The following is a 115,343-nucleotide window of genomic DNA, read 5'->3' on the forward strand; positions in this document are numbered from 1 at the left end:
AACCAACTTTTTCTTTAAGATTAAAAGTCCGTCACGGATCTGAATTAAGTCTGTATTGTCTCCTACAAAAGCCGAAGTTGCTCCCAGGTGGATAATTCCTTTTGCTGAAGGCGCCACATCCCCATAAGCGTGAACGTGGGCCATTACATCATGACGGAATTTCTTTTCATACTCTGCTGCTTTCTCATAATCGATATTTTCAGCATTAGCTTTTAACTCAGCGATCTGCTCGTCTGTAATTTCAAGTCCAAGGTCTTTTTCGATTTCAGCAAGAGCTATCCAAAGTTTTCTCCAATTCTGGAATTTGTTATTGTGTGAGAAGTTAAATAACATTTCTTCACTGGAGTAGCGCTCTTCCAATGGATTTTTGTAGGAATTCATTCGTTCTTTTACTTTTTAGATGTACAAAAATACGGTTTTTCAGTGAGAGATAAAAATCCTGTTTTGATGATTTTCATTCATGATTTTACTTATACTTTTGTCTTGAAACAAAAGTATACAAAAGTTCAAGACGGGAATCATCCGCTAAAAATTTGATTGTACTCCTAAAATTTCCAAACTCGCATGGATCATATGGTTCTGCTTCGGTTCTATCTTATAACCCATGCTCAGACAGTGGAAATTTTTTAACGGATTACATTCAAATTTTCCTAACGCTCCTGATTCCTGAGTCGATTAATAAACAACACATCACATTCAACCTTATTCCAACCCTAGCATTGAATTGTTATCATCATAAAAGCCAGAAAAATTCCTAAAACAGCTATAAACATTCCTAATATATTCAATAATAATATTATGAATTTATAACTTAAATTTTTAAAAAATGTTGCGACTGCAGGAATGATAAAAGTATTTGAAATCATTAGCATTATTGAAAAATTAAATCCTCCTTCAAGCGGAGAAAATCCTTTTTTAATAATGTATATATTGGCTGACAGTGTCAGTATATTTAAGATAATGATACTAATAGCTAGTATATAATTTATTCTTGATCGCACGAAAGTTCTGTAATTAGGACTACAAAATAACATTTTTTTCACTTATACTTTTACCTTGAAGCAAAAGTATACAAAAGTTCAAAACGGGAGTCATCCGCTAAAAATTTGATTGTACTCCTAAAATTCCCAAACTCGCATAGATCATACGGTTTTGCTTCGGTTTTATCTTATAACCCATGCTCAAACAGTGGAAATTTTTTAACGGATTCCATTCAAATTTTCTTAACGCTCCTGATTCCTAAGTCTATTGATAAAAGTACATAAAAAAGGCTGCCACATTTCTGAAGCAGCCTGTTTTTACATTATTTTCATGAATCAAATTAATCAATAAGTCCACATGGTGATCCTACTGAGATACATTTTTTTACAAATGAACACCAGAAATATCCTGGCAGACACATTGGGATGCCTCCCTGAACAGTTTTTAATTCTCTTTTTGAAAGTTTTCTTAGATTTTTCATAGTCTTATTTTTCTGATTTTTTCCTACTCTATATGCTTTTCGGATTACGCTTTAATTTGGTAATACAATATACATGTTTTTCGGATATAAAAATATAATCTACTCATTTTATATAGTTTACAAATAAATCATTTATCAATATTATACTTTATTTTGAATTTAAAGATTCAACAACATCAATAAAAAATGCCCGGATTCATCTTAAATTTTAATGATTTTATCGTAGAATATTATCAAAGCCAAAATACTATTTTTGAAGTCTCCCAGAAAAAATAAATAATATCCAATATAGAAAACCAAAAATAATATCAAATATTATGTTAGCTGATTTTAATTGATGAGAAACTATAATATTATATATAATATCAATTACTATGATTATTCCACAAAACATCACTAAATATATAATTGCTCTTATAATAATTCTACTATTCATACATATCATAAATTACTTTAGTATTGTTTTTTTATAAACAGTAAAGTAAGTAACGTCCTTATTCTTCGCTATAGAATCTCCTATTTTAATTAATGAAATTATTTTTAAATCTTCCAAATAAACTTTATTACCATCTGATGATTTGACAATATTAAAATGAGTCATAAGATCATATGAGTTTGAAATAACTTGTCCATTACAGTGCTGATTAAAATATTTATATTTAGATAGGTTGGGATCAAATATTTTTTTTATAATTTTCCCACAAAGCACAATTCCGAAGAATAATAAAATAATTTTGTTAATATTTCTTTTTAAAAATCCCATACAGATGTTTTAGATCATTTATAAAAGACTCCTTATGGAATACAAGTCCCGCTCATTTCCATATCTCAATCTTATATATTTCCATGTTCAATACTCAATTATAGATCGAACCAAATTGATTTATATCCAAAGCTTAAAAGTAATAAAACTTATATTATAAAACAGAATTATATCAACAAAGCTCACAACAAAAAAACCACTCTTCCGAGTGGTTTGCCTATTCTTAAAATCTGATCTTACTGATAGATTATTTCATCATTCTTTTTGATCTGGTAGCTTTTTTTATAGGGAGTTAAAACATAGCTGTCTTTAATATAATCTCCGCTTTTCCATATTTTCCCTTTTCCCTCTTTATTCAGGATAATACTTTTCGCTGCTCCATCCGGAATAAAAACTTCAGCTTTTTTCATGTCTTTCGTGAAAATTATGGCTGTCATTGAGGTATAACTTTTATCTGAATTTACTTCTTTGAGTTTTATTTTCTGATTAAATGTTTTTATACAATTATTTTTTAACTGTGAATAAGTATATCCTGCAGAACCGATACAACCGTGAACATCTCTATCACCTCCTAGAACAGGAGCCTGTTTTTGTGCAAAAACTAAAGTAGCAAGGAACATTGCACTGAATAAAATTGTTTTTTTCATATGTAAAATTTTTGTTTTCTGGTTGGTAGAACTATATCCCAAAATAGGGTATTAGTTAATTCTTCTAAGGTACAAAAAAAACCACTCTTCCGAGTGGTTTTTCATTTTGAAATCTGATCTTACTGATAGATCACAATATTATCCTTTTTAAGCTGGTATCCGCTTTTTTTATAAGGTACCAATACATAACCATCTTTTTTCCAGGCCTTAGCTTTACCTCCTGCTCTGGTAAGAATGATGCTTTCTGCACCGCTATCTTTCACAAAAACCTCAGCTTTTTTCATGTCTTTGCTGAAAATAACTGCAGCTATTGAAGTATAACTTTCTTTTGGAGCTACTTCTGTCAATTTAATTTTCTGTTCAAAAGTTCTTACACAGTCTTTCTTGATTTGAGAATAGGTATATCCTGCAGAACCAATACATCCGTGTGCATCCCTGTCTCCACCTACTACAGGTGTTTTTTGAGCGAATGCTAAAGAACCAAGGAACATAGTACTCAATAAAATTGTTTTTTTCATGTCGATTTGCATATAATAGTAATTACCGAGGTATTATTAAAAATCATGCCAAAAAAGACATAATACACATTTCTGTGAGTAACTTTTTTAAATTATTTAGTCCAGTTAATTTTTGAGTGTTGAACATTATCAGAACTGGTTCCAATCATGATATCAAATTCACCTGATTCCCAGTCGTATTTCAAATCTCCGTTGTAGAACTTCAGATTCTCCGGAGTGATATCGAAGGTTACTTTTTTAGTTTCACCTTTTTTCAGAAATACCTTCTGGAACCCTTTCAATTCTTTTACCGGTCTTGTAATGCTTCCCACCATATCTCTGATATACAACTGAACTACCTCAGCACCATCAAAGTTTCCATTATTGGTTATGGTAACGGATGCCTGAACAGTCTGATTTCCTTTCGGATTAGTACTGGATACTGCAATATCAGAATACCCGAATTTTGTATAACTTAAACCAAATCCAAACGGATACAATGGTGTATTACACTCATCCATATAGTTGGAACGGAATCTTTGATATTCACATTTATCAGTTAATTCCTGACTTAGCGGACGTCCTGTATTTTTAGCATTATAGTAAATAGGAACCTGTCCCAGACTTCTTGGGAAAGTCATCGGCAGCTTTCCTGATGGGTTTACTTTTCCGAATAAAACATCAGCAATCGCATTTCCAGCTTCAGATCCTGCAAACCATGCATTAAGGATGGCATCAGGAGCATCTTTTACATTGGTTAAAGCCAATGGACGGCCTGTGAAAAGTACCATTGCAATGGGTTTCCCGGTTTTCTTTAACTCATTTAAAAGATCAACCTGTGATTGAGGAATGGTAATTTCTGTTCTTGAAGAAGATTCACCGCTCATTTCCGCAGATTCTCCGATTGCCAGAACAATCACGTCGGCTTTGTTTGCAATATCTACCGCTTCTTTTAACAATTCTTCTTTTGAACGGTTATCCCTATCTGTTTTTTTACCATGAGCCGCATAGATGTCCTCCAGCTTAGCATCATAATCAATATTAGCACCTTTAGCAGAAAGGAATTTCACCTCTTTACCGTAGTTAGCCTGAAGCCCCTGCATAAGGTTTACTGCTTTATCATGTTTTGCAGCAACACTCCATGTTCCAGCCATGTTTAATGAATTGTTCACCAATGGTCCTATTACTGCAACAGTTCCTGAATTTTTCAAAGGAAGCACCTGGTTTTCGTTTTTCATCAAAACCATAGACTGAGCTGCAGCACTTCTTGCAATATTTCTGTTTTCCATGCTGTAAACTTCTTTTGCCGCCAGTTTTGCATCACCATATTTATACGGATCTGTAAATAATCCTAAGTCATATTTTGATTCAAGAACTCTTTTTGCTGCCAAATCAATTTCAGCTTGTGTTACTTTCCCTTCAGATAAAGATTTTTTTAATGTTGTTAAAAAGCCTTCCCCTACCATATCCATATCAACACTTGCTTTCAGAGCTAGTGCAGAAACCTGCTGGAGATCTCCCATACCATGGTCAACCATTTCATTGATCCCGGTGTAATCCGTTACCACAAAACCTTTAAACTTCCACTGATTTCTTAAAACCTCAGTTTGAAGCCATCTGTTTCCGGTTGCAGGAACTCCGTCCACTTCATTGAATGAGGCCATCACAGAAGCTACACCAGCATCTACCGCTGCTTTGTAAGGTGGGAAATATTCGTTGAACATTCTCACATGGCTCATATCAACTGTATTGTAATCTCTTCCTGATTCACCTGCTCCGTATAATGCAAAGTGCTTTACACAAGCCAGAATGGTATTTCCAACAGACAAATCTTTACCCTGATAACCATACACCATGTTTTTTGCAATTTCACTTCCTAAATAAGGATCTTCACCAGAACCTTCCGATACTCTCCCCCATCTTGGTTCGCGGGAAATATCTACCATCGGAGAAAACGTCCAGTTGATACCATCAGAAGAGGCTTCTTTTGCCGCTACTCTTGCTGACTGCTGAATCAGATTCATATCCCATGAAGCAGCTAAACCTAATGGAATCGGGAATGTTGTTTCATAACCATGAATAACATCCATCCCGAAGATCAAAGGAATTTTCAGACGGCTGTTTTCCACGGCTACTTTCTGAACTGCTCTGATTTTTTCTGCTCCTTTTATATTGAATAATCCACCCACTAAACCTTGTTCAACTTTTTTACCGATGTCTGAGCTTTTAGCAAGACCTGTCGTAAAATCACCTGAACTTGGTAAGTTAAGCTGGCCGATCTTTTCATCTAATGTCATTTTTGACAAAAGATTGTCTACAAATGCTTTCTTTTTAGCCTGATACTGAGCCGTCTGATAGGACTGAACGGGCTTCGTTACCATTTCCTGTGCGGAAAACACAGGTGCCAATGCTAAAGTGGCGATTACAATTAACTTTTTCATAAATCTATCTTCTTAAATTATTGTTTATATTTTTAGTTTTAATTCGATGGGTTTATCTTTCGATCATTGTGTGTCAGGTCATTTTTGCTTCTTTTTAGACAGCATCCATTCATAAAGCAGCGGATTTGAATAGGCAGAATCCCACGAGTTATGATTATCATTCGGGAAAATAACCAATTCCGCAGATGGATTTACGGGATGCAGTTTTTGATAAAAATTAAAAGCATTGGCAGGCAGAACAATATCATCCATTCCGCCATGAAATATTTTCATATTCAAATCCTTAAACTGATTAATATTGGCCGTCATTACCTGATCTGTAGGAGCGCAGACTGAAGCTACCGCTGCAAACATTTCAGGATGCTCCATGGCCAGCTTTAAAGTTCCCCATCCTCCCATAGAAAGTCCTGTAAGGTAAATACGGGAAGCATCAATTTTATATTTTTTCTGAATTTCCTTGATCAGATTATAAACGGTAACGGTATCCCACCATGATCCCTCCGGACATTGAGGTGCCAGAATAGCAACGGGTTCTTTGATCAGGTTTTTATAGGTAAACGGGCTGTGTGCCTTTACCAGATCAAGATTATTTCCGCGCTCTCCTGAACCGTGAAGAAAAACAATCAAAGGCACATTCCCTTTCGCATTCTGAGGATAGTCCAGAATGTAGGATATTTTTTCCTGCCTTTTAATTTCTTGATTCAGTTCTGCTTTTATTTCCTGTCCGCTCAGCTGTAATGAGAACGGCAGCAGTAAAAGAGGAATATATTTCAGTTTTAGTTTCATATTATTAAGTTTTGGCTAAAGCCATGGATTTGAATCTTTTTATTTTTAAACGGGCTTTAGCCCGTTTCTATTGAATTTACTTAATTCCATATTTAGCTGACTGGAAACTTAATTTTTTCAATCCCTGCTGAATTTCAGGAGCATTCATAAACAGCTTCCAAAGGAATCCTGATCTGTAGTTTTCGATCATTGGAGCTATTGTTCCCTGATCTATCGCCAGATATCTTGGTGTAAACCAGTTGTCGTAATTGACTGAAGTAGCATCATAAGGTCCCGCAGATCCTATGAATTCAGGTTTTTGGGTATAAATGAATCTCAGGAAAGCCATTGATTCTTTCGGAGTGTAGGGAAAACTACTCAATGCGGCTGTAGGTGTTATCACACCGTTGTCATTATTACCCGGCATATGAGCTGTATAACCAGTGCTTCCATCCTCATTTCTGGTATAACCGGCTGTAAGTCCCCAGTAGTTAGGTCCATAACCTTTCCATTGTTTTGGGTTTTCAACACAGTATTTGTAGTCGATAAGGGTTTGATTTTTATTGATGTCAAAGTAGTTTTTTACAAGCTTATCAGATAAGCCTGTAGGATCTAGTCCGATATATGAATATTGAGCCCAGAAAAGAGGTCCACCATATTCTTCAGCGTAGTTGTGTTTTACATACAAAGGTAATCCGTATTTTGTTTTGTCTGTAAGGTAGGTTCCGTTTCTCGTCCAGCCTTTATAATACGTTTCTGCATCAATGGAATATGTAGGTGAAGATGCGGCCAGAATATAGGTAATAAGACATTCATTATATCCTTCCAGAGGAAAATTCATTTCCCATTGGTATTCCGGTGACCAGTGCCAGTAAAGAACTTTTTCGCCTCCTTTGGTATACCAGTTCCACTGAATTCCTTTCCATAGTTCATCACATTTTGCTGCCAGTGCTTTTTCTTCTGCATTTCCGTTTTTAAAGTATTCACGGACCATCAGTATTCCCGAAGTAAGGAATGCGGTTTCCACAAGATCTCCGCCATTATCTTTTTTGCCAAAAGGAACCGTCTTTCCGGTTTCCCCATTGATCCAGTGTGGCCAGGCTCCTTTGTGACGGTCTGCCTTGGCCAGGAAATCCATGATATGAGTAAGCCTTTTTACCGCTTCTTTTCTCGGAACAAATCCTCTTTCTGTTCCCACAAGAATAGTTGCCAGCCCAAAGCCTGAACCTCCTGTAGTGATAACATGTTTATCATTATCCGGATAGATATTATCTTCGTGATAACGCTCTCTTCCTAACATTGAATTAGGTTCTGCATAATCCCAGAAATATTTCAGAGCATCTTTTTGTACTCTATCCATAAGCTGTTCATCAGTAATATTACTTTTTACAGCTTCAATTTTTCCAACTTCCTGTTTTGCTGCAGGAGCATTTTTACAGGAATACACAAAAAATAAAGAGGTGATAGCAATTGATAATACGTTCCTTTTCATGAGATCTCTTGTTATAGGTTCTAAAAGAAGAGGAGAACTTTCATTCTCCTCTAATGTTTATGATTTATTTAATATCCAGGGTTTTGAACGAAAAGTCCGTTACTCTGATTCATTGCATCTAATGGAATTGGGAAAACTTCATTTTTCCCTGTTTTAAATCCTTTAGCGCCTAAATAAGTAGCCGCCTGACCCGTTCTTACCAAGTCCGGGAATCTATCCATTTCCATAGCGAGTTCTACTCTTCTCTCCTGCCAAATTGCAGTTCTAAGTGCTCCTTGACTGGAAGCTGTCGTATTACCAAGCTGAGCTCTGTTTCTTACTTTATTAATATTAGTAGTTGCAGCAGCCGTATTACCTAATTCATTTGCAGCTTCTGCATTGATTAAAAGAATATCAGCAAATCTTAGAATTCTTATATTCTGAATAGAACCGTAACCACATGCATTATTATTTAAAGATGTTGGTACATATACTTTTTGGTTCCACATATTACCTGCCTGAGGGTCACCTTTCTTAATCAAATCTCCTTCAAGAGTGGTTTCACCTTCTCTTAAGATGCTCAATTCTTTTCTGATATCTCCTGGTTCAAATGCATTTTCTAACGCCTGAGTAGGTGTAAAGAAGCCCCATCCGAACTGATTTCTTACCCCTTGAACTTCTGCATACTGACTACCGCCAAATGCTGCAGAACATTCACAGTTAACCTCAAAAACAGATTCTGATCCAAATTCTCCAGCCGGTCTGAACAAATGATTAAAATCCGGATCTAATGAATATCCCATACCAATAACCTGATTAGAAGTATCATAAGCTTTTTGATAATCTTTCATATAAAGATATACTTTAGAAAGTAACCCTAAAGCTGCTCCTTTTGTTACTCTTCCACGATCTGCGGCAGAATAAGTCTGAGGTAAAACTTCAGAAGCTGCAAGAAGATCTGATACAATAAAATTATAAACTTCTGCTGTAGAATTTCTAGTTTTCAGATAGTTACCATCTGCAGGTAATCCATCATAAATCGGAACACCACCATAGATTCTTACCAAATTAAAATAGAAATAAGCTCTCAGCATTCTGGCTTCAGCTACCAATCTATTTTTAAGCGTGGCATCCATATTTATTTTCGGAACGTTTGTAATAACCTGGTTTGTTCTATTTACAGCCTGCCATTGTCCAATCCAATAGCCTCTTACTCCATCATCACTCACAGTGAAGGTAAAGTTGTCATATGCATTGATAAAAGATGCATCCCCAGGATTAGATCCTTTTTCTACATCATCACCAGTAACTCCAAATACAAATTGTGCAGGAAAGCCTGAGTTCTCCCAACTTCTTAAAAAGCTATAAATAGCACTGGTAGCCTGCATGGCATCATCTTGAGTTGTGAAGAAATTACTTGCATCCGTTTGTCCTTCATCTTTAATATCCACAAAATCATTATTACAACTTATGATTAAAGAAAGTATGGAGAGTGTTAAAAATATTTTTTTCATGATCTTTAATTAAAATGTTAAATTCATACCCATTGTATAAATAGCAGAGATTGGGTAAATATTATTATCAATTCCCATCTGTACTCTATCTGTATTTGTAATCTCTGGTGAGAAACCGTGATATTTAAAACTAGTCCATGGATTCTGTGCGCTTACATATAGTCTTAATTTTGTGATTGAAAGTGCTTTTGCAAATGCTTTTGGTAAATTATATCCAATCTGAACATTTCTTAATCTGATATAGCTACCATCTTCTACATAAAAACTATTTGGTAAAATGATAGACTGGTTGGAGGTAATCATTGCATTCGTATTAGAAGTACCCGCTCCATGCCATCTGTTATTATACATATCCAAATCCCATGTTTCGTTTCCAAAACGCTGTTCACGGTTATAGTTGTATATTTTGTTTCCAAATACACCTTGGAAATCAACAGCAATATCAAAATCATAGATATTAAAATTAACTCCAAAACCATAAGTTCCTTTAGGAATTGGACTTCCTAAGAATGTTTTATCTCTGGTATCAATGGTACCGTTACCATCCTGATCTGCAAATTTGAACCATCCTGCTTTTGCTCCAGGTTGTCCTGAAGCCACAGCTTCTGCATCTGTCTGGAAAACACCCGCAACCTGATAACCATAATAAGAACCTACTGCCTGACCAGTCTGTAATCTTACAATAGAATTTCCGAATAAACTAGCTCCAGTTTCTAAATAAGATCCACCATAAACTGATGTAATTTCATTTTTAAGAGAAGTAAAGTTTCCATATATTCCAAAAGTAACATTATCACTAAGTTTAGTATTATAATTAACAGAAACTTCAAAACCTCTATTGTTAAAAGAGTAAGCATTAGTATAAAAATCTTTCCAGTTACTTGCACCAGAAACTGTTCCTTGCGTTATGGCATAAACCACATCTTTGGAGTCCTTATCATAATAAGCAGCATCTATTTTAAGTTTATTATTAAATAATGCCATCTCCAAACCAACATCTTTTCCTACTGTTGTTTCCCAACCGATATTTGGATTTACAAACTTGTCAATAGTCTGAGCCGGATAACCTGAATTACCAAAATAAGCACCACCACCAATAATAGTCGTATTTGCATTAAATTTCCTTTGTACATTCGGATTTCCTAATTCCCCATAACTTGCTCTCAGTTTTAGTAAGTTGAATACATTCTGCTCACTCATAAAGTCTTCCTTAGATATTACCCACCCAACACTAACTGCAGGAAAAGTTCTGGCTCTATCAACACTAATTTGTGAACTGGCATCTCTACGTAAAGAGGCATTTAATAAGTACTTTCCTTTGTAATCATAATTTAATCTTCCAAAGAAAGATTCAATTCTTTGCTGGTCCTGGAAAACACCCGAAACAACGGCATCATCCCTATCAATACCTTCCACATGAACGATGTCTGTTCCGTTTGCTATATTTAAAGAACCATTAGTTCCGTCATAGTTAACACTTCTGGCAGACCAATAATCTTGTGATAAAGTAGTTCTCGTTCTTGAAAAACCTGCAAGTACATCAAAATTATGATTACCAAATTTCTTTTTCCAATTGATTGTGTTATCCCAGACATAATTACTATTTCTAAAATTCCTTGTAATCAATGTAGATTTCACCTGGCTATCAACGGGAAAATAAGTAAGTGTTGGTGTATATTCATATTGACTAGGATTATAATTATCACTAGAATAGCTGATTCTAAACGTGAAATCTTTTAGAAACTTCAATTCTCCCCATATATTATTAAGCAGTCTCTCCTGTCTTACCTGAGAACGATACAAATCCAGTTTAGCTCTCGGATTTGGTATAGAATATCCATTAAAAAATTGGTAATTGCCTGTACTGCCATTCATCACCGAAAATATGGGAGGTGCATTATACGCATCTAAAAGAGGGTTCTGAGCCACATCGGTACGCATTTTGGAAAAACTGAAATTATCTCCAATGGTAATATTGTCTGTAATTTTATAACTAAGATTTAATTTTGTATTAAATCTGTTAAAACCACTACCGGAATTAATTCCCTGACCTGCAGCCAAGTTACCTTCATCCTGCAGATATCCTATACTACCATAATAGTTTAATTTTCCTAAACTTCCTGTTGCTGAAAAGTCATTGGCATTAATGATACTGGTACGGAAAATCTCATTATACCAGTTTGTATCCGCAGGAAAATTAGCTCTGGAGATTGATCCTGTAGGATCTCCGTTGTTATCATTCAATAGCTTTTCATTATACAACTGAATGTACTGATCAGAATTGACCATTTTAGGAATGTTAGTTACCTTTTTAATCCCTATATATGAATTTACGTTAAAAACAGGCTTCCCTTTTCCTGTTTTCGTTTTTATAATAATAGCACCATTTGCAGCCTGAGCTCCAAAAATCGCTAAACTCGATGGATCTTTCAGAACACTCATTGATTCAATATCCTGCGAATTCAGATAAGAAATATCTGTTGTTATCATACCATCTACAATAAAAACAGTATTTCCCGTTAAGGAACCAACTCCTCTGATGTCTACTCGTGGAGATGCTCCCGGAGTCCCTGTATTCGTAATATTTACACCAGCAAGCCTACCTTGTATTGAGCTTATTGGGTTAGCGTTCGGTTTATCAGCAAGGTCCTTTGCAGAAACCATTCCGATACTTCCCGTAACGTTTTCTTTTTTCTGAGATCCATATCCGATCAAAACTACCTCCTCGATCTTCTGCTCTTTGGCAGTAGTATCTTTTGGAGTAGTCTGAGCATTGACGTTCATACCGAAGTACAAAACAGCAATGAGACATGAATACTTTAAATTACTTTGTTTCATATAGTTTCAATTTTATTCAAATAAATTCAATTTTGTACCTGTCTCTAAATAGTGGAGTTATTTAAAATCTCAAAAAAAGACATTAGCCAAAAATAGAAAAAATATTGAACAATGTTAAACTATCTTAAATATTTAAAAATTATAAAGTTTTACTGTATTAAAATTGACAAAGTTCTAAATTTTATAATTTTATATTTAAAATAATTATTAATTATCAATCATTTTATTAATTATAAATTAACATTTTTAATACAAAAAATCACCAAATCCTGTTGCGAGCTTAATATTTTGTTAAATAGAGAATAGTAATTACCTTTGGTGCAGTTTTTGAGAAAAAAGCATTTAGAAATCAATAATAAAAAGATCAATGAAAAAATATATCATTGCAGCCGCTCTTATCATAGGAACCGGTGCTGTTATTACCACCAGTGTACAATCATGTACAACATTGGCCACATCAGACATGGGGCTTTCTATTATTAAAAGAATTCTGCTTAATGGTATTGATAAAGGAATGGGTATCTATGGAAATAAGGAAGCCTTTCTGCAGAATAACATGGTAGATAAAGCACTTCCCAAAGAGCTGAGAGACATCAATTCTATGCTGGAAAAGGTGGCCCCGTCATTGGTTGCTAAAGAAAGAGATTATATTGCACAGGCAGCAGCTTACACGGTAAATACTTCAAAACCTATTCTGGAAGGTGCCGTCAACAGTCTGAATGCTCAGGACGTAACAAGAATCATGCAGGGAACTACCGCAACACAGGTTCTGAAAGAAAAAACATCCCAGCAGCTTATTGCAGCGATTGCTCCCAAAGTGGATGAGAAACTGAATGAATACGGGATTGTAAAAACCATCAACTCCGCATTATCTGGAAGCAATTTTCTGGGCAGTCTTTTAGGGGGAAATAAAAACACGGTTAATTCAGGCGGACTGAGCCAACTGGCTTCCGAACAACTGGTAAACGGGTTATTCAATATCATTGAAGATTACGAGCATCAGAACTCCAAATCTCTTCTGGGACCATTTGGAAAATAGGAGAAATTTCGTTATATTTATATTATATTAATAATTGCAGATGGATATATTACAAGGAAATCAACACGCAAATCCTGAAGAGTTTTACAAGTCTTTGAAGGATAAACTGGAGGATCATCATGATTTTCCGGAAGATTATTTATTTAAATTTATTATTCCTACAGACCAGTCAAAACTTACTGAAATATACAGAGTTTTTGACGGCATTAAATTTACACTGGGAAACCGCGAAAGTAAAAATGGAAAATACACTGCCTGCAACATCAATGCATTTGTTTTGGATGCAGACCAGGTTGTGAATATTTATAAAGAAGTAGCAAAAATAGAAGGCGTTATTCTATTGTAAAAACAGGAACCGTTTCATAGTAATGAAGCGGTTTTTTATTGTTTAAAAATGTAAATAAAAACACTATGAACATCCAACTGGTCCTATTTAATATTATTTTAATCACTTCTGCAACAAGCTGTGTTCACAAAAACAACAGTGAAAACAACACCACAAATATCACCACTGCAGTACAGCAGCAAAAGATTGAACAGATTCAGTTAGCAGAAAGAACGAGAGGATTTAGTAAGAGCATTGTTTTTACTCCTTCATTAAAAACAACAAATACAAACGAAGACATCGTCAATACTAAAGTATCTTCTGCTGAATGGAAAGTGGTTTCCAAGCTCGCTGAAACCCTTGACTTATCTAAGATATCTGATCTTCAATCCCCTACTACAGGCAGACATTCTGATCGTGCGATGGCCGCTTCTATTATTATCACTTCCAACGGAAAAGAGTATACTTCTTCAAGTTTTGATTCCGGGCACCCACCAAAAGAACTGGAAGCTTTATATAATGCGATCAACAGAACTGAAAAAACGAAAACCCAATAAAATAAAAATCCGCTCTTTTACAGAACGGATTTTTTTGATATATGTATTTATTATTTTTCAATAAAAAATTTCACATTTTCAATAGGCCTTCCCAGCATCGCGACTGAACCTTTTACCAAAATTGGTCTTTGGATCAGAGAGGGATTTTCGGAGAGAATTTTCAGCCATTCTTCTTCTGAATAATTTTTATCTGCATAATTCTCAACATACAGCTTATCTGTCTTGCGGATGATATGAAAAACACTTTGGTTAAGCTTTTTCAGCACGGTTCTGAGCTCAAGAATACTTAGTGGATCTTCAATGATATTAATGATCTCAAAAGACACTCCGTTTTCGTCAAGATACTCCAGTACGGCGTTTGACTTTGAACAGTTCCCGTTATGTAAAACTTTAACTACCATGATAAATTATTCAAAAAATTAAACTCTCTCAACAAATTTAGAAAGAATTCAACAGAGTCTATCTTAATGTTCTGATAAAAATATGTTAAAACAACCCGTGAAGTTCTGCTTCAATTTTCTCCAGAATGAGCCCGAAATCTTCCGGCTTTTCCACAAAATCAAGGTCATCTACCTCAACGACAAGAAGTTTCCCTTCTGTATAGCTGGAGATCCATTTTTCATATTTCTGGTTCAGTTTTGAAAGGTATTCAATACTGATAGAAGCTTCATATTCCCGACCTCTTTTATAGATTTTTTTAACCAGATTGGGAACATCAGATTTCAGATAGATCAGTAAGTCCGGAGCCGATACAAAAGACTTCATCAGATTGAAAACCGATGAGTAATTATTGAAATCCCTGTCCGAAAGAAGATTCATATCATTTAAGTTTTCTGCAAAAATATGGGCATCTTCATAAATGGTACGATCCTGAATGATGTTTTTACCACTTTCTCTGATCTCCTTTACCTGACGGAATCTGCTTCCCAGGAAATAAACCTGCAATGCGAAACTCCACTTACTCATATCTGAATAGAAATCTTCCAGATAAGGATTATGATCTACGTCTTCAAATTGTGCATCCCATCCGTAATGCTTGGAAAGCATCGTTGTCAAAGTTGTTTTTCCCGCTCCGATGTTTCCTGTAACTGCAATATGCATAATATTCTTTTTCCTTGTATTTACTGATTAGTTGATAAGTTTTTCGATCCCTTCAGTCTGAACTTTGGAAGTCTCTTCAAGCAATTTCTGCAGCGTATTGTCTGAAGGCTTTTCATCCTTATTCTCATCGGGTTTTTCTTCAGTTTTTTCTACTGGTTTTTCTGTAGATTGCTGTAGAGATTCCGGCTGAGCTTCAAGCTGTTTCTGCTGTTTGGCTTTCTTTACTTTTTCAAGGCTGTAAAGATAGAGTTTGTTCCCCTTGATTTCAAAATAAGAAAGGATATTTTTATCCACAATTTGCGCCTCCGGATCTTCAAAAACCGTTACCATTCCTTTTTCAGGAACGTATTGTGAAATGAAATTACTGGCAACAACCAAAATTGCATCATTCTCTCTTCGAAACCGTTTTCCGTTTTCTAAAGGGGCTTCAAAAAGTTTTTCAAATTTCAGGCTGTAAATTCTGATATGTTTTCTTGTTAAAATATAGACCTTATTTTCATAGACCAGCATATCCGTCATATCTTCAAAACTGATATCAAACGGATAGGAATTGATCGTGGTATCGTTCCTGAAATTATACTGTATCAACCGTTTTGTGCTGTCATCCAAAAGCCACAGCTGCTGCAGATCTTCGGCATAAGCCATTCTGATGAAACCAAATTTTTGCTTAAAATCAAGCCTTTGAATTTCATTCATATTCTGATCTATAAACTTCATTTCCTGAGCATTTTCAGAAAATAAAGGCACATTCAGTGGATTTTGTACGTTCTGCACCTTATAAGGAACAGTAAGCATCATTTTCCCGATCTGTTTTCCTAAAGAATCATATTTAGTAAAACTAAAATCTTTATTTTTATAGATATACAGATTTCCGTAATCATCGGCAAGCATGTCTTTAGCTTCCTTCAATTTTAAAGTATCTAATGGGATAATATTCTGCGCAGAAAATGTGCAGAAAGCAAAAGTTAATATCAGATATAGTAATCTCAAAATTCTTTTTTACTAAAGATAGCGCTCCCTATGGAACGCTACCAATTTACATACTTTATTTTATTCAGATAGAAATTGTTATTAAACTTTTGTTATTTAATGACAACTTCATAAATCTTCGGCCAGTTCTTCCCTGTTACCAACATATTCTCACCTTTAAAAGCAATTCCGTTCAACACATCATCACTTCCTTTTGTGTTCTGTTTGGCAATTTCTGTGAAATCAAAAGTTCCCACTACTTCACCGTTGGCTGGGTTAATTTTTAAAATAATTGGTTTCTGCCATACATTGGCATAGATAAATCCGTTGTGGTATTCCAGCTCGTTCAGTTGATCATAAGCCTGAGCACTACCGGCAACAGCGATATATTTAATCAGTTTTGAAGGGTTATTGACATCAAGGAAATACAACAGTTTACTTCCGTCAGAAGCAATCAGACTTTTCCCGTCATACGTCAGTCCCCAGCCCTCACCCAATACATTTGGATAAGCAAATTCTGAAAGCAGCTTTAAAGAGCTTTTATCATAAATATATCCTTTTTTGCTCTGCCATGTCAGCTGATATACTTTATCTCCTACAATGGTACTTCCTTCAGAAAAATCTTCCTGAGCCTGTTTGGTAGAAGCAAGCGGAGTTGTAGTTCCCAATGTATATTTTAAAATCTGGGAAGCTCCGTTCTGTCCGTCACTTTCATAAATGGTATTTCCTTCCACCTGGAAACCTTGTACAAAGTTTTTAGGATCGTGAGGATATTCTGCTACAATCTGGTAAGGAATATTTTTTTCAGGATTTTTTGCAAATACATTAATGGTTGCATCCTGATTCAATACTTCTCCTCCTTTTGTTTTAACGTTGAATGTCACAGCATTATCACCTAATGTGAAAAACTTAGGATCAACGGTTAAATCTGTTGTTTCTTTATCTCCAAAGCTGATGGTTACACTTTCTGCATTTTCCGTCACCTCTTTCGGAAGCTCAAGCTTATCTCCGAAATGGTATCCTTTTGCCTCCATTGAATTATTATAAGTATTCAGTGTATCAAGAATTTCTTTATTCTTGTTACAAGATGCCAGTAATAAAATCGCTGCGAAACCCGCTATTATATTTTTTTTCATTGAATTTCTAAATATTTCCCCAAAAATAGCAAATTTTATTCCGTATTGCCAATATTATCTATGGGTTCACCAAATTGCAGTATATAACCATTGTTGTCATAGATCGCAAATTCTCTCATTCCCCACTCAAAAGATTCAATCTCATAGCAGACTTTGGCCTTTATTTTAAGGTCTTCCCAAAGCTCATCCACCTTATTTACATTGAAATAAAAAGAGCCGGAAAAACCAATTGAAGTATTTTTTTCATGCTGGTTAGGCTGAGAAAGCATGAGGTATATTTCATCTTTACGAAGGGAAGCCCATTGCCAATCATCATTTCTATCCATCAATGTAAAACCGAGAACACGCATATAAAATCCTATGGTCTCATCAATATTTTCTGTCCAGAGAATAGGACGAAGTGCTGTAAACTGTGTCATGATTCCTGTAATTCAAAGGTATTTTTATGGATTTTCATATTCAGGGAAACCCAGGTTTCTGTATCAATCTTCGCTTCGCTTTTTACTTCAGGGTCAAAGGCAAACCCTACTTTCCGGTAACATTCAATAGCTCCGGTATTCCAGTCGTAAACATTCAGTTCTGCCGTTTCTTTATCAAAATGACTAAACCCATATTTCAGAAGTTCCTGCATTACTTTTTTACCATAGCCTTTTCCTCTGTTGTTCTCGTCCCAGATCAGAATTCTGCCCAGCAGGAATGTCTTTTCCTTTAAAAAAATCTGAGCGTGACCAATGGTAGTTTCTGTGTGATCCGCAATGGTAAACAAGGTTCTGTTTTCATCAGACAAATCGGTTTCCAGCTGTTCTGCAGTAAGTGGGAAACGATATGCGGGTCCGGCAAACTGAAGAAGCATTCTTTCATCTTCTATCTTTGAAATCAGCAAAGGTGCATCTTGAATCGTAAAAGGTTTTAATGTAATCATGGTCTATTTTTCTACATATTCTTTTAAGCTTTGTCCCAAAATAGTTTTCCAGCCTTCTGTAAAGTTTTCTCTTGAAAAACCATCTCCTAAATCTTTGAAGTTTTCAATATCATCGTGAGTCAGCTTTACTAAAGTCTGTCCGTCCTCGGGTTGCAATTCCCAGGTTACAATGGTCTTCAGTTCTGAAAAATCAGGATATGACCATGTATGTTTCAATTTCTGATCAGGTATTATTTCTAAAACTTCACCGTGATGATGGTATTTATTGGCTCCTCCCGGCTCATAGAAATTAAATTCCGCACCTGATTCCAATACAAAATCCTGGATATCAAAATACCAGGATTTCATTTCATTTTTATCGGTCAATGCTTTCCAGACTTTTTCTGCCGGAGCATTTATTTTATACTGAACAGTGATGGGTGTGCTCATATTATAGATTTAATATGTCTAAAATTAAACATTTTGTCTAAAATATTTAACCACAAAAGTCATAAAAGTTTTAACCTGAATTTGTTTAAAATTAAATTTCAAATAAAGAAAAATACATTTAAGCTTTGAAAAATCTGAGATTCTTCATTTTGTGACTTTTTTATAACTCAAGCTTATCTTTTGTGGTTTCCTTTTAATGATCAATGTGAAAATCCGGTGATCTTTGCTTCATCAAAATCCAGCTGCATTTCAATGGCTCTCATCACATGGTCATCAAATATCTTTTCTCTTTTCATTCTGTGCAGTTCGTTTCTCTGCGCCTGAATAACCTGCCGCAAGACGTCTTTGTTTTCATTGATTGCCGATACATAGTCTCCTGTAGAAGCCATACATTGGGCTTTGTCAGCCATCAGCATCATTTCATTTTCCAGCTTGTGTTTTTGATGACGTACCAGACTGTTTGTGACTGCCAGTTCAGAAAAATCATTATCCAGTTTGTGCAGTGCTGTTTCTTTCAGCTTGCGCATCAGAATCACTTCCTGCTTTTCTTCAGGTAATTCACTTCCGGCATCCTGAATATTCAATAATTTCAGGATCGGGCTCAGCAATAATCCTTGTCCTACCAGTGTAATCAATATGATAACGAAGGTTACAAATAAAATAATGTTCCGGTGTGGAAATGCATCTCCGTTTGGTAAAAAGGCAGGAATCGACAAGGCTGCAGCCAGTGAAACCACACCCCTCATTGCTGCAAAACTGATAATGAAAGGTTCTCTCCAATCCGGTTTCGGAACTTTTAATCTTAATTCTTTGGAACAAACTCTTGGGAAATACATCAATGCATAGCTGTAAAGAATTCTTGTCCCGATGATAGCTCCCCCAATCACTACACTGTAGAAAATACCTTCTGAGATTGTATATTCTTTCATTCCTTCCACTACAATGGGAAGTTCAAGGCCAATCAGAATGAAAATAATTGTATTCATCAGGAATATCAATACACTCCACACGTTCCCGGACTGTATCCTTGAAGTGTGGCTCAGATAACAGTGTGAGTTATAAGACATCAGTAATCCCCCGGCCACTACTGCCAGTACTCCTGAAAAATGGAAATGCTCTGCTCCCACATACATAATGTATGGCACAATAAGGGTAATAATGGTATCTATATTGGAATTGGTAGGAATAATTCTGAGCAATGCTCCAAATAAAAAGCCGGTCGCCACTCCCACAGCAATTCCTCCAATAGCCATCGTAAAGAAATCCTGAACAGCATCTCTCCAGATAAACTGTCCTGAAATAACCGCTGCAAGGGCAAACTTAAATACAATTAAACTGGACGCATCATTGATAAGGCTCTCACCTTCCAGGATATTGGTGATTTTTTTAGGAATTTTCATATGCTTCAGTACCGAAGTGGCCGCTACCGCATCCGGTGGAGAATTTACACCTCCCAGCAAAAATCCCATTGCTAAAGTAAGTCCTGGAATAATGGAAGACGAAAGATAAGCCACAACGATGGATGTTAAAAATACCAATCCGAAAGCCATTGAAAATATTTGTTTTCTCCATTTATGAAAGTCCTGCCATGAAGTAAACCAAGCTGCTTCAAACAGAATAGGCGGCAGGAAAATAAGGAAAACAAGATCAGGTTCTATTTCTATACGCGGCATTCCCGGCACAAAGCTTATCAGCAATCCTGCAATCACAAGAAAAATCGGGTAAGCGACTTTTAATTTCTGGCCGATCATTACCAATATCATCACAGACAGCAGTACTGCAATGGATATTATAACATAGCTGTGAATCATTTTAAGTTGTTTTTTTAAGTGTTATTTTTTGTTTTGATCAATACACTTTCTGCTTTTTACAGAGAATATCTAATCTTTTAATTTTCAAATTAGAGTACAATATTGTTCTTTGGAGTGATGGCTGGCGGAAGGTCAGATTCATCCAGCATATCTCTCATATCAATCTCTATGGTACGGCTGATCTGAGTGATTGGAACGTCATTGGGACTTCCTTCAAATGGGTTTACAGAAGCTTCTCCAACACTGTCTAAGGTATGAAAACACCATGTCACTAATAAAGAAAACGGAATATTAAACCATACTGTCCAACCTTCTACTACTGTTCCGTCTCCTAATTTATCAAGCTCTTTCAGTAATCCGAAAGGCACAAAAACAATGAACAACAATAAAAGATAAGTCGTGATTGAAGAGAAGTTTCTTGGATACGGAAAGTTTTTAATTCTTTCGGCTTTTCCCTGATCGTCCGTAAACTTCACCAATTGCTGATTGATCTGCGTCCATTGAAAATCGTTGAGTTCTCCTTTTTCATAGGCTTCAGACAAGGCTTTACTCTGTTTTGCCATCAATTGTGTTGCTCTGTTCTTTTTGCTTAAAATATACTGAAGCTCCGGTTCGGACAGGTATTTTTTCAATTCCTCGTCCAGTTTGGAAAGTCTCTCTGGAATGTCATATTTTTTAGAATATTCATCATACTGCTCTGTCCCCATGTTTTCCCATGCTCTTGGTTCACGAAGCTGAAACCTCAATGCGGTAAGCCATGCATAATGACGGAGAAACATTTCTTTTACCTTACCTGCATCTTTGGAAAGCAGTGCATCTCTAAGAATATATCCAAAGCTGCGGCTGTCATTGATAATGGCTCCATAGATCTGTCTTGCCTCCCAAAGTCTGCTGTAGCTGGCATTGTTTTTAAATCCGACGATAAAAGCAACTGCAGTTCCCATGATAGCAATAGGCTGCCACGGAAGTGAGAGAAATTTCAATCCTAGGAAGTACAGAACTGTAGGAATAGCTGATAATACGAGCAGAGCATAAATACTCCGTCTGGTCCAGATAATGAACTCACGGGCTCCAAATCTTTTTCCTGAATGCATAGGTGTTTATTTTTTGTGTTTATTATTTTAATTTTTCAAATAATGGCTTTCATCAAGCATTCAGCAGCGGTGATGATCAGTTTTTGGTAAATGGAATATTATTATAAAAACCAATCTGAATCTGTCCGCGGTTTCTGTTCTCCTGAATCTGGTTCATATAACCGGCTTCAATCCTCATGTTTTTATTAATAACATATCCTAAAGCGCCATAGACTCTGTTTCTGTCAAAAACCGGACTGTTGAAATGCAGGAAAATCTCATTGTATACTGATGCATAAAGGGTTTTCGGCAACATCTCTTTTTGAGTAATCGGAATATTCACTCCCAGCATATAACGGAACCTCATCCTGAAATCATCTTCCAGAAAACGTTCTTCCAAACGGTAACGGTGCTGAAGATAAAAACGTCCAAATTTCTGCTTGGTAATATACTGCTGGAAAATTCTGTGCTCTATATTTTCTTTTTTCTCGCCGTTTACATACGGCTGGCTCAGAATAAAACCGTATCCCAATAAAACATTGTTATTATTTTCTGTAAGATCATATCCAATCCCGGTACGGATAAGTAACTGTTCCAGATCTCCAACCGCATCAAAATTACGGTATTGAATTTCATTATGCCAGTTCAGCTTCTTGCTGATCTTGTTATTTCCAAAATACATATACCATGCTCCCAGCTCATTTTTTTGGGCAAATGTCAATATGGACCCAAAACCTAATACTGTGAATGCCAACTTCGTAAAAACCTTTCTCATGCTTACTAATTACTATTATCTATCGTTTTTAACAAAATTAATAATTTAAATCAATAACAGCAAATACTATTTCAAAACGATTTAAAGAAAGTTGGGTACCATAATTTGCATACGGTTTTCTCTAAAAGATTATCCTGGAACCTGTTCTGTCAGCACATCAGTTTCATTTTTGTCAAAATAAGTACAGGTCATCGCATGAAGATCCATCTTCCAGCCTTTGACACCGTTTTCTGCACAGTCATTACAGAAAGTCATATAATCTGTTCCTCCCTGTTGGTGAAGTCTGAGTCTTAGTTTAAAGTTTTCAAGATTTAGGTTTCCTGAAACAGTAAGCGGATGATACTTGCTTCTGGTCTGAACAGATTGATTTTCCTGGTCAAAATATTCGGTATTTCCATCTGAGACATAGGTTGTATAATGAGAAACTCCTAACTTTTTTACAGCCTGAATATAAGCCGGGAAATCGGCTCCGCTTTTCACTTTCTGATGCTCTGTTTTAATGTCTTCAATTGTAAATTTCATCTTTTCTATTTTTTGTGTTAAGTATAAAATATTCTATCATTTTATGAGTCTGATATACTCCTTCCATCAAATTTAAAAATTTTTGGGATGCAAATATAATATCAAATAAAAAACCGGCAATTGCATTGCCGGTATGTTCTAACTATATTTCAAATACAAAATATTAATGTTATGGATGCTGCTGCATTTTAGCAGGATCATCATAGTTTACCATCCAGTTGATCCCGAATTTATCACTAAACATTCCGAAATAAGCTCCCCAGAAAGTATCTGCCATTGGCATTGTTACCTGTCCTCCTGCAGAAAGACCGCCGAATAATTTGTCTGCTTCTTCTTTAGATTCTGCATTTATAGAAATGGAGAAATTGTTTCCTGCTTTGAAATTGGAAGACCACTCTCCTCCTGTATCGCTTCCCATCAATATTGTTTCTTTAGAAATCGGAAGTGAAACGTGCATGATCTTGTCTTTGTCTTCCTCAGAAGTTTCTTTTCCTTCCATTGGAGGCATTTCTCCAAATGTTCCGATATAAGGATATTCTCCTCCGAAAACAGATTTATAGAAATCGAATGCTTCTTTGCAATTTCCATTGAATGTAAGGTAGACGTTTACTGTTGCCATAATTGTTTTGTTTTTTTAAGTTTAGTTTTAATTTGTATTTTATTAAGGTTTTTCAGATAAAGCTTTTAATCCTGAAAGCCCTTTCTGATAGTCTTTTCCAATAGCATCCTCCATATTCATAAATAGTTTCATCAAAGTAAACGGATAAGGAATCTGTGATGTAAATCCCCATGTTGCCTTGCTTCCGTTTCCTTCCGGAGCTACTGTTACATAAGCGTTTGCTTCACTTTCATATGGAGTAAGAAATTTGATTTCAGTATCTATTCTTTTACCTGCCTCATCTACCTTTTTCAATTCCTGACAACCCTTTCCAGCATTTTCATTTTTACTGTCCCAGCACACTTTTTCTCCGGGCTGCCCCGTTGTGCCTGTCCAGTCTTTTCTCATAGCAGGATCAAGGTCATTCCATGGGCTCCATTGATCCATTGCTTTTAAAGTATTTGTATTTTGCCATACTTTATCTACAGGTGCATTGATAGAGATTGTTTTTTCATATTTGCAGTCTCCCGAGATAAAAGCTGCCACCACTAACAAAATGATTAGTAATGCGGCTAAAAATAAAATAATTCTCTTAAATATTCTCATCATGAATGTGTTTTATTGTTATCTGTGCTGATCTATAAGAATCATATTTCCATCGGGATCTTTAAGGTAAATATGCTCAGGTCCTGAGGTTGTTTCATCGGCTTCTTTACCGATCTCAACTCCACTTTCTTTTAATCTTTTCTGAATTTCACGCACATCTTCAAAAGATTCAAGATTCTGTGCATTTTCATCCCATCCCGGATTGAAAGTAAGCATATTTCCATCAAACATTGCCTGAAAAAGGCCTATCAAGGTAGAACCGTTTTTCATGATCAGGTAGTTACTTTCTGTAGCTCCTGCCATAGTTGTAAAGCCCAGTTTCTCATAAAAATCTTTGGATTTCTGAAGATCTTTTACACTTAAGCTGATTGAAAATGCTCCTAGTTTCATATTTTTTTTGTTTTTAAAGCAAGTTTATGTCCTGCGAAAACCAATCCCCAAACAAGGATTCCTACAATCCAGAACCAGATTGGAGTAGGTAAAGAGGTCATCATATAGATGGTTATCAGTAGAAAAATGATTCCACAGATTACAGCTGCTGTAGATTTTCCGTTATTTGAGATTTTTGAGGCTGTAAATCCGGAAACAACTGCTGCTAAGGCATATGCTAGAATGATAAAAAACAGAGCCATAAAAGGAGCATCATTAATATATACCTTCAGTGCCTCCATATCTCCGGCGGCCGCTTCTGCGGGAGGAGGATACAGATAATGTCCTATTTTTTCTATGACTGTAATACAAATGGAGCCTACAAGAAGCCCCACCACTACAGCTAATATTCTTCTCAGCATGGTTACTGGTTTTTTAAATGAGTTTTAAACGCTATAGTTCCATCATAGCTTTTCCAGTCTCCTATAAGCTCAATATATTGCCCTTCAATTTTTTCTGTTTTCTTATTCCACTTAAAATTGTAGACAAATCTTCCCTTAAAAAGTCCTGAATGTTTTCCTTTATTCTCTTCTGCCAGTTCATATTCCCCAAACACGGTTCCCTGCTTCCTGGAATCTTTATATTTTGAAATGGTAATCTTACCTTCAAATTTTGTGTAGTTGGTATCCACAAGGGAATATCCTGAAACAAAATACTCCTGGTCATTCTTTTTATTCTGTTCAGAAATATTGATCTTAAGTTTCAGTTCCTGGCCTTTGTTTCCAATAGTTCCAAGATAAGGTTTGCTGTTGTTCAGCCAGGTATTTGAAATATCCGGCATCTGCCCCCATACAAAATTGGCCGCCAGAAGGAAGAGTAATAAAAGTTTTTTCATGCTGTGTGTTTTAAACGCCAAATTGTGACAGATGGTGGTTCAGATGTTTAGCAAACATATTGTTCCACTCCTGAGCTTTTAATTTTCCGAAAGAAAAAGATTCTTTCCCATCAAAAGCGTCTGCCCCCAATTGCTGTGTCTTCTGAATAAAACCAATCAGTCTTGTTTTTTCTTCGTGAAAGTTTTTTCTGGTAGTCACCAAAAACTGTGGAGCCGTAGGAGAATCTCTTGGATATGCTTTCTCTCCTACGACTTTAGATTTCACGAAGGTTTTTAATATAAATTTTGCAATAGATCCCGGTTTTTTATGTTTTTCCGGCTCATAAATCATCTCATAGGTTATACAGCAGTGTGCCAACATCTGGTCTACCGTCATTTTTCCCCATAAACCATGGGTGTCTTCTACCAATTTGTTTATCCTATCAATATAATTTTGAGCATCTTTTGCATCAAATACATTTTCCATATAATTTCTATTTTACTATGGACAAATATATCAGTTTTTTTGTTTGATTTTATCGTTGGTTGAAAAAAGGAAAGAAGAAATTATTGCAATTACTCATTAGAGGACTTACACAGTACTGAGCATTTGAAATACAAGACAAGAAACTGCTTACCAAATGATTATTGGTTATTAATTAACCTGAATTCCAATGAAGAAAATAATCTGATTTTTTTAACGCAAGAGTCGCAAAATATTTTTTTAGTTTGAAAATAATTTTGTTCGCAATGGCATTACATTCAGCGAAAACTATAATCAAACCTTGTTAAACGGAGTGCCTTTGTGATCGGAAAATTAAAAGATATTCTTCAATATAACTTTGCAAACATTAAAGATAATATTGTATAAAATCATGACAAACAATCTTATTTCTAATTAAGGTTAATTGATATCGGCGATTAGTCCCTCTACGACTACTCAACATCCTCCGGAGAAGTGTTCTCAACTGCAATTTCCTGTGGTGCCGCTTTTCTGAAAATAAACCAAAGTTTGATCTTTAAAGCAATCCAGCCAATAATGGCGTATACCACTAAAAGGATACTTAAATGTTTCAGGTAAGGAAATGTAAGTTCTACGGATCCTTTTTGAATTAATAAGATTTTGAAAGCCTGCAAGAAAGGGGTTAATGGAATAATATTGGCGATGAACTGAACGAAAGCAGGCATCGCATTCAATGGCCATGTAAAACCACTGATAATGAAAGCCGGTGAGGCAATCACCATCAAAATCTGTGTTGCTTTCAATGCATCGGGAATCAGAATACTGATAAATACTCCCAAAAATGAAACTGATCCTACAAAGACCGCTGTCAGGAGAATAAAATTAAATATTCCTTCAGGCATCGGAACATGGAAAATCATGTGCATAAAGTAATAAATACCTACAATGAGAATAGAAAATACCCAGATAGGGATCACTTTTATCAGCATGGTTGGGAAGGCCCATTTTTTCATTTTCAGGTATTCTTTCACGAAAGAACCTCTTTCAAATTCGGCGGCAAAACTTACGGCCATAGCTAATAAGATCACCTGCTGCAATACTACTGCCAGCATTGCCGGCCACATGAAGATCAGGTAGTTTCCGGTAGTATTGAAAAGAGTAATGTAATTGGCTTTGAAAGGCTCATATTGTGTTGCTGCCTTTGCTGCAGGCATTCCTGCCTTTTGAAGTCCTTTGATGGATGCTCCGGCAGAGAATGTTCCTATGGTCAGCTGAAGGGCTTTGGAGGCAAAATTTGCCGTTAAAACATTTCCTGTATTGATATAAACATTCAGTTCGGGATATTTTTTCTGAAGCATGTCTCCTTCAAATCTTGAGGGAATAATCACTACAGCGGCAGCTTCATGTCTGATCACCTCATCTTTGATACTCAGAGGTTCCTGCAGATATCTGATAATCCTGATGCTTTTATTATCATCCAACATTTCCGTCAACTGGTTAGACAGCGGAGTATTATCCCTGTCGACCACCAATACGGGAGTATTTTCAACTTTTCCGCTTTTGTAGACAAACCCCAGCAAGGTTGCATAAAAAACCGGTGCCAAAAAGAACACGGTTCTTAAGGTAGAATTGCCGATAAAAAGTTTGAACTCACGTTTTAAAAGACGGAAAAATTCTTTCATCTGTAGATTTTTATATGTTAAAGAACAACATGAAATTCAATAGAAGTTTCATCCGTTCTTTTCAATTTATTTCAGGATTACATTAGCATTGACTAAAATACTTTTAGCCTTATTCATGTCTTTAGGTTTTACTTTGATCTCATAGATCGCATCCTGCAACTGATAATCAGGGTAAGCCGTTGTAATATCCGCATACTTTGTAAGCTGTTTGATGTATACAATGTTTCCTGTAAGATTTTCTTTATTATAAACGATCTGCATCGTAACCTCCTGCCCTTTTTTATATTTTGAAATAGCACTTTCCGGGATCGTAAATCTGAAATAGGTACTTTCCGGAATATATCCGTTAAACAAGGCAAAACCAGCTGTTGCCAGCTCTCCTGTATTTAAACTGATGGTTTCTATTTCCATGTCGTTGGTGGCAATGATGTATCTTTCGGAATAGGCTACATTGGCTTCCTGCAAAGCTCCTTTGGCCTGTGATGCCTGTCCTGCTGCCATCTCTATTTTCTCAAAACGGGTTCCTCTGTTTACGTCATCCAGCTCTGCTACAACCGCATCATATTGTGCTTTTGCACCCTGCAGTTTTGCATAGATTTCGTCATGAGCCTGCGGAGACATTAAACTGTCACGGAACATATTGTTTGCTCTTTTGTAAGATTTCTGAGCAAATTCATATTGCTCTTTCAAACCTTTATATTTGGCCTGAAGCTGTCTCAACTGATCGGATGTCGCTCCATTTTTTGCCATTTGCTCCTGGGCTGAAGCAGCGTTTACTGCGCCCTGTGCCTGTGCTATTTTTGCAGACACTTCAGGTACGTCAAGCTGAGCCAAAGTATCTCCTTTTTTCACCGTCTGACCTTCGGAAACGTATATTTTTAAGATCCTTCCGGTAACTTTTGGGGCAAAAGAGATCACATCCTTCTTGGTTTTTCCTTCAGGTTCTTTGGTCTTTTCATTTTTTTTGTCACAGCTCCCCAACAAAAACAGAGCAGCGAAGAGTATAGATATATTTTTATGCATCATTTAAATTTTTAAGGGATTAAATAAAATTTGGTGATATCCAGTTCCTGGGTAGATCTCATCAGTTCTATTCCCGCTCTTCTCTGGTTGAAAATGGCATTCTGATATTCAAGTTCAACAGCTTCAAGATCGTTTTCTGCATCAATAAGCTGAGAAGATTTGCTCATTCCGTACCTGAATTCTTTTTCTGCCTGTACGAGTGCATTTTTTGCCAGTTCTTTTTCTTTGGCTTTTAAGGTAATCTGAGCGGAAGCTATATCATAATTGGTTTTATTATTAGCCAGATTCAATGTCAGTTTTTTCAGTGCATCTTCTTTCTGGTTCTGTAATACTTCTTTTCCTACCTTAGCTGTTTCTTCAGCGTGTTTTCCTTCTTTACCATCAAAAATCTCCCACTTAAACCCTACTCCTGCTGTAATTAATGGAAATACGTTGATATTATTGGGTCTCCAGTCCAGTTTTTTTCCTTCATAACCAAGTAGTGGAACTGCCGGGATTACATTTTCTGAAGATTTGATCCTGTTTCCGTACAAGCCGATATAATATGCGGAAGCCATCAGCTGTACTTTAGGAATCATCCATGTTCTTTCAGCCTTTATTTTATAGTCTGCTGCACTTATCCCATGTTCCAATGCACGGATTTCAGCTCTCTGCTCTATTCCTTTTTCTGCCGCAAGCAATTCTACAGGAGATAATACCGGATCAATCATTCTGAGCCTTTCTCTGCTGATTCCTGTTAAAATATAAAGCTGGGTAAGAAGCAGTTCTTTCTTCCCTTCATATTCTACCATTTTTGCATCTAAGGTGGCCTGAGCCAGTTCGATTTTCTTATGGTCATAAGGAGTAATCAAACCGTAGCCAAGCGCTTTATCGGCAGTTTTTCTGTTGATATCTAGTCTTTTTTTGCTTTCATCCAGCACTTTTTTAGACTGATGAATCAAGGCTAGCTGATCATATGCTCTGGAAATACCGGCAATCACTTCATCTTTTGTTTTCTCCAGCAGAATATCTTCAGATTTCTTCTTTTCTTCAACTGCTTTTTTCATGTACTTTACCTTCCCTCCGGAATACAACAGCATTTTGGCATCTGCCTTGGCAATACCTGAAAATCCTGATACATTGAAATTATTGTTAAAAGCTCCTTCCGGAATATTGATAAAGGGAGCGAGATTGATTTCCGGTGACGTAAGTCTTGCTGTTCCGTTAAGATAGCCGGCTTTACCACTCAATTCCAGGGTAGGAAGAAAGATGTCTTTCAGTTTGTGTTCGTCAAGATCGGTAAGTTTGTTTTGGATAACCTGCATTTTGAGGTTCGAATCCCGAACCATAGCACTATCCAGAAGTTCTTTAAAATCCGGCGCAGACTGTGCCCAGCCAAAAGCGGGGAAAGCAAAAAAACTAAACGTAAAAATCAATAAATTGTTTTTCATGGTTTATGTTTATAACAAATATAATGCAAAAAAAGATAAAATCCTTTAAGATAATTCTACAATATGGTGAATTTAAAGTAAGTTTAAAATGTGTTTAAATTTAACACCTTATAAAATAAAGTTTTGGGCGAATCGTTTAAATGTTAATTAAAAACTAAAAAACTTTGAAAAAAAATTTAACTCTACTTTTTCCACAATAATTCTAAAGCAATTTTATCGAGAAATAAAAGGATTTAAAAGTACTCGACCGGAAAGACAAGCTTTAGTATTTTATTCTGAATTTTGAGATTTAGATTCCTGCGGAATGACAAACTTGGATGGGAGACACCGAAAATTACAATCTTTTCAATTAGCAAAATTTGCGAGAAACAATATTCAATAGGAACGGACTATCATCCTGAGCGGAGACGAAGGGAGTCCGTTTGATAAAAGATCAAATTTCTATCGGCTTTAGCCAAAAAATATATTACAACGCCATGTCTGCAAATACATTATGCATCGGTTTAAGCTTGTTCGCAAAGGTGTTTCACTTGGCTAAGATAATGGAAGAATCAATTAATAGGAATTTGGTTTTACCAAAACTTATAGTTAATCATAACAATATAAATAAAAATTGATTCTGAATTTTGGAAGCTGGATTCTTGCGGAATGACAAACGAGACGTTGAATTATTCAATCTGATACTGTATAAAAACGAAAACTCCCCACATTGCTGTGAGGAGTTTTCTGTATAATTATAATAAGCTGATTTATCTTTGAACTGCTTTTTTCATGCCAGCATCCGGACGTAAAATTCTGTAACGAACTTCAATATCTTTCGGTACATAAAATACCAATGGAAGTTTACTGTTGTATCTTACAGTTTCAGGCTTTAGGGTAACAAACTTTTTAGTCTGTTTCTGCCCTGGACATCCCATAAGAGTTCCTGCTGTTTCTCCTTTAGACTCTACTTCATAATAATTGTAGCCCCATCCCTGAAGATCCTGAGTTTTCATTTCTCCCATCAGGAAATAATTGTTACAATCTAACATTTTTTCAGCACCTACAAAAAGTTCAACTTTTAAATCGTTTTCGTTTTTTGCTACGGGAAGCTGAATATATACTTGTTTATATCCTTCTTTAGCTTTGGGGAACATTTCAATCTGTAGTTTTTCAAACTTTTCTGCTTTCTTTTGCGCGAAAGCATTTACTCCAGCCATCAATACCAATCCAGTAATTAAAGTTTTAGAAAATTTCATCTTTATAATTTTTTTAATTTCTACTAACCTAACTCCAAAAACCATTCCAGAATTAAACAATTGTTTGATTTTTCGATTTAATTCTATTTTTTTTTGAAATCTTTAAACAAAAACTGCAGTAAAAAATTACTGCAGTTTTTTTATACATTATTCTGATATTGTCACATTACTTCCTTTTGTGTGAGCATTCATCTGTGGTGCATAGTAATTCTGCATGGTTGTAATTCCGTTGGAGAACTTCCCTGATGCATTGGAAACCACATCATATTCAAAAACATATTTTCCTTTTGGCATGTACTGAATATAGAAGTTGGTAGAAGCATCTTTGGTGGACTGGTAGTATCCAAGATTATTTTTCCACTGATATCCGGATAATACATCTACAGGTTCAAATCCTGCCGCACGCATATCTTTAATGTGGATAAACTCCATCGCTCTGTCTGTATTCAGAATCATTCTTACGGCTACTTTATCTCCTACTTTCAATGGGGTTTCTGCTGAGATTTTCTGAAGTTCCTCACCGTTTACGGTTTTCACTTTTTTATAGAGTTCTTTCGTTACGGAAATATAATTCTCAGAAGATTTGATTTTATCGAGATCTTCATAATACTGCCAGAACAATCCTCCCTGCACAATTCCGGGACCAGGTTTTGTAATAGTTACTGTCGCTAAGTTTTTATCTACGGCTTCTGGTTTTAAAGTTGACTTCACATAACCCGTGGCTTGTGTCTGAGGAGCTAATTCTTTTCCTCCCCAAACGACAGCAGCTTTATCACTTTCTGCTCCTGTCCATGATTTTCCTGAATTTAAAATAGTAAAAATCACTTCTGCTGTCCCTCTTGAGCTTCCCCATGAGTTGACTTCCTTCTGAGTTACCAGCCAGATTTTCATATCTTCAATAAAGCTTTGGTCATTAGATTTTAACTTGTTGAATGCTTCCAGTGCACCAGCATGGTTGACCACCTTTGAACCAAACCATCCCCAGTCATTAAGATTCTGCTTCCAGTAAACACCTTGTGTTTTTGTATCCGTTGACGTATCTTTAAGGTAAGTCATCAATTTATCAGATACATCTTTCAGACCATAATCATTCATTAACAATGCTGCACGGTGAAGTCCGAAGAATGTGAAATCTGTAATCTTAGCTGTTTTTGCTTTTTGTTTAACTAACGTTTTCAGAGTAGCACCTTTTCCTTTCAACGGATATTGTTTTTCCCAATAGTTTCTGGTATCAAGATAATCCATAGCCCAGTTATTCCAAACGTTTCCTTTTTTTACATCAAAATACTTGTTGACCTCATTGTCTACATACTGAACCAGTTTAGCTGTCATAGCATTCTGGTCGGCACTTTGATAGTCTTTTACATTTTCTTTTAACCAAGAGTTGATCTTTCCTAAGTTTTTAAGAATATACAATGAGGTACCGTAAGAACTTGGATAACCAGGATACCATGAGAATCCACCATCCGGATTTTGCAGTTTTTTGAACTCATCCCAATCCTGACTGATAGAATTTTTCATCGTATTGGCATCAAATAGTAATGCCAGTTTCTGCATCTGCTCCCCTTCATTTTTACTTTCCAGTACCCAAGGTGTTTCTTCCAGCAACAGTTGTTTCAGCTCCTGATTTTTTTCAAGATTTGAATTTAATAATCCTTTATTCTGATATTCTTCAAAAACCGTTTTCATTTTCGGATTAGCTTTGAATATTTCTGAAGCCAGCACATCTGCGAACCATTTATTGAAGATCACATCTGCTGAATTATTCTGATCATTTTTCAGACTTGGAAGGGCAAACATGATTTCCCAGATCGGATTGGTTGTCAGTTCTAACGTATTGGAAACATTAGAAGCTGTTGTGGATGTATTATTTTTAAGATTGTCCAACACAAATGTTTTGGTTTCTCCTTCTTTCACAAAAACCGGAACGGCATCCGTCACCAGCATTCTGTTGGGCAATACGGCAATGGCTTGCTGCTCACCGTCAGAATACTGACCAGCTTTAGCAACCACTTTAAAAATAACAGAGGAAACATTTTCCGGAACCTTTAATTTCCATGTTAATGCACTGCTTCCATTTTCATTTAAACTAAAGTTTTGTACTCCTGAATTTATTCCAAATTTTGAAGAAATATTTTCATTGGTAAAGGCATCCAGAATTTGTAACTCTGCAGAACCATCCAGTTTTTTATCTGTAAGGTTAGATAACTTCGACTGCAGATTCAGTTCATCTCCTTCTCTCAGGAATCTTGGATAATTTGGAGTTACTGAGAATTCTTTTTGTGTTACCACTTCTTTTTCCAATGTAGCAGCTCTTGCATCTTTTGTGTGGGCAAGGAACATCAGTTTCCATTTTGTCAATGCTTCCGGAGAAGTGAATTCAAAACTTACGTTTCCTTCGGCATCTGTTTTAAGATCCGGATAGAAGAATGCTGTTTCGTTCAGGTTTTGGCGAACGGCCACTTTATCCAGTGCTTTTTCTTGATCATCTTTATCTAAAACACCATCTGCATTAGATGCCATTGCGTCTACCGCTTCGTTCATTACAACTTCTTTTGCTACGGATGCTCTTGCAGTTTTAAATTTTGCGCCAGCAATTGGTGATGGTGGTGGTGCATAAGCCGGGGATTTAACTCCTTCCTGAATTACAACTCCTGCAACATTCCCCTGTAATGAATATAAAAAGTCACCATCAAACCAGTTAAACTGTGGAACCTGTACATATTTGTCTTCAAAATATCTCAGTCTTTTCTGATAGTTCTGCTGTTGCAGATAATTGTTGATTCCGTAAGAAGTAACAATCACAAATGGCGTGTACAATTTTCTCCAACTAAAGCTGTTTGCAGCAAACTGATCCAAAGACATATCGTACATATTGGCCAAGACCTCAGCATTAATCTTTTCTTTATCGTTTCCGGTTACTTTTACCGTCCATTTTTCCTTAGAGTTCGGTTCTAGTTTATCTCTGAAGGTTACTGTTTCAATTTTTAAAGGTTTTTCTGTGTCTTTTATGTTTAAAGCTACAGATTCTGTTCTCACATCATTAAATGCAACCAGCTGGAACTGCAGATTCAGTGTGGACACACTTTTGTCTTTAGGAATTTCAACGGTATATTCCAATATTCCTTTTTTGAGCTGATGAACTTCTGAAACTGTTTTCCCGGAACCATCCTGTACAAAAACATTCACTAATGCATCAGGAATTGCTGAGAATACATACACTTTAGCTTTTTCTCCTCTTGACAATTCTTCCTTCGGAGCAATCACCGTAAGGAAAGTTTTTTGAGCCGGTTTTAAAGATGCTTTATCCCAAACACTGAAATTCTGTGCTGTTTTTATAGTATCTTTCCCTTCGAAATTGAAAAGTTCCAGCTGGTAATCTCCTGCTTCAAGCTTTCCTAAATCAAGATTCGTTGAAAGCTGCGCATTGTCAGCAGATGGCTGCTGCTGTCTTTCTACCAGTACTTTTTCGGTTTTCCAATTCTTGATCTCATCATTTTTATCAAAAAGATCGTGTGGGAATTTGCTGATAAATTCTTCTTTTGAATATTTCGGCAGATTCTGAACATCAGACTTGAAATTATCTCTGAAAATCCTGTCCGGAGCGATCAGTTTTGATAACTTAACCTGATAGGGCTTCTTAAGATTCTGATCATTATAGTTCTTGGTTTCCACTTTTACTTTTACATTTTCATCTGCAAAAGTATTGTTGATATTTTCTGCCTGAATATAATGAGAGACCGAAGCTACTTTCAATTGCGTATTGGCGGTCTGTGTTTCCCCATTGATGTCTGTAACAGAAGCATTGATGGCATAGTTATCAATTTGTATCCCTTCCAGTTTTTCATCTTTTTTAAGTTCCAGACGAATCGTAAACTCACCTTTTTCATTGGTCTTTGCCTCACCCAGAATTGAGTTTTCATTATCATTGTCCTGTGGATACCAGCTGAAATATCTCCATCTGATATTCTGCTTCTTAATTTCATAGTTTACTGTGGTATTGTTCAGCGGAACACCGGAGAACATGACTGCTTTTCCTTTCAGCTCTATAGTCTGTCCGTATTTGTATTCATCCTTTACCGGATCAAAGGTGACTTCAAACTTCGGTCTTTTGTATTCTTCTACTCTGAAATTTTTATATCCCTGGCTTTCACCGTCTATTCTCAGATAAAAATTACCGTTCAGTTTTCCTTTAGGAAGAATGAAGCTTCCGTGGTAAGAACCAAACTCATTGGCAGTAAATTCCTGGGAAGAAACCTCTTCGCTATTGGTATTAAATAAAGTAATTTTTTGTTTTATTCCTGAAAGAACAGATTCAACTTCTTTATTGATTCTGGTATTAATCACCTTGAAATAAACAGTCTGTCCAGGACGGTAAATACCTCTGTCTATGAAAATCTGGGCAGTTGAACGGGTTTCTTTGTTAGGATTATAATCGTCAGCATTTTCTCTGTTTCCATAGACCTGCATGATCTGGAAATCATTGGTCTTAGGCTGTTGGATCAGGAAAGTTCTATAATAGTCTTTGTTTTCAGAAGAAGGGAACTTAAATACTCCGCTTGCATTCGTTGTTCCATCAATTTTAGTTAACGTTTTATTGGAAACAAATTCATAAAATTTAAGACCTTCATTTGTTAAAGGTTTACCATTTTCACTGTTAACCAATTTCAATTCATCTGCAAGAGGTTTTCTGTCAGTTTTAGACTGATAGATGATCTTGTTTCCGGATACCAGAAAGTAAAAATTCTGTCTGGAGTCTGAATCTTTCATGTCGGCTCCGGCAACCGTAAATTCTGCTACATATACTCCTGAAGGAAGCGGTTTCACTTCCAGTGAAGTTCTATGATTCTGATAATCCTTAGGATCAGGAAGCTGGAATGTTTCTTTCCTTACCAGATTCTTCTTTAATTTTCCGAAAGTATCAGAATAAGAATTCTGAACGTATTGGAGTAGTGATGTAAAATCATCTTTTACTTCATAAATATTCAGGGTAAATTCTGATACATTCTGATATTGTGCAACAAAATGAATCGGCAGATTATTCTGAGTCTGGGCTTCATATTTTAGAGTCAGATATGGATTTACAATCTGAGCTTCCTTACTTTTGATATTCTCAATGAATGGAGATTTCGGATATTCATTTTTAGCCTGGGCAGCCAACGCAATAGCTTCTTTAGGTTTCTTCTTGCCCACAAGTTCATCCATGATTTCTCCCATGATTACCACTTTATAATCTCCTTCTACATTAGATTTTAAAAGATTCTGAAGCTGTTCAAGTTTATCTTTGCAGTGATTGAAATTACAATTCTCTGTAATCTTTTCTTTCATGAAATACAGCTTTGCATTTCCTGTATTCTGAGCAATCAGCTCATCATAAATCGCATTGATCGTTGTACGGTTTGTTGTCAGTTCATTTTTTGTGAAAATATTGTTTTCAGATAAAAACTCTACTTTCTTTATTGCATACCAATCATACAAGGTTGGAAAATAGCCTGTGTCACCCGTTCCGGAAAATATATTCTTATACTTTTCCAGAGAAATCTTTTTCATTTCAGGCTTTTCCTGATCAATTTCCTGAAAGCTTTTTGTCAAATAATTTTTAAAATCAAGCTTACTCCAGGTCTCAATTTGTGAAACATCCTGAGAATTGATATTGGTTCTTCCGTTTATTTTCCATGAGTTCTGGTTGTAATAATCCATGAAAAAACCATTCAGTAAAACTTTGTATACCAATTTACTTCCCCCGCTCATCTTGCCTTCTGCATCTTTAAGCTTTTTAAAAAATTGGGAAGCGGAATCGTTCTGGTCATCATCCACCGTTTGGTTTACAATACTGAACTCCGCTTTCAGAGAACGGATCAGTTCAAAGGCATTATTTTCTTTCATCGCTTGTTTTTGTATGTCTAAAATAATGGGAAGATTAGATTTATAAGCTCCTTTCGTACTGTTTTCAGCAATTTTTTCCCATTGGGTATCGTAATATTTCTGTGCGGATACCGTTGAAAAGCTTAGCATTACAAGCAAAAGCATAAAAATCTTGGAAAATCTTTTCATATATATTAATTTTGATAAATGAACATTTTAAAAATACTGAAAAAAACTGTCATAGACAGCCAACTTTATGTCTCTCTTATGGGAACTCTTTTTGCAGTATTTTTCATGAAAGAGCAAAACACATTCCGTTTCCCTACCTTTGCATTAATTTTCATCACTTATTTCAGTGGTTATCTGTATACTAAATACCAATACACCAAACATTTTTTTAAAATAGTAATTGTAAATGCAATAGCCGGAGTCACATGTGCTTTTTTGATCATTCACAATCACAATGAAATAAGGCTTTTGAAATGGTTCATTATTGTCGTATTGGGACTGCTGTACAACAGCTTTTTTCTTGATGTTTATATCCGGAAAATCCCCTTACTCAAAGTTTTTTATGTCGGATTAGTTTGGGCATTGGTCAACTGCTGGCTCACCCTACCAGAATTCAGTGTTCCTATCTTCCTGATCAGCTTTTTCTTTATCACTGCTCTTGTGCTTCCTTTTGATATCCGGGATATGAATAGTGACACCGTAAAGACCTTTCCTATGCTGATAGGGGTTCAGAATACCAAATACATTGCCTATGCACTTGTTTTCATCAGCAGCATACTCTCAATTTTCTACCTTGAATTAGCATATGCACTAGCTTTTTTTATGTCAAGCATCATAACTTATATTTTCATCTATTTCTCTGAAAACAAAAGAGATGACACTTATTATTCATTCGGGGTGGAAACTTGTTCGGCACTTCCTTTTTTATTTTTACTAATAATGGAGTATTTTTGACGAATGATTATCAAGAAGCTTTCCCTCTACAATTTCAAAAACCACTCTGAGAAAAAATTTGAATTTTCCCCGCAAATCAATTGTTTTGTAGGAAATAACGGTGTGGGAAAGACCAATATTCTGGATGCTTTGCATTATTTATCCGTAGGAAAAAGTTTCCTGGGAAATACAGATGCCAATAATATTAAAAGAGAGGAAGATTTCTTTACTCTTGATGCTGAAATTCAAAATGAAGACAGCGAAGATATCATCAGAATCACTCAGCCTAAGGAAGCTAAAAAGGTCATCAAAAAGAATGATAAGAGCTATGACAGGCTTGCGGACCATATCGGCTACCTTCCGAGTGTTATGATTTCACCTTATGATTCCAATCTTATTTCGGATTCCGGGGAAAGCAGGCGTAAGTTTCTGGATTCTATGATTTCTCAGACGGATTCAGAGTATCTTTTTGACCTTATCCAATATCAGAAGACCATTCAACAGCGAAATGCTTTGCTGAAATATTTCGCCAAAAACAGAACTTGGGACAAGGATTCGCTGGAAATTTATGATGACCCTATTACCCGATTCGGGACTAAAATTTTTAAGAAAAGAAAGGAATTTGTAGAACAGCTCAATCCAATTGTTCAGAATTTCTATCAGATTATTTCCGGTGGGAAAGAAACTGTATCTGTTATTTATGAATCTCATTTGCTGGAAAATTCTTTTGAAAATCTTTTAAAAGAAAGCATCGAAAGAGACCGTATGCTCACCTATACTTCAAAAGGAATTCATAAGGATGATCTTCTTTTTGAAATGGACCATGTTTTAATCAAAAAAATAGGATCTCAGGGCCAGCAAAAGTCATTTCTTATTTCTTTAAAACTGGCTCAGATGAGTCTTGTGAAAGAACTTACCAAAAAAACACCTATTCTTTTACTGGATGATATTTTTGATAAGCTTGATGATATGAGAGTTTCACAATTGATTGAACTGGTCAACAAAGAAAGCTTTGGACAGATATTCATTACGGATACTCATCGGGAAAGAACTGAAAATGTAGTTAAGAAAATTAATGAGGAAAGTATAATTTTTGAAGTTTAGTGCCTGACAATACAGAAATACCTGGTTATAATTTAAAAAACAAAATATTAAATTTATTTATCCATACTGTAGTATTTTTTATCTTAACTTATCATCCAAAACAAATTCCGAAACTCCAAAACACAAATCACAAATCACGCACCCCGAAACCCGACTATGAAGAAGAAGAAAAAACGTGAATATCAATCCTCCGAACTGGTAAAATCTTTTGCCAGAATCTACGGTTTTGAACATAAACTTATTGCATTTGACATTAAAGATTTCCTTGAAGATTATCTTGATGAAAGCCTTTTTAATGAAATTAGAAGTGTCAATATAGAAAACAAATGTGTTATTATTAAAATTGATTCTCCTTTACTGAAACATGATTTTAAAATGCGTAAAAACTTTTATCTCAAAAAGTTCCAGGATAAATTTGGGACAGAAAAATTTAATGACCTTCAGATTTTATAAGGACAAAAGATATTCTATAGAAAAATGCTACCTGAAGGTAGCATTTTTTATTTTAATTATTAATGTTCTTCTGATTTATTAGAAATAGTACTGCTCATCAGGTCATCTGCTTTTTTATCCAATCTTGAACTTAATGGCAGGAAGAATTTCAGCGGATGCTTTGTAAAATATCTGAAAATTTCTTTATAGATATCACTTACCTGTCCAAAATTCATTTTTCTCGATCTGAATGCCAGGAACATGGATAAACTGAAACTTACCAGGAAGTTGAAGAAACCAATAAGGAAAACTGTTACAAAAGACATCCAGAATGTATAGGAATCTACTGAAAAATCTTTCCCATACAATCCCAACGCAAAGTTACCCGCTGCAAAGGTGATGTGTCTGATATCCAGATCCAGCCCGAAAAACATTCCTACCGGAGCTGTTGCTCCGAGGAACACCCCGAACCAAAAGTTGGAAACAATCCCAGGCCAGTTTTTAGCGTAATATTTTGAAAGTCCTTTTGCGAATTTCTTTCCGAAAAAGCTTCTGATTGAAAGGTTTTTGGCAATTCTTTCCGGAATCTGGTAAAACACAGAATTGTTCCCGATATTTCCTGAAATAATTCCTGAAATAAAAAGATAAAACCCTGCAATACTTGCATGCAGAATCGCTTTTGATTTAAAAGGATCAAGGTCTTTTAATAGTTTATCAGATCTGTCTACTGCCAGATTTTGTGAGAAAAATACATCCAGTCCGTAAATAATGGCAAGCGCCACCGGAAAAGCGAGTAATACATTTCCTACAAAGGCAATAAACTGACTTCGGAACAGTTTGGATACCAAATGGGCAAATTCAGTATTGTTTCTTTGGGCCTTTCCTTCTTCAGACAATACTTTTGTCATGGTAGCAGCAGTCATAGCCGGCTGTTTTGTAGCAAGAGTAAAGCCCATCAGATAGATCATCACGAATCCCATTGCATAATTCATCGAATACAGAAAAGCGTGTGAAAAGTCACTTCCCGGAATATACCCGTACAGCATTTTCAAAACACAAAGTGCTCCTACAATGATTCCACCACCACTCGCCTTGTAGAACATCGTCATATATTCCTTTCGGGTAGAAGTGATGTAATGCGTTCCGGCTTCTGCGGTATGATTGGTAATAAGGTGGGAAATCAGCCTTGTACTATCGTTAATCAGATCAGAAATATTGTTTTTATGAGATTTATAGCTCAGAATATTAAAGACCAACTGTTTAGATTTTATCAGAGCATCTTCATCGGTATCAATGACCAATAACTGTACGATATCATAAATTCGTTCAGTCTGCTGGCGAATCTTAAGCAGGGATTGGTTAATCTTTCCGGAAATACCATATTTAGCGGAATTTTTAAAAGCAATATTTACAAATTCCTGACATTGCTCTGCGTAGATTTTTATCTGTTTATATCTGCTGTCTTTAGAGTGAAGCTGAAGTTCGGGTTCTTTTACCAGATCATCTGCTAATGTTTCCAGCTCATTCTGAAGGGCAAGAAAAGGATTGTCCAGATTTCTGTACTGTGGGGCCATTCTCACCACTTCCACCTCCATAGCCATCCCAGTAACCCTCCAGGAAAGAATATTCATAGAGAAAATGAGTTCTTTTTTCACATTGGGTTTCAGAATAAAATCTGATGCCCCTAGCATGTTTAAAAATTCATCAATCTCATTTTCGGGAAGGTTATGCAGGTATCTCAGATCTTTCTTAGGTCTCAGACTCACATTATCAATCATAAACCACACTGTCTTTTCGTTTTCAACGGGTGGTAAAACCTTGTTCAGGATTCTTTTTTTAAGCTCCGGAAAGAAGGCATTCTCTGAAAGAATATTAGCTTCCGTCAACGAAAGATTGAAAGGTCGTCCTTTAAAAATATTGTGGATGTAATATTTAAAGTTCTCAGCAAAATTAGGATTGCTTCTGAAAAAATTGAGCACATCTGTAAAGTCTACCTCTTTGATGGTCTCTAAAAACTCTGCAAAGGGTTCTAAAGAAAGGGTTTCATTCTTAAAAGAAAAATATTTTTTAAGAACTGACTCAAAGTTTGTGCTGGAATTAAAGAATTTCATTAGTACAAAGATACTATTTCAAACTCACATTCCTCATCTGTCTCATAATCCAATTATGTTTCTTTCTTAAATAGGGAGATGGATTTTTAGGGTCGTATTTTTTTGGATTAGGCAATACAGCGGCGATCCAGGCTGCATCTGAAGCACTTAGGTCTTTGGATGATTTTCCAAAATAATATTGTGCAGCAGCTTCCACTCCAAATACACCCTGCCCCATTTCAATGGAATTCAGGTATCTTTCAAGGATAATATCTTTACTCCATACTTTTTCAATGATAAAAGTATAGACTGCTTCCAGCCCTTTTCTCACCCAGCTTCTGCCCTGCCAAAGAAATATATTTTTTGCGGTCTGCTGGGAAATGGTACTTCCTCCTCTTATTTTTTTGCCTTTCTCATTATATTTCATCGCTTTTTCGATTGCTGTATAATCGAAACCATCATGATCAAAGAATTTCTGGTCTTCAGAAGCAATTACGGCTTTTTTCACATTGCTTCCCATTTCGTCATAGGAAATATAATCTCTGTGTAGTTTTCCATATTCAAAAAGCCCTCCTATCTGGGTAAGGGTAATCGGGGGATTAAAAAATCTGCCCCAGATAATAAAAACTACATTCAGAACAAGAATGATGAAAATAAGCTGTTTAATTTTTTTCCACATAATTTTATAAAAAGGAAAGGCAAAAATAAGCAAATAGTACGAGTTACTGCAATTCTTTCATGTAAGTAAGCTGATAATCCGGTAAAAGTTCCGGATGAAAGATTTTAATATAATCTTTCAGGATCAAATCTGCTCTTACCACCCCACTTTCAAAGAAATCATTGGCTTTCAGTTTTTCTTTTCCTGCTATGGTGTAAATTTTTCCTTTATTGAATACATCCAGTTTTCCGTAGAAAGGATTCATCCCCAACATTTCTTTTTTTGAGGTATGACTTCCTGCATTCACCCAATACTGAACACCTCCAGCTTTGGCATATACTTCTTCAAAACTCATCGTCAATGCCTTTTCATCTTTATTGTCCTTCATGATATAATTGGCATTGGCATCTGAAATATAATGGGCAACAGAGGTATTTCCACCTGGAAGATACCATACATCCCCGTACATTTCATTAGCCAGTACCACAGGTTTTTCTTTGGCCTTTGATGCAAGCTGTTTCAGATCGTTATAATTTTTTTCAACTTCCTGATATTTCGTTTCTGCTTCTTTTTCTTTTCCTAAAAACTCTCCGAAAAGTTTAATATAGGCCGTTTTTTCCAAAGGCTTCTGCTCCATGTATTCATCCAGAAATATCACCTGAATACCATTGTTTTTTAGCAGTTCGTAAGTATTGTCAAAGCTGGCAATATGATTGGTAAAAATAGCATCCGGCTTCATGGAGATAATCTTCTCTACATCATATTTCTGCTCGCTTCCTACGTTCTGGATTTTTCCTTCTTTAAGCATATTCTGAATTTTTTCTGAATAAATATATTCCGGGCTGGAAACTCCTATGATTAGATTTTCTGCTCCAAGCTCTGAAATATACCCTGCCATACTTGCATTCAGCAGAATTATTTTCTTAAATGGAGTTTGATTTTGTTTAAAATGATAAGTGAAATTCCCCGATTTTAGCTCGAGGGTACCTTCGTGTTCTTTAAATTGGGTACGGGCAGATATATTTGTCCAGTCTGAGGACGAAATTTTTGATTCTCTTTTACAAGCTGTTAACGCAAAAACCGTAAATAAAAGTAAAATTCTTTGTTTCATCTTTCAAAGAACGGAAAAAAGTGCTATATTTGCAAACCTTTAAACAACAAGGTAACACAAGGCCTCGTGGCGCAACTGAATAGCGCATCTGATTACGGCTCAGAAGGTTACAGGTTTGAATCCTGTCGAGGTCACAAACAGCCAAAAGGCGCCAACTAAAAACAGTTGGCGCCTTTTATTTTTCTTTTTAGAGTACCAAACACCAGCTTCTATGAGCGTTTGAAATCTGACACTAAAACATAATCGTTATAAATTCATTTTTATTAGATTCAGTTCAAAATTCGTTTAAAAAAATATAGAAATATCTTAATAAAAAATAGCACCACTGCAATTGCGGTGGTGCTATTTTTGGTCTACTGACACAAGCTACATATTCTGGATCCTATATTCATTAATAGCCCCAGCCTACATCGTTATTCTTTATAAAATTACATCACTAATAATACTATCATCATCAAAATTTCTTTCAAAATTACGAAATACATCAATTTCTCCTGATGAAATTTTTTCATCGTTTAATTCAAAATCCTCATTGATATAATTTCGAGCCTTAATTAATTCATACCATTTTCGAGGTAAAACGAAATTGTCATAATAGATATATTCCTGAAGTAAATTAGTGAAAATAAAATCTCCATCTGTAAAATATGTTAAAGAAAATCGGTTCAAGAGTGTAAGCATTTAGTCGTCTGTAAGAAGTTGAAACAATTGCTGGACAACTCTCTAAATAATTACACAATTTATTTCTAATTTCTGATGTATAGATTCCATTTTGTTGAAAGTCTTTTATTGATGGGAATTCGTTATCATTCTTACCATCAAAGTGAATAATTTCTTCTTTAAAGAAAGAAATTCCTCTATAATTCCATGATATGTAATTCATATTAATAAAATTATTCTCGGAAACAAATCCAATCATTTGATTGTTTATCAAACAGTTACAAACATTAACGCGTCCGTAGCATTTCTGGATGGTGAATTTCCAAAGCCCAAGAATCTACCAACTCTTTGCAGCCAATTCATTTTTTTGCCTTTAAGCACGATCTCTTCTATAACACCTTCATATATACTTAATTATTAAGAAGTATAACTTTTCTTATTTTATGCCTTAATTCTTGACTAAATTTTTTATTATTTTTAGCTGTAATCAAAAGCTGTATAATATTACTGTTTAAACATTCCATTTTAATAATAAAATATAAACATAAATTTAACCAGTAATCTTGGTAGTGATCAATAATATCTTTCAAGATTAGTTCTATAGAAAAAATATCGGAAAGTAATATATTATTTTTATTAATTAGCATTGTTAACTGTTTACTCACCGTTTCTATATGTTCAAAAATTATATAAAAAGGATAACCATGGAAATTATTCATATTAATATTTGTGGTTTTACCTTCGTAAACTATTTTCCAACAATTACCACAAAAATAACACTCATAATTAATCTCTGATATATATATTATTCTTATTTCCATATTGCATGATTAACTTTTAGACCTGTTTTCTGTTCCATGTAGTTTACAAATTGTTTTCTGATTTGATCATTCCATTTGTGTCCATAATGTCCAGAACTTTCATCTGTAATTATTGTATTTCCTTGTCTTTTAAACATTCCTCCCACATAATTCCCTTTTTTATTTAATGAAAGAACTAACCTTTGGTGGGGGGAAACCGCCGCTTCTCTACCATGAGGCTTTCCTACTACAAAAGTATTTGAATCAGCATCAAATACGAACTCTATCATCGTACCTTCTTTTGGAAAATCATTTTCTTTAGCTTTCAATGCTTTACTCACAATCTCAATTCGTAGGAAAACCTCTAAAATATATGCAAAACTTTGCTTGTAAAACCATTTCCACATTGATGACATTTAACCGTCTTATTCTCTTCACTAATCATTTTCAATTTCTTATCTCTTAATCCAAAATTATTTGGATATATTAACACCGGGTCAACAGATAAAGCTCCTTTATATACTTTTCCACAGCTAAAACATTTCAAATTATTTAAAAAATAAGTTTTAACAGACGTTTCAAAATCTATATCCTGGAATGTATTATTTTCTACTTTTAAATCTACATTAGTAATATCAGTATAATCTATCCAAAACAGATAATCAAGCATGAAAACTCCCTTCTTATAATACTCAGTAAAAACCGGACGACATACTTTCAATAGTTCATCAGGAAAAACATATTTTTTAGCATCATTAGAAACAAGTATATTATCATTTATTTGATAGTCAAAATTATCCCAATAAATAAACTCTGTATTCTCTGCTATAATTAATTTAGTCATACTTCTTAATGGGAGTTATTATTTTGGATTAACATACCATTTTCCAAGCTTTTTATACGAAAAAATATTATATATCAACATTTTAGCAAAATAAGCAGGATAATAAGAATCTATTCTTGCGATCAAGGTTGTATTATCATTTTTTTTAACAGCAATTATATTCGTTTTTGGATACTCCCCGTTTATTTGTTTAAAATTTTCAGCATTGTATTCGTTTGACACATTATTCATTTCAATAAAAAATACTTCATCGTAATAACCGTCCATTATAGATATAATGCGGTCTGTCGTAATTAAAAAGTAAGAATTTTTAAGATCACATTCCATAATAGGCAGCTCATTTACTAAGAGTATAATATCAGATCTAAAATAATCATCTCCTATTATCTTAGTATGAATTTTATCATTAAATGTAATCCAATCACATTGTTCTTTATCCATACTTTTTAAAGTAATTTGAATTGCTAATTGTTTAAACTTTCTTATTGCTTCCATTATTTTATCTTTTTCCGATGTTACAATAATAGACTAAAAATTAGCCAGTTCACTTTAAAATGTCTTTACCGGCAGTATAATAGTAACCAAGCTGGTTTTGAAACATCATTCTTCACATTTGTAATTATAATACTTTTTTGAGATACTACATTTTGGCATAGTTCTGCCTTCTTTAATCAAGTGTTAAATTGTTAAAAAAGGCCGTCTTTTTTGGACACCTCTTTTAATTTTAAGTTTATCAGGTCAGTAAACCTTAAGCATCAAGGTTCTCTCTAGACTCTAGAAATTCATTAAAAGTTTTTCTTAACAATTCTAAAGAATGATATTTTGTTGATGAACGCATTTGAATTAGTTTATACCATTGCAATTTCTCCTTGGTTTCAAAATCTTTTTGTAAAAACGCTGTAAATTCATCAAAAAATTCATTGAGCTCTTCAGATTTCGCACTATTTCCAATACTATAACCTAGAAAAAATAAATAAAATTCAATCACATCACTAATCAAGTAAACTCCACTTTTTCCGATTACATGCTTTAAAAAAATTATTTCGTCTTTTATCATATTATTGTAGAGTTATATACTTTAATTTTTGAATTAATTTATTTTATTTCAAATGCTTTGCATTAACCATTCTTTGATAATCTTAAGAAAGATGTTTATTTTATTTTTTGAATTACTATATTTTTTGATAATTAAAACTCTAATAAAAATTCTTTATTTTCCTCATACATTTCTTTTATTAATTGTGAATGATTACTGATAATTGTATCAAGTTCACATCCACACCATGGGCAATATTTTATACCTACTTCTCCTACATGTAAAATTCCTGTTTTGTCATCACTATCCTTGTTTCTATATTGTTGAACGAAAAAAAAAGTTTTATCATAGCTATCCTTTTTAACTAAAATTGAAAATCCACTTTGTCCAGCATTATTGATAGCTGTAAAAAGTCCATCACAACAAAAAATATTATTTATCATTTTTATAAGTTTTTTACAGCTTACCAAATAATTTTAAATCCATTAGGACCTCGTTCAATATTCTTATCATATTTCACCTACTAATCTAAGAACTAGACAGAGCATCATGATTCTTAAAAAACTCTTCTAATATATCTAAAAATTTATTCGTCTTTTCTATTTCAGATAAATCTTTATTTACATGCTCAAACTGTGCGAACCAATTCATATTCGGAGCTTTAAAATTAGTTCGGTTTTGATACCATTGTGAAATTTCTCTTTCAAAATCTATATTATAACTAAATCCTAAACTATAAAAAACACCTTCAAAAAAATGGATATAATCTTTTAAAACAGCATTAGCTCCATTAAAAAAAACCATACCAGGGTGCCTTTTTATAATATGTATTAATTCTATAATCTTTGTTTTCATATATATTATTTTACTGTTCTTTTAGAAACAATTTCGGGACAATTCTCTAAATAATTACACAATTTATTTCTAATCTCTGATGTATAGAATCCATTTTGTTGAAAGTTTTTTATTGATGGGAATTCATTATTTATTCTCACCAGTAAAGTAAATAATCTCTTCTTTAAAGAAAGAAATTCCTCTATAATTCCATGATATATAAATCATATTATATTTTTAGGTGATAGTGAAACGAGAATTTACAAAAAATAATTTTCATTTTGTAAATAAGTAAAATCAACTGTTTTCGTTTCAAAAATATCAAATCAATACATCTGATACGTTACTGAAATCAATTTCACCCTTAAAAATCCTTTTTATAAATATTTATTCCCTGATCTCCCATAATTAAAAAATATTTCTGTGTTTTTGAAAATCCACAATACATATATCCTTCATAGCTCATCTCATGAAGCTGAAAAAACCATGATTTTCTTGTTTTATAATTCATTAATCTCGGTATCTTGAAATTATTATGGATATTATTTATTTCTAATTTCCATTCATTATCTGAGGTTAATAAATTTCCTCCACCTCCTCTTAATCCAAAAACATCTACAATCTCATTTCTTTCTTTTAATGAATACTTTAAATTATCTGCAGAAAGATTTTTTTTAAAATTTGACTCATAATCTTCCATAGTAATATTTTTATTTTCTATATCATATAAAAAAATACCATCACCATTTACAATTAAAAGATCATCATTAGCTAACCACCCTATGAGAATAGATGAGTTCAATTTTAGTAATGTGTAAAAACTCCATCCTTCATTTAACTCTACTAACTCTTCGTATAAAAATTCGCTATCGAGTCTTGTTTGTAATACATCTTTAATTTTCATAATATTATTTAACTTTTATTATTTTACCACTTCCTCGTTTCTGCCATTTTAGGAAACCATTAATTTTAGAGGAATGAACACCAATTCTATTATATCCTCCTACCACATTGGCATCAGAGGCAGAAATACTTTTTAGCCCTAATTCTTGTGGGTGTTTAATTTCTAAAATTTTATCTGCATATTTAGAATTAATTTCAAATTTTGTTATTGTACTTCCCTGCTTATTTCTGGCATAATTTAAAGCAGCTGTCTCGTCACCCACAAACATATAAACTGTCTTTGGTTTACCATTCATGGAATTATAAATCACATTATTAGCACCATCCAATTCTAAGAATTGACCAGTTCGCTGTACTCTGTAAACAGATGTTGTTTGTGGTGTAAGAGCTCCAGCTGTCACTAATCCATCGGCGAAAAGAATCGCATTAAATGTAGCATTTTGACCTTCTTGTGCTCCCATTGTATTACCATCCCATTTAGTCATCCTAGTAGCCAGTCCATTATAGTCTCTTTTATCAGAAAGAGGATTAACATTTCTTAGCAAGTTAGCGGCATCAAGACCTCCATTAATAATAGGTTTAATTACTAACCCAAACATATCTGGAGAAGAAGGTTGATAATCTCTATAAGCTTGCGTCCATTGTCCTAAAGTATTGTGAGTTCGTCCAGAAGGTGCTTGAGACATTGTTGGGATTGTTCCTGCCGTTGCATTTCTGGATGGTGAGTTTCCTAAGCCCAAGAATCTACCAACTCTTTGCAGCCAATTCAATTTTTTGCCTTTAAGCACGATCTCTTCTATAACACCCCCTTCATATACTTTGTTAACGTTCGGTCCTCCAGGCTCTCCTATCCTTTCCCCCATCATCCCTGTAGGGTCTGTATAGTTGACAGGATCATTCCATGTATAGGCATATGGAGACATGGTGATTTCTACCAATGGATCTACCGATAGCCAGAAGCTTCTTTGCGGATCATAATATCGTGCTCCATAATAATACCATCCCGTTTGAGAATCAAATTCTTTGCCGTTGTATTTATAAGGATTATTATACTCATTATTGGATAATTCCATCAATGGTTCTCCGAATGGCATGTATTCATACCAGTTTGTGATTTTAGATACGCTATTTGTTAGTACTGAAGAGCTTCCTAAGTGATCCGGATGTATCCAGTACATTTCTGAACTCAGGATTTCCGGAATCGTCTGTCCTGTTAAACATCCATCAGGATTACTGTTAATGATTTCATCCAGAAATGCACAGAAACTTCCACCACTGTTCAGCACATCACTATATTTGTTCAATAAACTCTTATAACAGGAATCTTTCTCAGGATCCTGGGAAAAATCATTAATAAGCTGCTCAACGACATAGGCACAATCCGGATCGTTCACTAAGGTATTAGACGGAGAGGTATATGTCCCTTGTGTATCTGCGTTGGGAACCCAGACAATCTGCGGATACTGAGCCTCAACAGCAATACCTTTAACTTCTTCTTCCAAAACATGACGCAAACCAGAATAAGTACTAGTGTCTTCAATTTTAAATCTATGTGTAGGTATAGCGCTTACTCTTGTTGCAATTCTCTGTCCGCCAATGTAATAATGCTTACTCATTGATTTTTCTCCAAGTACCATATACCCGCTCGGATAATAAGTATAACTTCCCATCTGGGTAGTTTTTTCAGGATCGTTTCCATTAACATACATTTTCTTGGAAACACCATCACTTTTTAGCACACGTTCACCTCCTGCATCATACACATAATGACTTAAAACTCCTCTTTCACCAACAGCTTGCAAATTATTGCTTTCAGACCAGAATAAATGCCTGTATAAATCTGGTTTTCCCGCAACAATAATATATAACTTATTCAAATTTCCATTAACATCATAAGTAAACTCTTCTGCTCCATCCGATGGAAATACATTCCCGGTACCGCAGTCCATAGGAGCGTTGAAACCATAATTCCTTTTATATTCAATTCTGGAAACCGCATTAGGATGTCCCAGGACATTATAATAATATTTTGCATCTTTCCCCTGGTTGCTTGGATTCTGGCATGCAATATTATTCTGGTAAGATTTTAATCTATAGTTTTTAGAATCGATATTTCCTACAGCATTATAAGCCATATCCAGTTCATAATACTGCGTATAATCTTTCCCGGTAGCTGTAATTTTGGAAGACTTTAGTCTTCCAAATGTATCATACTGATAAGACTTCTGGCTGGCTGCAGTCATCATGCTTGCCGGGAAACTTCCTGACATTGGTGTAGTACCCGAAACATTCAAAACATTCCCGTTTCTATCAAAAGTATATTGATTTCTGCGTATCTGTGTTCCTGTGTTATTATAAAACAAGGATAATTCCGCAAGCCTTCCCCAGGCATCATAATTATAATTACTTTGTGTAGTATTTCCAGCAGCAAATGAAACCATCTGATCTCTGTTATCATAAGTAATAGTGCTTACGATAGGCACCAACGGTTGGTTTACCGGGCTTTTACTGTATATATTTTTTAATAATCCCGCTTCATTATAATTATAGAATACTTCTTCAGCGTCCGGATACGTTATTTTATTAATTCTGTTATATACATCATATACAAAAGAAGTTTTGAATAATTTAGGGGTATTATTGGGCGCTACAACTACTCTTGTATTTTCTCTGACCTGTCCTAAAGCTGTATATTTAAATGTCTGAAATCCTGTTTTGTCAAGCTGGCTTACCAAACGTCCAGCCGAAAAATCTGATGCTCCTGCGATACCGTATTCATACCTCACAAAATCATTGGGAGCAAAATCAATCCGCATCAGCCTGTTATAATCGTAAGAATAGGTTACGCTTTGCCCTGCTGCCAAAAGTAAAGCATTGTCTGAACTTGTCAATTTCCCTGTTCGGTCATATTTATAGTTTGCTACACCAGCATCTGGCTGTATCACTTTGATTTTTCTTCCCCAATTATCATACTGATAGGTCGTGGTATCATTATTTTGATCCTTAACCTGAACTAACTGACTAAGAATATCATATTTATTACTTACCCATAAGTTCTGCGTCCCATCCGTCTGCTTAGCTGATGTAGTGCGTCCTCTTTCGTCTGTATAACTCACGGAAGTATTTCCTAAAGGGCTTATCGTCGTGCTCATAAACTGAGTTACTCCATCTCTATCGGCCCCGAATCCGTATTTATATTCAGTAATCAGATTTTCCAGTCCATTGTTGGTTTGAACATTATTCTGGGTAGACCTCAACGGACGATCCATATTGTCATAAGTTGTTGACACAAATATTTTTGCCGCAAGGTCTTCAGTGTTTGTATAATCATCATACGTTTTCAAAGAAGGAATAATTGTACTTGCATTTGTACTTGTGGTCACTTTATCTCTAAGAATTGTCTTTACAGGTCTTCCTAAATTATCTTTAATCTGGAAAACATTATTAGCATAAGAAAATTGAGTTCCGGAGTTCTTAAATAATTTTTTAACAGCCAATTCCTGTCCCCATACTGTAGTGAATAAACTGCTGAAATAATTCAGATCAGGAATAACATTATTTACTATGGGAGCTTTTCTCTCTGTAATAGCTACAGGAATAATTTGACTAGGATAATAATAAAACTTCATCGTCCAGTCATCATCAACGGGGGATTTATATTGAGTAATCCTTCCAAATGAATCATAGTTATAATTAGAACTTACTCCATTAGCATCCGTAATAATAATTGGTACACCTAACAGATAATTGGCATCGTATTGAGTAGAACTTGATAAATTATAAGAATCCGTTACCTTAACCATATAAGCATGATAAGTAGGATCATATTCAAATGTTTTTGAGAATCTTTGGTTATTGGCCGAAACCGGCTCTGTTACTTTCAGAAGATTACCATAAATATCATACTCCATATCAAACTCAGCAGGCTGCCCATCTATTGTTTTAGAAACATTTGTTACATTGCGATTGGCATCTACTTTAGAAGTGGTAACCCTTGTAATGCTTCCAGCAGTAACAGTATTCTTACTAGGAACACCTACAATATTTTTCGAACTGGGATCATGATATTCTGTTTTTACAGAGATATCATCCGAGACTGTTCCCAGAGAGGTTCCTCTATCAGTATATGAGGTTACGTTCCCATATTTATCATACTGATCTACTGTAGATATTAAAGTCTTACTATGGCTGGTACTGCCAACAACTTCCGTCGTTATATTTTCAGTTTTATAGAGTAATGGAATAACCCTGCCGATATCTTTATATTGAGGTTCAGCCTGCCCTTCTGATAATTGATACCCGGTATTGGATAACTGATCAAAGTATCTGTATGTAAAGTTAGTTTCAGAACGTTTTTTGCCATTAATATCTAAAAGGTATGAAGATCTTACCAGTCCTTTTTTATAAAAATACTGCCTTACTTTTGTATCATTATAATTTACAAAGAAATCACTGGAATTAAAGTTAGTTTCATACTCTGTAACATGAGTCTGATGAAGGGTAAAAGCCTGCCCCTCTGCTCCTCCATATGTTTTTGTTTTTACAATACCAAATCCTAAAAACTCTCTTTCTCTCCTATCCTGAATTCCTTTTTCATACTCAAATGTGACCTGGGATTTAGGAATCATTCTTGGAATTCCCTGAACAATGGTATTTTTAGATACTAAATCTGAAACCGTTACCTTTGTTAATGCTAGTTTTGAAAAAGGCATCTGATAAGTACCTCCGATAAGAGTTCCAAAATTATTTTTTGTATTATAGAGATCATACTCAAGTGCCATCTCACCCTTGAGAGGATTGGTAATCCCAACCAATAAGTTTGCCTTTCCTAAACTATTGTGATATACTTTTAAATTTGCTTCATCATCAGAAATCAGCAAATCGGGAAGACCATCTGCATCAAAATCTCTTAAATCCACAGTTTGTTTACTTACAGATTTATCTTTATTATATCCAAGCCCTAGACAAACTTTTATTCCTAAACAAAAACATAATGTTCCATAAAGGTTAAATCCTGATGAATTTTGCTTGTTTTCTAATTCGAAATCCTGGCTCATCATATCATTTGTAAATGTCGTTCCTGTATTAATGAGCATTTCATAAGTACTTCCTGACCTTACAATTTTATCTTCCATCCCATCCCCATTAAGATCGATAAATGCTGTATTGGTAGTAGATCTTGATTGAGCCAATCCTACACCGATAGATAAACTTCCGTTTGGCCAGCTAAATCCTCCACCTCCAGATAAAGAGGAAGAATTGTTATTGGAAAGATCAGAGACATTCCAGTTGTGGGTTTCATTTATAAAAGTTTTTCCATTGTTAATGTATAAAGTACCGTCCGACACAAAATCCAACAACCCATCTCCATTAATATCAAACCAAACTGCTTTGCTTTTTGACTTTGCTTGTCCTAACTGCACATTTAGTCCAATTCCAACTGCATTTGCAGAAGTTGTAGTATGAGTTCCTTTTTCCCCACCAGTTTTAAATCCCCCATTTAAAGTATTACTAAATTTAGTAGGAACAGGAACTCCTAAACTAAGACCAAAGTTCGTAGTCGTATTATACATTTCTCTTTCAAATGTACTACCCGGATTCCCTAACTGACCTAACAGGTTAGTGGTCTGGATTGAGCTACCCGAGACAACATCCGGGTAACGGTCACCATTAAAATCAATAAAATGATCTTTTGTATAGTCTTTGGAAACTCCTGCATTACCGCCAATAATAAAAGCACTCCCGTACATATTAACCCCTGATCCTTTTGAATACTTAATAATACCTCTTGGATTCGGAACTGAATAACCGGGATATTGAGACTCTGTATCAGGTTCTGTAAACGTTCCTAATAAAGCAGGTTGTAAATAATATTGACTTAACTCGGCAGATTCTAGTGGAGATGAATATGTTTCTGCATCCATTTTCAAATCAATAGGGGTAAAATACCTGCTATTCATCATCTGAGTGATGTAATTCATCACGCAGTCCTGATACGCTTGTGAAGTAGGATCTCCTGTACAAGGAATGGATGGATTCTGCATATTAACATTAAAGCCACTCATACTTGAGTTAAACTCACTTTCTCTTATGGTTTCATTTTTATATTTGGAACCATTATATGAAAAACCTCCCCATCCCTGATATACTAAGCCTGTGCTAATATTATAATGAATATTATTGGCTCTATAAGCAAAATAATCTGCTTTATGTTGTGTATCAGCAAGTGAAGATGGTTGTGGCGGCTGTTCAAACCATGAGTTATATATGTTAGGATTTAACTGTGCCAGTTTTTTTGCAACTTCATAATCAGGAGAAGTAATCTCAAAATAGAATAAATGTTGCCATAATTGATCATACGCCATTCCAGGAACCCCATTCACACCAAAGATATCACAGAAATTAAGCTTTGGAATTTCCATCACATTATTTACTACATTGACTGTATTTTTAGCAAAAAAAGGAATGTCACCACCTGCATTTTTAAGCTTAAGCGAGAAAGTAACTGTAGTATTATGCAGGGTAGGAAGGTTTATGGTAAGTGGCTGACTAACACTACTTGTAAATTTTGGATAAAGCAGGAATCTACACTCAGAAAATTGAGCATATTGAGTAAAGTCCTTAGGAAGGTTATTTGTTAGTCTTTCTCCGTAAGGGTTATATTGCACCAACGCATTTGAAAGCAAGACATCAGTGGCCGTTGTTACTTCAATCTGTGGCTTCCATTTGATTTTCTCCCAGGAAACATTCGTATCTGCAGAAACATCAAAATTGAAAAATGTAACGGTAGAATCAGAAACAACCTGATTTACCAATATATTTGATAAATCTACTCCGGAAATCAAATTACTTGTCGTTGTTAATGTATTAAGACTTACTCCTTTTGGTAATTTATAATGATAAATCAGATTAGAAGCTGATGGCTGAAAAAATCCTGTTGTGTCGGTTTTAGGAACAACAATCTTATAAATCTTAAAATTAACATCATCCGTAAATACCTGATTGGTTAAACCACTCCAGGAAATCTTCACCGCACTTTTATCTGCAACAGGATTTCCTTTTTTACTCGAAGCCAAATAGCTTCCTGATGAATTAAAGCCATAATAATAATTTCCATTGGCATCTGTTGGAATTACTGTTGGATTACTTGAGAAATAACTGATTTCAGTATTAGATACAATCCTATCCTTAATTGGATTTTCTTTGGCACTTGCCACAACAAAAACCCTCTGCCCCTTTTTTACATCTACTGTTTCACTGATAGCAATGGGTTGGTTAGGACTTGTTAATGTAACCTTTGATCCAATCATTGTAGAATGTGGCGGGACATATGCAGGGTTATCTTCATAATCCTTTATCATTCCTCCCAATTCCATCCAAACGTCTACTCCATCGGTAGAATTTTGTTCTAACTGAGCATTGGTAGTCACTCTTATTTTACCATCAACAGGAGCTTCCCACATTCTCACAATATTCCCTAATAATTGTGGCCCTGTTTGTCCAGGCTCTATAATCTGTACAGCAGGCACTCCGCTTAAGATTACATTAGGTGTAGTTTCCGTGACATTCGGACCACCATCTTGCTGTGGCTCAAACTCTGGAACACCATTCCTAATTCTACTGAAATACACATCTCCATAACTAATCAAATCCGGAAGACCATCTCCATTGACATCTGAAAAATATACCGGTGTATTATTATTGGTCCAGTTAACATTTACGCCAGCAGCATAGTGTTTGTAAACAAATTCCAAGCCTGCAGAACCTATATAAGAGCTTGTTTTAGATAATGGTGTTCCGGCAGGCCAGTTTACCGAGCTATATACACCTCCGAAACTTGACATGCTATTTTTTCTGAACCATAGGCGTCCATTTCCTCCATAAAAAACTTTATCAGGTAAACCATCACCATCAACATCCATCAATTGACCCTTACCATACGTTTTATTTTCACTGTAAGAAGCATTAATTCCAAAAGTATTCTTTTTGTTGAATCCTATAAAAAAACAACCCGATCCGCTTCCAAAAGTAAGAGATCCACGGATTTTATTGATATTATCGCTAAAATCTCCACTAATAGCTGATGCATTCCCACCATTAAATGGCCCAACAGTTCCAATATCGTTTCCTGTACTATATGTTTTAGGCGGATCCTCAAAAATCCTTGCTGTACTATACGAAAACTTATGTCTGTTAAACTCATTACCATTACCATCTTTCTGTATAATTTCCGTTAAAAGTCTTTTACCGAATTGACCTATAGTTGTATTTGAAAGCTGATACTCTCTTATTTTTGTATTCGCTCGGGATACTGTAATTTTGTTTAAAATTTTAGCATCAGTAAGTTTAACTCCAAATTTATAAGTAAAAGCCCTATCTTGTCTTACTCCTGATTCGTTATCGAAACTGATAACTGTGTTATTACTGTATGTAATTGATGACAGATATTTACCTTTTCCTCCACCTTCAAAAGAATCGGTATAGTTATAAACAATAGTATTCCCATAGCGATCCGTTACCCTGCTTAAATACCAGTTTATTCTATTTCCTGAAGAATTGGAAGAAGCATTATCTGTTAAAAATTCATTATATTCCTTTTTTATACCTTCCCTATCTAATATCTCCCAGGTATATGATGATGGTGTAGATCCTTTTCTTGTTATAAACAAACCTTCTGTAACACCTGTTCTATAATAAAATTTCTTATCTCCCGAGCCTCTGACTTCCTGGAATTGAACTTTATTGGGTAAATAATCATCTTTGAATACTATTTGTTCACCTCCAATTGTATAAATCTCACTTTCTTTCGAAGGATCAAAAGCTGGAATTCCCCAACGGGTATCAATATCAATAGTCTCTACAGGAATATCCCATCCTGTTCCTGCCCAACCTGATTTATTATCGCTATTGTATGTAATTACTACACTAGGCTGAAACCCACTGGTCCCTTTGGGAATTTCAATGGGATATTGTACCACAGCCGACCCTTGTTGATTGGCAGAAGGTGGGGATATTAAGTTTATTTTAGATGTTGGATTTGCTAAAGGAGCATTATTAAAATCCGTCGAAGCAGAGGCATTTGATTCTGGACTTTCCGGCTGTTTAAGAACTCCACTGATATAATCCGTTTCACTTCCGGCTAAAGCTTTGAAAACAATATATTTTTTTTTACTATTTATACTATCCACAGAAATTGACATCCATTTTTTCTGGGTATAATCAAAAGTAAATGTTGTTATATCATTTTCATGGTATCCATTTGGAAGTTTAGATTCATCATATGGAAGATGTATAGTAGTCTCTTTTAAACTGCTATTTTTAAAACGAAATCCATAATAATCTGCACTTACATTGGAAATTGACTGATCTACCGGTGGAAGATCTATATTCCTAAGCCCAAGCACGATTCCTGATTCATTTTTGAAGATTACGTTTCTATTGGACTCATTATATATATCAATTTTAGTAGCAGTATTCTTGTTATCTTTAAAGATTTTTTCTTCTTGAAAAGTATTGTTTTTCCTAAGGAACTTAATATTTGTAATAGATTCCTTGTTTTCATTTAATGATAAATATTCAAATTCATTTCCGTGCAGCTCAATTCTTTTATTCGCAATTTCAACAGCATCAATTGATGAGTTTGGATTTACAAACCCGCGAATGTAAAGAGTTTTATCTTGATAAATTTGAGATATAATCTGATATGGTTTTTGATCCGCTATACTATTTTCTGAGATTCTTACATTCTTTATTTTATAGTAATCTCCTTTATTCAGCGTATTAAAAAGAATGAAGTTATTCCCTTTCTTTAAAAGAGTTGGATCAATATTTTCACTAATTTCACTCCATCCGGATTTTTTCATTTTGATGTATCCACCAACAGCAAAGCTTCCATTAATACTTCTTGTAACGGAATTTATATCTGAATACCCATCCACATCATATGTTAATGTGTAAGAAATAGTTTTTTTTATTTCTGACAACTGAACATTAAAAATATTATCAGAAGGATCAGCATCCCATGACTTCATATCCTTATTCCCAATTTCACCTATATATCCTGAATTTACCAAAGCTCTATTATAAAGAATATCTCTGGGCTGAACAGATAATAACTTTTTATTGATATTACTGTTTTTAGTATATACAACAGATGGGGAATCTGAAAACTGATTTACAGATTCCGAATATTTTGTTTTTTCTTCACTAGAAAAAGGTTTGAGAAAATCACAATTAATTTTGAATGGGCTAAAATTTTGATGTGTTAAAACTCTTACTTTATCATCCTTATGAGTGACTTCATACATAGTCCAGCTGCATAAAGCAAGAATAATGGGTATAAAAACCGGTAACAAATCAATATTTTTGATATTGAAGAAAAATCTTTTTCTCATGATAGGTATAGGTGGTTAGCTTTTTTAATAAATAATGAAATTGACACTTTTTCCTTCTTCAGGAATAAATATCTTAATACTGTAATATCCAGCAACAGGCGGTATAGACATTGGAATAGTAAATTCCGAAGCAGAAGAATAATCTCCTTGCTTAACCAGAATACCCAAACTATTAAATATCTTCACAGCTAATTGTTTAGCAGATTTCAACTCTACTTTAATAATCATGTTACCATCTCGGGAAGGATTAGGAGAAACCTGAATTTTCTTAAATAATGAGTTATTCTGAAGTGCATTATAATCTTCGGCACTGAGAACTGACAAGTTTTTGACCGTCTCACATCCAAGTTTATTTTTTATTTTCAGTCCGTAATTTCCTATTCCGTTTAGAAAATAAGGTGCTGCAGTTGTGTTCTGACCATTTGGACTTGTTAACACATACTGGAAAGAACTGGTATTTAAATCCAACTCAATTGGCGTGCCCTGCCAAAGATAATTTGTATCAATATTCTGATTAACAACCCCCTGTAAGTCAAAAGTCCTTACAATATCACTGTAACCTTGTTTCTTAAGGATAAGCTTATAGTGGTCAGGATTAAGATTGTTAAATATTATTTGATTATTTGTTCCCTGCAAATTATTCGCAATCATCTGGCTTGTAGTAAGGCTTTCCAAAGAATATTCGAAAGGTAAAATATTTCCCGGTACAGAAATTTTGACCAGATTATTTCCTAAATCCTCACAAGTACTTACCATTTGAATATTAATGTTACTTTGGATATCATCTAAACTAAATGTAAAATAGTCATTACCATCTTTATTGATGTCCCATAAGACATCTTTAAAAACATAAAGCGTATCATTTATTTTTTTCCCTGTAATATCTGTTGATATATCATTCTGATAATCTGTTTCATTTTGAAATAACCTTAGTTTAATAAAATTCCCTTGAGCTTGGGGAGGTAATACAGCATACATATTAGTTTTCATAATCTGATTATCTATAGCCTTATTCTGGACTTTCCAAACTCTTAACATATCTCTTTTAGGATGCTGCGAAAGTAAATCTGCATCTTTAAATTCTAGATTTTGATTATTATCTCCCCATATCAGAAAATTCCCATTTTCAATAGTTCCAGTGTTAAAATTATTGGTCAGTTTTAAACTGTCAATTGCCATAGCTAATTTATCATCATTAGAGTTTTTAGATTGTTTTTGATACAATTCAAAAGCGTCGTCCCTTCCAATCCCTGTTATTCTGAAATTATAATTTTTATTTTTTTTTGAATCCCATAATATATGATCATCTGAAGAGATATAATTTTTCTCAGATATATCATTGATCATAATTCCATACTTTATAGCCAAATAAGTTTCAATCTTTTGAGCTTCTGCTTCTGACAAATTTTTATCAAAAACCAACACTTCCGGGATCAGTACTTTTTTATCCGCTCTTTTATTAAAAAAAACAATGGGATTAATTCTTCTATTAACATCTTTTTTAGTAAATGTCAATATTTTAGCGTTTATTTCCTGATTTGTGATTTTTAAAGAATCAGGAAAATCTGCAATTCCAAGAGTACTTATGATTGAGCTGCCTATTTTGGCATAAACTTTATTATCCGTTCCTCCAAATTTATTTCCAACCATAAACAATGTAGGTTGATTTAAACTTGTATTAAGCTTTTTAAAAAAAATTATCGAAGGATTATCTTTAATGAGATGATAATTCATAAGACGATCTTGTAAAGTATCTGTTTGCAAAACCTGCTGTTTCACATTATTTTTCCTAAAAGCAAGTCCAGAGACAGGTCCAAACATTATCGTTTGAGAAAATAAAAAAAGACCTATGAAAACAAATAGAAATGTAAATGCATTTTTCATAAAATGGTGTTAGTTTAAGGGTATTAATTTAATAACATGTCAAAATTTCATTAACTGAAAATAAATTAATATTCATTATTTCATCATATTATTTTAAGTGTGCAAAACTAATAAAATGACAACATCAAACAATATTTTTATTTTAATTTTTTAATAAATTTTAAGACTATTATGCAAACAATCAATTAACAAAATGGAAAACATAATATTTTTCACAAACATTTAATGAAAAATAACCAATACAAACAGGAAATAAAATTAATTTCTTGTTTGTAAAAAAAGTGAAAATTCAGATATTAATAAACAATTATAATTGATTCAAATTATTTATTGTAAAAGTATTCTACCCTTACGACAGAACTTGTCGTAATACGATCAATGAGAGTTATAATTTTTGTATAATTTGACTCAATCGAACCAAATCATCTATAAAGGTGTTTGAAGATACGCTCGCCTTGGTCACCAAAAGCCAAATGGCGCCACTTTAAGACAAGTGGCGCCATTTTTTTATTCCATTGTGAAGACTTCCCCTTTTTCAAACAGTTGATAAATATAGCCTTTAATTGATCAAAAACTCTTTAGCATATAGCCATGGGCTGGTTTCAAAAGATCCTTATTACATTCCTAATCATAATACTTTCATAAATACTATATCTTGACACAGCATTATCTGTTTCAATCAGGTAAAAGGCTGCCTTTAGGACAGCCTCTTTTATCTTATAAAGGTCTTCACACATCAATTGATCCTTAAGTACTAAGGTTTCCTCTAGACTCACCTATCCTTTCCCCCATCATTCCTGTAGGGTCTAGTTAACAGGATCATTCCATGTATAGGCAATGGTGACATGGTGATTTCTACCAATGGATCTACCGATAGCCAGAAGCTTCTTTGTGAATCATAATATCGTGCTCCATAATAATACCATCCTGTTTGAGAATCAAATTTTTTGCCGTTGTATTTATAAGGATTATTATACTCATTATTGGATAATTCCATCATTGGTTCTCCGAATTGCATGTATTCATACCAGTTTGTGATTTTAAATACGCTATTTGTTAGCACTGAAGAGCTTCCTAAGTGATCCGGATGTATCCAGTACATTTCTGAACTCAGGATTTCCGGAATTGTCTGTCCTGTTAAACACCCATCAGGATTACTGTTGGTGATTTCATCCAGAAATGCACAGAACTTCCACTGCTGTTCAGCACATCACTATATTTGTTCAACAAGCTCTTATAGCAGGAATCTTTCTCAGGATCCTGAGAAAAATCATTAATCAGCTGCTCAACGACATAGGCACAATCCGGATCGTTCACTAAGGTATTAGACGGAGAGGCATATGTCCCCTGTGTATCTGCGTTGGGAACCCAGACAATCTGCGGATACTGGGCCTGAATAGCAATACCTTTTTCGTTCTTCAAAAACTAAACTTCTATCAAACCCGCTCTTTCATAAATTCCACAATTTCATCATTTTGAAGCTTCGGATTAGCTCCCGAATAACTCGCCACCAAAGCACCAACCGCACTTGCAAAATCCAGTGCTGTTTCGGGGTTTTTATCTGATAGCAACTGGGTGATTAAACTCGCCAGAAACGAATCCCCTGCTCCAACCGTGTCGACCACTTTCACAGGGTAGCCACCATGTTTGTAAAATTTATTGTTCCAAAGTAATATTGAGCCATGTTTTCCCAATGTGACACAAACAGAACTTGTATTTGTTTTTTCTGAAATGAAACGGATGTTTTCTTCAATATCATCTGATTTAAAACCCAACTCACAGGCAATTTCAAGGATTTCTTCATCGTTAAATTTAATGAAATCAGATTTGTTCATTAATTGTTCCAGAAGCTCAATATGGTAGAAAGGCTTTCTCAGATTCACATCAAAAACCTTAAACATTTCAGGGTTGGAATCCAGTAGCCTGAAAAGCGTGTTTCTTGAAGCATCATTCCTGCAGACAAGGCTTCCGTAAAAAAAGACATCGGCATTTTTAACGACATTCAAAGTATCATTATTGATTTCAATAAAATCCCAGGCAGACGGAAATTTGATTTCATAAGTTGCGGAACCACGTTCATTCAATGTTACCTGGACAATACCTGTATCATAATTCTGGGTTGTCATAATTCCGCTGGTATCAAGTTGATTTTCTCTAACGTAGTCACAAATTACTTTTCCATCCTCATCATTACCAACAGCACTTATCATCGCTACCGGAAATCCGAAAGACGCCGTTCTGAGTGCCAGATTGAGCGGAGCACCGCCGATTTTCTTTTCTCCACCAAAGACATCGAAGAGAACTTCTCCGTAACTTACTGCATTTATTTTTTTATTAAGAAACATTAATTAAGGATTTTTAACATTAATATTGTTGAATGAACTGTCCGAAGTACCAAAAATACTCCATTTTTTGTTTACAACATTATACACACGATTGCTGAACGCTAATTTATCATTCACATACACTACACAAACATCATTGCTGATGAAAACCGTTACGTTATAATTGGTTCCTGAAATTCCAGACAAAGGATAAGCATTGGCAAAATCCTCACTCCCGCCATTCATTACATAACTTGCCATTCTGTTGGAAGAAGGTTCAAATGAAATTTTAAAACTATTCTTCCCATCATTATCCTGCGCTAAAATCAATCCTGATTTTCCGTTAACAGAAGCGTTCAACGTAAAGCTGATCTGATTGGCTTTCTGGAGCTTCCCGAACATTACCTGGGAATTCGCGGAAAGATTAAAACTATTCCCGTTCTGAGAAGCATTACCTGTAATCTTATCTACTGATAATACAGCATTTTGACCAAATACAGATTGTAATCCTAAAACAGGTTTCACAGCCAGTGTTCCGTCCGAATTCTGAACCAGTCTGTGAGTAACAATATTTCCTGCCCAATCTTTTCCACCGGTATTATTTTCAGGAGTTTTTCTTGCGGTCCATCCTACCAGATAACGGTTTGTATTATCCGAAACCGTTTTAGCCGCATAGAGATAAGAGCCGTCGAGACGGTCATTCTGAGGTGTGGTCCAGGGTCCGTTTGGCGATGTGGAAATTCGGTAATGCGTTCCGGTATTGCTGCTCCAGTTTTCAGAAAAAACAAGATACCAATAATTGCCCATTTTGAAAAGGTCCGGACATTCCAGCATAATATAATTTTCGGAAGAACTGGTAGTATAAATCGGATTTTCTACAGTCCAGTTTCCGGTTGCCGGATTGGTGGTGGTAAATTTCAGCACAACTGCTTTCTTGTCAGAGGTCTGAGCAGAAACCAGCATCCAATATTTTCCGTCTTCAAAATTAAAGAAAACGTGTGGGTCACGGAATTCATAATCATAATACCCTGCCGGAGCAGTGATTTTAAAATTCTTGATCTTCGTCCAGCTTTTCATATCCGTACTTGTTGCCAACAAAACACTCTCCCGTGGATTACCTGAAAGAAATGAAGCTACTTCATTATGACCCGTATAATAGTAATAATAAATATTTCCAACCTTTACAAGGCTTCCCGTTCCCACTCCGAAATCGGCTTCTGATGAAGTTCCGTAAGGAATCTGTCTTCCCTGATAAGTAAAATCTGTAAAATTACTGGTCTCGAAGCTGTGAATATCGTGAAATCCTTCTCCTGCAGGTTTTGTTTTTGCATCGTGAAGAAAGAAAAGATGGAACTTCCCGTTTTCATAATAAGGCATTACGTCTCCTGCATAACCTTCTGTATAATAAGGATTATTCTCTCCCATCCATCGGTTGGGTGGCTGAGGAAAGATATTGGTTTTGCTGTAAATATCTTCCGAATTAACCTCCGTATCCGAATCGTGATTCTGACAGGAGAATGTTGCCAGCGAAAGTACAGCTGCTACATATATATTTTTAATTGACATTGGTTCTGATATTAATGGGTTACAAGATAATTGAGACTGTTCTCCGTCATCTTTTTGATGTTATCCTGAAACGAGTTGGGCTGGCTTGGGTTTCCGTTCACTGTTTCATTGTACCAGTCGTAGGCCCCCGTACAGATGACCATACATTTTTTGTTGGCAGTTCCGCCGGGAAATTCAGCAATAGCGACACGTCCGTCCAAAGTATTGTCCCAAGCCTCGCTGGCAAGATTATTACCACCTGTCTGGTTTCTCCATCCGGCACCATTTACATATCCACCCCAATCCGGAAGGAACCACCAGGCTGTATGATTCAGACGGAATGTACCTTTCTCAAGCAGATTGGCTTTCCCGGATTCGTAAGTCTGAAGACCATCGAAAACAGGATGATTCTCATTTCCTTTGAAAGAGATTCCCCAATCACTTCCTGTATCTATAAATCCGTTCGGAAGAAAATCTCCGAAAACATTATTCGGTCCTTTTCCTGCGGGAACTATTTCCAACGCGTCAACATATTGTGCAGCAAAGCTTGTGAGCAAAATATTTCCTCCGCCATTAAGATAGGTTTTGATTTTGGAAGTTACATTCGTATTCAGCGCATCGCCCGGCAGAGCGGTAGCCGAGTCAAAATGCCACCAGATCACATTAATTCCCGTAAGATTGGCTGCACCACTTGCGACATCAGCAATCGAAACATATACTGCCCCTGAATATTTTCCGAAAAGCCAGTCAGAAGCTGCAATCTCATCCGGATTTGTCAATCCAGTTCTTGTAGCAGCCGTTCCAAGGAATGCAACGGACGGTCCTGAAACAGGCGTTGTTACTTTAGCAGTATACACTTCTGTAATACTGCCATTAGAAACAGTAAACAAAACAGGACTGGTAAAGTTAAGAGTCGTTCCCGATGCAGGATTGATGCTGACGCTGTTTCCTGTTTCTATTACCGGCTGCAATGCGGTAAGATTTGTTCCCTCCGGCATTGTAAGAGAAATGGTTTTGCCCGAATTATTGATAGTAGCAGATAATCCATTGATCTTAAAGTTGATAACAGGATCCTGAGCTTTTACAGTTACCTGATAATCTTTGTAGATATTGCCATTTTTCACTTTGAATTTAACCGGCTGTGAAAAATCAAGCGTTGCTCCTGATGCCGGAGAAACTACTGCTCCCTGCGGAATTTCAATAACCGGAACCAATGTCTTAACGCTTGTCCCGTAAGGAAGTGTGATTGTGATTTTATCATTCTTATGATCAATTTCCCCTGAAACACCATTCACCCTGAAAGAAGAAATATTGACCGAAACATCCGTAACAAGTCCATCTTCATTACTGTTATCACAAGACATTATAATTACTGCTGAAAGTAATACCATTATAACCAACTGCAAATTTTTAAATATACTTTTCATATTTTAATATTTTTAGTAGCCATTATTTTGTTTATAAACCCCTTGGCTGAAATTGATCTGAGCCAAAGGAATCGGGCAATATTCTTCAATTCCGTGGTCAAATCCTGCCTGAGAATAGTAAGATCTTTTTGTTTTTTCACCGGAATAATAGGTATTCATCGTTCCTGCTGTAATACCCCATCTCACAAGGTCGAAGAAACGGCTTCCTTCCATTGCAAATTCCATTCTTCTCTCCCATCGCAATGCTTTCCTTGCAAAATCCTGGTTCCAGGTACAGTTCACGCCCGGCTCATACTTGCTGATCAGATTGTTCGTGGTATAACTTCCGGTCAAAACCGTACTGTTCGCCGCACGCTGTCTCACCTGATTGATTAATGGCAATGCTTCGTTGATTTGTCCAAGTTCAATTAAGGCTTCGGCCTTCATCAGCAAAACATCAGAATATCTTATGATGATTCTATTTTTGGAATTACCGTAGAAAGGGTCTACATTCACGGTACAGCCACATCCTACAGGTACATTTTCCTTCAATGAAGAATAATAACCATAAGTTCCAGGGCTTCTGCTCCAGCTTTCCTGAAAAATTTTATTTTCTTCATATTTCCAGGGCAGTCCAGGCAAGGCAACCGTATGGTAAAGCCTAGGATCCACTTTATAATTGTTGAGCTGATTGTAATTCAAATCTGTATCATTAAAAGTATCAAACATCGGTAATCCCTGAGGCGTCGTTTTGAATGCGTTCACCAGATTCTGGCTTGGTTTATGAAAATCGCAGCATCCCAAACCTTGTGGCAGAGAAAGAACATCACCGTAATTGAGCCTTCCGAAAAGCGTTCCGTCATTGTCAGAATATTGAATGGAAAAAACTGCCTCCGGGCCGTTCTCATGTGTTCCCGGTAGGAAATTGTACCCGAAATCAGGCTCCAGCGTGTAATTTCCGATCACTTGATTGGCAGCATCAATAGATTTCTGAAGCGTAACCGGATTTACCTGCGTTACCGTATAGTTATCATCCTGCTCATACGCCTGATACAGTCTTACTTTAGCAAGATAAGCATAAGCTGCACTTTTCTTGGGTCTTCCCACTTCCGACTGTGTTGCAGGCAGATTAGCCGCTGCAAATTCAAAATTAGAAGCAATAGCTTCCCAAAGTTGCTGGTCGGTTTTTGCTCTGTTGGAGATTTTCGGATAATCATCAATGGGTGTATTTTCATCGACATAAGGCACGTATTTAAATAACGTTTTCAGTAAAAAGTAGTAATGTCCTCTTACGAAACTCATCTCGGCAATCCGCTTTTGCTTGTTTGGGTATTCGGAGTCTGAAAGCTGCTTAAGTGCGGCAATCGCTTTATTACATCTGGAAATCCCTACATAATTGAGATACCATAATCTGTCTAACTCACCAAAATCTGAACGGATATTATTTGAAATTTCAAAAAAGTGAAAAGTCTGGATATCATTGGTTCCGCTTCCTCCTTTGTACGCATCATCAGAACGGACGTTTCCATAAGGCCAAAGACTGAAAGGGGTATCATAGTGGTCATTTCCGAGAGATGCATAGGCCGCAACCACAAAACCATCCACATTCTGAGGTGTTACCACATCAGCTTCCGACAAAACACCTCTTGGTTCAGTGTCCAGAAAATCGTTGCAGGAAGTAGTTCCAAGCAAAAAGGCAAAAGCTATTGTAAAAAGTATATTCTTTTTCATTTTTTATTATTTAAAAATTATAAGGAAAAATTAACTCCAAAATTAAACGTCAGCGGTAACGGATAACCGAATGCCGGCGTTTCAGGATCTATTCCTGTAAAGCTTTTGGATTTTATCGTCCAAAGATTCTGAACACTTGCATACATTCTGAAATTAACAATGTTATAATGCTCCATCAGAGATTTCGGGAATGTGTAGCCCAACTGTAGAACCCTCAGCTTCAGATAACTTCCGCTTTCCACATAGTATGATGAGAATCTGGATTCTGCATTGCCATCCACTGTCGTAAGCGCAGGAATATCCGAATTCGGATTCTGAGGTGACCATGCATTCAGAAGTCTTGTTCCTTTATTGGAACCTACATCATCCACGCTCCAGAAATCAGTCTGGTATTTTTTTGAATTGATTACATCTACATCGCTGATGCCTTGCCAGAATGTTGAAAGATCAAAGTTTTTATATGAAAAGTTGAGATTGACACCATACATAAATCCCGGATTCGGATTGCCAATCCACGTTCTGTCTTTGTCGTCAATCATTCCATCACCATTTAAATCTGCATAGCGGATTCTTCCCAAGCCTTTACCTGACTGACTTGCAGAATTATCCACCTCTGCCTGAGTCCTGAAAAGTCCGTCGGCAACATAACCGTACATTGAGTTTACCGGACGCCCAAGAATATTATCCGTTGTTCCGTTTCCGCCATAATTGTTGATAACGGATTGCGGAAGTTCAGTAATTTTGTTGCGGTTCATCGAGATATTCCCTGAAACTTCGTAACGGAAACCACCTGCGGTTTCATTCTGATAAGACAATGTAACTTCAATCCCTTTGTTTTCCATAGAAGCACCATTGATCCATCGATCTCCTCCTTCTCCGATCACACCAAGATAAGGTGGCAATACAAGAATGTCTTTTGTTGCTTTTTTATACACATCGACACTCCCTGTCAGTTTTTGATTAAAAAATCCGAAATCCAGACCGAGATTGGTCTGCGTGGTGGTTTCCCATCTCAGGTCATCATTTTTTGTCTGAGTTGCGATAAATCCTGATGGCAGTAATCCGCTTCCGACACCGGAAATATCGTAAGCCGTACCGTAAGATGTTGCCCAAGTTGGATTTCCTCCCGCATAATTTGCTATATAAAGCGAATACACCGCGGAATTACTGATTTCCTGATTCCCGGTCTGCCCCCAACCCGCTCTTAATCGCAAATCTGAGAAAAACGGAATCAGATTTTCTGCAAAATGTTCCTTATTGATTCTCCATCCTGCCGAGAATGCAGGGAAAGTCCCGAAACGGTTATTTTTACCGAATCTTGAAGAGCCGTCATAACGCATTGTTGCAGAGAAAAGATAACGGTTGTCATAATCATAAGAGAATTTTCCGAAGTAGGACAACAGGCTGTAATAGGTGGAACTTCCTCCATTGAAAGCATCCCCTGTTCCTGCATCGGGATACATATAATCCGGTGTTTCTATCAGGAATCCTTCTTTTCTCAACCAGGTATTTTTATACGTATCCTTGTACATTTCCATTCCACCCAAAACATCAAAATGATGTTTTCCTGCTTTTGCGGTGTATTGTGCGGTATTGGACCACGTCCATTTTTCGGTGTCTGACTGGTCGATGTTTACTGCATTGGTTTTGTTTTGCAGGTAACCTGAAACATAGCTTCTTTGCAACATTCTTTTGTAATAATTGGAAAGATCTATTCCAAAGCTGGATTTTAAAGTCAGATTTTTTATAGGCTGTAATTCTGCATAAACATTTCCGAAGAATCTTTGGTATTGGTAGCCGTTGTCTTTATTATATTCTAAAAGTCTGACAGGGTTTTGCCTGTCATTCATTCCGCCAACCGGTCCTCCCCACCCGATTCCGTCCACAGTATGAACCGGAATAATGGGCAAAGCACGTAAAGCAGGATCCAAAACGCCCGGATCCATCAGTTCATTGGTTTTATTGAAGGTGAAATTCTCCCCGATTTTCAACTTTCCGTCGAAAAAGTTATAAGAGGTATTAACCCGGGCAGACAATCTTTTGAAATTGGTAAGTTTCACGATTCCATCATTGTCATAATACCCCATAGAGAAAAAGTAAGAACCTTTATCCGAAGCGCTTGAAGCAGAAACATCCAGCGAATTGGCAACCCCGGTCTGCGAAACCTCATCATACCAGTTGGTATTGGCTGATTTAATCGTTTTTCCGGCATCCAGGTATTCCGGAACATAGCTGTTGTATAAAGTCGGAATACCGTTCTGTACCCCCCAGTCAAAACTGTAGCTTAGATTGTTGCTATTCGGGTTCAGTCCGTCATTGATGTTGGCCTGCCAAAGCACCTGTCCGAATTGTTTTGCATTCAGAACTTCTGTTTTCTTTGCATATTGTGAATATGCTGTATAATAATTGAGATCGATTCTCATCTTCCCTTTTTTTCCTTTTTTGGTCGTGATGATGATCACACCATTAGCCGCTCTGGAACCGTATATACTTGCTGAAGAAGCATCTTTCAGTACCTGCATCGATTCGATGTCACTTGGATTAAGCTCGTGCATTCCGGCTTTTGTGGGAACACCGTCTATTACGTACAGAGGATCTGTATTGTTCAGCGTTCCAACCCCGCGAATCAGCACTTTTGTGTTACTGCCGGAAGGAGATCCGTCAGCTTCAATGTTAACACCCGCTACCCTCCCCTGTAAAGATTTGATCGGATTGGGTTCGGTTTGCTTGTTCAGGTCTTTCATATCTACCACAGAAACCGCACCGGTAATGTCTGCTTTTTTCTGTTTGGTATACCCGGTTACGATCACCTCATCTATACCTTTTATTTTCTCTGCAGCTAAAACAATGTTAAGGACTGTTTTTCCATCCACCACGACTTCACGGGTGGAATAATCCGGATACGTGAAAACTAAAGTGTTTCCTTTTTGCAGGTCGTTGATCTGAAATGCACCGCTATTGTCTGTGGTGGTATTGGCTCCGGTTTCCGAAACGGTTACGATAACCCCACTTAACGGTTTCTGATTTGAGGAAACTACTTTACCTTTAATGACTTCCTGCGCAAACACATACGAAAAAGGCAGAAGGCAAAAGGCGATGGCTATTTTATATTTCTTCATACTATAGTTTTTATTTGATATTAATCTGATGAGCATTGAAGTTCACCGTACTTCCTTTGGTATCTGTAAATAAGCTCAGTTCCGAGAAGCTTTCATTCGGGAAAAAGATTTCGGTCATTACCTTTTGGCCTTTATTGAAGAAAATTTCGATGGAAGTTTTGTCCAATACAATTTTGAACGTTGCGTTTTGATAGTTTTCTGCTAATGGAGCTTTTGAGATCCTGTCTGCAAAATTGTTCTTAAAATCGGTTTTGCCGGATTGGGTACGGTCAATAAACAATTCCTGCTTGTTATTATCAATTCCGAAAATTACACGTTCTCCCAATGAATTTTTCAAAGCAAAAGTGTAAATCCCTTTGGTCATTTTTTTGAGATCAACATCTAAAACTGCTTTGGAAAGGTCTATTTCTCCTTTGCTGATAAGTTTTTTATCCGAAACAAGGTTAATTTCTTTTTTAACTGTCTTTCCTTCGTAATTTTTAAGTTGGGAAACAGGGATATTTTTCAGAGTGTAACCTTCTTTGGTCCTTTCCAATGTTACTTCACGAGGAATAGTGGAACTTCCTCTCCATTTTTCTGTAGGCACATTCGGTGAATAGTCCCAGTTTGACATCCAACCTATTATTACTCTTTTGTTATCCGGAACGTTATCAAACGAGACACTCGCATAATTATCGCGTCCCCAATCCAGCCAGACTACTTTTTCTTTTTCAAGCTGCTTTGTAAAAGCATCATCCATTTTGAAAGTTTTTCCGTCAAAATCACCTACAAAATACTGGGCTGCAGAACCTCCGTTTGGCCCACCCGGATTGATGTTAACGATAAGCACCCATTTTTCTTCATTGGTTCCTTCTACCTTTACCGGGAAAAGATCTGGACATTCCCAAACACCACCGTGTCCGCCGAAATCTTTACCAAATTCTGAAAGGAATGTCCAGTCTTTCAGGTTTTTTGAGGCATAAAAATGCTGTCTATCCTGTACCGCCAATCCCATTACCCATTGTTTTCTTTTCGCATCCCAAAAAACTTTCGGATCCCTGAAATCTTTTATTCCGGGATTTTTCAATACCGGATTGTTACTGTATTTGGTCCAGGTTTTTCCATTATCCAAAGAATAAGCGATTGCCTGAGACTGCGTATCAATTTCTCCGGCTTTCTCTTTCTTCATATCATGGTAGGTAAAAATTGCTACCAACGGAACATTTTTTCCATCTCCAAAACCTGATGTATTATCCTTATCTACAACTGCACTTCCTGAGAATATTGCACCCTTCTCGTCATAGGCAATTGCAGGAGCCAATTCTTCCCATTTTATAAGATCTTTACTGATGGCGTGCCCCCAATGCATCTTACCAAAATCCGGCACGCTCTGAAACGGTGTATGCTGGAAAAATAAATGATAAGTTCCGTTAAGATAAAAGAGACCGTTCGGATCATTCATCCAGCCTTTTTGAGGAGTGAAGTGATAATTGGGCCTGTAAAGTTGCTCTTCAGACGTTTTCGAGTCCGACTGTGCGTTGAGCCCGGAACAAAACGTGGAAGCCATTATTAAAGTCGATATGATTTTCTTCATTATGATTATTTAATAGGAAATTTTCGAATTATTTAAAAATTTTAGAGGTGTTCTTCGCCATGATTATATTAGTTTGTAAATCTACTTCGTCAGTGTTTTGCTTAATTTTTCCAGTGATATTCCTTTGGTTTCCGGCATCATAAACATTACGAATAATAATTGGAATACCATTGCAACGGTAAAGACCAAAAATACGGTCCCGGCTCCGATGGTAGAAAATAATGTAGGAATTAGTGATGGAATGATTGCTGCCAGAAGCCAGTGTGTGGAACTACCGAAAGCCTGTCCCGATGCCCGCAGATGGTTTGGAAAAATCTCTGAAATAAACACCCAAATTACCGTTCCCTGACCAATAGCGTGAGAAGCAATGAAGAGGAACAAGAAAATAGGAATCGCCAATCCTGACCAATGAAAATAAAACGCCATAGAAACCAATCCTAAAGAAATGATGTAACCTACGGAACCCAAATACATCAATGTTCTTCTTCCTACTTTATCAATAAGGTTGACTCCAACCAAAGTAAAAACCATATTAACAACACCAATTCCTATACTGCTGAGAAGTGCTGTTTTCTCACCCAATCCTGCTTCGCCAAAAATTCTTGGTGCATAATACAGGAACGCGTTGATCCCCGACATCTGATTAAAAAAAGCTACTAGAAAAGCCAACATCAGCGGAAAACGGTATTTTTTCATAAAGATATTTTCCTTTGGCGATTCTGCGTGGTCATCTTTCATCTGGGTGATCAAGGTGTCAGAATCCTGATCGGGACTTAGGATTTTCATCACTTTTTTCGCTTCTTCTATTCTAGATTGCGAAACCAGCCATCTCGGACTTTCCGGAATAGTAAACACACATAATGTATAGATTGCTGCGGGAATTGCCTGCACACCAAGCATCCATCTCCAGTCATTATCGCCGATACCGCTTAGTAAATAATTTGATAAAAATGCAATCAGAATTCCCAGAACAATATTGAACTGATACAGGGAAACCATTCTGCCACGATCTTTTGCAGGGGCAATCTCTGAAATATAGGCCGGTGCAGCAATCGTAGAAGCACCAACGCCCAAACCACCTATAAACCTGAAAAATGCAAACAGATAAGGATCATTGGAAAGCGCCGTTCCTATAGCAGAAAACGCATATAAGACACCAATGATCAAGAGCGTTTTTTTCCGTCCTAATGTATTGGTCGGGATTCCGCCGAAAATAGCGCCTATCACTGTACCCCACAATGCCATACCCATTACGACTGCTCCGTGAAATGCATCTGAGCTATTCCAGAGCGTCTGCAACTTTTTGTCTGCGCCGGAAATCACGACTACATCAAACCCGAAAAGAAATCCTGCCAAAGCTGCCGTGATAGACCACATAAGAATTTTATTCATCTGTTAAAATATTTATTTGTTTGTGGCTAATATATCCCCGGGCGGCAATCCGAAGGTCTAATTATGTAACTAAATATTTCGTCAAGGTTAACTATTTGTTAATTAATTACAATTAACTGAAAATCAATAATTTATTTAAAAATAATTTTATTAAAGTTTCATCAGGTTACAAAAATGTAACATTGTTTTATAAAAATGTTACGTATGTTTTGGTGTTTTTATGATTTAAGAACAACTAATGTCATGAAAATTTTAACCAAAAAACGAATCAAGCTATATGGTTTTTAGCTCAGGAACTTTTAGGAATTATAAATCGTTCAGAAAGCTGTTTATTAGTTTAGATGAAGGTATGTTGTTGAGAAAGTATAATAAAAAAAGCAGCAGTTTGATTTACTGCTGCTCAATATTGTAAAAAATATTAGATGTGAGGATTGATTTTAAATATAAATTGAAGCTCCATATTTTATCACTTTAATGTTATATTCAAATATTTAATCATTTGATTTCGTAGTATTATCACTCCTTCCCCGCAGACTTTCTAAAGGCATTCGGGGATATACCAAACTTATTCTTGAAAACAGTAGAGAAATAATTCGGGGAAGAAAAACCGGTTTTGTATGCAATTTCCGAAATTGTCAGTTCAGGATTTTGAAGCATAGATTTGGCCTGTTCAAGACGGAAATTGTTGATATAATCGCTAACGTTTACATCAAACATTGCTTTAATCTTTCTATACAACTGAATTCTGGAAATATTGAGCAGGTCTGCAAGATTCTCTACTGAAAAATCGGCATTATCGATATTGGTTTTGATGAGATTGTTCAGATTGTTCACAAATTTCTGTTCTATATTTCCAAACGATTTGCTATCCAAAATTCTGCCAATATTATTTGTATAATAATAACGTAGCTTTTCACGGTTGTAAAGCAGCGTATGTAGTGATTGTATCAGAATCGGGTAACTGAAAGGTTTCGTGAGATAAAGGTCAACGCCGGATTTCAAGCCTTGAAGATAAGATTCTTTATTATCAAGAGCTGTCAGAAGAATGACCGGAATATGTGATGTACGAAGATCATTTTTAAGAATTTCACAGATTTCAAAACCATTTTTGCCTGGAAGATTAACGTCACAGACGATAATATCAGGAATTTCATTCAGTGCCCTATCAATTGCATCATTCCCATCAGAAACCGTCACCTTAAACTCATTCTGAAGCTTTTTGCTTAAAAAGAAGGACAAATCCAAATTATCCTCCACCAAAAGAAGCGAGTAGCGTTCGCCCTGAGATTCCTCATGTTGGATATTAATCTCGTCTTCCAATCCATTTAAAATAGCATCGTTTGTCAGGCTTTCGGCATCTGCGAGACTAGGTTCTTTTACCATTTGGTCTTCGTTGAAATGCTTGTTTCCCTTATAAAGACTGATGATAAACTCCGTTCCCTGAAAAGAGTTCACCTCTATCTTCCCAAGATGGAGCTCAATGAACTGTCTGCTAAGATGAAGCCCAATTCCTGAACTGTTTTTTCTATTGTTGGAGCCTTTGAAATACGCTTCAAAAACATTGCTGATTTCTTTTTCAGGGATTCCGATTCCATTATCTTTGAAGCTGATCACCGCCTGATTTCCTTTTTCCTGAATCGTGATTTCAATCTTTCCATTATCTGGTGTAAATTTGAAAGCATTGGACAAAAGATTGAAATAGACTTTATCCATCAGGTTTCTGTCGATGTAAAGCTCAAGATTTTTATTCTGTGAATGAATTTCGAATTTGATATTTCTTTTCTTAGCTTCATTTTCAAAATCACGAAAAATTGAGTAAGTAAAATCATAAATATTCGTCTTGGAAACTCTTAGGTTAAAAGTTTGATTTTCTATTTTTCTAAAATCCAACAAGTTATCCACCAATCGTAATAATCTGTTGGAATTTTTATTGATCAGCTCCAGCTCATAGGATGGTTTTGTACCTTTGGTTTTGCCAAAATCCATTAAAGACTCCAATGAACTGAGAATAAGCGTAATGGGTGTTTTAAATTCATGAGATATTCCCGTAAAGAAATTAACCCTCGCTTCATTGCTGTCTTTCAACTCATTGGCAATGGTTTCAATCTGATTTCTTTGAATAGTAATTCTCTCGTTGGTAAGTGTAAGCTGCTTATTTTTTATCTTTATTGCATAAATAAGGTGAATCGAATAGGCAACCAGGCAAAACATCAACACTAACAATATAATAGACCATCGGAATAATTCTTTTTGCGAAGAATATAGCTCGACCTGTTTTTTAACCGCCTGTACCTGATTTTCTATAACGCCTTGCTGCTCAATAATTTTATCAAACTGATTGCGCATAATTTCCGCATTCATCCGGTCAATGATCGTTGTGCTGAGTTTAATGCGTTTCGGAACAGCAACACCATTATAAATCTTAATCGCCGTCTCGATCGCTTCTGCTCCACCAGTCGGATACAATAAAGTGGCATTCAGTTTTCCATCCAAAACCATCTGGATTCCGCCGTCTTTTGTATTCAGGCCGTCAACGCCGATAAATTTGATTTGATTTTCCAAACCTGTATTTCGTGCAACCTGCCATGCATTGGTGGCAAGCTCATCATTAAAGGCAAAAACATACAGACTTTGATTTCCTAAGGAATCCAATGATTTCCTGAAAGCATCAGCCGGAAGACCTTTAAATGTTTTTATCAGATCTGTGTTGGGGCTATTTCTGATGATTTCCTGAAAGCCAAGACTTCTTTCTATGGTTGGGGAAGATTGGTCATCACCTCTTATTTCGATTACTTTTTTATAATTTTTGGAATCTGAAAGAATGTAATTGGCCGCTTCTTTCCCAATCTCCACGTTGTCTGCACCGATATAAGTCGTATATTTTTCTGAATTGATCTTTCTGTCGAGCAAAATAACCGGAATATTTTTAGTAGCTGCTTTTTCCACTACCGAAACCAGGGATTGCGGATCAATGGGTGAAATGATAATCACATCCACCTTACCATCAATCATTTTTTGGATATCCTGAACCTGCTTGCTGACAGAACTTTCTGCTTTCTGTATATTCAACTCTACTTCGGAATGAAGCGATGCCTGTATCTCCATAGAGTGGTTCATTGCCAATCTCCAGGGATGATTGCCCAATCCCTGCGAAAACCCGATAGTAATTTTATCTGAAGCTTTCTGCGGTTTTTTACAAGAAAAAAAAACAAGGAAAAACAGAAGGAATAATATCCTGTAGGCTTTAAGAAAACTGAAAAATTTTAATAATTTTATTGGTAACATATTAACACAATATTAATGAAGATGTTGCAGACAGGCAATTTTTAATGATAGTATTTTGTATTAAATCTGCTCTATTCATTATATGTAATAAAAGACTAATAAGATCAATTGAAGACTGGCTATACCAAGATTGCCTTTGTAAAATGCTTAAAGTTAAATTGTACTAAAATTAGTCTACAAAAAAATTACTTGATAAAAATGAGCTTTACAAATTTTGTTTTAGTTGGCTTAAATGAAGCACGTATTTGAAGATACAGTTATCTTCCTCATAAATAAACAAATGACGCCATTTTTTTATTGAATTTCTTTTAGACTAATTTCTCTAAAGTCTTTAAAAAAAATTTCAAAATTAAACGTGTAAATAAAATGACTTTATATTACAATTTACTGGTCTAATACTACTTTATCTTTTTAAAGATATCAGACATCGCTTCTTTGTCAATACTTTCCATATCTATTAATTTCAGGGATTTTACCATTTTCAAGGTTGATGATTTATACTTCAAAAAATGTGGCGTTTGCAAATGAAACTGATATGCTTCTTTGTCCGCATAGATTTCTACAATTCTTATCTGAGTTGGATTTTCCTTTTGATACATCGGAAAAATTGCAATCACACCTTTCTCCAGCTTTACTGATGCTGAAGCTTCTTCTTTCAGAATAGAATTATATTCTTCTAAAAATTCAGGGATAATTTCAATTTCGGAAATCCGAATCATCATGTCGTTTTCAATAATCGGAACAAGCGGTTTTCCAATGATTTTTCGAGCTGTATTTGCCTGAGTTTTATTAACGGTTTCTTGAACCAAATCAGCCAATTGAGCTAATTGATTTTCAGTAATTCCTGTGTTTTTTCCCATATTGATATGCGATTGCAACTGTCCTTCTACTCCATCCAAAGAAGCAAGAGCAGAAATCGTCACGATTTCTCTTTGCTTATAAGTCAGCACATTGCTCACAAAAATATCGGCAAAAAGATGTTCTTTTAAAAAAGCGTCAACCCGTGGAGCAAACTCACCAAAACCTGGTGCTGGTTTGGTTTGTGGCATTTTTGTAAGTTCTTCAAGGGTTTTTCTGCCTTGTTCATATTTGTCTTCAACATTATTTTCGACAATGATTTTCTTTCCTTCGATATCATTAATACCTTTTGATTTTCTTTCGTCTAAAACTGATTTAAAAGTATTAATAGCATTCAGACTTCTCGGAAAACCACAGTACGCATACAATTGAACCAAGACTTCTTTAATTTCATTAATCGTCAAACCAGAATCCAATCCGGCATTCAACTGAAGTTTTAGACTTCCAAGATTTCCAGTTGTCGTGAGTGAAGAAATCTTTACCAAACTTTGTTCTTTAGCATTCAAATTTTGATTGGTTTTATTTTCTTGTGCATTCATTTTTGTTATACTTAATGTGAGAATAAAAAGAATTATCCATTGTAGAAACTTGTTTTTGCTCATCATTGAAAATTATTTTTTGTTGGCTTCAGCAAATTCTTCATCGGAAACAGCTTCCAGCCAAACATTTTGATTGGTCTGCGGATTTCCATTCGTTGCTAAATGCGAAAACCAGTTGTCAGCATTGGCACCGTGCCAATGCTCAACATTCGGAGCAATTTCTACGATATCTCCGGGTTTTAAACGACGTGCGGGTTTTCCTCTTTCCTGATATAAACCTTCGCCACCTACAACAATCAAAAGCTGTCCGCCTGTGTGGCTGTGCCAATTGTTACGACAACCCGGTTCAAATGTGACATTAGAAAGAGGAACATTTAAATCTTTATTGCTTGTAAGTGGCGCCAAATAGGACTTGCCAATAAAATACTGCGCATAAGCCGTGTTTTCTTCACCTGTCGGAAAATCACTTATTTTAGGAATATCTGTACTCATTTCGTTTGATTTTATTTTGTTTGAATTTACTTTATTTTGTGCGATTACAGTTGGACTAAACGCTAAAAGAATGATGATTAAATATTTCATTGTTTTACATTTAATTTATGCAATTGTTTTGATGATTTTTGCAGGAACTCCTCCCACCACAACATTGTCCGGAACATCTTTAGAAACGACCGCTCCGGCTGCAACTACAGCATTTTCTCCAATCGTAACTCCCGGTAAAATGGTTGCATTGGCTCCAATCCAAGCATTTTTCTTGATTAAAATGGATTTTCCAATTAATCCTTTTCTATGTTGAGGTTCTAAAGGATGATTTTCCGTTATCAGGTTTACTTTCGGGCCGATTAAAACATCGTCTTCAATGGTAAGTCCTCCTAGAGTCAGAAAAGTACAGTCGAAATTGATGAATACATTTTTACCAATATTGAGATTCTTTCCATAATTGATGTAAATAGGTGTAAACACCACTACATTCTCCAATTCTTTGCCGATAATTTGACTTAATATTTTTAAAATCTCATCCGGTTCTGTAGAATTATTTAATTCAATCAGTTGTTTCTTAACCTTATAAGAAGCTTCCAGCAATTTGTGAATTTCCGGATCGCCGGGCATTATTGTTTCACCATTTTTTAGTCTGGTAAAGATATCTTCGTTAAAACTCATTATTAAATATTTAAAGAAATAAAAAGGATGAATCCGCTTTTTAAAAAAGCAGATTCAGCTATTGCAATGTTCAATTATTTTAAATTGGTTCTGAAGAAATTATCCAGTTTTTCAAAAGGAATCACATCTACCTTGTCGTATAAGTCAACGTGAACCGCATTCGGAATAATCACCAATTCTTTCGGTTCCGCAGCCATTTTGTAAATGTCTTCTGAAAAATACCTTGAATGTGCATTTTCACCAGCAATTAAAAGAATAGGTCTCGGTGAAATTTCTTTGATGTAACTTAAAATGGGCATATTCATAAATGAAAGTGCGCTGGTCAATCTCCAACCTTTTGTTGAATTTACTGAACGCTCGTGAAAACCTCTTGGAGTTTTGTAATAATTAAAATAATCTTTTACAAATTGAGGCTCACTGCCAGTTAATTTTTCCGGAAGATGAGAAGATGGATATGCTTGTTCCCCGGTTTCTACATCTTTCCATCTTTGCAGATTCAGGTCTACGAGTTTTTTTGTTCGTTTCTCAAGTGTAACTACATCATTATATCCTTTAGAAATCACTCTTGTCATATCATACATACTCGTGGTCGCAACGGCTTTTATTCGCTTATCGATTGCAGTAGCATTCAGTGCCATTCCTCCAAATCCGCAAATTCCGATGATCCCGATCTTATTTCTGTCTACATTTTTCTGAAGTCCCAGGAAATCAACAGCTGCACTGAAATCTTCGGTATTGATGTCGGGTGAAGCTATATTTCTTGGTTCGCCACCACTTTCGCCTGTGTAAGAAGGGTCAAAAGCGATAACAGCAAAACCTCTTTCCGCCATTTGATTGGCATACAAACCTGAAGACTGCTCCTTCACCGCACCAAACGGTCCACTGATTGCCAACGCCGCCAGTTTTTCGTTTTCTGCATTTTTTGGAAGATATAAATCTCCGGAAAGTATGATTCCGTAACGGTTTTTAAAGGTAACTGCTTTTCGGGTAACTTTATCACTGAGTTGGAAAGTATAATGTTCGTTTTGTTCTGTTGCATTCATTTTTCCTGGATTTGATTTTTTATTCTGCGCAAATGCCTGTCCCATGAAAAGAAAGGACAGAGCCATCACTGTTGTTATTATTTTCATATCTGAATTTTGTTTTAAAAATTACTGATACAAAATTAGAAACAGCGTAGTTCTGACAGTTAATGATAATCAAACCAAAAATTAAGAAAATCAAACCTCAGTCAAACGAAATGCTTTTGGATTGGTTCCGGTTTGTTTTTTAAAGAAATTATTAAAATATGTCGGATAATCGAATCCCAATGCGAAAGCTATTTCTGAGATATTCCAGTCGGTGTGCTGCAGCAATGCTTTTGCTTCTGTGAGAATTCGTTCCGTAATATGAGTCGTTGTGGATTTTCCTGTAACTTCTTTCACGGCTCGATTGAGATAATTAACGTGAACATTCAAATTTTTTGCAAAATCCTGAGCTGATTTCAATTGCAGAGATTGGTCTGTAGTTTCGATGGGAAATTGTCTTTCCAACAGTTCCAGAAAAACGGACGATAATCTTGATGCTGCATTTTTGTTCTGGTCAAAATCTTCTGCAGGTTCTAATTTCAAAGATTCGTGGATAATTAAACTGATGTAATTGCGAATCAGCTCATCCTTGTAGACATAATCGCTTTTCTGCTCAGCAATCATTTTTTGAAAAATCGTATTGAGAAAGAGTCTCTGTTCTTCGGTAATTTTCAGAACGGGAGTTCCGCCAATTTTAAAGAAAGAAGATTGCTGGAGGCTTTCGGAACGTTCAGAATTCTTGAAAAATTCCTCAGAAAAAAGAATGGTATAGCCTTTATAAGTTGTTGAAATGGTTTCCCAGGAATACGGAATATGCGGATTTCCAAAAAAAAGCACCGTTCCTTCCTGCTCGAAACTTTTATCAGAATAATGAATTTTACTTTTCCCTGTCGTAAGGCAGATTTTATAAAATTCTTTTCTGCTGTAGACACGGGTTTCACTTCCATCCTGTTCAATCTGGAATGCACGGAAGCCTTTTAGTTTTAATTCAGTATTAAACTCCGAAACAACTCTTTTTAGCTTTTCTTTCATTTTTCAAAGTTAAGAAAATCAAACTAATCAGCTCTAAAATCATTACAGAAGTAAAACGTCAATAGAATTCTCTGTCGAAACAAAAAATTCTATCGCTTTAAAAAATCTTGAAAAGACTTAATACTTTACAATTTTGTATTATGAAATTGTTCTCGATTCAATCATTACGAAATACCCGATTCTTTCTTTAATCAGCCATTTCCCATTTTGGAAATTTTACAAATGTTTCACGCAGGAAATAAAACAATTCCTAGTCTAATTGCCAATGGCGAAGTGGTATGTGCAAGTGCTGTTTCAAGTGGACCTCTATTACTTTCCGAAAAAGAAAATCTTCCGAAAGAATTAACTGAAAACGAAATTTTTGAAATTATCAAAGCATTTGGTGATACCAGTAAGAAATTTTTCCCACGCGATCCGGAGACAAAATAAATGGTATCAATACCATTCATACTTTCTGCAAGCGTATCAGCATTGCTGAGCAGATCAATATAAACGTGCTCAATATGGATCTGTATTATTTGCTGAATTTGGATCTCTTGAGCCTGCTAAAACTGATGCTGACGAGCTAATTTATTAACCAAGAGAGATCCTACTCGATCATTTGCGCCAATGACCAATACTTTCATAAGTTTAATTTTTAAATAATCTGTTAACGGGATGTGCTCGGTGCCTGCCCATGAAATTGTTTATATACAAATTTATGTATTCTGTAAAGAGCACACTATCCTTTTTAGTTCAAATAAATTTACTAATTAGTCCACATCATATAATATATTGGAGAAAAGTGAATCACAATATTCCAGCTCTTTTCTCAGCTAATATTTTGGTCACCAACCAATATGTTATCAATCGTTAAGATATAAAATAATTATTCTAGCAAATCAAACTGATTTATAAGAGCCAATCTTCCGGAAGTGTGTTTGAATAGCATCTTTTAAGTTTATACGTAAAGATAATATTTATATACTCCTTATTTTCAACCATATAATTCTAAGACATTTTCTATATCAGTAAAAAAAGAGTTTGGATAGCCCCAAATTTTATTTTGAACGACAGCTGTTCCATTCTTCACGATAATATTGAGTTCAATTTCAATTCTTAAAAACTTACAAATACCCTCTCAAAAATGAGAGGATATTGGCATTCTATTAGAGCATGATTTTAGTTCGGCTTGGAACTATGATTGTATATCAGTATCATTGATAATTAATCCCCATTTATTTTTCATATAATCATTTAGCGGTGTACTCCAAAAATAAGGAGGCGAGCAATACTCACTTATTTCTGGAAAGATCGTCTGAATCCGTTCTTCATAAATAGGATTTTCTTCAAATTTTTCTGATATCCCAAAATATTTTTCATTGATAAAACGTGTAAGCTCATCATCATTATGCAACCCTTTGTTCTTTAATTGATCCAGCTTTTTAAAAAATTCAATTACAACCTCTTTATATTGCTCATCATCAATAGTTGAAAGGGATTCAAAATTCAAATAGGTATCTATAATATGATTTACTTCTGTTATCTTACTGGTTTCCATAATGGTGCTGTAGCTTGTATTTGGGTTCTAAATTGTTGTAACATTATTCTTCCGACTGGTGTTATATTTGCATGATTGATCTTATCTACATTGATACCTAAGCCGGATCTGTACACATCTGTGGCTTTTATTCTAAATAGAGTTGTTTTAGGAGTAGCAAATTCTACAACCGGAACAACATTGCCATATCCTGGTGTTACTGACATTCCCATTCCTGAACTGCCATAAACATAATCCGTATCAGCTTTTATTTCACCAAAGATATTATTAGACATATCCTTATTTCTTATTCCTAAAGTATTAAGAGAGTTACCCAATTCAGGAAGTCCTCCAACACTTCTCATATTTCTGTACAAATATAAGTTATTTAAGTCTTCAGGTTCGTCTGCCGGAGTATCAACCGCAGCATCTCCATGCAGTGTCCAGATTGCTACAGCTGAAGCAAGGATCGTTAATAATGAAAGTCCTGCTCCGGTTCCGGCTATAGTACCCGTACCTGTTCCGACTCCCGTATTTCCCCAGCCTACAGTAAGTGGAATTGCTGTTCCTAAAGATGAGCCCTGCGTAACGTATTTTGCCTCTCCATTAAAACCCAGATAGGTATGTCCCGTATTCTGCTCAGAACTGTTGGTAATGACAACATTATCTACAACGCTTCCGTCAGGGCGGAAATCTGTGAAACCTCGTTTTGTATATTCTTCATCTCCCTGCTGCATTCCAGGCAAAAAGACCCATGCTCCATTTCTATAGCCCCAGCCAGCCCCTTCTCTTCCGTCCGGATCAATAAAATTTACCGGATTATCAAAGGCATAATTGTAAGGGTTCAGCCTTGTCATTTTTTCAGCCAACGGATCCAGGACTCCCCATCTTCCAATCTCTGGCATGTACATTCTTGCTCCGTAGTCGTACATTCCGGATTCTTCCTGAAGTTCCTTTCCGTTATATTTGTATTGATATGAAGGATTTCCAACACCATCATTGTAACCACGGTGCTTTAATCCAAAAGGATAATAGTTGTTTTCTTCAATAACCTGTACTCCGCCTGTCCCATTGCTTGTATAGCTAAGCCTTACATTTCCTAAATGATCTGAATAATTGTAAACATATTTATTATTTTCGAAATTATAATATCCTTCAGCGGTAGGAATGAATTTTAAAACCGGAGGGAATATTTGTGTTGTATTCCCCTGCACTTCATACTGAAAACCATCCAGATAATCCGTCACTGTAGAGGACTCCGTAGTATTTTTACCTACTCCGTAAATATATTTTTTATTCAGCTTTACACCATCCGATCTATAAAGATACTGAGTCGTAACATTTTTTATAAGATCTCCCAAAAACAAATCCTTTACAACGTAGGTCTGATCGAAAGTAAACTTATCTGCCAGATCGAGATGGTTGTAATCGATATCCATAATCCCTCTATCTTTCTGATCTGTCATATTTCCATTGAGATCGTATCCAATAGTATTTCCGGAACTGTCAGGATATCCGCTGTAATTACCTGAATTATCTTTGACAGAAGTCAACCTGTTACCTATATAAGTGTACGTTAAATTATCTATAAGAAGCGGTTGATTATTGTATGATTTCTGATATCTGCCTAAACTTCTGATATTTCCTCCAATATCATAGTCTGCCCATTCATTATAAAAATTATTTTCAATGACTGTAGCACCCGGAGTTGTAAAACGACCAAATGCGAATCTGTTTAAAGTATCATAAGAAAAATCATATCTTCTTAAAACATTGTCACTTTGTGTTTTCCAGTCGATCTCAGAAATATTTCCGTTAAAGATTGCGTATGCTTCAGTATTTTCAGGATTCTGATATTTAATGGAATAACCAAATAATTTCCCATTTACAAGATTATCTGGGTCATTTATTTTTGTCATCCAGCCCCTGATATTATATTGATAATCTATTGTCTGAAGGGGATTAGAAAAACCTGCCCCTCCAACTTTTTTGCCTGACAGCTGGGAAATTTCGTTGTATGTATTTTGAGTCAGTATCTCTTCTGTATTATTATCTACCTTATGTTTATGTACAAGTAATCTGTTTTGCGAATCATATTCAAATGTTTCTTTTATAATCCTCTCCGTATCAGTATTCAGCCTTTTGTGTTTCACAATAGTTTGTTTTACTGCTCCTGAAAAGTCAAGTACAGATTCTGTAGAAGTATAGCCTCCTAAATGGTTGATAGAATAGGTTCCGATTTCCCTGCCTTTCACATCATAATAAGAATAATTCCTAGTCCAGTTATCGTTCTCAATATTTTTTATCAGTGTTAATAAACCAAGCCCTTTGGTATTATTAACATCAGTAATATTATCCGTAACCGCATTTGCTGGATGTGCCGGATTAAAACTATACGGCGGATAAGTATCGTAATAATTTACGCTGAGCAATTTAAAATTAACAGTTGGATAGGTAGTATTACCCGGATAATAGACCTCCATTCCTGCACTATTAAATCCTATAGAAGCCTGTCTTAATGTATTGTTGTTGGTGAAGGTATTGATTGTACTTTGTTCAAAAATTCTGCCCTGGCTTCCATAAGCCTGTGAACTTGTATAAATTCCTTTATAAACTATTCTGCTGAATTGGTCATATTTTGTAAACATCCATTGTTTAGCGGCTCCAAGATTCGCATCCTGAGCCAATACTAATCTGTTTTGTTTATCATACACCATATACTGCCACCCTTTTCCGGGGAGCTTTTTTTCCACAAGCCTGTTTACTCCATCATAATGGTATTGATAGCAAAGATCATTTAGAATAAATTCCGGAACTTCGACGTTGCTTCCCGTTCCATATGCATTAAAAAAATCCATAACCGCTTTGGGCGGAATAATATAAGCCAACTGATTAAATTCGTTATAAACGTAATAAGTATCTGCATTTTCATCATCCTGTGATATCTTACGAAGCAGTATTATGTTTCCGTATCCATTTGTAAATTGTACCGCTTTGTTTCCGTCCTCATCAGTTACTATACTTTTATATAACTGATTTACCGCATACTCATTTTCCCAGACAACCTTTGAGTAGGTGGTATTGTCTGTTACGGTTGTGGTTGTAACGAATCTGGCCACATGATCGTCCAGAATATTAGCCTGATATTTAAAATTAACAGGATGGTTTTGCCAGGCCAGCCCCGGCTGCACATTTGATAAGACCCTTTCTATTGGAGAAGCTTCAATATTTTTATGAGTAAATGGAAAATTATCTCCATAATAATTTGTAGCATTCGAGTTAACGCCTGACTGAATAGCTCCATTAAGAGTATTCATTGGTGAAGGGAGCCATGAATCTACTTGTCTGCCAAATTCATCATAGCTAATTGGTGTCACCAAATCTTTACCTTGTGGAGTTGCTTTTACATTAATCAGCTGCTTGGGTCTTCCAAATTTATCAAAGTATTGAACTGTTTCAGAAACTTTAGGATCACCAGACGCAGGATAATCAAGATAGTTTTTAGTATAAATATAATTTTCGTTGCTGCTGGGTACAGTTTGTATTTGTGCATACAATGTACTTACCAAAAACAGCATACATAATAAAATCAGAGTTTTTTTCATGGTTAATTAGTTTACGGGAAAGTATAGCTCATAATTATAGGAAGTATTGTTGGGGGTAGAAACTCCCAAATGTCTTCTTATTATAATCTCCCCATTGGTTTTAATTGTATAATACACCTGTCCGTTGTAAGATGAATAATCTGATGTTGGCCTGCAGTTTCCTACAATGTCAGCCACTTTTACACCTGTTGTCGTCCAAGGTAAATTGACTGAGTTTGATCCGGAGGAAAACCCAAAACTTACTTTATACATTGCATTAGTAGTAACAGAAGCGCTTCCTCCTCCCGAAATCCCTATAGATGTATTGAATGAAAGACTGCAAGATATTGTAGAGTTACATAAACCATTGGCATTGGCATAATACTGACCATTAGCAGCAATATCATTAAGGGCTGTCTGATCTGCCAGTGTCTGACTTATAGTGGAGGAGTACTTTCCTGCAGGCACAGTATAAACAATAGGTGCGGGAGTTGCTCCTGACTGGCTACAATTATTTTTTGTAAATGACTGACTTTTGGAAGTATTATAATAGTAAACCGTAGGTACATATCCATATTTATACTCTTTTACAGTTTTTCCTGCTCTGTCTGTTATTTTCTGAAGCCTCAATGCATTATCATAAATATAACTCTCTCTTGTACCAGCCGGCATTGTAATACTTCTAAGCCCTATCAGTGGATCATAAGTATAGGTTGTTACCTGATATGCTGCAAAAGCAGAATTACCCCTGAAATTATCTAAAGTACTTAATAATGCAGTCTCATCATTGTTTGGCAAAGCCGCTGCATCGTTATTTGAAGCATTCACAATACTGCTAATAAGGGAGGAATCAATATCTGAGAATTTAGCTCCATCTATCTTAGCGATGGGTTTTGTCTGATTATACCCCCAGATAACAGTGGTCGGCACACCTTCCCTGTTTGTAAATTGCTGTAAATTTCCTTTGCTGTCAAACTTATCGTATGTCATTTGTACAACTGGTGAATTAATCAGGATATTGGTAGAAAGATCGGCATAAGGCAAGGGGAATCCAGCTGTTTTCAAATCAGCATCAGCCTGACTCGATGGAAAATTTTTATATACTGTTGATATGACCTTTCCCTGGTCCGTATCATTTTTTTTCTTGATTGAACTTTGAAGTTGTGAATTGGCAACAATATTTAAATTAATCAAGTATTGCATTCCCTGTGTCAAAGGATAGGCAAAAGAGTTTTCTGTAATGCTTCCATCAAAATGAGTTATCTTCTCTTTTGTTGGGAGAAAAAAGGGTTCCTGATAATTGTACGATATTGGTACACCATTATTTAAAACCGGGTTGGCTCCAAAATATTCCTTTGTGACCTGTTCTTCATTAAAGTTACTGATACTTAAATAATTATTCCGGTTAATCTTTTTATATAATACAAGATTTTCTGGAGTATTATCAATAATCAGACTCCAGGAAGGTTTAAAAATATATGAGTTAGAAAAGTATACATTAAAATCTGTACTAACATCCTTCCCGATTTTGTAAATATAGGTTTCTGTTTGCATTGGAAAAGCTGCTCCTTCACCGTAAACTTCTTTGCTAATCAACTTTGCTCTTAAATGGCTGCGGTTTTTGAAATAATTTTCATTCGCCACAAGCCTACTTCCATAAACACCACCCGTATGATCTTCTGTGTGAGGATAAATATTAGGATAATTACTAAATCCCGTAAAAGAAAACACCTGCTTTCCTTTTCCGGTTTCTTCTTCGGTCACTTTTTCATATATCACAAAACTTCCGTCATCAGTTTCAGGCATATTCTGCTGTGACAAATACACCGCCGGATAAGAAGCAACACCGGAATCGCTGACACTGTTGTACCATCCCCCAATTCTGTTAGTAGTCATAGAAGGCATACTTCCTATAGTCCCCGAAGAAGCGCCACTATCGTTCAGATATTTATACTTAATCGTTCTGGCCGTATAGTCATCAAGTATCTTTTGTTCTTTGACTCTGACTCCACCACCCAGTTGTTCCTGGCCATTCAAAAGAAATCTATTTAGCTCATATGCAAATTGGAAATACCCTCCTGTAGGAGTTGTAATCTGGTTCAGCATTCCTATAGACGCTTGATTATCCGGAGTCATGTCTATATCACCATATAAAAAAGTGGTTCCATTAAGTGGAAGATTATCAAATTTGAACTTCTGATTTATGATTTGATAATATGTTTTAGGAAAATTTCCGGCCGATTGCTGTTTAAAATTACCGAAAAGATCTCTATAATTTTTGGTAGCTTCCGAAGTTCCTTTTGAAGGCATTGGAAGGGGATTATAATCAAGTTTATAATTGTAGAGAAAAGTATCATCTTTATCATAAAATGCAACATCGTCTAATCTTAATCTTAAATCCAGGTCACTTGAAACTTGCGTATTTTTGAAATAACCATAGTTTAGTTTCACCTTTTTAACAATCTGCCCGTTAACATCATAAACAATAACCTGGGAAAGTGCCCGTTTAGGATTTACGTTATTATTATCATCAAAAGCATCGGATCTGGTAAAATCATAGAAAAATTTCACCTTACCTTCACTCCAGTTAATTTCTTCTACATAATGATATACAGTATTTTGAGCATATTTATTGCTGGTATAATCTACGGGTGAAATACCACCTCCCGGATAATTGATAATACTGCCCCCATTTCCATAATTAATAATATATGAACTTAAAATTACTTTACCTTTATCAAGATCCTTAAGCTTAGTCTGAGATTGCTGGAACTCTTTATAGGTAAAAGTTACTTTTTTATTGGAAGTAACATCCAGTATAGAATCGAGATTCCACGTATTAATATCAATATTATAGTTATTTTTTAAGATAAGCTTGCATATTGACATTTCACTTTTGGGATATTCAGGTGATGAATCTGTAAAACTACTGAAAGGAAACTCAGTTGTGGAACTGATATTGACATCGTTTGTTTTAAATGAATATACATTTCCATATGCATTGATTACCTGAAACTGATCATAATCTTTAGCATTGTTTCTTAACAATGAATAATTATTCTGTATAGCATAATTATCAAGATTGCCCAATTTCATACTACACTCCGTAGGAAAAACAGTATTCCATCCCATCCATCCTTTATTGGGAACATTACTAATGTCAAATTTATCATACTTGTTGACATAAATTTTGTTGCCAAACCCATCTAATTCATGGCCTCTGTAACCGTACGTACTAAATCTTGTATCCCAATTGCCGTCCTGATTTGTTTTTTTATTTAAATAAAATTTGGAATTTAATCCAGGTGCGACTGCAAAAAAAGTGTCTGCCGCCATATCTGTATATTGCTCGTAATTTGAAGATGCGGCAGTAATTTTGGAGTCCGGCATAAATTCAACATCACTATCATTAACCAGTCGTCCTTTTTTACTTACATACTGCCCCCAATCTGAGGATGCATCATACACTGTTATCCATGTTAGCGAAGATTCATCCCATTCTGCACGGGGATAATTACTTGAATTCTGGTTGACTCTATATTTATTATCATCAATATCATTAACAAACTTTGTCACATTACCTCCGGCTATTAAAACCCAATCTAATCCAACATTCGTGCTTTCCTGAGTTACTTTTACCCCGTTTGATGAGTATTTTAACATTACCGGAACGCTAATATTTCCTTCTTTAACTTCAAAAATAGGAATTGAATATTCTGCCCTGCCGGTTGCATAATTAATCGGAATGAGTTCAGATTTAATTAATTGTGAAACTTCAGGAGTTGTAACAGTAAAAGCTTTAGCTAAGTAATCATCTTTATTGGTTGAATTATTCGTAGTAGTGGTTGTTTTCGCCAGAACTTTAATGGTATCTGATTCTTTTTTTGTCTTCTCCTTTTGTCCGTAAGTAAAACAGAAAGATAGAATTAAAAATATAAAAAAGTGTTTTTTCATGGTTATTTCTTAATCAGTTTTGAATTCGCTGTTTTATTCGTATCTGTTTTTATCGTCACCAGATATGCTCCCTGGACCAGAGCCTGTGTATTGATTTTAGTTACTCTGCTTTTAGTTTTTACGCTCTGAAGCTGTCTTCCACTCATATCATACAACAGAATATCGGCATCTTTAAAATCAAAACCGATTTCTACGTAAGCATAATCTGAAACAGGGTTGGGATAGATTTTGATGTCATATTTCTCAATCAGCTGATCAACTTGCTTGTCTCCCAGCTTCACGATCTTCCAATTCTCTTTCCCCAACTCTTCTGCACTGGTTCCGGCAAGAATAAAGGATCCGTCTCTGTTGAGTTTCAAATCGAAAAGTCTCTCTTCTTTCTTTCTGGATTCTCCTTTGACATGTTTTCTCCACTGCTCATTGCCATTATGATCCAAGTATAGCATCCAGAAGGTTTCATCATCAGTCTGTATTCTTCCTTCTGTCTGAGTATATCCGCCTAATAGAATTCCTTTAGAAGACTTGTCATCTGCCGAGTGAAGTACACTCATACTCATTAGGATATCTCTGTTCTTAAAATTGTAGGATTTCTGCCACTGTTCATCACCTCTTTCATTTAAAGAAACCAGCCAAAGGTCTGTTCCTTCTTCAATACCTACGGTTTTGTTTCCTGACCTTTCTGATCTGGATTCACCACCGATGATAAAGCCATTTGAAGCCAAAGCTAAAGTTCTGATATGATCATCTCCTTTGCCTCCAAAGTTTTTCTCCCATTCTACTTTTCCGTTCTTGTCTAGCTTGACAATCCAGTAGTCGCCTTCACCGAAGTTGTCGCTTTGTTTTGAGGTTGCAGATAGCGGGCTCTGAGTTGCAGGTTTATCAGTCGAAGTAATAGTGTTGATCGTTGGTTGCTGATTATTCGTTTTAACGGATGAACTTCTTGAGTAGATTCCCAGTAAAGCTCCTCCATCTTTCGTTGGAATCATCTTTTCCACTTCATCTAAGCCTTTCCCGCCTAAGATTAATTGGGATAATTCTTTTCCATTTTTATCGATTCTGGTAACCCATACATCTTTGGAACCATAACCTTTTGAAGAATTCTGTACATTTCCGGCAATAACGAATCCCAAATCTGTAGTTTGAATAACCGCTCTTGCTTCTTCGTCTGAAGAACTACCCAAGGTTTTTTGCCATAATTCATCACCGAATTCATTGATTCTGATCAGCCAGATATCTGATCCTCCTTTAGAATTGTCTTTTTTATCGAACCCTTTTCCTGAAAAAGAGGTTCCAGCTACTAGAAATCCGCCATCTTGTGTGGTAACTGTTGCAGACAGATAATCATGGTTGGATCCTGAGAAGTATTTTTCCCAGACTTCCTCTCCTTGCTGATTCAGTTTCACCAGGTGAAAATCGTAACCATTGTTTTGTTTATTTCCGGATGTTTTCTGCTTATTGCTTTGAATAGAGCTTCCGGTAACCAAATATTGCTGATCAATTGTTGTGGTGACCTGACTCAGGAAATCCTGGGTAGAGGATTTGATGTCTTTCTGCCATACCACTTCCTGAGCAGATATACTTAAGCCTGTGTACAATACACATACATTCATGAAGAGTTTCCGCATTAGTTTTTTTTTGTACTCGAAAAGTATTACAATATCGAAACTAGTAGGGAAACAAAGTGTTATTTATTCTTTAAGAAAACATTAACACTAAAATCACTGTATTAACTATCCTTCTAGAAAAGCAAAATACTGGAATGTAAAATACTACATTTATGTTTTTTTTAATTGAATTTTTTATTTTGTAATCAAGTATTTTCGGGGAGAAAAATGTATTAGGTTCCACCCGCCGAGAACAAAAACAAAATGGAAACTTACCTGACAAAGGCAGGCGTGAAACACAAGATCATTACCATAAAAGATTGCGGACACGACATGATTACACAAGGTAAGATGAATGGTGCAGAAGAAAACGGGCTTCTATACCTATTGGCAATGGCAGAAATAGCCGGAGGAATTTGTCAATTCAATTTTTGAATTCATAAACAAATAAAAAATGCAGCAGGAAAACTGTTTAATCAGATCCGAAATTTCGAAGTAAAATACAGCATCTCAAATATAGATAATACAACCTAATCTCATAACAGTTTACGGTTGTTGCACTATAATGTACCGGAAGCTTCACTGACTTTTAGTTCTATAAAATCTAAAAACTCAAATCCTGATTTGTAAAACCTTTAAAATTTAGAATTTGATTTCGTTAGAATCAAAAATATAATTATCTTTAATACAGTTTATTACAGCTAAATTCATCATATAACCTATTTGTCCACGAAAATTTCAATAAACGGATAAACAATAGCTTAAAATGAGTTCTAAGTTTTGTATTATTACACATACAAAATATGAGAAAAGTGAATTATAAACTAAGAGAATTTCTAAAAACTCTTAGAGATGCTTGCCATGCTTACATAGTTGCTTTTCACCATCGCTGTTTTTCAACTCGCAATTAAAACCTATATTTTATGAGTGATATACCAACTTCTTCTTCTTTTAATTGTGCCGATGACGAAGCGCATCATTACGATCATTTCCTTGGCCCTCTTTTCTTTGAACCCTGGGGCATAGAGGTTGCAGGACGCATTGATTCAGCGACAGTTTCTGTTGCATTAGAGATAGCTGCGGGAACAGGTAGAGTTACGCGGCATATCAGAAAGAAAATCATGCCCTCGGCAAAGCTCATCGCCTCGGATATTAACGCTGATATGTTAGCCGAAGCAAAAAGAAAATTGGCCCATCTTGATATTGGGTGGCAAGTGATAGATGCACAAGATCTTCCATTCGACGATAATAGTATTGACTTAGTGGTATGTTGCTTTGGATATATGTTTGTTCCGGATAAACACAAAGCATTTAGTGAAGCCTATCGTGTTTTAAAGCCAGGCGGGACCTTCATCTTTACTACGTGGGATAAACTGGAATATAATATGGTATCTTATGTCTCAAGATTGGTAGCAGAAAAATACCTGAAAGATCCTTTGCCTGAATCATACAATCTTGCTGTGTCTATGAGTGATAAAGCCGTCATAAGATGCCAGTTAGAAAATGTGGGATTTTCAAAAATACTCAATGAAACTATAGAGCAGTTTTCGATTTGCACAACCGCAAAAGAAACTGCGGCAGGCCTCGTTGAAGGAGGGTTTGTTTTTAAAGAGATCAGACAGCATTATCCAGAATGGATGGATGAGATAAAAATAGAGCTTGAAAAAAAACTTTCAGAAAAATACGGCGCCGAACCAATGATTGCACCCATGAGCGCAGTAATCAACCAGGCATGGAAATAATTAGCAGCAGCCTTAGGTTATTCATTCTGATTTGGATATCTTATCTTTATATGCGTTGGAATTGAGATGTTTTATAGAATAAAGAGAATGAATATTGCCGATTTAACATCTATTTTCCACTTATTTCTGACCTTCTTTATTTTTAAAATCTGTGACAGTCTTTCCATCGTAACGACTCACACCACTTCCAGAGCCCAACCAAATACTTCCATCGTTAGCTTCCACTATCCCCAAAAAAGCCATTCTTCCTCCTGACTTAATTTCTGTTAAGGTGGGGACTTTATTGTACAAGGACTTTGCATCGTAACGTGAAAGTGCCCAGGTTTGTGGATTTACTTCACCCGTAGTCCAGATATTTCCTTTTTTATCTTCGATTATAGCATAAGCGCCTCTCTGCGAAACATTGGTAAAGGTACTGCCATCATAACGCCAGAGACCATGAACATCACCGAACCAAATATTTCCTTTTTTATCTTCGATTATTGACCAAATGTTGCTGAAGGCTTTACCCTCTTTATTTTTGAAAACAGTAAATGTTTTTCCATCATAAAAACACGCCTCACCTCTTGTCCCAATCCACAATTTTCCGGTTTTGTCTTCCATGAATGTGTTAATAACATTATTGGGCAGTCCGTCTTTCATTGTGAAATTCCGAAAAGATTTTCCATCGTAACGGCTTGCTCCACCTCCTGTGCCAAACCAAATATTACCGGCTTTATCTTCATATATATGAAGTGCTGAATTACTGCCCAGACCATCCTTTGTTGTAAAATGCCGGAAGGATTCACCATTGTAATAATAGACTCCTGAATCCTTGGTACCCAACCAAAGATTTCCTTTTCTATCTTCCAGAACATCCCAGAAGCTGGAGAAACAGGGCGAGCTTATTTTACCTGTTAGATTAGTAAAAGATGTTCCATCGTATCGAAACACGCCAAAATAAGAAGCAATCAAAATGTTTCCGTTCCTATCTTGTTTTACATTCCGGACCATACTCATAGGCACCTTGGAGGTTTCCGCCTCTTTAAGCTGAGACTCGGAATAGTTAGCTCTGCCAGACTTGATATTTTCCTGTGATACTTTTGTTTGGTTTTGTCCACATGAGATGTAAAAAACAAATATTAACAAAACATATAAGTGTAGGTGTTTCATGTTTTTTTTATTTTTAAAATCCTAGCAAAGTTGATCCGGTTAAATTACTTTAATATATTTCATTGTGAGGAATTTGCATTGTAAATAAAATGTAAACTTTGAAAATATTGAATAGTTACAGATGAATAAACCTCCTGATCATCATAGTTATTTACTCCTTCTTATAACTTCTTTTACTCCGCCTTTGGTCAGAATTATAGAATTGTAAAGCCCCATACTGTCCGGAATAAATTCAATTGTTCTGTCATTATTATCTTTTCTAAAAAATTTGGTTTTAGATTCTGGGATAAGTTCCATCTCTGTACTATTAAAATAAAGCTTACCGTCAATTTTCAATATGGCAATTTTATCATACTTACCGACATATTGATCGTATAAACTTGTGTCTATTTCAATTCGGTGGTGTTTGTAAGGAAGGTCAACCTTTTTTCCCAATGCAATAGCGGAAAGTCCATACGCTATAATATGGGAAAATGATTCGTTATTAGAAAGTACAGTCACAAAAAGTTTGTCATCCGTAAATCGGTTAAAGGAAGTCATTGTACCAAAAAATCCTCCGTCATGGGCAATTAATTGATGTCCGTGATTATAAAACGGATTGATTATAAAGCCATATCCCCAATTTTCAGTGCTATAGGACTTAAACATTAATTTTTTCATCTGTGCGGAAAGAATATCTGTTCCATACAGAGCTTTATCCCATAAGGCCAGATCTTCAACAGTAGAATAAACGCCATCATGTCCTAAATTAATCTCCCAGTTGATATAGGGATTGTGAATAAGCCCGCTTTCTGTAAGACAATAAACCTTTGCTTTTTTTTCAACTATCGATTTATTATTACTGACGCCCGTATTATTCATCCCTGCTTTTTCAAATATATTCTTCTTTAAGAAAACGGCATACTTTTCACCTGACACTTTTTCAATGATCTTAGCCAATAAATAATAGCCAATATTACTGTAACTACCTCTAATTCCAGGAGAGAATTCATACGGTATTTTTTTTATTTCGGTATAGGCAGAATCTTTGTCCACAGAGCTTAAAGCTATGTCTTTAAAACCCATAGCCAACCCTGAAGTATGCGATAATAACATATGGATCGTAACACTATCGGACTTGGGATAATCTGGCAGAAATTTACTCAGTTTATCATCAAGGGACAGTTTCCCTTTTTCAATCAATAGAAGTATAGCTGTGGCGGTAAATTGTTTTGTGACTGAGGCCAACTGAAATTTAGTATCTATGGTGTTTTTAATATTCCACTCATAATCTGCCAAACCATACGCTTTTTTTAGTAAAACATGGCCGTCTTTCGAAACAAGAACAGTTCCACTAAAATTATTTATTTCAACCTGAGCCTGCATATATTCCGCAAGAGTAGCTGACGCATTTTTCTGTCCAAAAATAAGAATTGGGAATAACAGTATTATTAGGATTAGCTTCATAAATTATTTAATGACATTATTAAGCTGCAATGTTACTATTTAATAAACCAGCATCATTGTATTTTTGTAAACCCCACTAAATAAACATCCATTTTATGAGATCTTTTTCAACTGTTGTTATTTTTGAAAAAAAAACTTTTGGGGTAAAACCTGTTAATTTTTTAAAATCCCTGATCATATGTGACTGGTCAAAATAATCCATACTATAAGACAATCCTGCTCTATCTTTATTTTCAAGCTGGCTTTGAACAGCTGCCCTGAATCTGATGATTTTCTTGAACTGAGAAGGTGTTTTACAAATATACTGATCAAAATGCTTGTTTATCGTTGTTCGTGACCGACCCGTTGTATAAGACAATTTCGTCATAGATTGATTGATATTATCTGTATCGAACATTTCAGTCAGCACCTCCGCCAACAAGACATTCTCAAACGGATGAAATTTTGAAAGCCAATACAATTCTATTGCTCTGATTTTTTCATCCGGAACTTTTAAGGAAAGAATGGCTGCCATGGTTTCTTTATAATCCGCGTATGGACTAAAATCAGGAAAGCTTCCCTCTGAATAATCTCTTAAATTATTCGGTATAAAAGCATTTATCCCCAATGGTTTAAAGTAAGTAGTAATTTCATTGATTATACCTTCATAGCTGATCAATACAGGTTCATTAAAATTGCTTACCAGGTTGGTTTCAATTGGATTGGACTGGCAATGCCTAGTTGTTATTTTATTTTTGGTGACCAAAGTTTCTGTTTTCTCACTAATAGTGACAATTGTATAAATGCTTGGAAAGGTAAAATAAGTTGCAGAAGATTCTTCAGAGGTTTGCTCCAGAATATAAAAGCATTCAATATACTTTTTTAATATAGGATTTTCAGGTCTATAGATTTTTATTGTCATCCTTTTAGCTTTTAAATTAATGTAAATCCAGCTCGATTAACCAATATCTTTTTTCTAAATCAGAAAAGGAAAGATACAAACCAAAACATTAACAGGATTCAAACCTAAGTAAATAATTTACAAAATATTAATTACCAAATACATACACTTAAAACACATTCAATATATTTTAAAAATTGGTTAGATGTTCTTGCCAGTAGGTTCACAAAAAAATATCGCCACTTTAAACAAGTGGCGATATTTTTTTATCCGTTAATAACTCATAGGTGTTTCAATTTGAGAGACAAAAAATGTTATTCAGGCAATTTTTACCAGATTTGATATTTGCAGCTCTCACGGTAATACAACACAAATCCCACAATCAGAAGACTTTCATCCTCTGACTGTCGGTTTGGCTTTATCTTACATTATAGTAAGAAGTTTTTAATCTATATTCCGTAGAATAACTATTATATTTTTTTACCAGATAAACTTACAGTTCTGTTCTTGTTCTGCAATTATTCTTCCTGATTTTGTCACATACAACCTAAGGAAACAATTTGGGCTGATATTATATATTCTTTTGCCATATACATCAACTCCCATGGTACCTCCATTGTCAAAGTTATAAATAACGATCTGCTGTTTCGGATAGATTTCTTTGAAATTGACCACCATTTTAATCTGTTCTCCAATAACATGGATAAGCCTGTTTCTATCATCTATGCTAAGATTGCTGGAAGAGAATTCATATTCATGCGGATCTAATCTAACGGCATAATTCTTAGGATCAGATTGATCATTAACAATTTCATCTCTGAGACTCGATGTTCTGCCATTAGGAATAAACATTGTATCCGGGTTTTCATCCTCAGATTTAAAATTTTCACTGGCTTTTATGGAGCCTTTTACAGCTAACTTATCACTATCATTGGCTCCTCTTCCCATTCCGAAGCGAGTGGACTCTATATGAAAATTTAAACCTCCCAACCCATCATACTCGGAACCATAAGAATAATATTCTTTTCGTTTCGTTGCTAAAAATCTTTTCTGATGAATATCTACAATACCTGACTCATCACTATTGAGATGATTATCTGAAATCACTAAACCTGATCCTGTATTTACTGTAAAATCCTGGTTGAGCTGTAGCCCGTACTGAGTCATATAATTCCATTGCTGAATATTTGTTTCAGTAAAATCTGCCTCTGTCCAGAATTTATACCATGACGTCGTCCAGCTTCCATCAATTCCTTTTCTGATTTTCAACATCGGAATGCCGGAACCATTAATTCCAGTCTGATTGGCAAATGCTAACTGATAGGAAGAATCCCCTGTAGAGGCAGTGTTACCATCCCAGGGAGCATAGGTCATGATTCCTGCATAATTTCCGGATGCTCCCAAGCCTGCACTGTTAGATTTGGCAAAATCAAACCTTACTCTTTTAGACGTAGAATTGGGTGCAATATCATCTGCATTTCTTGATCCGTCTCTTGATGTTACAAAATAATTTGTAAGACTGACAGAATTGTTACCGCTAATCGTTAATTGCTGCCCGTTTTCACTTTCAGGAGTAGCACTTAATGCAATTTGGTTCCTGTTTACAGCATGAGTTCCTAACGTTCCGTTTGGAATCACAGGACTGTTGGTAAATGTCTTTGTATCGCTTATTGTTTCAACTCCATTTTTTCCAACAAATAAATTTAAAGATTCATTTTTTGTGTAATAATTAGATAATGGAGCGTTCGTAAGATATCCTGCATTAGCATGATTTCCCCAATTAAATGCGGTATTCCAGTTGTTTATATTTACTGCAGAAAAATCATTTGAATCCCAATCTTTTGTCCAGGGATACCAGGTTCCACTGAAATAGTACCTCCTGTAAACATCATTGTTATTAGCATAGGTAGTATATTCCTGAACTATATGTGTTGAAGTATAGTAAACTCTTAATTGACCTGCTAAGCCTGCAGGATAATTATTTGCAGAAGTTGCATTTGCATTTCCTGTCTGAACCCACCATCCTGTAGAAGTAATACTATTTAAATCTACTGTAGGACCTAAAATACCCTTGTAAAGAAAGCCTGTATTGTATGCTGATATCCAATCAGAAGAAGTTCCATCATTTAGTGTTGTAATTCTACCTGTATTATTAATTTTTACAACCTCAGTTAATGCCGGAATTTCCCCATTTGTACCCGTAGCACTCCCATAATTAAATGAGAAGTTTTTATGGTTATTCACTGTAAGTCCCCATGAACTCAATGATCCTCTTGGCTGAATAAAATCAGTGCCATTAAATTGTAAATTTTGGCCTAACCACACCCCATAACCCTGTGTCGTATTAGCGAGGTTAGTATGGAAAATAGCTGATCCTGCCGCCGTTTGACTGCCAAATAACAAATTATAAGCATCTACAAACTGAGTGTTATTAGCATTGATAACTACCTGACCCGCACTTACTGAATCTCCCTGAGGTCTCAAATAAACAATTCCTGAAGTTCCATCTCCTGAAATTAATGTAAATGCAGAGCCTGTTCTAATTCTGTTTACTCCCTGTCTTTGAACCTGAAGTTCACCCGCTGTACTGTTAATAGTTCCTGCAACTCCTATGTTACCTGATGTATAGCTATTCCCGGAAACATGAAGCCTATACCCATCCAGCGGTAATGAGGATCCATTTAATCCAATTCCTACCCTCTGATCTGATGTCCAGAGTAGTGCCTTAGTAGCATTGTAAGTTGTTGCACCGAAATATCCATACGACATTTTTACTGTCCCATCTGCCTCTACAGCTCCAAACCACGCAACAGTATCCACTACCCCATTAGAGCCTGCCAGCTGTAAAATATCTCTTGAAAATCCAGTTGCTGCCGTTACCGTAGATAAATCTTTTCTTATTGTACTACCAATAGAATGATTAAATGTAAGGGCACCAGTCATCAGATCTCCTGATTTATTCACATAAGCATTGTTATCCAGGGAACCATCCGCTTTTAAAAACTGAGCAGCTGTGCCGCCCGTTACTTTATAGCCTTTAGAAGTGTTATAATATGCGTATTTTACATCCATGTTAAATATCTTTACGCGTTACTGTTATGGATACAGCATTAGGTAAAGCAGAATCAAATTCAACATCTATTTTATTCGGATCGGTTAATCTTATTCTGCCTTCTATTTTGTAAAAGGTTACCGTGTCATACATGGCTACATCTACATTTCTGGTCCCTAAATTGTGTACCACACCACCTGTTCCGGAAATAGAGGTCGTGTACGACTTTACATTATTACTACCGGCAGTTACTCTACCTTTAGCATCAACGGTCACCTCATCATAAGTCCCGGCAGTTACTCCTGTTGCAGCTAATGTCAAACCTGAGGTAACATTGGCTGAACCGTCAAAAGTTGCTGTCCACGTAGCGTCACCTGAAGCAGAAATTGTTCTCGGTGTTGTCAGTTTTGCAGCTGATCCGGTTGTATTGACTGCTGCAGTTCCCGTTAATAATGTCGCAGGAACAGCAGTAATAGGAACTGTTACGTTTCCAGAACCGTCAATATTTTGTGCCGTTGCGGTAACTCCGGAAAGTGTAATAGTTCGTACTGTAGTCCACTTTGTAGCGGAAAGAACATTTTTTGCTGCATCTGCCGTGTTATCAGCATTCCCTAGGCCAACATGAGATTTGTTTAAGACTACAACACCGATTAATCCATTTACAGAATCTACAGCCCCTGAGGTGATATAAACGAACGTTGTTCCCGTCCATCGGTAAGTTTTGTTGGTATCAAGGGATACATAAATTTTACCTGTTTCACCAGTGATAAGCGTAGTATAACCCGCTTCTTTGTAAAATTTTCCGTCAGCAGTTTTATAATATCCCTCCAAAACATCATCCACATAAGATGGCAATTGAGATGCAGGCACCAGTCCTGATGCATCCAGTGCAGCAACTCCATTCGCAGCTCCTTTTTGTGATAACGGAATATAGTTAGCTAAATCCGATGTAGTGGGCATAGAGCCCAAAGACACCGTTATTCCATTGGTTGTCTGGGTAATTCCCGTAACCACATTTCCTGTACCTGAAGTAGTGACCGGTAAAGAAAATGAAGTGCCTGTCAATGTCAAACCGCTACCTGCGCTGTAGGTTGTATCGGTAGAAACTAACGTAATTGTATTTCCGGTCTGGTTAACCGCCATATTGGCACCTGCTGCAAGGGTAACATCTCCGGAAACCAAAGAACCGGATGCACCTCCTTTCAGACGGGTAATGGTATCTGGCGTTGTAAATGATCTGTTTGCTGACAAATCATAAGCTGTACCATTAATTGTTAAAGTACGTGTTTTAGGCACATAATCTAACGGATTTAAATTTCCATCATGCCAAAAAGAATTGATTCCCCTTGTACCGCCGCCGGCAGTTAAAATATCATTGTCTGTTTTCCCTTCTATTTTATATCCAACAGAACTTCGGTAATAAGCGTATTTAATGTCCATAATTATATTTTTTTAATTGTTAACTGAATTATATTGGGTGGTACTGAGTCAAATAGCACTTCAAGATTGTTGGTGTCTATTCTTCTCACCTTAATGGGTATTGTAAACATTGTAACTGTGTCATAAGCATCAATCACAAAACTTAGTGTATCAAGATCATGTTTTATCCTGGAGTCACCCCTAACTCTCTCTTCATGCTTTATTTTTTCGGCATTGGCCGCGTCTTCGATGTTTTTAATTTTATCATATACCAAATCATTAAACTGATTTTGATAAGTAATTGCGCCCCAGTTTGAATAAATGCCGGCAAGGTTGATTTTATCATCTGAAATGTTTCTAATAACAACCTCTTTAAGCAATTCTATCTGTTTCCTGTTTTCTTTGATATAGTCTACGATTTCCTGAAGCTCATCAAGATTGGCGTCATTAGAGCGCAGTATTTCGTTAATTTTTGCAATATGCTCAAGCATTTCATCATCCTTTGCCTGAATTACATTTACAATTTCACTGATCTGCTCTTTTGTGTAGACATTTCCAATCTCTTCCCCTCCATCTATGGTAGCGGCTAATTTGATTTTTAATTTTTCTTTCCACTCTTCTACATTGGCATCAGTAAGATTGGCCGCATTAAGTTTTGCCAGGGCTGAAATATGTGCATTTTCATCTTCCAGATGATTTGTAAAAATTGTGGTGGATAGTGTTTGTTGAAAAGCTTCATGTAAGCCCATCACCTCGTCCATTTTGATTTTTTCATCTAAATGACGGAATGAAGAAAAGGTCTGCTTAAATTGATACTCTGTAGGAATATCACCTTTTTCAAACCAACTGAAAATTATATTTAATGGTGTACTCATCTTGATTATTGAAAATTAGTTTTGATAAAATCGGCCATCCGGGAAACCTTTATTATTGATAGGCTGATTGCCTTGAATGGAATTTTACTTTTTTTGAGCGATTTTAGATTCATCACTCTTTATCATCGTGTCAATTATTGAATTATTGATATGCTATCATCAGCAGAACTATGCATTTTGTGAATGTTTATATCTTTATTTGAGGGTCTACAGTATCACTACATTTTTTCCTACAATATATCCTGCCTGCTCACTTAGTATATTTCTGAATTCAATGACTCTTCACATTTTTCAGAGCTCAAATTTCATTTTTCTTATGCTCTTATAAAAGTTTTTTGACCGTTCTATTCTGTAGCTGCAGTAGACTTTTTTTCTGTAATGGAATGATATTGCTTTGCATTTACAGTGTTCAAAATTCATTTTTTTTTAGTTCCTGTGAAAGTTTTTTGGTCTCTCCATTCTGTAGTTGCAGTAAACTTACAGTTCAGCAAACTCAAACGAACAGAATCATGTATAAAAGTGTTTAAAAACAGGATAATGTCACCTCATCCAATAGAATTATTGATTACAGATAAAACCCGTTATCTGTAAACCAATCCATAAGAACTGACGCTGCATTTACAGACATCATTTTTATAAAAAAGGGATCTTTTAAAAGAAAATGCTAAATATTCCGTTTAATTCTTAAATTTGGCTAATGCAAAAGTATCTTTATCTCATCATAACATTATTATCTCTTACCAGCTGTTATACTTATCAGGTAAAAAAACAGCCGGATCCTGCAACCGACAATAAGCAGGGGCCAAAAAAGACGGCTGAATTAGCGAATAATACTTCTACCCAAATACAAAATATAGCTACTCAACCGACTGCTGTTCCAATTAATATTCAGGAGACGCTTGCCCCTAACAAAAATGTTAAAATTGATGTTGCTGGAAAGAGCTATAAAATAATAGTTGACAGATGGGAAAGCGACAGTCTGGTTGCACACGCTGTTTATAATCCTAAAAAAATTCTAAAATTTCATAAGAACCAGATTAACAGCGAAAAAATTGCAGAAAAACGCTTTTCACAACCCATAGCTGATATCATTACGGTTACTGTGTATGCCGGAATCGGTGTTTTAATATGGGCGCTTGTACACTAATTTCAAAGTCACATTTATCTGAAAAATAACGGTAATTGCCTCTGATTCAAGCGAACTTTATATAAAAGTGTCTGAAGATAGCCAAGCCTGATCACGAATGGGCAAATGACGCCACTTTAAGACAAGTGACGTCATTTTATATTAGTGATTACTCATCATTTTTAATACATTTTATTTTCTGCATATTTATAAACGGTCTTTTCATCCCAGACAAATAACTGGATAGAGCTATAAGGTGGTATTTTATATGAATATCCTGCACTTTCTATGTCAAATCCTTGCCAATTATCACTAGCATTTAATACTAATATTCTTTGACCTCGGAAACATTTTCCTAACACAAAATGCTCACCATATACACATCTGATTACCAGCATTCTATTATCAGAATCATAATATTGAGTTCCCGGCTGCTGCTCAATCATGCCATGAGATAATCTCATTCTGGATTTTTCATTGGTAATCTCATCATCAAGATAGGAAAGACTTCCGTCCGGAATAAATAAAGTATTAGGCTTCTCATCTTTTGATTTGAAGTTTTCGGTAGCTTTTACCGAGCCTGAAACAGTTACTTTATCGGCATCATTAGCATCTGTACCTATACCAATGTTATAGCTCTTTCTATTGAAATTAATACCTTCCCAGCCATTATATCTGCTTGAATATTTATAATACTCACCTTCCAATACAGCTAAATAGAATCCATCCTGTTCATTATATATACCAGATTCTCCGCCATTATATTCATCAGCAACCATTAATCCATTACCTGTATTATTAGTAAATTGCTGGTTTACAATAATACCATTACTAGACATAAAATTCCAGTTATTAATATGACCTTGTGAGAAATCTGCGTCACTCCATAATTTATACCATGTCTTAGACCACTTATCATCAATGCCTTTTCTTATTTTAAGCATTGGTATTCCTTCTCCATTTATACCAGTTTGATTGGCAAAAGCTAATTGATATGAAGAATCCCCAGTTGATGCAGACGTACCATCCCATGGAGCGTAAGTCATTACACCCGCATAATTTCCAGAACCTCCAACAGATCCAGCGTTAATAAAATCAAATCTAACTCTACGGGAATTACCATTTGGTGTAACAACTGTATTCGGGTCTCTTGAACCATCTCTGGATGTAATAAAATAATTGGAAGCTAAAACTCCGTTTGAATTGGTCAGATTTATCCATTGACCATCTTCCCCTTCAGGTTGAATTGACAGAGTTTGACTCGTAAAATTAGATGATACCCAGGATTGAGTAGCTAAGAATACATAGCCATCTGTTCTGTGATATATGTAAGGTGCACCTGCTGATAAACCACTTGAAAACCCTAATGTTTGTGCATTTTCAGCAGAATTAACTTTAGCATCAGGATTAAAATTATTGTTAGTCCAAAGTGTTTCTCCATCTGACAATAAAGGAATATTACCTTTTTTCGTCATGGTTGTGGTATTGATAGCCTGCCAATACTCTAAGTGATTGCTGAATAAAGGAAAATCTATTCTATGATACCATGTATTATTTCCTGCAATGTGTAAAGAGTTACCATAAGTAGACGGGAACCCGGTACCTGAAGCCCAATCTGTAATGCTTAAAGGATAATCTGTTTTTACTGCAGTTGCATCCTGATGATTACCTCTTTTCGCTAAGTATTCTGCGGGATTAAAATTGTTAGTAGTCCAAGGAATTCCACCTTGAATTTTAACAACACCATTGTCGGAATTCAATAATAAATCACCGTCATTTACCGCTCTAACTACAAAACTATCACCTGTCCCACCCCATGTGGCAGAACCTCCATCAGCTCCAATATAAGCTATATCTTTAGCCCCATCATACTTTTGCCATGTCAAATAATTCCCTGTCTGTGCAGTACTTTTCCACTTACCTAACATAGCTGGAGTCTCTATATTAAAAGCACCTGTCATAGTACCTCCATCTTTTCTAAGATAGTTTCCTAACTCTGAAGATGACACAAAATCTGCTGCTAATCTATGGCCTCCGCCCGCAGTTAAAAGATAGTTATCATTATAGCCAATTTTATTAAAACCTTTTGAAGAAACCTGGCCAGCATCAGTGAATTCTATACCATTATTTAAATCCCAATCTTCCGCATTATTTGAAGCAGAAGGTGCCAATATTAAATTGTTATTTGTAGGTTTCTGAATGGACCAGGATTTATAGGAACTATTTTTTAGTTTGAAAGGTATTCTGTTGTAATAGGATTTTGCTGCCGAGATAATTTCATCCGTATTTCTTGTCTGATAATCACCTGGTTTGAAATTTACATTGTCCCAGGCTCTTCTCCATAGAGTCCAGTTGCCATTATGCCCGCTTCTATAAACTAATTCTCCTGCATCTGCACTCGTATCATTATATTTTACCTGTAATTGTGCTGTGGTATCCTGAGCACCCATGTGCAACATAGGACTGTATAAATGCTGAACTCCTCCTGCATTATTGTTGGCTCTATAAACTCCAGAACTGGAATAGCCTCCAAGACTGTTGAAGTTATCATTAAACTGAACTGCTTTAGGGATATAGCTGCTGTCTGCAAAATTAGTTAACCAACTTCTTGTAGCGACTACATCAGAAGGCAAAACAATGATATTGGCAGGATATAAATCAAAGTTAGGTTCTATTGCATGAGACCATCCTACATTCCAATCTTGATTATAGTTCCCATATTTAACTTCCACTTTAGCTACTTCAAATGATAAGTAGGCATTCCAAAATGTATCCGCCTCTCCTAATAAAATACTGACATATCCATCAGTTCCAATCCCAATTCTTGCGGTAGTTGTAGGAAAATTATCTGTTACTTCCCATATCGCTTTTGAACCATTAGGGACCATAGCCCCTGATACATATTTGTAAAAAGCTACATTAACTTTTCCCAGGTATTGACTTTCATATCCATAAATATTAATATCAATACTAAACATAGCATGATCTGGTGAAGCCTGTGGCATTTTAATAGCTAAAATACCTGTATGTCCCCCATCATCATAATAGCCCTGATAAACTTTATTAAATATTCTTACCTTATTCTGGTGCTTATTTATAGATCCCCCTCCTTCAAATTCCAAATCCTTTGCCCCAAGATTAACATCATGTGTTGCGCCATTATAGGGAACATAATTATTTAAAGCTGAAGCATTGACAAAAGTAGACGGATCTAAATTATGAGCATCCCAAACCACTCCATTTACTCCATTTTTATAGTGTATTATATCATTGCCATTAGACTCTATAATAGTATTAATAGTAGGATTTCCTATATATAATGTAGATGGATTACCATAATTTAAAACCTGGTTATTACCTGTCGTAAATGAAGTAGAATAAATACCCTGTTTAGAATAAATCTGACCTGACCGCCCCAGAAAATGGGTAGGATTATTGGCATCTCCAAAATGGAAACCTATACCTTCATTCAGGCTATTGGCACTTCCCTGATAATAAGAAAGTCCATACGTATCGGCATTAGCAAATGACCAGATTCTATTTCTTTCATCTACTTTGTAAAATCTGTTTTGAAAACCTTCATCTGTCTGCACAAAACCTCTTGAATGTATTCCGTAAGGAGGAATAAACTGGGAATCAGTATAAGCAGAAGAAGCCAGTAAACCACCAGATAAAATAACCTGAGAACTATTCCCATTTAAACCCGCTATAGGTCTGTCTGAATCTAATACCCAATAGCCACCTGTATCTTTTTTCTCCCAAAATGTATTATCAGAAACTAACTCTTCTTTGGTTAGTAAATGTTTAAGCTTGATCTGAACTCTTTTTGTACCTCCCGGGTCCGGATGATCCGAAACTGAAATAACCCGGTTTCTACCTTGGTCTAAACCTCCATACCCAACAGTTACTTTTACATCAAACCCCTGCCAATAAGACAATTGAGTAAACCAAAAACAAAGTTTACCGTTTAAGTTTAAGGCCGTAATCCCATCCCAGTAATATAATGTAGAATAGCCGCTATGAGAAATAATAGTACCGTTATAGATATAGCCCTGGATCTTACAATCCAAAGGTTGATCACTTCCGTACATATTACCTTTGATCTCTAAAAGAAACTGATCTCCATAGTCTACAGAATAGTCTACATCAGTTTCAATCAATGTTCCCTGCGGAAAGTCTCTTCCTGAATGAAACCAGGAGTCTTCTTTTTTTCGGGAATCATAATCTCCACCGCCTCCTGTAAGAAACTTTTCATTATCTGAACCGTCTTTATAATACCCGGCAGAATTTACGTAATCAAAAGCATTCCCATTGATATTCATAAAGTGATAACCGTTTGACCTGTACTGCAATGTAGCGCCATAAAGGCCCGGCTGATGAAAAGAAATGGCGGGGTAAACTGTATCAGATGTACCATTACCTCTTAATTCCAAAGCCACTGAATTATAAGCATTCCCGGTACCCCCTGAGAATGTTTTTCTTGCCGATATAACTTGCTCGGTATTAGTTGTCACTAAATTTAAATCAGACACAATTTCCGCATGGGTTCTTGTGCTGATTTTTTTCGTTACAGAATTCCAAACCATTACAGAACCTGCATCGTTTGGAACACTTTTCACAATTATTTCGCCTTCTACAGCGATGTGATTGTTAAAATATTCAGGAGCAATCATTAGTCTAATCTTGCAGTTAAAGTAATTCTATATTCACTCGGGGTAAGAGGTGCTAAAACATCTATCTGTACATCATTTGCCGATGTAGCCACACAGCTTACATTTATTTTTCTATTATCAGCATTACGATAACAGATATAATCAACATTCAGGGTATTCCAGCCATGATTAATGGAAAAAGTAACGGATGAGCCATCTCCGATTTGCACTGTTTTGGATTTAATTTTTTCATCCAGAACAGCTTTCGTAGATTTTGGAGTCATTGCTTTAATAGGATTGACTCCCTCAATAGCTTCATCATCTGTAGCAATTTGAATCAGTCCTTTCACCGTATCTGTAGCATCTACAATGTCAGGAATGCCTTTTTCTATAATCTGATAATTTTTAGGAGCATTTGAAGCATCATCAGTATTAGCAATAAGATGATCACCAACAGAAACGGGCTCATTACCCACCCAGCCATTTGCTGTAATCACCCACACCATCCCTGTTTTAATGGCAGCAGATGTAACCGGTGTCGGAGCAGCCATTGAACCTTTAACAGCAGAAGGAGTATAGCCTCCCGGCTGATAAATCAATGCTCCAGTAAGGCTTTGCCCTATGAAATTTTCAATATATGATCTAATCTTATTGGATGACCAGGTAAATGTCCCTGATTGAATAGCATCATTTAAAAAGATGGAAACAATATCTGCATTGGTAAGATTTCGGCCTGCTATTTTAATAACGTGTCCTGAACTATTGGTCAGTATCTGACTTAGCAATAGAAGTCCGCTTGTTTGATCTGTTTGAAATGGATTATTAGTCAGTGGATAATCGGGATGTACGTAATTTTGAGCCAGATTAATCCATTGGGTACCGTTCCACTGATGCAACTCATTTTTATAATCAATGATCCAACCCGGGAGAGCTTTATCCGTACTGGGAAGTGTATCAAAATACTGAAAGCGGGTGTGCTGTAATTCTCCAAAAAAATTATCCTGATGTGCGTTATTACTTATTACTGCGTTATTATTCATTGTTTTTTATTTTTTATGGTTTAACTTTTAAAATGAGAATATTGATTGGATTAACGATGTCGCCAAACATGTTAATCTTTATGGTTTGGTTGGTAGCGTAATCGTCAATATTTATTTTTTTCCCCGTAACACTGTCCCGGGCCTGAATGATTACATTTTCCGTTTCAAGGGTATTAGGAAACTCTGTACTTCCTGTGACCTGTACCACTGCACTTGTAGCTGTTTGTGAAATCAGCAAAACCTTATCATAGACTTGCTTATTAAATTCCTGTTGATTTTTCGGGCTGCCTAGCCCATCGTAGTCAAGTAACAGCTTTACTTTATCTTCCCTTGATTCTCCTATTGGAATAGCTTTTAAAGCTTCAATATCGTCACGGTTTTTTTTTATGAAGTTTACTATTTCCTGAAGTTCATCTAAAGACAAATCATTGGATAATAATATATTCCTAATATTTTCTATCTTCAGGGCTAAGTCTTTATCAGCATCTTTCAATGCATCAACAAAACCATCTACCTGTATTTTAGTATATGCATTACCCAATTGATCAGAACTGTCAATGGTAGCAGCATTGCTTAATCCAAGTTTACTTTTCCAGCTATTAACATGAGCTGAAGTCAGGTTGCCTGCATTCAGTAAAGCCAAATATTCTGAATGAGCATTTGGGTCTTTTAAATGTGCTTGAAATGCTTCCGCACTGGCAAATAATTGAAAAATTTCTTCAAACCCTTCAATGCCTTGCATAGGGATTAAGTCATCTTTGTGATAAAAAGATAAAAATGTGTCTTTAAACTGGGTTTCTGTTGGAAAATCTCCAGTTTCAAACCAACTGAAAATTGTATGTAATGGTGTACTCATTTGATAATTGATAATTAGTTTTGATAAAATTGATAATTGGGGAAAGGCCTAAAGATTATTTCTATTGCGCGGCATTTTAAGGGGAGCGAAGAAAACCATATCGTTGCAGATGAAGCTATATGGTATGCATTTACTTAGAAAGAATCAATGAAACTGATTCCACTTTTGCTATCTCTGAAATCACCTGACTTTGAGATTTATTTCCAATGATAATATAGGGTTTAAAGTCCCCACTATTAGGTGGGAATTGCTTATTTAGAAAAGAACAGATCAGCCTCAGCCTTTCTTCTGCGGATGAGTCCGTTTAACGTTTTTCCGGCAGCAGTAATGTATTTCTCGGTAAACCAATTTCTGATTGTTTTCTCATCTGCCTTTTTATTAATCAAAGAAAACAGAGTGTCAGATCCTCCTGTATTGTACGTGTGAGAGACAAGAGCATCAAATTGATTTTGAGTAAGAATCAATTTAATTTTACTGTTGACGATTTTTTCATACGTTGGTAAAACAGATGAAAATAGCTCTATTCCTTTTTCTTTGCTGATTGCAGGATCTTTCATGGTTACTTTCTTTCCTCCCGGATAGTACGTGTTACCATACCCAATTGTCGGAATTCCTGCAGAATCCAGATAAGACTTAGCACTGAAACCTTCAAATGATACAATCAGGTTTATTCCTTTTTGTGATGTTTTCATTTCTTAAAATATTTATAGGTGAAAAAGATGAGTATTAAAGTAATTCCAATAATCGTAATGAAAATCCAGGCCAGGATTTCAAATCCATTTGATTGGATTTTCTTTGTTTCTTCAGAGACTTTTGAAGCTACTTCTTTGACCGTTTCTTTTGAACTCGTTTTCTGAGTTAAATCCTGAATAACATAGGTGATTTCTTCTTTTTTAACCTCTGATTTTTCATGGCTGGCCTTTGCATAATGGTTGCTGATGGAATATTCTGCATTTCCCACAATGGAAATACGCTGAATGGTATCCCTCCCTACTATGTTATGGAAAATAAGGGGATTGGATACATCAGATTTTCCTTTTATCAATAGATCTCCTGAGATTTCATTTCTCTCTTCCTTCAATGACACATCATCTGATATACTTTGAATTGATTGTGAGCTTTGTAAGCTTAAAGAATCAGCTTTTTCTGTTTCTGTTTCTTTTGTATTTTCTTTATAAGTGGTTGTAATTTTGTGTTTACTCCGGCAGCCCAACATGAGGCTGCTCAATATGATCAATAACAGAATTTTTGCTTTCATTGGTTTTAGTTTTAAAAATTGAACAGGCCTATAGCTCTGATTTCTTGAATTCTTCAATTCCGGAAAACCTGATTGGAATTCAAATTCTTACATAAATATTTTATCTTCTTTTACGTACTCTTTTTTAATGCTGTCCAGTAACATGTCTACACTTACTTTGTAGCCGGGTTCTTTTAATGCTATTGTTTTTAAACTCACATCCTGTATGATATTCATAATATTAGAACCGGTTAATTCATATCGTTTGGCAATTTGTTCCAGATCAATATCTTCAAGCTGTAATTGTTCCGGTACGTTTTGCTGCCAGATACGCAGACGCTCTTCATGCTTTGGATTATTGAATTGTATGCAGCTATGAAAGCGTCGCGTAAAGGCTTTATCCATATTATTTTTAAAGTTGGATGCCAGAATAATAAGTCCTGAAAATGTTTCTATGCGTTGCAGCAAATAAGAAACTTCCTGATTGGCATATTTGTCATGGGCATCTTTTACAGAGGTTCTTTTTCCGAAAATAGCATCTGCTTCATCAAAAAATAAAATCCAGTTTTTATTTTCTGCTTTGTCGAACAGTTTAGCTAATTGCTTTTCTGTTTCTCCGATATATTTTGAGACCAGCATAGAGACATCTACTCTGAAAACAGGACGTTTGGTGTATTTCCCTAAAAGACTGGCTGCAAGAGTTTTTCCGGTTCCCGGTTCTCCATAAAACAGTACTCTGAACCCTGGTTTAAGTTTTGTCTGCATGTCCCAATCTTCCATAAGAATCCTGCTGCTATGGTACCAGGCTTCAATACTTTTAAGCTCCTGCAGCGTAGTTTGAGGAAGTATTAAATCGGTCCATGATCGACGGGTATGTATTTGTTCTGCAGGAAAATCATTGCTCATTTTCGGCAATAAATCCAAGCCAAAAATGATTTTATTAAAAGCTTCTTCATGAATTCTTATCTGGCTGTTCTCATGAGCTGAACCTGAGAAAGCAATGAGTTCTTCTTTACTCAAAACCGAATTCGGGCCGAAATAATCCAGTGCTTTCAATCGTTCTGAGATACTATCCCCTCCTAAAATATATTGAGCGGTCTGAATTGTAGGATAAAAGAGCCTGCCACTATCATTGGTTGCACAGAAGTCAAACATCGCACTCCCTGGAAACTCCAAATAAATGCGTTTCAACAATGATGGATCCAATCGTGGTAATAAAGCCATTAAAAGAATCACAACTTCCTGATGGGCAAGCTCTTTCCCTGAAATATAATCTCCTAATTGAAAATTTTCATGGTTACTGGTATTAAATTCAGGGGCTTCTACATTAAAATCCTCTGATGGATTGTTTATACGCCATGTAATAACCTTTTCTAAATGAGTAAATAATTTTTGTAATTGTTCTGACTCCATTGGTTTTATGCTTTTAAAGATCTGGTGCATTGCTTCTTTTTTATTTTAAGATGCTTCCACCTGTCCTGTGGTTGATTTCAAGAAACCTCAACCGGAAAGTAGCTCACATTCGAGTGTCTCTCCACAACTGCCGAAGCAGCTGCTTTTGGAAAGTCGCTCCGTCATTGGAGTCCTGCTTTTTTAAAGAATCAATCTACGCCTGAAAGAGAACTGCAGATCCGAAGACCCGTCATTCTGCTTCCGGGAAGAGATTCTAATGCTTTTACATCAGAAAATTCCGGGATTCCAAACGCTAAGAGGTGTCCTGTCAATGAGAATCTCTCCGATTGAGGTATGTTTTATATTTTATATGATTTTAAATATCATGCAACACATCTAAAGGATGGTTACGTTGTATTTCGTAGTTTGCTTAAGAAAACCTCAACCGGAAAGTAGCTCACATTCGAGTGTCTCTCCACAACTGCCGAAGCAGCTGCTTTTGGAAAGTCGCTCCGTCATTGGAGTCCTGCTTTTTTAAAGAATCAATCTACGTCTGAAAGAGAACTGCAGATCCGAAGGCCTGTCATTCCGCTTCCGGGAAGAGATTCTAATGCTTTTACATAAGAAAATTCCGGGATTCCAGACGCTAAGAGGTGTCCTGCTAATGAGAATCTCTCCGATTGAGGTATGTTTGTGATTAATCAATAATGTAATTAACCAAATCGTTAAAGTCACGCCCTAAAATAATTTTTATATTAACGGGGTACGATGTATATTTTGTTCCGTTTATCTCAATTTCCAAAAACATCTGAATAAGAGAAAATGGTTTTCTATGATGAACTGTATGTCTGAATGAGCCCAGTCTGGTAAGTGTTCCCGATGGATAAAATTCATTAACCTCTGATCCAGGTCTGAAATAATTAACAGGATTGATGTCCAGAATCATTTCTTTAGATGTTACCGGATATTCGGACATTCTGCCCCAGGATATTGCGTCTAACAGCTGTTCCTTGTAAAAGCCTCCATCTTTCACTCCATCCTTAATCTTTTTTTTCTGTTTGTACCGTTTTATGATAATCTTAGGCTTGTATTTATCAATATCTAATTCGTTTGATAATTTTACCTTTAAATACTTATAACTTACACTTCTACTGAAAGCATGTGCATAATTATCTATTGGCTGTGGCTGGCTTCCATTTTCAGCTTCAAGGTTGATATGTCCTCGTCCTGATTTTTCAATATTTCCGGCTCTATAGAAATGATAGTATTTGGAGGTCCAGTCTGCTGATGCCTTTACATCCAGGCCGAAATTAAGCTCATTTAAATGAAGATAATTGTCTATGAATCGGCCAAACTGGCTTTCTGTAGGATATTTACCGGTTTCAAAGTAGGTTTTCAGCTCCTCTCTTGGGGTTAATATATTGTTTTCTTCCATGATATTTTAGTTTTCTTTATTTGCTTATATTCTTAGTATGCCTGCTTTCCGGAGCTGATTATCCGTTGTGATGTACAGTTCAAAATTGATTCTTTTTTTGTTCTTATAAAAGTTTTTAGTCCTCTCTATCCTGTAGTTGCAGCAACTTCCATATCACTCATAAACAAATAATTACACCTATACTCTACGGTTCTCGTTTCTTCATCTTTTGCAATACATTTCCACCTTCCGTTTTCACAGAATTTATTATTTGTTTTCAAAAAACAGATGTGACAACCCTTCATTTCGCTTTCCGGATAAAATTCCAGTGGAAAAAGATTCCCGCTGCAGAACATCCTACCCAATTGAGGTTGTATTTTCAGTAATGAGAATGTAATGGGTTACTTCTCTGCCGTCTTGTAGATCTCAAGATCTTTTATATTCATAGGATACGGCTTGTTTTGTTACAC

87 protein-coding genes and 1 tRNA gene (1 of these 88 only partly in view) are annotated in these 115,343 nt (G+C 35.7%); 11 read left to right on the forward strand and 77 right to left on the reverse strand.

Annotated elements, in window-relative coordinates; translation table 11 throughout:
* The 10 genes from purB to KYG33_RS06640 all read right to left on the reverse strand — a co-directional run.
* Positions 1-381: the 5' end (the start) of an adenylosuccinate lyase gene (gene purB, locus KYG33_RS06595; protein ID WP_047377647.1), read on the reverse strand. The gene continues 1,047 nt to the left of window position 1, outside the view; 381 of the gene's 1,428 nt are visible here — the first part of the coding sequence; the start codon lies at positions 379-381; the stop codon falls past the left edge of the window.
* A 940-nt stretch (positions 382-1,321) separates the two neighbouring features.
* Entirely contained in the window at positions 1,322-1,462 is a 141-nt protein-coding gene (locus KYG33_RS06600; protein WP_153816321.1) for a bacteriocin-like protein, read from the reverse strand.
* Positions 1,463-1,910: 448 nt separating this feature from the next.
* Positions 1,911-2,225: a hypothetical protein gene (locus KYG33_RS06605; RefSeq protein WP_077416386.1), complete on the reverse strand. Its 315-nt coding sequence runs from the start codon at positions 2,223-2,225 to the stop codon at positions 1,911-1,913.
* A 236-nt stretch (positions 2,226-2,461) separates the two neighbouring features.
* Positions 2,462-2,872 carry a hypothetical protein gene (locus KYG33_RS06610; protein WP_077418012.1) on the reverse strand — a complete coding sequence of 137 codons (411 nt, stop codon included), beginning with the start codon at positions 2,870-2,872 and terminating at the stop codon, positions 2,462-2,464.
* 119 nt (positions 2,873-2,991) lie between these two features.
* The gene (locus KYG33_RS06615) at positions 2,992-3,390 is read right to left on the reverse strand and encodes a hypothetical protein (protein WP_047388733.1); all 399 of its coding nucleotides are present in this window, start codon (positions 3,388-3,390) and stop codon (positions 2,992-2,994) included.
* Positions 3,391-3,482: 92 nt separating this feature from the next.
* Positions 3,483-5,810 (reverse strand): beta-glucosidase BglX, encoded by a 2,328-nt coding sequence (bglX, locus tag KYG33_RS06620; protein WP_219072895.1) that lies wholly within the window; start codon positions 5,808-5,810, stop codon positions 3,483-3,485.
* Positions 5,811-5,888: 78 nt separating this feature from the next.
* On the reverse strand, positions 5,889-6,596 hold the full coding sequence (locus tag KYG33_RS06625; protein WP_077416382.1) for a prolyl oligopeptidase family serine peptidase: 708 nt from the start codon (positions 6,594-6,596) through the stop codon (positions 5,889-5,891).
* A 76-nt stretch (positions 6,597-6,672) separates the two neighbouring features.
* The gene (locus tag KYG33_RS06630; protein WP_219072896.1) at positions 6,673-8,067 is read right to left on the reverse strand and encodes a glucoamylase family protein; all 1,395 of its coding nucleotides are present in this window, start codon (positions 8,065-8,067) and stop codon (positions 6,673-6,675) included.
* 68 nt (positions 8,068-8,135) lie between these two features.
* A complete protein-coding gene (locus KYG33_RS06635) occupies positions 8,136-9,560 on the reverse strand; it encodes a RagB/SusD family nutrient uptake outer membrane protein (protein ID WP_180564019.1) in 1,425 nt (474 codons plus the stop codon).
* Positions 9,561-9,569: 9 nt separating this feature from the next.
* Entirely contained in the window at positions 9,570-12,398 is a 2,829-nt protein-coding gene (locus KYG33_RS06640; protein WP_219072897.1) for a SusC/RagA family TonB-linked outer membrane protein, read from the reverse strand.
* Positions 12,399-12,765: 367 nt separating this feature from the next.
* Between KYG33_RS06640 and KYG33_RS06645 the strand changes: the two genes are divergently transcribed.
* From KYG33_RS06645 to KYG33_RS06655, 3 genes are all read left to right on the forward strand, one after another.
* Positions 12,766-13,437, forward strand: coding sequence for a DUF4197 family protein (locus KYG33_RS06645; protein WP_077416375.1), 672 nt, complete (start codon positions 12,766-12,768; stop codon positions 13,435-13,437).
* A 40-nt stretch (positions 13,438-13,477) separates the two neighbouring features.
* Entirely contained in the window at positions 13,478-13,783 is a 306-nt protein-coding gene (locus KYG33_RS06650; RefSeq protein ID WP_047388428.1) for a DUF493 family protein, read from the forward strand.
* Between the two features lie 65 nt (positions 13,784-13,848).
* On the forward strand, positions 13,849-14,319 hold the full coding sequence (locus tag KYG33_RS06655) for a hypothetical protein (protein ID WP_047388426.1): 471 nt from the start codon (positions 13,849-13,851) through the stop codon (positions 14,317-14,319).
* 50 nt (positions 14,320-14,369) lie between these two features.
* On the opposite strand, the gene KYG33_RS06660 is transcribed toward KYG33_RS06655, so the two are convergent.
* The 22 genes from KYG33_RS06660 to KYG33_RS06765 all read right to left on the reverse strand — a co-directional run bounded on the left by KYG33_RS06660 (position 14,370) and on the right by KYG33_RS06765 (position 37,394).
* Positions 14,370-14,720, reverse strand: coding sequence for an ArsC/Spx/MgsR family protein (locus KYG33_RS06660; RefSeq protein WP_219072898.1), 351 nt, complete (start codon positions 14,718-14,720; stop codon positions 14,370-14,372).
* Positions 14,721-14,805: 85 nt separating this feature from the next.
* A complete protein-coding gene (locus KYG33_RS06665; RefSeq protein ID WP_219072899.1) occupies positions 14,806-15,420 on the reverse strand; it encodes a deoxynucleoside kinase in 615 nt (204 codons plus the stop codon).
* 27 nt (positions 15,421-15,447) lie between these two features.
* Positions 15,448-16,410 (reverse strand): hypothetical protein, encoded by a 963-nt coding sequence (locus tag KYG33_RS06670; protein WP_077416371.1) that lies wholly within the window; start codon positions 16,408-16,410, stop codon positions 15,448-15,450.
* Between the two features lie 92 nt (positions 16,411-16,502).
* The gene (locus tag KYG33_RS06675) at positions 16,503-17,525 is read right to left on the reverse strand and encodes a glutaminyl-peptide cyclotransferase (protein ID WP_180564024.1); all 1,023 of its coding nucleotides are present in this window, start codon (positions 17,523-17,525) and stop codon (positions 16,503-16,505) included.
* 35 nt (positions 17,526-17,560) lie between these two features.
* Entirely contained in the window at positions 17,561-17,944 is a 384-nt protein-coding gene (locus tag KYG33_RS06680) for a VOC family protein (protein ID WP_077416367.1), read from the reverse strand.
* Entirely contained in the window at positions 17,941-18,447 is a 507-nt protein-coding gene (locus tag KYG33_RS06685; protein ID WP_180564025.1) for a GNAT family N-acetyltransferase, read from the reverse strand. Before KYG33_RS06685 ends, KYG33_RS06680 begins: the two co-directional genes overlap by 4 nt.
* A 3-nt stretch (positions 18,448-18,450) precedes the next feature.
* The gene (locus KYG33_RS06690; RefSeq protein ID WP_180564026.1) at positions 18,451-18,876 is read right to left on the reverse strand and encodes an SRPBCC family protein; all 426 of its coding nucleotides are present in this window, start codon (positions 18,874-18,876) and stop codon (positions 18,451-18,453) included.
* A 200-nt stretch (positions 18,877-19,076) separates the two neighbouring features.
* Entirely contained in the window at positions 19,077-20,687 is a 1,611-nt protein-coding gene (locus KYG33_RS06695; RefSeq protein ID WP_077416361.1) for a Na+/H+ antiporter, read from the reverse strand.
* 89 nt (positions 20,688-20,776) lie between these two features.
* Entirely contained in the window at positions 20,777-21,781 is a 1,005-nt protein-coding gene (locus KYG33_RS06700; protein WP_077416359.1) for a bestrophin family protein, read from the reverse strand.
* 76 nt (positions 21,782-21,857) lie between these two features.
* Positions 21,858-22,535: a DUF2490 domain-containing protein gene (locus KYG33_RS06705; protein WP_077416357.1), complete on the reverse strand. Its 678-nt coding sequence runs from the start codon at positions 22,533-22,535 to the stop codon at positions 21,858-21,860.
* Positions 22,536-22,664: 129 nt separating this feature from the next.
* On the reverse strand, positions 22,665-23,057 hold the full coding sequence (locus KYG33_RS06710; protein ID WP_180564027.1) for a DUF1398 domain-containing protein: 393 nt from the start codon (positions 23,055-23,057) through the stop codon (positions 22,665-22,667).
* 169 nt (positions 23,058-23,226) lie between these two features.
* Entirely contained in the window at positions 23,227-23,676 is a 450-nt protein-coding gene (locus KYG33_RS06715) for a VOC family protein (RefSeq protein ID WP_077416353.1), read from the reverse strand.
* 42 nt (positions 23,677-23,718) lie between these two features.
* Positions 23,719-24,264, reverse strand: a complete 546-nt coding sequence (locus KYG33_RS06720) for an SRPBCC family protein (protein WP_232538973.1) — start codon at positions 24,262-24,264, stop codon at positions 23,719-23,721.
* A 15-nt stretch (positions 24,265-24,279) separates the two neighbouring features.
* Positions 24,280-24,651 carry a VOC family protein gene (locus KYG33_RS06725; RefSeq protein WP_077416349.1) on the reverse strand — a complete coding sequence of 124 codons (372 nt, stop codon included), beginning with the start codon at positions 24,649-24,651 and terminating at the stop codon, positions 24,280-24,282.
* Complete coding sequence (locus KYG33_RS06730) at positions 24,648-25,052, reverse strand: hypothetical protein (RefSeq protein WP_077416347.1); 405 nt, start codon at positions 25,050-25,052, stop codon at positions 24,648-24,650. Before KYG33_RS06730 ends, KYG33_RS06725 begins: the two co-directional genes overlap by 4 nt.
* Positions 25,053-25,054: 2 nt before the next feature.
* Positions 25,055-25,525, reverse strand: a complete 471-nt coding sequence (locus KYG33_RS06735) for a hypothetical protein (RefSeq protein ID WP_180564029.1) — start codon at positions 25,523-25,525, stop codon at positions 25,055-25,057.
* Between the two features lie 10 nt (positions 25,526-25,535).
* Positions 25,536-25,991, reverse strand: a complete 456-nt coding sequence (locus KYG33_RS06740; protein WP_047388398.1) for a DUF1569 domain-containing protein — start codon at positions 25,989-25,991, stop codon at positions 25,536-25,538.
* Between the two features lie 449 nt (positions 25,992-26,440).
* The gene (locus KYG33_RS06745; RefSeq protein ID WP_077416343.1) at positions 26,441-27,649 is read right to left on the reverse strand and encodes an ABC transporter permease; all 1,209 of its coding nucleotides are present in this window, start codon (positions 27,647-27,649) and stop codon (positions 26,441-26,443) included.
* A gap of 66 nt (positions 27,650-27,715) precedes the next feature.
* Entirely contained in the window at positions 27,716-28,672 is a 957-nt protein-coding gene (locus KYG33_RS06750; RefSeq protein ID WP_180564030.1) for an HlyD family secretion protein, read from the reverse strand.
* Between the two features lie 11 nt (positions 28,673-28,683).
* The gene (locus KYG33_RS06755; protein WP_219072900.1) at positions 28,684-30,102 is read right to left on the reverse strand and encodes a TolC family protein; all 1,419 of its coding nucleotides are present in this window, start codon (positions 30,100-30,102) and stop codon (positions 28,684-28,686) included.
* A 749-nt stretch (positions 30,103-30,851) separates the two neighbouring features.
* Complete coding sequence (gene eco, locus KYG33_RS06760; protein WP_077416337.1) at positions 30,852-31,340, reverse strand: serine protease inhibitor ecotin; 489 nt, start codon at positions 31,338-31,340, stop codon at positions 30,852-30,854.
* 147 nt (positions 31,341-31,487) lie between these two features.
* Positions 31,488-37,394 carry an alpha-2-macroglobulin family protein gene (locus tag KYG33_RS06765; RefSeq protein ID WP_219072901.1) on the reverse strand — a complete coding sequence of 1,969 codons (5,907 nt, stop codon included), beginning with the start codon at positions 37,392-37,394 and terminating at the stop codon, positions 31,488-31,490.
* Between the two features lie 18 nt (positions 37,395-37,412).
* Here KYG33_RS06765 and KYG33_RS06770 point away from each other — a divergent pair, with 18 nt between their 5' ends.
* The 3 genes from KYG33_RS06770 to KYG33_RS06780 all read left to right on the forward strand — a co-directional run bounded on the left by KYG33_RS06770 (position 37,413) and on the right by KYG33_RS06780 (position 39,704).
* Positions 37,413-38,168 (forward strand): hypothetical protein, encoded by a 756-nt coding sequence (locus tag KYG33_RS06770; protein ID WP_219072902.1) that lies wholly within the window; start codon positions 37,413-37,415, stop codon positions 38,166-38,168.
* Positions 38,169-38,171: 3 nt separating this feature from the next.
* Positions 38,172-39,251 (forward strand): DNA replication/repair protein RecF, encoded by a 1,080-nt coding sequence (gene recF, locus KYG33_RS06775; RefSeq protein WP_077416331.1) that lies wholly within the window; start codon positions 38,172-38,174, stop codon positions 39,249-39,251.
* Between the two features lie 156 nt (positions 39,252-39,407).
* Positions 39,408-39,704 (forward strand): hypothetical protein, encoded by a 297-nt coding sequence (locus tag KYG33_RS06780; protein WP_077418007.1) that lies wholly within the window; start codon positions 39,408-39,410, stop codon positions 39,702-39,704.
* A gap of 59 nt (positions 39,705-39,763) precedes the next feature.
* On the opposite strand, the gene KYG33_RS06785 is transcribed toward KYG33_RS06780, so the two are convergent.
* The 3 genes from KYG33_RS06785 to KYG33_RS06795 are packed head-to-tail and all read right to left on the reverse strand — an operon-like array spanning position 39,764 to position 43,542.
* Positions 39,764-41,794: a recombinase gene (locus tag KYG33_RS06785; protein WP_077416329.1), complete on the reverse strand. Its 2,031-nt coding sequence runs from the start codon at positions 41,792-41,794 to the stop codon at positions 39,764-39,766.
* Between the two features lie 13 nt (positions 41,795-41,807).
* Positions 41,808-42,452, reverse strand: coding sequence for a monofunctional biosynthetic peptidoglycan transglycosylase (gene mtgA / locus KYG33_RS06790; protein ID WP_047378078.1), 645 nt, complete (start codon positions 42,450-42,452; stop codon positions 41,808-41,810).
* 43 nt (positions 42,453-42,495) lie between these two features.
* Positions 42,496-43,542, reverse strand: coding sequence for an ABC transporter substrate-binding protein (locus tag KYG33_RS06795; protein ID WP_077416327.1), 1,047 nt, complete (start codon positions 43,540-43,542; stop codon positions 42,496-42,498).
* A gap of 60 nt (positions 43,543-43,602) precedes the next feature.
* On the opposite strand from KYG33_RS06795, the gene KYG33_RS06800 reads away from it, so the two are divergent.
* Positions 43,603-43,676: transfer RNA gene (locus tag KYG33_RS06800), tRNA-Arg, on the forward strand.
* 936 nt (positions 43,677-44,612) lie between these two features.
* On the opposite strand, the gene KYG33_RS06805 is transcribed toward KYG33_RS06800, so the two are convergent.
* From KYG33_RS06805 to KYG33_RS06930, 25 genes are all read right to left on the reverse strand, one after another.
* On the reverse strand, positions 44,613-45,023 hold the full coding sequence (locus tag KYG33_RS06805) for a hypothetical protein (protein WP_219072903.1): 411 nt from the start codon (positions 45,021-45,023) through the stop codon (positions 44,613-44,615).
* Positions 45,014-45,409: a polymorphic toxin type 43 domain-containing protein gene (locus tag KYG33_RS06810; protein WP_219072904.1), complete on the reverse strand. Its 396-nt coding sequence runs from the start codon at positions 45,407-45,409 to the stop codon at positions 45,014-45,016. Before KYG33_RS06810 ends, KYG33_RS06805 begins: the two co-directional genes overlap by 10 nt.
* On the reverse strand, positions 45,367-45,846 hold the full coding sequence (locus KYG33_RS06815) for a hypothetical protein (protein WP_219072905.1): 480 nt from the start codon (positions 45,844-45,846) through the stop codon (positions 45,367-45,369). Before KYG33_RS06815 ends, KYG33_RS06810 begins: the two co-directional genes overlap by 43 nt.
* Before the next feature lie 18 nt (positions 45,847-45,864).
* Positions 45,865-46,341 carry a hypothetical protein gene (locus KYG33_RS06820; protein WP_219072906.1) on the reverse strand — a complete coding sequence of 159 codons (477 nt, stop codon included), beginning with the start codon at positions 46,339-46,341 and terminating at the stop codon, positions 45,865-45,867.
* Positions 46,342-46,594: 253 nt separating this feature from the next.
* Positions 46,595-46,903, reverse strand: coding sequence for a hypothetical protein (locus tag KYG33_RS06825; RefSeq protein WP_219072907.1), 309 nt, complete (start codon positions 46,901-46,903; stop codon positions 46,595-46,597).
* Between the two features lie 131 nt (positions 46,904-47,034).
* Positions 47,035-47,325: a hypothetical protein gene (locus tag KYG33_RS06830; protein ID WP_219072908.1), complete on the reverse strand. Its 291-nt coding sequence runs from the start codon at positions 47,323-47,325 to the stop codon at positions 47,035-47,037.
* Positions 47,326-47,410: 85 nt separating this feature from the next.
* Positions 47,411-47,737 (reverse strand): hypothetical protein, encoded by a 327-nt coding sequence (locus KYG33_RS06835; protein WP_219072909.1) that lies wholly within the window; start codon positions 47,735-47,737, stop codon positions 47,411-47,413.
* A gap of 343 nt (positions 47,738-48,080) precedes the next feature.
* Complete coding sequence (locus tag KYG33_RS06840) at positions 48,081-48,620, reverse strand: hypothetical protein (protein WP_219072910.1); 540 nt, start codon at positions 48,618-48,620, stop codon at positions 48,081-48,083.
* Between the two features lie 4 nt (positions 48,621-48,624).
* Complete coding sequence (locus tag KYG33_RS06845) at positions 48,625-59,013, reverse strand: RHS repeat-associated core domain-containing protein (protein WP_219072911.1); 10,389 nt, start codon at positions 59,011-59,013, stop codon at positions 48,625-48,627.
* Between the two features lie 24 nt (positions 59,014-59,037).
* Positions 59,038-60,897, reverse strand: coding sequence for a hypothetical protein (locus KYG33_RS06850; protein ID WP_219072912.1), 1,860 nt, complete (start codon positions 60,895-60,897; stop codon positions 59,038-59,040).
* 772 nt (positions 60,898-61,669) lie between these two features.
* Positions 61,670-61,999 (reverse strand): RHS repeat domain-containing protein, encoded by a 330-nt coding sequence (locus KYG33_RS06855; protein ID WP_257468947.1) that lies wholly within the window; start codon positions 61,997-61,999, stop codon positions 61,670-61,672.
* A 35-nt stretch (positions 62,000-62,034) separates the two neighbouring features.
* A complete protein-coding gene (locus KYG33_RS06860; protein WP_180564073.1) occupies positions 62,035-62,319 on the reverse strand; it encodes a hypothetical protein in 285 nt (94 codons plus the stop codon).
* A gap of 14 nt (positions 62,320-62,333) precedes the next feature.
* The gene (locus KYG33_RS06865; RefSeq protein WP_077418724.1) at positions 62,334-63,242 is read right to left on the reverse strand and encodes a carbohydrate kinase family protein; all 909 of its coding nucleotides are present in this window, start codon (positions 63,240-63,242) and stop codon (positions 62,334-62,336) included.
* A 3-nt stretch (positions 63,243-63,245) separates the two neighbouring features.
* The gene (locus KYG33_RS06870) at positions 63,246-64,787 is read right to left on the reverse strand and encodes a glycoside hydrolase family 32 protein (RefSeq protein WP_219072913.1); all 1,542 of its coding nucleotides are present in this window, start codon (positions 64,785-64,787) and stop codon (positions 63,246-63,248) included.
* Positions 64,788-64,798: 11 nt separating this feature from the next.
* Complete coding sequence (locus KYG33_RS06875) at positions 64,799-66,193, reverse strand: DUF4960 domain-containing protein (protein WP_219072914.1); 1,395 nt, start codon at positions 66,191-66,193, stop codon at positions 64,799-64,801.
* Positions 66,194-66,205: 12 nt separating this feature from the next.
* Complete coding sequence (locus KYG33_RS06880; protein WP_219072915.1) at positions 66,206-67,903, reverse strand: RagB/SusD family nutrient uptake outer membrane protein; 1,698 nt, start codon at positions 67,901-67,903, stop codon at positions 66,206-66,208.
* 17 nt (positions 67,904-67,920) lie between these two features.
* Positions 67,921-71,022 (reverse strand): SusC/RagA family TonB-linked outer membrane protein, encoded by a 3,102-nt coding sequence (locus KYG33_RS06885; RefSeq protein ID WP_219072916.1) that lies wholly within the window; start codon positions 71,020-71,022, stop codon positions 67,921-67,923.
* A gap of 10 nt (positions 71,023-71,032) precedes the next feature.
* Positions 71,033-72,595 carry a glycoside hydrolase family 32 protein gene (locus KYG33_RS06890; RefSeq protein ID WP_219072917.1) on the reverse strand — a complete coding sequence of 521 codons (1,563 nt, stop codon included), beginning with the start codon at positions 72,593-72,595 and terminating at the stop codon, positions 71,033-71,035.
* A gap of 81 nt (positions 72,596-72,676) precedes the next feature.
* The gene (locus KYG33_RS06895; RefSeq protein WP_077418719.1) at positions 72,677-73,987 is read right to left on the reverse strand and encodes a sugar porter family MFS transporter; all 1,311 of its coding nucleotides are present in this window, start codon (positions 73,985-73,987) and stop codon (positions 72,677-72,679) included.
* Between the two features lie 516 nt (positions 73,988-74,503).
* Entirely contained in the window at positions 74,504-77,272 is a 2,769-nt protein-coding gene (locus KYG33_RS06900; RefSeq protein ID WP_219072918.1) for a substrate-binding domain-containing protein, read from the reverse strand.
* A gap of 398 nt (positions 77,273-77,670) precedes the next feature.
* Positions 77,671-78,669 carry a carboxymuconolactone decarboxylase family protein gene (locus tag KYG33_RS22470; protein ID WP_257468948.1) on the reverse strand — a complete coding sequence of 333 codons (999 nt, stop codon included), beginning with the start codon at positions 78,667-78,669 and terminating at the stop codon, positions 77,671-77,673.
* A 72-nt stretch (positions 78,670-78,741) separates the two neighbouring features.
* Positions 78,742-79,251 carry a cupin domain-containing protein gene (locus KYG33_RS06915; RefSeq protein ID WP_180564081.1) on the reverse strand — a complete coding sequence of 170 codons (510 nt, stop codon included), beginning with the start codon at positions 79,249-79,251 and terminating at the stop codon, positions 78,742-78,744.
* A gap of 15 nt (positions 79,252-79,266) precedes the next feature.
* A complete protein-coding gene (locus KYG33_RS06920) occupies positions 79,267-79,830 on the reverse strand; it encodes a DapH/DapD/GlmU-related protein (RefSeq protein WP_180564082.1) in 564 nt (187 codons plus the stop codon).
* 74 nt (positions 79,831-79,904) lie between these two features.
* Complete coding sequence (locus KYG33_RS06925) at positions 79,905-80,960, reverse strand: alpha/beta hydrolase (protein WP_219072919.1); 1,056 nt, start codon at positions 80,958-80,960, stop codon at positions 79,905-79,907.
* A gap of 90 nt (positions 80,961-81,050) precedes the next feature.
* Entirely contained in the window at positions 81,051-81,929 is an 879-nt protein-coding gene (locus tag KYG33_RS06930) for a helix-turn-helix domain-containing protein (RefSeq protein ID WP_077418713.1), read from the reverse strand.
* A gap of 222 nt (positions 81,930-82,151) precedes the next feature.
* Between KYG33_RS06930 and KYG33_RS06935 the strand changes: the two genes are divergently transcribed.
* The gene (locus tag KYG33_RS06935; RefSeq protein WP_077418712.1) at positions 82,152-82,358 is read left to right on the forward strand and encodes a hypothetical protein; all 207 of its coding nucleotides are present in this window, start codon (positions 82,152-82,154) and stop codon (positions 82,356-82,358) included.
* A gap of 748 nt (positions 82,359-83,106) precedes the next feature.
* On the opposite strand, the gene KYG33_RS06940 is transcribed toward KYG33_RS06935, so the two are convergent.
* The 4 genes from KYG33_RS06940 to KYG33_RS06955 are packed head-to-tail and all read right to left on the reverse strand — an operon-like array spanning position 83,107 to position 92,611.
* Entirely contained in the window at positions 83,107-83,469 is a 363-nt protein-coding gene (locus KYG33_RS06940) for a hypothetical protein (protein ID WP_077418711.1), read from the reverse strand.
* Complete coding sequence (locus KYG33_RS06945; RefSeq protein ID WP_219072920.1) at positions 83,451-87,053, reverse strand: DUF6443 domain-containing protein; 3,603 nt, start codon at positions 87,051-87,053, stop codon at positions 83,451-83,453. Before KYG33_RS06945 ends, KYG33_RS06940 begins: the two co-directional genes overlap by 19 nt.
* A gap of 6 nt (positions 87,054-87,059) precedes the next feature.
* Complete coding sequence (locus KYG33_RS06950; RefSeq protein ID WP_219072921.1) at positions 87,060-90,986, reverse strand: DUF5977 domain-containing protein; 3,927 nt, start codon at positions 90,984-90,986, stop codon at positions 87,060-87,062.
* A 2-nt stretch (positions 90,987-90,988) separates the two neighbouring features.
* Positions 90,989-92,611: a T9SS type A sorting domain-containing protein gene (locus KYG33_RS06955; protein WP_180564086.1), complete on the reverse strand. Its 1,623-nt coding sequence runs from the start codon at positions 92,609-92,611 to the stop codon at positions 90,989-90,991.
* Between the two features lie 243 nt (positions 92,612-92,854).
* Here KYG33_RS06955 and KYG33_RS06960 point away from each other — a divergent pair, with 243 nt between their 5' ends.
* The gene (locus KYG33_RS06960; protein WP_175627277.1) at positions 92,855-93,025 is read left to right on the forward strand and encodes a hypothetical protein; all 171 of its coding nucleotides are present in this window, start codon (positions 92,855-92,857) and stop codon (positions 93,023-93,025) included.
* A gap of 488 nt (positions 93,026-93,513) precedes the next feature.
* A complete protein-coding gene (locus KYG33_RS06965) occupies positions 93,514-94,332 on the forward strand; it encodes a class I SAM-dependent methyltransferase (RefSeq protein WP_180564087.1) in 819 nt (272 codons plus the stop codon).
* A 120-nt stretch (positions 94,333-94,452) separates the two neighbouring features.
* Here KYG33_RS06965 and KYG33_RS06970 read toward each other — a convergent pair whose 3' ends face one another.
* The 6 genes from KYG33_RS06970 to KYG33_RS06995 all read right to left on the reverse strand — a co-directional run bounded on the left by KYG33_RS06970 (position 94,453) and on the right by KYG33_RS06995 (position 103,156).
* Positions 94,453-95,484 carry a two-component regulator propeller domain-containing protein gene (locus tag KYG33_RS06970; RefSeq protein WP_219072922.1) on the reverse strand — a complete coding sequence of 344 codons (1,032 nt, stop codon included), beginning with the start codon at positions 95,482-95,484 and terminating at the stop codon, positions 94,453-94,455.
* A 147-nt stretch (positions 95,485-95,631) separates the two neighbouring features.
* On the reverse strand, positions 95,632-96,849 hold the full coding sequence (locus tag KYG33_RS06975; protein ID WP_257468949.1) for a serine hydrolase domain-containing protein: 1,218 nt from the start codon (positions 96,847-96,849) through the stop codon (positions 95,632-95,634).
* Between the two features lie 157 nt (positions 96,850-97,006).
* A complete protein-coding gene (locus KYG33_RS06980) occupies positions 97,007-97,831 on the reverse strand; it encodes a helix-turn-helix domain-containing protein (protein ID WP_077418704.1) in 825 nt (274 codons plus the stop codon).
* A 459-nt stretch (positions 97,832-98,290) separates the two neighbouring features.
* Positions 98,291-100,882 carry a pyocin knob domain-containing protein gene (locus KYG33_RS06985; RefSeq protein ID WP_180564090.1) on the reverse strand — a complete coding sequence of 864 codons (2,592 nt, stop codon included), beginning with the start codon at positions 100,880-100,882 and terminating at the stop codon, positions 98,291-98,293.
* 1 nt (position 100,883) lies between these two features.
* Positions 100,884-102,302, reverse strand: coding sequence for a hypothetical protein (locus tag KYG33_RS06990; RefSeq protein ID WP_219072923.1), 1,419 nt, complete (start codon positions 102,300-102,302; stop codon positions 100,884-100,886).
* A gap of 2 nt (positions 102,303-102,304) precedes the next feature.
* Positions 102,305-103,156 carry a hypothetical protein gene (locus KYG33_RS06995; RefSeq protein ID WP_219072924.1) on the reverse strand — a complete coding sequence of 284 codons (852 nt, stop codon included), beginning with the start codon at positions 103,154-103,156 and terminating at the stop codon, positions 102,305-102,307.
* A gap of 697 nt (positions 103,157-103,853) precedes the next feature.
* Here KYG33_RS06995 and KYG33_RS07000 point away from each other — a divergent pair.
* Complete coding sequence (locus KYG33_RS07000; protein ID WP_180564092.1) at positions 103,854-104,303, forward strand: hypothetical protein; 450 nt, start codon at positions 103,854-103,856, stop codon at positions 104,301-104,303.
* A 161-nt stretch (positions 104,304-104,464) separates the two neighbouring features.
* Here the strand turns inward: KYG33_RS07000 and KYG33_RS07005 are convergent, their stop codons facing one another.
* From KYG33_RS07005 to KYG33_RS07035, 7 genes are all read right to left on the reverse strand, one after another.
* Positions 104,465-108,955 carry a hypothetical protein gene (locus KYG33_RS07005; protein ID WP_219072925.1) on the reverse strand — a complete coding sequence of 1,497 codons (4,491 nt, stop codon included), beginning with the start codon at positions 108,953-108,955 and terminating at the stop codon, positions 104,465-104,467.
* Positions 108,955-109,974: a hypothetical protein gene (locus tag KYG33_RS07010; RefSeq protein ID WP_219072926.1), complete on the reverse strand. Its 1,020-nt coding sequence runs from the start codon at positions 109,972-109,974 to the stop codon at positions 108,955-108,957. Before KYG33_RS07010 ends, KYG33_RS07005 begins: the two co-directional genes overlap by 1 nt.
* A 13-nt stretch (positions 109,975-109,987) precedes the next feature.
* The gene (locus KYG33_RS07015) at positions 109,988-110,830 is read right to left on the reverse strand and encodes a hypothetical protein (protein WP_077418697.1); all 843 of its coding nucleotides are present in this window, start codon (positions 110,828-110,830) and stop codon (positions 109,988-109,990) included.
* Positions 110,831-111,081: 251 nt separating this feature from the next.
* Positions 111,082-111,522: a lysozyme gene (locus KYG33_RS07020; protein ID WP_077418696.1), complete on the reverse strand. Its 441-nt coding sequence runs from the start codon at positions 111,520-111,522 to the stop codon at positions 111,082-111,084.
* On the reverse strand, positions 111,519-112,088 hold the full coding sequence (locus tag KYG33_RS07025) for a hypothetical protein (protein ID WP_077418695.1): 570 nt from the start codon (positions 112,086-112,088) through the stop codon (positions 111,519-111,521). The genes KYG33_RS07020 and KYG33_RS07025 overlap by 4 nt, the downstream gene beginning before the upstream one ends.
* Before the next feature lie 87 nt (positions 112,089-112,175).
* Positions 112,176-113,510, reverse strand: coding sequence for an ATP-binding protein (locus tag KYG33_RS07030; protein ID WP_077418694.1), 1,335 nt, complete (start codon positions 113,508-113,510; stop codon positions 112,176-112,178).
* Positions 113,511-114,156: 646 nt separating this feature from the next.
* On the reverse strand, positions 114,157-114,894 hold the full coding sequence (locus tag KYG33_RS07035; RefSeq protein WP_077418693.1) for a hypothetical protein: 738 nt from the start codon (positions 114,892-114,894) through the stop codon (positions 114,157-114,159).
* Between the last annotated feature and the right edge of the window lie 449 nt (positions 114,895-115,343).

This window comes from Chryseobacterium sp. D764 (genome assembly GCF_019317325.1).
Classification (GTDB): domain Bacteria; phylum Bacteroidota; class Bacteroidia; order Flavobacteriales; family Weeksellaceae; genus Chryseobacterium.

Excerpts from the sequence above, each read along its gene's own strand:
- KYG33_RS06600 (WP_153816321.1), bottom strand. The coding sequence starts at position 1,462 with ATGAAAAATCTAAGAAAACTTTCAAAAAGAGAATTAAAAACTGTTCAG.
- KYG33_RS06605 (WP_077416386.1), bottom strand. The coding sequence starts at position 2,225 with ATGGGATTTTTAAAAAGAAATATTAACAAAATTATTTTATTATTCTTC.
- KYG33_RS06610 (WP_077418012.1), bottom strand. The coding sequence starts at position 2,872 with ATGAAAAAAACAATTTTATTCAGTGCAATGTTCCTTGCTACTTTAGTT.
- KYG33_RS06615 (WP_047388733.1), bottom strand. The coding sequence starts at position 3,390 with ATGAAAAAAACAATTTTATTGAGTACTATGTTCCTTGGTTCTTTAGCA.
- bglX (WP_219072895.1), bottom strand. The coding sequence starts at position 5,810 with ATGAAAAAGTTAATTGTAATCGCCACTTTAGCATTGGCACCTGTGTTT.
- KYG33_RS06625 (WP_077416382.1), bottom strand. The coding sequence starts at position 6,596 with ATGAAACTAAAACTGAAATATATTCCTCTTTTACTGCTGCCGTTCTCA.
- KYG33_RS06630 (WP_219072896.1), bottom strand. The coding sequence starts at position 8,067 with ATGAAAAGGAACGTATTATCAATTGCTATCACCTCTTTATTTTTTGTG.
- KYG33_RS06635 (WP_180564019.1), bottom strand. The coding sequence starts at position 9,560 with ATGAAAAAAATATTTTTAACACTCTCCATACTTTCTTTAATCATAAGT.
- KYG33_RS06640 (WP_219072897.1), bottom strand. The coding sequence starts at position 12,398 with ATGAAACAAAGTAATTTAAAGTATTCATGTCTCATTGCTGTTTTGTAC.
- KYG33_RS06645 (WP_077416375.1), top strand. The coding sequence starts at position 12,766 with ATGAAAAAATATATCATTGCAGCCGCTCTTATCATAGGAACCGGTGCT.
- KYG33_RS06650 (WP_047388428.1), top strand. The coding sequence starts at position 13,478 with ATGGATATATTACAAGGAAATCAACACGCAAATCCTGAAGAGTTTTAC.
- KYG33_RS06655 (WP_047388426.1), top strand. The coding sequence starts at position 13,849 with ATGAACATCCAACTGGTCCTATTTAATATTATTTTAATCACTTCTGCA.
- KYG33_RS06660 (WP_219072898.1), bottom strand. The coding sequence starts at position 14,720 with ATGGTAGTTAAAGTTTTACATAACGGGAACTGTTCAAAGTCAAACGCC.
- KYG33_RS06665 (WP_219072899.1), bottom strand. The coding sequence starts at position 15,420 with ATGCATATTGCAGTTACAGGAAACATCGGAGCGGGAAAAACAACTTTG.
- KYG33_RS06675 (WP_180564024.1), bottom strand. The coding sequence starts at position 17,525 with ATGAAAAAAAATATAATAGCGGGTTTCGCAGCGATTTTATTACTGGCA.
- KYG33_RS06680 (WP_077416367.1), bottom strand. The coding sequence starts at position 17,944 with ATGACACAGTTTACAGCACTTCGTCCTATTCTCTGGACAGAAAATATT.
- KYG33_RS06685 (WP_180564025.1), bottom strand. The coding sequence starts at position 18,447 with ATGATTACATTAAAACCTTTTACGATTCAAGATGCACCTTTGCTGATT.
- KYG33_RS06690 (WP_180564026.1), bottom strand. The coding sequence starts at position 18,876 with ATGAGCACACCCATCACTGTTCAGTATAAAATAAATGCTCCGGCAGAA.
- KYG33_RS06695 (WP_077416361.1), bottom strand. The coding sequence starts at position 20,687 with ATGATTCACAGCTATGTTATAATATCCATTGCAGTACTGCTGTCTGTG.
- KYG33_RS06700 (WP_077416359.1), bottom strand. The coding sequence starts at position 21,781 with ATGCATTCAGGAAAAAGATTTGGAGCCCGTGAGTTCATTATCTGGACC.
- KYG33_RS06705 (WP_077416357.1), bottom strand. The coding sequence starts at position 22,535 with ATGAGAAAGGTTTTTACGAAGTTGGCATTCACAGTATTAGGTTTTGGG.
- KYG33_RS06710 (WP_180564027.1), bottom strand. The coding sequence starts at position 23,057 with ATGAAATTTACAATTGAAGACATTAAAACAGAGCATCAGAAAGTGAAA.
- KYG33_RS06715 (WP_077416353.1), bottom strand. The coding sequence starts at position 23,676 with ATGGCAACAGTAAACGTCTACCTTACATTCAATGGAAATTGCAAAGAA.
- KYG33_RS06720 (WP_232538973.1), bottom strand. The coding sequence starts at position 24,264 with ATGATGAGAATATTTAAGAGAATTATTTTATTTTTAGCCGCATTACTA.
- KYG33_RS06725 (WP_077416349.1), bottom strand. The coding sequence starts at position 24,651 with ATGAAACTAGGAGCATTTTCAATCAGCTTAAGTGTAAAAGATCTTCAG.
- KYG33_RS06730 (WP_077416347.1), bottom strand. The coding sequence starts at position 25,052 with ATGCTGAGAAGAATATTAGCTGTAGTGGTGGGGCTTCTTGTAGGCTCC.
- KYG33_RS06735 (WP_180564029.1), bottom strand. The coding sequence starts at position 25,525 with ATGAAAAAACTTTTATTACTCTTCCTTCTGGCGGCCAATTTTGTATGG.
- KYG33_RS06740 (WP_047388398.1), bottom strand. The coding sequence starts at position 25,991 with ATGGAAAATGTATTTGATGCAAAAGATGCTCAAAATTATATTGATAGG.
- KYG33_RS06745 (WP_077416343.1), bottom strand. The coding sequence starts at position 27,649 with ATGAAAGAATTTTTCCGTCTTTTAAAACGTGAGTTCAAACTTTTTATC.
- KYG33_RS06750 (WP_180564030.1), bottom strand. The coding sequence starts at position 28,672 with ATGCATAAAAATATATCTATACTCTTCGCTGCTCTGTTTTTGTTGGGG.
- KYG33_RS06755 (WP_219072900.1), bottom strand. The coding sequence starts at position 30,102 with ATGAAAAACAATTTATTGATTTTTACGTTTAGTTTTTTTGCTTTCCCC.
- eco (WP_077416337.1), bottom strand. The coding sequence starts at position 31,340 with ATGAAATTTTCTAAAACTTTAATTACTGGATTGGTATTGATGGCTGGA.
- KYG33_RS06765 (WP_219072901.1), bottom strand. The coding sequence starts at position 37,394 with ATGAAAAGATTTTCCAAGATTTTTATGCTTTTGCTTGTAATGCTAAGC.
- KYG33_RS06770 (WP_219072902.1), top strand. The coding sequence starts at position 37,413 with ATGAACATTTTAAAAATACTGAAAAAAACTGTCATAGACAGCCAACTT.
- recF (WP_077416331.1), top strand. The coding sequence starts at position 38,172 with ATGATTATCAAGAAGCTTTCCCTCTACAATTTCAAAAACCACTCTGAG.
- KYG33_RS06780 (WP_077418007.1), top strand. The coding sequence starts at position 39,408 with ATGAAGAAGAAGAAAAAACGTGAATATCAATCCTCCGAACTGGTAAAA.
- KYG33_RS06785 (WP_077416329.1), bottom strand. The coding sequence starts at position 41,794 with ATGAAATTCTTTAATTCCAGCACAAACTTTGAGTCAGTTCTTAAAAAA.
- mtgA (WP_047378078.1), bottom strand. The coding sequence starts at position 42,452 with ATGTGGAAAAAAATTAAACAGCTTATTTTCATCATTCTTGTTCTGAAT.
- KYG33_RS06795 (WP_077416327.1), bottom strand. The coding sequence starts at position 43,542 with ATGAAACAAAGAATTTTACTTTTATTTACGGTTTTTGCGTTAACAGCT.
- KYG33_RS06805 (WP_219072903.1), bottom strand. The coding sequence starts at position 45,023 with ATGGAAATAAGAATAATATATATATCAGAGATTAATTATGAGTGTTAT.
- KYG33_RS06810 (WP_219072904.1), bottom strand. The coding sequence starts at position 45,409 with ATGTGGAAATGGTTTTACAAGCAAAGTTTTGCATATATTTTAGAGGTT.
- KYG33_RS06815 (WP_219072905.1), bottom strand. The coding sequence starts at position 45,846 with ATGACTAAATTAATTATAGCAGAGAATACAGAGTTTATTTATTGGGAT.
- KYG33_RS06820 (WP_219072906.1), bottom strand. The coding sequence starts at position 46,341 with ATGGAAGCAATAAGAAAGTTTAAACAATTAGCAATTCAAATTACTTTA.
- KYG33_RS06825 (WP_219072907.1), bottom strand. The coding sequence starts at position 46,903 with ATGATAAAAGACGAAATAATTTTTTTAAAGCATGTAATCGGAAAAAGT.
- KYG33_RS06830 (WP_219072908.1), bottom strand. The coding sequence starts at position 47,325 with ATGATAAATAATATTTTTTGTTGTGATGGACTTTTTACAGCTATCAAT.
- KYG33_RS06835 (WP_219072909.1), bottom strand. The coding sequence starts at position 47,737 with ATGAAAACAAAGATTATAGAATTAATACATATTATAAAAAGGCACCCT.
- KYG33_RS06840 (WP_219072910.1), bottom strand. The coding sequence starts at position 48,620 with ATGAAAATTAAAGATGTATTACAAACAAGACTCGATAGCGAATTTTTA.
- KYG33_RS06845 (WP_219072911.1), bottom strand. The coding sequence starts at position 59,013 with ATGAGAAAAAGATTTTTCTTCAATATCAAAAATATTGATTTGTTACCG.
- KYG33_RS06850 (WP_219072912.1), bottom strand. The coding sequence starts at position 60,897 with ATGAAAAATGCATTTACATTTCTATTTGTTTTCATAGGTCTTTTTTTA.
- KYG33_RS06855 (WP_257468947.1), bottom strand. The coding sequence starts at position 61,999 with ATGTACTGGATACATCCGGATCACTTAGGAAGCTCTTCAGTGCTAACA.
- KYG33_RS06865 (WP_077418724.1), bottom strand. The coding sequence starts at position 63,242 with ATGTTTCTTAATAAAAAAATAAATGCAGTAAGTTACGGAGAAGTTCTC.
- KYG33_RS06870 (WP_219072913.1), bottom strand. The coding sequence starts at position 64,787 with ATGTCAATTAAAAATATATATGTAGCAGCTGTACTTTCGCTGGCAACA.
- KYG33_RS06875 (WP_219072914.1), bottom strand. The coding sequence starts at position 66,193 with ATGAAAAGTATATTTAAAAATTTGCAGTTGGTTATAATGGTATTACTT.
- KYG33_RS06880 (WP_219072915.1), bottom strand. The coding sequence starts at position 67,903 with ATGAAAAAGAATATACTTTTTACAATAGCTTTTGCCTTTTTGCTTGGA.
- KYG33_RS06885 (WP_219072916.1), bottom strand. The coding sequence starts at position 71,022 with ATGAAGAAATATAAAATAGCCATCGCCTTTTGCCTTCTGCCTTTTTCG.
- KYG33_RS06890 (WP_219072917.1), bottom strand. The coding sequence starts at position 72,595 with ATGAAGAAAATCATATCGACTTTAATAATGGCTTCCACGTTTTGTTCC.
- KYG33_RS06895 (WP_077418719.1), bottom strand. The coding sequence starts at position 73,987 with ATGAATAAAATTCTTATGTGGTCTATCACGGCAGCTTTGGCAGGATTT.
- KYG33_RS06900 (WP_219072918.1), bottom strand. The coding sequence starts at position 77,272 with ATGTTACCAATAAAATTATTAAAATTTTTCAGTTTTCTTAAAGCCTAC.
- KYG33_RS22470 (WP_257468948.1), bottom strand. The coding sequence starts at position 78,669 with ATGAATGCACAAGAAAATAAAACCAATCAAAATTTGAATGCTAAAGAA.
- KYG33_RS06915 (WP_180564081.1), bottom strand. The coding sequence starts at position 79,251 with ATGAAATATTTAATCATCATTCTTTTAGCGTTTAGTCCAACTGTAATC.
- KYG33_RS06920 (WP_180564082.1), bottom strand. The coding sequence starts at position 79,830 with ATGAGTTTTAACGAAGATATCTTTACCAGACTAAAAAATGGTGAAACA.
- KYG33_RS06925 (WP_219072919.1), bottom strand. The coding sequence starts at position 80,960 with ATGAAAATAATAACAACAGTGATGGCTCTGTCCTTTCTTTTCATGGGA.
- KYG33_RS06930 (WP_077418713.1), bottom strand. The coding sequence starts at position 81,929 with ATGAAAGAAAAGCTAAAAAGAGTTGTTTCGGAGTTTAATACTGAATTA.
- KYG33_RS06935 (WP_077418712.1), top strand. The coding sequence starts at position 82,152 with ATGTTTCACGCAGGAAATAAAACAATTCCTAGTCTAATTGCCAATGGC.
- KYG33_RS06940 (WP_077418711.1), bottom strand. The coding sequence starts at position 83,469 with ATGGAAACCAGTAAGATAACAGAAGTAAATCATATTATAGATACCTAT.
- KYG33_RS06945 (WP_219072920.1), bottom strand. The coding sequence starts at position 87,053 with ATGAAAAAAACTCTGATTTTATTATGTATGCTGTTTTTGGTAAGTACA.
- KYG33_RS06950 (WP_219072921.1), bottom strand. The coding sequence starts at position 90,986 with ATGAAAAAACACTTTTTTATATTTTTAATTCTATCTTTCTGTTTTACT.
- KYG33_RS06955 (WP_180564086.1), bottom strand. The coding sequence starts at position 92,611 with ATGCGGAAACTCTTCATGAATGTATGTGTATTGTACACAGGCTTAAGT.
- KYG33_RS06960 (WP_175627277.1), top strand. The coding sequence starts at position 92,855 with ATGGAAACTTACCTGACAAAGGCAGGCGTGAAACACAAGATCATTACC.
- KYG33_RS06965 (WP_180564087.1), top strand. The coding sequence starts at position 93,514 with ATGAGTGATATACCAACTTCTTCTTCTTTTAATTGTGCCGATGACGAA.
- KYG33_RS06970 (WP_219072922.1), bottom strand. The coding sequence starts at position 95,484 with ATGAAACACCTACACTTATATGTTTTGTTAATATTTGTTTTTTACATC.
- KYG33_RS06975 (WP_257468949.1), bottom strand. The coding sequence starts at position 96,849 with ATGCAGGCTCAGGTTGAAATAAATAATTTTAGTGGAACTGTTCTTGTT.
- KYG33_RS06980 (WP_077418704.1), bottom strand. The coding sequence starts at position 97,831 with ATGACAATAAAAATCTATAGACCTGAAAATCCTATATTAAAAAAGTAT.
- KYG33_RS06985 (WP_180564090.1), bottom strand. The coding sequence starts at position 100,882 with ATGGATGTAAAATACGCATATTATAACACTTCTAAAGGCTATAAAGTA.
- KYG33_RS06990 (WP_219072923.1), bottom strand. The coding sequence starts at position 102,302 with ATGGACATTAAATACGCTTATTACCGAAGTTCTGTTGGATATAAAATA.
- KYG33_RS06995 (WP_219072924.1), bottom strand. The coding sequence starts at position 103,156 with ATGAGTACACCATTAAATATAATTTTCAGTTGGTTTGAAAAAGGTGAT.
- KYG33_RS07000 (WP_180564092.1), top strand. The coding sequence starts at position 103,854 with ATGCAAAAGTATCTTTATCTCATCATAACATTATTATCTCTTACCAGC.
- KYG33_RS07005 (WP_219072925.1), bottom strand. The coding sequence starts at position 108,955 with ATGATTGCTCCTGAATATTTTAACAATCACATCGCTGTAGAAGGCGAA.
- KYG33_RS07010 (WP_219072926.1), bottom strand. The coding sequence starts at position 109,974 with ATGAATAATAACGCAGTAATAAGTAATAACGCACATCAGGATAATTTT.
- KYG33_RS07015 (WP_077418697.1), bottom strand. The coding sequence starts at position 110,830 with ATGAGTACACCATTACATACAATTTTCAGTTGGTTTGAAACTGGAGAT.
- KYG33_RS07020 (WP_077418696.1), bottom strand. The coding sequence starts at position 111,522 with ATGAAAACATCACAAAAAGGAATAAACCTGATTGTATCATTTGAAGGT.
- KYG33_RS07025 (WP_077418695.1), bottom strand. The coding sequence starts at position 112,088 with ATGAAAGCAAAAATTCTGTTATTGATCATATTGAGCAGCCTCATGTTG.
- KYG33_RS07030 (WP_077418694.1), bottom strand. The coding sequence starts at position 113,510 with ATGCACCAGATCTTTAAAAGCATAAAACCAATGGAGTCAGAACAATTA.
- KYG33_RS07035 (WP_077418693.1), bottom strand. The coding sequence starts at position 114,894 with ATGGAAGAAAACAATATATTAACCCCAAGAGAGGAGCTGAAAACCTAC.